The following is a 115,343-nucleotide window of genomic DNA, read 5'->3' as shown; positions in this document are numbered from 1 at the left end:
AAGACAAAACAGTTCCCTTGGCTGTAGAAAAAGCATTACCACAAATTGAAGCTTTGGTTGCTACTATTGTAGAAAAAATGAAAGTTGGAGGTCGGTTATTTTATATTGGTGCTGGTACTTCGGGAAGACTTGGTATTGTTGATGCGTCTGAATGCCCACCTACTTTTGGGGTTCCATTTGATATGGTTATCGGATTAATTGCCGGTGGAGATCAAGCAATCAGAAAAGCTGTTGAATTTGCCGAAGATGATACCACACAAGCCTGGAAAGATTTATCGGATTGGGATATAAAACCTAATGATGTAGTTATAGGAATTGCTGCATCAGGAACAACGCCATATGTAATTGGTGGTTTAGAACGATGCAATGAAAACAATATTACAACGGGATGCATCACTTGCAATGCGGGAAGTCCGTTAGCAGTAACTGCAAAATTTCCAATTGAAGTTGTTGTGGGACCTGAATTTGTAACTGGAAGCTCTCGAATGAAAGCCGGAACGGCACAAAAATTAGTTTTAAACATGATTTCAACTGCAACTATGATTCAGCTTGGCCGTGTGAAAGGCAACAAAATGGTGGATATGCAGTTAAGTAATGTAAAACTTATTGATAGAGGAACCCGTATGATTATGAATGAAATTAATATTCCGTACGATCAAGCCAAAGAACTATTAGAAAAACACGGAAGTGTTCGCAAAGCCATTGAAAACTATACAAACAAACCATAAGCTATTTAACATGAAAAAACTATTTGCTTTACTATCTCTGTTTTTTGTTTTTGTACTATCTGCTCAAGAAATAAAAATGGAAAAAGGAAAATTTTACACCAACGGAGAACAAATTTCATCTCGAGAAACAAAACAATTACTAATGACGAATCCCGAAGCCTTGAAACTATTCAAAGCTGGACAAAACAAGGAATCTATCGGAGGTGCTCTAATTGGTATTGGTTCGGCTTTTATTGTGGGTGATTTAGTTGTTGGTTTGGTATCGGATGTTCGATATCCTTCTCCTATGACTTATATTGGCGCTGCGGCTATCATAACTTCAATTCCAGTTATGTCTGGTAGAACAAAAAAAATTCAAAAAGGAATTAAATTGTACAACAGTGGTTTAAAAAACTCGGTTGGGTATTACGAAAAACCGGCTATCAATATGAATATTATTGCCAATAATTATGGCTATGGACTCCAAATTGTTTTTTAATGGCTACTAACAAACAACTTTTAGTAAAAGGAGTACGCTATTTAGCATTTGCTTTACCGTTGCTATTTATTGGTCCTTCGGTAATTCATAGCTCCTTTAAAAATCAGGGGCATCCTTTTTACATTCCTATTTTAGGACTTGGAATTATTTTTTGTTTAGGTGCTATGTTTTTAATTTTCAAAGGGATTCAAACCATAATGAAAAGTTTATTCGATGGAGACACCAATCAATAATCAATATTTAGAGAGTATTAAAAAGCAGTTTCTGTATTATAAAACCATTGGTGAAAAAGCAATGAACCAACTGGAACCTGAACAGCTTTTTAAAATGGTTAATGAAGACAGTAATTCTATTGCGATTATAGTCAAACATTTATCCGGCAACATGATTTCCCGATGGACCGATTTTCTTACTTCCGATGGCGAAAAGGAATGGCGAAATCGCGACGGAGAATTTGAAAACACCATTCAAACAAAAGAAAAACTATTTGCCGTTTGGGATAAAGGATGGTCTTGTTTTTTCAACACTATTAATGCCTTAAAACCGGAACAACTCACCCAAATTATTTACATCCGAAACGAAGGCCATACCGTTATGGAAGCAATAAACCGACAATTGGCTCACTATCCCTATCATGTAGGTCAAATTGTTTTCTTTGCTAAACTGATGAAACAAACGCCTTGGGAAAGCTTATCCATCCCAAAAAACCAATCGAACCAATACAATTCTGATAAATTTTCTAAAGAAAAAGGGTTGCGCCATTTTACCGATGACGAATTAGACAAGCTGAAATAAAAAATGATACATTTTTAAAATCCATGCTTTACTATTTTTTTGTTAAAAATCGTATATTTATAGACAATCATATTTAAAAATAGAAAAACTTATGAGATTGTCAACATATAAAAAATACATTTTATTAACGATAATTTCCAGTTGCTTCTTTTTGTTGCTATTTCTTGGCTTGTATTTTTACACGATTCAGCAGGAAAAAAATGATTATGACATTACTACTACCAATTTCAAAAAAGAAATTGACGCGCTTTTAGAATCGAGTTGGGCGCCATTCGAAAACCAAATAATCGACATGTCGTTTTGGGATGAATTCGTAACCTACGTTCATACAAAAGATGAAAAATGGTTCGATTTTTATGTAGGAACAGCCATTAATGTCTATGAATTAGATTTGGTATCTGTATATGATTTAAATGAAAACTTAATTCATGCTCGTACACGAGGAAAATACGAACAGGATATAATTCCGAAAGAAGTCTTTCAAGAACTCTACAAAAAAAAGTACATGACTTTTTTTATAAATAAAAACAATGTTTTTTATAAAATACACGCTTCAACCATACATCCATCTAACGACCCTACTAAAACAAAAAGTTCTCCAAAAGGATATTTTTTTATGGGTTTGCGTTTAGATAAAAATTACTTTAATAAAATTCGCAAAATTAGTAGTGCAACAAAATGTTCGATTTCAAATACCGAAATAGCTTCAGATAAAAACACAATCCATTTTTCAAAAAACCTATACGGTTGGAGAGGCAACCTCATTGGTAAATTTCAATTTGAGAAAAACTATACTAAAGATTTCTTTGTCTCTAAAATTGTTCTTGAAATAATTCTCCTATTCGGTTTGTTATATCTAATCGTTAATATCTATTTTTCTAAAAAGTGGATTTTCAAGCCACTGAAAACCATTACAAAAATTTTAGAGTCCAATCATAATTCAAATGAAATAAAGGAACTAAAAAAAGTGCAAGGCGAATTTGGTCATATTGGAGATTTGTTCGAAGAAAACAACAATCAGAAAATAAACCTAATAAATGCTAAACAACAAGCGGAAAAAAGCGACAACTTAAAATCTGTTTTCTTGGCCAATCTTTCCCATGAAATTAGAACTCCGATAAACGCAATTAATGGTTTTTCGGAATTACTATTACATTCGAAAACCAATGCAGAAGAGAAAACAGAGTATTTAAACATCATCAATCAGAGTGGAAAAAACTTAGTCAACATTATTGACGATTTAATTGAGATGTCTAAAATTGATTCCAATTTGGTGCAACCAACTTTTAAAAGTTTCAATTTAGAAAAAGCAATACAAGAGCTTTATGAAAGTGTAAAAATCACTATTCCTAGCAATAAAAAACTAGAATTCCTTTTAATTCCTCCTGCACAATCGTATGAAGAAAATATAATTACAGACGAAACCAAACTAAAACAAATCATTACAAATTTGGTCAATAACGCGGTGAAATTTACCGAAAAAGGGAAAGTTGAACTTAGTTATGCTATCGACCAAGAAAGTAAAAAATTATTATTTACCATTAATGATACTGGAGTTGGAATAACCAATGAAAATTTAGATAAAATATTTGAACGATTTGGGAGGATTGAAAACGATTTATCGATAAAAGTTGGAGGATTAGGTTTGGGATTATCAATAACTAAAGCCTATGTAGAACTTTTAAATGGTACGATTGAAATTTCATCTGAAGTTGGTATCGGAACTTCTTTTAAAATTGAAATACCGTTTAAAACCGAAGAAAATCAGCAAATTCCTCCGCTTGAAATTGCCAAAAAACTAAAAAAGAACAATGCGAATGTTACCATTCTTATAGCTGAAGACGACAACATCAACTTTTTATTATTTCAAAAAATTGTTCAAAATTGTAATTTTAAAATATTAAGAGCTGTAAATGGTGAAGAAGCTATCGAAATATGTTTTTCAAATCCAAATATAAATTTAATTTTGATGGATATTAAAATGCCTATCTGTTCTGGTTATGATGCCATCGCTAAAATTAGACCTGCATTTCCGAATTTAACTATTATCGCACAAACTGCCTATGCCGCAGATGAAGATAAACATAAAATTTTGAATTCAGGTTTTAATGATTACATTGCTAAACCACTCGACAGAACTAAACTTTTAAACCTGATTGCTAAATATTTAAACGAATAATGAAAGTATACCTATTACTCGCCTTTTTTGTACTTACCGCATGTTATAATCAAGAACGCAATTGTACCGATTTTAAAACTGGTAAATTCGAATTCACACAAACTATCGATGGTGTGGAAAAAAAATCGGTTTTTGAACGAACTGCAGAACTTCAAATTGAAACTTTCAATGGCAAAACAGATACGGCATCGATTCGTTGGGTAAACGACTGTGAATTTGTGCTTCAAAAACTTCATCCCAAAAGTATGCAGGAGAAAAAAGCTATCAGCATGAAAATTATAACTACGCATAAAAATGGTTATACTTTTGAATATGCATTTGTTGGTGAAGCAAAAAAACAACGCGGAACTGTAACAAAAATCAATTAATTTACGTTTAACAGCAGAATTATAAAACTAAAATACTAAATGGAACTTTTATTCAACCCAGATGCTTGGATTGCTTTATTAACATTAACCTTTCTTGAAATCATTCTTGGTATAGACAATATTGTTTTTCTATCGATTGTATCTGGAAAACTAGAAGAAAAAGATCAGCCAAAAGCCAGACGAGTTGGTTTATTATTAGCAATGGCTTTCCGAATTGTATTGCTATTTGGAATTACTTGGGTTTTAAGCTTACAAGATGTACTATTTCATATCGATTTAAGTTTCTTTAGTGCTGGAGTTACTGGACAAAGCATTATTATATTTGGAGGAGGATTATTTCTTTTATACAAATCAGTTACCGAAATTCATCACAAATTAGAAGGTGAAGAAGAATCTGAAAAAGGAAAATCAAGCAATACCTTATCTGGTGCTATTATCCAAATTGCGCTACTAAACTTAGTTTTTTCATTCGACAGTATACTAACTGCCGTTGGGTTAATTAGTATGAAAGAACCTTCTCAAGGTGGATTTGGCTACGAAGGCGCTTTAATTATTATGATTCTTTCAATTATCATATCAATTGTCATTATGATGATTTTTGCAGGGCCGGTAAGTAAATTTGTAAACAATCATCCAACCATTCAAATACTTGGTCTTTCGTTCTTGATTTTAATTGGGGTAATGCTTTTAGCAGAAGGTTCGCATTTAGCACACTTTAAATTCTTTGGAGGAACTGAAGTAAACAGTATTCCGAAAGGGTACTTATATTTCTCTATATTCTTCTCTTTATTTGTGGAGTTCCTCAATTTAAAAATGAAGAAAAGTAAAAATCCGGTCAAACTTCACAACAATACCATTGCTGATGAGAAACTGGAAGACACAGATATTACTAATTAAATCTCATAAAAAAAGCTCTCAAAATTTGAGAGCTTTTTATTAAATAATAGATAGTATCATATAGGCACTCATACCTATCATCAATACATCTTCAATAATAGTCACTGTACTCATTGGCAAATTAAACACCGCGCCCAAACAAGCACACTGAATTTTTCTTTTATTTAAAACTGACTGTAAAACTCCAACAACACTCACAGTCATCACAATAAACGTTATTCCATTAATAAGCAATGGTTGAAAATCGGTTAAATAAGCAAGTCCTAAAAACAGTTCCATAAAAGCATAGATATAAGCCCATATTGGAAAGCGTTTTGCAACAACATCATACATAACGTAACTTTCTGAAAACCCTTTTAAATCCAATAGTTTAAAAAAAGAAAAAACTAGAAAGAAACCGGACATAAAATGGCGCATCCATACTTCAAAAACAAACTTTTCACTATTCAATTGAATTAAAACTGTTACCAGAGTAATTAACGCAAAAATCAATATAATAGGCTTATAAGTAACAAATAGTGATTTGGTTTGCTCTATAGTTTCATTATGTTGCATAGCCGAAATGCTATACTTTTTATCTTTTTGAGACAAGGCTTCTTGCAATACATCTAACGGTATATGTTTATCCATAGTAATGGTAGCAGTATTATTCTCTTTTGAAACTATTACATTGCTAACATTATCGACCATCGACAAGGCTTGCTGCACTTTATTTTCGCAGTTGGAACATGTCATTCCTGATATTTTATATTCGTGTGTCATTTGTAAACTATTTATAATTACTAACAACAAAGTTCTAAAGAAAATCAGGAAATAAATTGTAGAATTTTAGATATGATTTGTAACTTTTACAAGTCTTCTATTTGCTTGCGTTTCTTTTCCTTCAATTTTTTATAATAACTAGGTGTAAAACCAGTTATCTTTTTAAACTGATTACTCAAATAAGCAACACTACTGTAATTTAAGGCATCGGCTATTTCAGACAAACTCAATTCGTCATACATTAAAAGCTCTTTAACCTTCTCAATCCGCTGTAAAATATAATATTTTTCGATAGTTATTCCTTCAACTTCAGAAAACAGATTGCTAATAGTATTATAATCGGAAGCAAGTTTTTCGCTTATAAAATCTGAAAGATTAATTTTATCGTTTCCTTTATTATAATGAACAAACTCAATAACAACTGTTTTAACCTGTTCTATTAAACGACTTTTTTTATCATTAATCAATTCAAAACCAAATTGTTTCAGTTTAGTAGCGATTTTTGCTTTTTGTTCATCCGATAATGTTTCTGTTAATGCAACTTCACCTAACTCTATTGCAGCTATATGAAATCCTAATTTTTCCAATTCCGATTGAACCACAAACTTACATCGGCTGCATACCATATTTTTAATGAAAATTTTCATTTCAAAGTATTTAGTGTTAAAACAAAAAAAGTAACGCTAATCGTTACTTTTTTGTTTGTTATATTATTCTAATGTTAGCGTAATCTGTCCGTCATCATCCAGACTAATATTATAATCGGTTAAATCGGTTCCATCGCCATCAGTGGATTGGGTAACTTCCATTTCTTCTGGAACTAATTCTATCGGCTCTTCATACACTAAAGGTTCTAACAAATTCACTTGTTTAAGTTTATCGGCAGTTAATTGATTCCCTAATGCTTTGATTCCTTTCACAGCAATAAACTGTTCCATGTCAATAGTTTGGTTTTCTTTTTGCACTCCTTTTACCTTTGCAAAAATCAGTTCTGCTACTGGACGCCAATCGGTAGAAACAATTTCTAACTGCGACTTTTCGTGTTCCGAAATGAATAGCTCTTCCTTGTTTTCGTTTTCGACTAAGAATCGTTTGATAAAATAACGCTCTTTTTCTCCATCGTAGTAAATTGCTGAAATTGGTTTTTTCGGATGCCATTTCTCAAGAATAATCATATCCTCATCAAAATGGGTAGTAAGTTCTGGAATAATCGTTTTTAATTTACCGGACTGATTGATAATTAACAAACGATCATTGGGTCTAAATTCGCCCAACAATTCCCCTCTTCCATCAACGTTTAAACGCTGAACGGTATCATCGAACCAAATCTTACGCGGACGTAATGTTGAAATACCTTTTTCTTTCAGTTCAATCTTCTTGATTGGATATTTAGAAACTGTATTCCCTTTAGACGCACGACCTTTAATGGCAATATCGGCGAAATCTAAATCCCACTTCAATTTTTTCACACTACCCACTTGGCGCAATAAAACGGTAACTACTTCCGCTTCCCCATTTGGATTATGCGAAAAATATAGTACTTGCGAACCTGCCTTTTCCTGTGTTAAATCGTAAGCTTTATCACGAGTAACACCAGATACATTAAAACGTTTTATGAATGACGACCCCGATTTACCATCGCGATAAATCATGTTGTAAATGGTACGTTTGTCGTTTTTATCAAAAACCGCAATGTGAATGATATCCTTTCCAACAAATTTTTTCTCATCAACTTTGGTTACCATCATGTTTCCATCGCGAAGAAATACAATTACGTCGTCAATATCGGAACAATCGGCCACATATTCATCTTTCTTTAAACCAGTTCCAATGAAACCTTCTTCCCTATTCACATATAGCTTAGTGTTTCGTAATACTACCTTAGTAGCTTCAATGGTATCGAAGTTTCTTATTTCGGTTTGACGTTCACGTCCTTTTCCGTATCTCTCTTTCAAACGGGTGAAATAATCTATCGCAAAATCAATCAAATGATCCAAATGATGTTTTACTTGAGCAATATCGCCTTCTAAAGCTTCAATCTTTTCTTGCGCCTTATCGATATCAAATTTAGAGATACGTTTGATTCGAATTTCTGTTAATCGATTGATGTCTTCAACGGTAACGTCACGCTTTAAGTGTTTGATATGTGGTTTCAACCCTGTATCGATAGCCGAAATAACGCCTTCCCAGGTTTCTTCCTCCTCAATCAAACGGTAAATTCTGTTTTCAATAAAAATACGTTCTAAAGAAGCAAAATGCCATTGTTCTTCTAACTCGTCCAATTGAATTTCCAACTCTCTTTTGAGCAATTGAACCGTTCGGTTCGTTGAAATCTTAAGCATATCAGACACGCCAATAAACAAAGGCTTATGATTTTCAATAACACAACCCAAAGGTGCTATAGACGATTCGCATGCTGTAAAGGCGTACAAAGCATCAATGGTTTTATCTGGCGACACACCTGGCGGCAAATGAATTAAAATTTCAACTTCCGCAGCGGTGTTGTCTTCAATCTTTTTAATCTTGATTTTTCCTTTTTCATTCGCCTTTAAAATACTGTCAATTAATGACGACGTATTGGTAGAAAACGGAATTTGAGTAATTACCAACGTTTGTTTGTCTAACTGCGAAATTTTAGCACGTACGCGTACACGACCACCACGCATCCCATCGTTGTAATTAGACATGTCGGCAATTCCTGCTGTTGGAAAATCTGGAAATATCGTAAACGGTTTTCCTTTTAATATTTTAACTGAAGCATCGATTAACTCGTTAAAATTATGCGGTAATATTTTTGTAGATAAACCAACGGCAATACCTTCTCCTCCTTGTGCTAAAAGCAATGGGAATTTTACCGGTAAATTGATTGGTTCTGCTCGACGTCCATCATAAGAAACGCCCCATTCTGTAATTTTTGGCGAATACAAAACATCGAGAGCGAATTTACTCAAACGCGCTTCTATGTATCGGGAAGCCGCTGCTCCATCACCTGTTAGGATGTTTCCCCAGTTCCCTTGACAATCAATCAGTAAATCTTTCTGACCGATTTGCACCATGGCATCTCCAATACTGGCATCTCCGTGTGGATGATACTGCATGGTGTGCCCTACTACATTCGCAACTTTATTATAACGTCCGTCATCCAACTCTTTCATAGAGTGCATAATACGACGCTGAACAGGTTTAAAACCATCTTCAATAGCAGGTACCGCACGTTCTAAAATTACATACGATGCATAATCCAGAAACCAATCTTTATACATACCTGTTACCTTGGTAATAGTATCTTCCGGATTACTTTCTTCGTTATTATAAAAATGTTCCCCTTCAAAATGACCGTCTTCAGATGTGCTTTCTTCGGACAAATTCTCGTCTTGAGGTGTCAATTCTTCTTCGTTAATATTTTCGTTTTCTTCGCTCATAAATTAGTTAACAATATTCAGTTAACAGTATTCAGTTGATAGTATTCATTTAATAGTACTCTATGGCAGCTAGATCTTGACCTTTTACCTTTCTTAACCCTAAAGTTCTTCCACCTTATCCAATTCCACTTTTAGGTTATTGATGATGAAATCCTGACGGTCTGGCGTATTTTTACCCATGTAGAATTCCAATAACGTTTCTATGGAAGTGGCTTTATCCAACATTACCGGATCTAAACGAATATCCTCGCCAATAAAATGTTTAAACTCGTCTGGAGAAATCTCACCCAATCCTTTAAATCGAGTAATTTCCGGTTTTGGTTTTAATTCTTCAATAGCATCAATACGTTCCTGATCGCTATAACAGTAAATTGTTTTCTTCTTGTTACGCACACGGAACAATGGTGTTTGTAAAATATACAAATGCCCTTCTTTGATAAGTTCAGGGAAAAACTGCAAGAAAAATGTAATTAATAATAAACGAATGTGCATACCATCGACATCGGCATCGGTTGCAATCACGATATTATTATATCGTAAATCTTCCATGCTTTCCTCAATATTCAAAGCCGCTTGAAGTAAATTAAATTCTTCGTTTTCGTACACAATCTTTTTAGTCATTCCATACGAATTCAAAGGCTTACCGCGTAAGCTAAAAACAGCTTGAGTGTTTACATCTCGTGATTTGGTAATTGACCCTGAAGCCGAATCCCCCTCGGTAATAAAAAGAGTACTTTCTAAACTTCGCGGATTTTTAGCATCGGTTAAATGTACACGACAATCTCTTAATTTTTTATTGTGTAAACTGGCTTTCTTAGCTCGATCTTTAGCTAGTTTACGTATTCCAGAAAGTTCTTTACGCTCCCGTTCCGCTTGCAAGATTTTACGAAGCAACGCATCGGCAACTTCTGGATTTTTATGAAGAAAGTTATCGAGATTGGTTTTAATGAAATCGTTGACAAAAGTACGAACAGAAGCTAAGCCTGGTCCCATTTCGGTAGAACCCAATTTGGTTTTGGTTTGCGATTCGAAAACCGGTTCTTCCACTTTTACAGAAATAGCCGAAACAATTGATTTTCGGATATCGGAAGCTTCAAAATTTTTATTGTAAAATTCTTTGATAGTTTTCACTATAGCTTCACGAAAGGCTCCCAAATGTGTCCCTCCTTGTGTAGTGTTTTGTCCGTTTACAAACGAATAATATTCTTCGGAGTATTGTGTTTTACTGTGAGTTAAAGCTACTTCAATATCATCGCCAATCAAATGGATGATAGGATAAACCATATCTTCATCTGAAATAGTCTCTTCCAACAAATCTTTTAAACCATTATCGGAATAAAATTTCTCGCCATTATAAATTATTGTCAATCCGGTATTCAGATAGCAATAATTTTTAAGCATCTTGATGATGTACTCGTTTCGGTATTTATAATGCTTGAAAATTGTTTCGTCGGCAACGAAAGTAACTTTAGTTCCTTTTCGTTTAGTGGTTTCTTGAACCTCTTCCTCTAATGTTAAATTTCCTGCAGAAAATTCGGCTGCTTTTTGCTGGTTATCACGAACCGATTCTACTCTAAAAAAAGTTGACAACGCATTAACCGCCTTGGTACCAACTCCATTTAAACCAACCGATTTTTTAAATGCTTTCGAATCGTACTTACCACCGGTGTTCATTTTGGAAACTACATCAACCACTTTCCCTAACGGAATACCACGTCCATAATCACGAACGGTAACCGTTTTATCTTTTACAGTGACTTCAATGGTTTTGCCGGCACCCATTACAAATTCGTCGATACAGTTATCCAACACCTCTTTCAAAAGGATGTAGATACCGTCATCGGGAGAAGAACCGTCACCCAACTTTCCGATATACATTCCGGGACGCATACGAATATGCTCTTTCCAATCGAGGGAACGTATGTTGTCTTCGGTGTACTGATTTTGCTCTAGCATATAAAATTTTTGGAATTTTTGCTAAAATAAGAGAAATCAGTCGGATTTAAAAGTGGTTTAGCGCAAAGTTATTGACAAAGAAAGGATTAGTTTTCAGTCGCAGTCTCAGCTTTCAGTAAGAGTGACGTTAATAAACTAGGTGAATTGGAGAAGGGAAAAAGTTAAAAGGAAAAAGGGAGAAGGTTGCTGAATATTTTTTACTTTTAACTTAAAACTCATTCATAGTGACAAAATATTCCCTTATCATAAACAGTCCATAAACTCGCTTTCTGGTTAGCGGCTTTCAAGGCACTGTTTGCCCAAGTGTTACAGGTGTAAAACAAACTATAACTTCCGTTTGCCTCATAAAAGGTATCATGAGTCCCATAAACAGCTTCGGTTTCAATCTTTATAAATTTATTCCCTTGCTTTTGAAATGAATGCTGAATAAAATCGATTAAACCTTTGTAGTTTTCTTCCGAAACAACAATTTTACGACAACGTTCATCTTGTTTCATCTTCTTATAAAATGTGCAATGCATTGCTGATGTACTCAAACCAGATGCCGCATTAAATGCCGTTGAAAATTTTAAATCGGCCCATGTAGGTGTATTCAAATAAAAACCTTTATCACCCCAACCAAAAGCCAAATATTTTGCTGTAGTATCTTTTGCTTTTGTATATTGATAAGGCACCTTTTCAGACCAATCTATGAGCTCCGATTTAACCGGAACAACAATATCGGTATGCACACCATTGGATAGTAAATATATTTCAATGCCTTTTTTAGGTTGAGAAATTTCAGCATTTACAGTTATTTTAGACAACCCAAAAACTGCTACAACGTAAAGAAGCAGAAACAATACTATTCCTAATATCGTTTTTAAAAATATTTTAAGAAATTTCATCAAGTGTGTTTTTAAATACAACAGCAATTATTGAGCCAAAAAAAACAAATTATTTAAAAGAATTACACGGTTTAATGAAAGAATAAACTCAGTTATTTTACAATCCAAAGCAAAACATTTTTATTGGATTTTTTCAGCATCGCATCGATAAGTTTCATGCTAGAATTTGAAACCGCAGGACACCCCCAACCTTCTGGTGTTCCGTTTGGATAAACTTCGGAATCGGACACTTCTTCCCAAGAATGAAGAACAATTTGCCGCTGCAAGGCATTACTGTTGGAGGGATCTTGTCCGTAAAGAAGATAATTAACATTTATTCCCCAATTGCTGTATCCGCGTTTTCCAATAATATATTTTCCAACAGAAGAAGCATGCGAGCCATCCACATTACTTATTTCAGGATTTTCTTTTGACCAATCTCTACCCCACGGATTACTGCCACATCCATGACTTACCATAAAAGAATGGTATATTGAATCATTTTTAAAATCCCATACATAAAATCGTTTTAACCCAGAATGTTTTTTCAAATCGATTAAAAAGAAAATATCCGCATTTAATCCTTTTCTAATACAAAATTCCTTAGCCTCTTTAGACTTCTCCTTCAACAAATCACTTTCTGTTTCTTCTTCTAATTTTTCCTGAAATAAAGAGTTCGAATCACTTTTATTTGCCTCTTTTTGAAGAATAGTTTGTGCAAAATTATTTTCTTTTACGTTACAGGAAGTAACAAAAAGCATCACCACAAAACACACTATAATTTCACTTGATTTTCTCATAAAAACGACGCAAAAAAGCATTCTTATTTAACTATCTAACATTTCCGTTTAACGCTTTTTTTACTATTTTATTTCAATTAAAAACTAAGTCCTTTTACAATATCTTTAATTTGATTATCGAAAATTTGATTGGAAATTTCCATTTTTTCCACATCGAAATTATCGTTAAAACTTGGAAGTGAAAACGTTGCAACAATGGTAGCTCCATATCTTGGAAAAGCATTTTTTGCTATCTCTAAAACCGATGCCCCTCCTCTACCGCCGGGTGAAGTTGCCATAAGCAGCATTGCTTTTTGTTGAAAAACATCTTTTTGTTGCCGTGAAGCCCAGTCGAAAATATTTTTAAAAGCCACAGAATAATTCCCATTATTTTCTGCCATAGACACAACAAGAATTTCTGCTTCACCAATTTTATTTAGAAAATCGGTTGCTAGTTGTGGTTTCCCAATTTCTTTTTCCAAATCAACACTAAAAAGCGGTAAAGCATAGTCATTTAAATCTAAAACTTCAATCTCAGCATTTTCAAACAAATGAGACACATAGGTTGCTAATTTTTTATTGATTGAGTTTTTGCTGTTACTACCTCCAAAAGCGATTATTTTCATATTTAAAATCTTTTTTACTTGACTTAAAAGTAATAAAAAAGCGAAACATATTTGTTTCGCTTTTTTATTACTCTATCTATTCTATTATACATTAAAACGGAAATGCATTACATCACCATCTTTCACGATATATTCTTTACCTTCTACTCTTAATTTACCTGCTTCTTTTACTTTAGCTTCCGAACCGAAATTCGAATAATCATCAAAAGCAATTACTTCAGCACGAATGAATCCTTTTTCGAAGTCGGTGTGAATTACACCTGCTGCTTTTGGTGCTGTATCTCCAATATTAATTGTCCAAGCACGTACTTCTTTAATACCAGCAGTAAAATACGTTTGTAATTTCAATAGTTTATACGCTGCACGAATTAACACTGCCGAACCCGGTTCTGTTAACCCTAAATCCTGCAAAAACATTTGACGTTCTTCGTAGCTTTCCAATTCGTTAATATCGGCCTCAGCCCCTACAGAAAGTATAATAACTTCAGCATCTTCATCTTTTACCAATTCACGAACCTGGTCAACATATTTGTTACCATTAACCGCAGCACTTTCATCTACATTACATACATACAAAACCGGTTTAGAAGTAATTAATTGGAAGCTCTCCATTAATTCTTCTTCATCTTGATTTTGCAAGGTAACCGTACGCGCCGATTTAGCATTTAACAACGTTTCTTTAATTCGATTTAAAAGCGCTTGTTCAGCTAAAGCTTCTTTATTTCCAACTTTAGCAGCTTTGTTCGCTTTTTCTAAACGCTTATCAACTGTTTCCAAGTCTTTTAACTGCAATTCAATGTCGATAGTTTCTTTATCACGAATTGGATTCACATTACCATCTACGTGAACAATATTGTCGTTATCAAAACAACGCAACACGTGAATAATAGCATTACATTCTCTAATATTTCCCAAGAATTGATTCCCTAATCCTTCGCCTTTGCTAGCTCCTTTTACCAAACCTGCAATATCCACGATATCTACAGTTGCCGTTTGAACACGCTCTGGTTTTACCAATTCCTCCAAACGTGCAATTCTTGGATCGGGTACGTTTACTACACCAATGTTAGGTTCGATTGTACAAAACGGAAAATTTGCGCTTTGTGCTTTAGCATTGGACAAACAATTAAAAAGTGTTGATTTCCCTACGTTTGGTAATCCTACAATTCCTGCTTTCATATTTTACTATTTACTGCTATTTCTATACAGCAGAGGTTTGAATGTGATTCTAAAAAGTGTGCAAATATACCATTTAAAATGAAAAGAATAAACTCCTTTACAAACACACGACAAAGATTAGCAATAACAATGTTTTATGATTTTTTTAATATTTTACCAAAAATATTCCTATTAACTTTGTTAAATACGAATAATAAAATCAAAATATTATGAAAAAGTTAATTTTAAGTCTTATCGCGATTATTGCATTCAATTACGCACAGTCCCAAAACAAAAACGTACAACAGGAGGTAAAAACTACTGTAACAACCATAAAGGATTCTGATGGTGAACGAAAAATTATCAAAAAAGAAAAAATTAATGAAGTTCAGAATATTGAATTACAAGATGCGGAATCTAAAAAACTCAATAAAGATGTAAAACAAACACCGGTTCAAGTTACCTCAACAACAGAAGTTACCGTTGATGGTGTAACTCGTACTGTAGATGTTGACCGATCGGCTTATTATTTGCTAAATGGACAAAAATATCAGGTAGCTGTAGACAAAAGTGGATACACCATGACTTTACCTGATAGCAAAAAAATGGCTCTTTTACGAAAAACATCCAACAACAATTATTTGTACATCAATAAAAATAAAGTCTCTGTAGGTTATTTTGACAGTGATGGAAATTTAATTTTAGAAACCTACGACGATAAGAACGACAAGATGACTCTTGAAAAATTTGAATTGATAAAAGAATAAATTGACATAAAAAATCCCGGTTAAACCGGGATTTTTTTTTATTCGTTATGCAAAAACGATTGTCTGTTAAGCAACGTATCTTCCGTTTCAACATGATTATCATCTGGCACACAACAATCTACAGGACATACCGCAGCGCATTGAGGCTCTTCATGAAAACCTTTACATTCGGTACATTTCCCAGGAACAATATAATAAATATCATCCGAAATTGGGGTTTGTGCCGCATCGGCATCAACTTCGGTACCATCAGGCAAAACAATTTTACCACTTAATCGCGTACCATCTTTCCAGCGCCAATCATCGGCACCTTCATATATTGCTGTGTTTGGACACTCGGGTTCGCAAGCCCCGCAGTTTATACATTCATCCGTTATTACAATTGCCATATTTTATACTTTATGCCATAAGCTATTGCTATTTGGCCTTAATAATTTGATAAATAAACGAAGCTTAATGCGTAAAGCGTATCGCTTAATACAAAAAGACTTATTTTTGTGCAAAATTACAATGTAAACCATATATAAACAAGCATCCGATGTCACAAAAAGAAATTATTACAGCTTTTATTGAGTTAGGGAAGTTTTTGAATCAATTCTCTGAAAAGGAAAATGTTATAAATTCTGAAGTGAAAAACAACGCCCAATTTTTTGATGATTTTATTGCTTTAATCGAATTATCGCAATCTCACAACGGATGGTTTACACCAGAACAAGTATATTTTTCCATTAATTCTTGGGCTGAAGCTTTAACTGAAGCCAACTTAAATCAATGGCTCGCTAACTATAATTTTAATGTCGTAAAACCCAAAACTGTCGGGTTAATTCTTGCCGGAAACATTCCATTAGTTGGTTTTCATGATTTTTTATCGGTGTTGGTTTCCGGTCACAACGTATTGGTAAAATTATCATCTAACGACCAAAAGCTTTTGCCTTTTTTAGCGAAATACCTAATTAGCATTCAGCCCAATTTAGAAAACAAAATTATTTTCGCCGAAGGAAAACTAGAAAATTTCGATGCCGTTATAGCAACTGGAAGTAATAATACAGCACGTTATTTCGAATATTATTTTAAAGATAAACCTAGCATCATTCGCAAAAACAGAAATTCAGCAGCCATTTTAAACGGAAATGAATCTAAAGAAGATTTAACCAAATTAGGTGAAGATATTTTCCGTTATTTCGGATTAGGTTGTAGAAACGTTTCCAAACTGTTTGTTCCAAAAGGGTATGATTTTAAATTGTTTTTTGAAGCGATATACCCATATGGCGACATCATTCATTATGAAAAATATGCCAGCAATTACGATTATAATAAAGCTGTTTTTCTGATGAGTTTGTTTCCATTACTAGACAACGAATTCTTGACATTGAAAGAAGACAACGGTTATTCCTCACCTATTTCATCTGTTTTTTATGAATATTATACCGATTTAGAATTACTAAAATCGCGTTTAATTGAAGATGAAGATAAAATTCAGTGTTTGGTTTCCAACGGATTAACACATAACAGCATTCCATTCGGACAAACTCAAAAACCAAAACTTTGGGATTATGCCGATAATGTCGACACCCTTGCATTTCTTAACAAAATATAGCCGTTTATACCCAAATTCACATTTATTGTCCCTTTGTTGTTATTTTATTTCTGAAATCGTTTCTTTTTTTGGAAATTTGCTTGCATTAAACACACAACATAATGCAACTAGAACACAAAAACAATGTTAGTCCGATTTTAACTGATGGGACTAAAAATTACCTCATTGACATTGACGGTACAATTACGGAAGATGTTCCAAACGAACAACCCGAAAGAATGGTCACATGCCAGCCATTTCCCGATGCACTCGAAACCGTAAACAAGTGGTATGACGAAGGTCACCAAATTTGCTTTTTCACTTCCAGAACCGAAGAACATCGAGAAGTAACTACACAATGGCTAAACCAACACGGATTTAAATTTCACAGTATTTTATTTGGAAAACCTAGAGGTGGCAACTACCACTGGATTGACAATCACCTGGTAAAAGCTACCCGATATAATGGTAAATTTACCGACTTAGTAGAAAAAGAAGTAGTCATTCAAGTATTTAATGATTAAAGAATGAAAAAACATAATTTTAGTGCCGGACCCTGTATCTTGCCTCAAGAAGTTTTTGAAAAAGCTGCACAAGCTGTTTTAAATTTCAATGATTTAGGTTTATCAATTTTAGAAATTTCACATCGTGATAAATCGTTTGTTGCTGTAATGGAAGAAGCCAGAGCGCTTGCTTTGGAATTATTGGGATTAACCGATAAAGGTTATCAAGCATTATTTTTACAAGGTGGAGCAAGCATGGAGTTTTTACGAATTCCATATAACGTAATGCAAGCTAACGGAAAAGCAGCATACTTAGATACTGGAACTTGGGCTAGCGGTGCTATTAAAGAAGCCAAAGCGTTTGGAGAAACTGTAGTTGTTGCATCTTCAAAAAACGAAAACTACAATCATATCCCTAAAAATTTTGATATCCCGAGTGATGCAAATTACTTTCATTGCACCAGTAACAACACCATCTTCGGAACACAAATGAAAAGTTTTCCTGAAACAAATGTTCCAATGGTGTGTGATATGAGTTCCGATATCTTTTCAAGAACTTTAGACTTTTCAAAATTCGATTTGATTTACGCTGGAGCTCAAAAAAACATGGGCCCAGCTGGTGTAACTCTAATTGTAGTAAAAGAATCTTTTTTAGGAAAAACCGGAAGAACTATTCCGAATATCATGAATTACCAACAGCATATCGAGAAAGAAAGCATGTACAATACTCCGCCCGTTTTTGCAGTATACACGTCGCTTCTTACTATGCAATGGCTAAAAAATCTAGGAGGAATTCAAGCAATTGAAAAGCAAAACGAAGCCAAAGCAAAACTGCTATATGATGAAATCGACAGAAACCCACTTTTTGTCGGAACAACTGTAAAAGAAGACCGTTCCAACATGAATGCAACTTTTTTACTAGCAAACGAAAATCACAAAGAGCTTTTCGATTCGATGTGGAAAGCAGCCGGAATTTCAGGAATAAATGGACATCGCTCTGTAGGTGGTTATCGTGCTTCGATGTATAATGCATTACCTATCGAAAGTGTTCAAGCATTAGTAAATGTAATGAAGGAATTGGAAAATAAATTCTAGTTTTCAGTCGCAGTCACCGTAGTGAATTTAAATTTTAAATCGTTCAATTAATAAAAATAAATGAAAATATTAGCCAATGACGGACTTTCAGATAGCGGAATAAAAGCGCTCGAAAATGCCGGATATGAAGTAATTACAACTAAAGTAGCTCAAGAGCAAGTTGCCAATTACATAAACACTCACAAAATTGACGTTTTATTGGTTCGTAGTGCAACCAAAGTACGCCAAGATATTATAGACAATTGCCCTAGCCTTAAAATTATTGGTCGTGGCGGTGTTGGTATGGACAATATCGATGTTGATTATGCCATTCAAAAAGGAATCCACGTAATAAATACCCCAGCTTCATCTTCCGAATCGGTAGCCGAATTGGTATTTGCGCATTTGTTTACAGGTGTTCGTTTTTTACATGATTCTAATCGAAATATGCCATTAGACGGTGACACCCAGTTTAACGCACTAAAAAAAGCGTACGCTAATGGTATTGAACTTCGCGGAAAAACTATCGGAATTGTTGGTTTTGGACGAATTGGTCGTGAAGTAGCTCGTATTGCTTTAGGACTTGGCATGAAGGTTTTAGCATCCGATAAACATGTGGACGAAGCAACTATTAAGGTGGATTTTTACAACGGGCAATTTATCAATGTAAACATCGAAACAGAACCTATTGAAGACATCTTTAAACATTCTGATTTTATTACTTTACACACTCCTTTTTTAGGGAATCATTTAATTGGAAAAGAAGAATTCGACATGATGAAAACCGGAGTAGGAATTATTAACTGTGCTCGTGGAGGTATCATTAACGAAGTGGCATTATTAGAAGCTTTAGATGAAGGAAAAGTACTTTTTGCCGGTTTAGACGTTTTTGAAGAAGAGCCTACGCCTGCAGTTCAGGTTTTAATGCACCCTAAAGTTTCACTAACACCCCACATTGGCGCTGCAACATTAGAAGCTCAAGATCGTATTGGAACTGAACTTGCTGACCAAATCATTAGTTTATTGAAAAATGACTAATTTTTTTACAGAAATTCACTAAATTTGATACTTAACCTTAAAATTTAAATTCATGTTAGAACAAATATCAGAATTAGTAAAACAATTTGGTGGTGATGCTATTGTCAACAATCAAGCGGTTCCAAACGAGCACAATGATGCTGTAATGAACGAAACAAGTAATTCGATTTTATCCGGATTAAAAAATATGGTTTCTGAAGGAAACGTTGGAGACATTGCAGGTTTACTAAATAATGGTTCTATTGATTCTTCTAACCCTGTAGTTAAACAATTAACCGAACAACTGTCTGGGAATTTAGGACAAAAATACGGTTTAAGTAGTGATGCAGCTTCAGGAGTTGCTGGAAGCATGATACCGAAAGTATTGGGTTCATTAATCAAAAATGCAAAAGACCCTAATCATAAAGGATTTGAAATTTCCGACATCATCAATGCGATTGGAGGAGGAAATTCAGGTGGATTAATGGATGCAGTAACCAAGTACGGAGGTCAATTTGGTTTAGATCAAAACAATGATGGAAAAGTAGACATTAGCGATGCTGCTGCAGCAATGTCTGGAAAAAGCGGTGGCCTTTTTGGCGGCCTTCTAGGTAAGATTTTCGGGAAGTAAATCTCTAAAAAAACATATAAAAAGCCAAACAGTTTTGTTTGGCTTTTTTTGTTAAATCAATAATCCAACTTTAAAAAATTAAGTACCTTTATAAGAAAATAAGCGATGAAAAAAATCATGTTCATATTGACTTTAATGAGCTTAATCGTTTTTTTAAGTTGTAATTCTACTTCAAAACCATTAGCGTCAACAAACAAGGATCTGGCAGTTAACGACACGGTTCGAATTGCCAACGACTCGTTAGAATATGAAGTCTTAATAATAGATGGTGGCTTTAATTCATGGTTGCGCTCTACTGCAAAACCTAGAGGCTTTTATTCTCAAAATTATCTAGAAACACACAACATACCATGCGTAATCGAATGGAATAATCGCGCTCGCTTTCCAAGAACAGATAGAGACCGTGATTTATTTTTAAGTATTATAGATTATCAAAGTGGCACTAATTATGGCTATGAAGTAAATTATTTGCTTTATAACTATTTAGTTTATTTTCAAATGAAAAACAATATTCGCCTAAGCGGTTTCTTACCTCGCCCATAATTTGTATTTTTGACCATATTCTAGTATAAAATGTCAAATTTAAAAGAGCGTTGGGGTATAAAAAGTAATTGGCAAATGGTGATTATCATTACCGTTTTCGCTATTACAGGAACTACTGCTTCCTATCTTTCAAAACCTATACTTTTATGGCTTGGCATTACCCGCGATTCAATTCATCCTGTATTGTATTGGATGCTGTATATTTTAATTATACTTCCGGTATACAAAATTCTTTTAGTACTAATTGGTACTATTTTCGGACAACATACTTTCTTTAAAAATTTTGTTTTTAAAATGCTTCGCGGAATGAAACTAGGATGGATTGCCAATCTGTTTCAAAATAAAAAAGGAGCTTAAACGCTCCTATTTCATTTCAAACCTATATTTAATTATTGCTTTTTTTTATCCAATAAGTATACATCCAAGTTAGAGTAAATGTGGGAATAAAATCGGCACCGGGTAACAATTCTTCAATAAAAACTGTTATTCCTCCTACTGTTCCTACCGTTCCTTTGTACATTCTAGCCAATATAAAACCCGCTATTGGAGCCCAAATCACATCGACCAATTCCCCTAAACCAGGAATCAAATAAGAAGCAAACCCTATCAAATCAAAAACGATACTCAGTATCAATTTCTTTCTTTTTTCTTCTTCAAAAACTTTTACACTTACTTCATCCATGTTTACTATTTTCAGAATATCATGCAAATCCGATGCCAAACAAAAAAACTATTTTATTTCAACTTCGATTTATAATTTTTGCGAAGTTTATCTAACTTAGGGCTAATAACCGCTGAACAATAACCTTGATTTTTATTGCGGTTATAATAATTCTGATGGTAATCTTCGGCAGGATAAAACACGGAAGCCTTAGAAATTTTAGTAACCACTTTTTTTCCAAAAATATTTTGATCATTAAGTAACTTAATAAAATTTTCAGCTGCGTTCTTTTGTGCTTCCGAATGATAGAAAACTTCACTTCTGTATTGCGAACCTACATCAGCTCCTTGTCGGTTGATTGTAGTAGGATCATGGGTTGCGAAAAAAACTTCCAAAATATCTTCATAAGAGATTTCTTTGGGATCAAAAGTAATTTCAATAGCTTCAGCATGACCGGTATAACCCGAACACACTTCTTCGTAAGTAGGATTTTTTGTTTTACCTCCAGTATATCCCGATACTACTTTTTTCACACCCTTCAACTCTAAAAAAAGAGCTTCTGTACACCAAAAGCACCCACCGGCTACAGTAGCTACTTCTAAGCCTTTTTGTTCACTCATACTGTTACTGTTATTTTTATCTACAATCTTGTTTTTATCTTTCGATTGACATGAAATGGTAGACAATACTATTAAAAATACATAAAAGACTCTCATTTTCTTTTCTTTTTATCAAATTTAACCAATTCTAAAACGAAACTTTATTCGTTAACGAAACTTTATAATACTATACGAAACATTGACCGCTTTGGATTTCGTTTTACCAAAATTCTTTGTTTCTTTGTAAAAAGTCCAACAAATGATACAAGTTAAAAACATTCACAAATACTTTGACAAACTTCACGTTCTAAAAGGTGTCAATTTACATATTGAAAAAGGTGAAGTTGTTTCTATTGTTGGGGCTTCGGGTGCTGGAAAAACTACCCTATTACAAATATTAGGAACGCTTGATAAGCCCAGTACAGAAAAAAACATGGAACTTGTTATTAATGGTGTTGATGTTTTAAAAATGAACGACAAAACCTTATCAAAATTCAGAAATCTACAATTGGGTTTTATTTTTCAGTTCCATCAATTACTTCCAGAATTTACAGCTTTGGAAAATGTTTGTATCCCTGCTTTTATTGCTGGTAAAGACAAAAAAGAAACCGAAACAGAAGCCAAACGTCTTTTAGATTATTTAGGCCTTTCGCATCGATACGAGCATAAACCAGGAGAATTGTCTGGAGGAGAACAACAACGTGTAGCTGTTGCAAGAGCCTTAATCAACAAACCTGCAGTAATTTTTGCTGATGAACCTTCTGGAAATTTAGACACCCATTCGGCAGAAAACCTACACCAACTTTTCTTTAAACTTCGTGATGAATTTGGTCAAACATTTGTAATTGTAACACATAATGAAGAATTAGCCGATATGGCAGACCGCAAATTAGTAATGGTTGATGGTGATATTCGAAATGAAGTGATTAAGAAAACAGAAGTGTCTAACATTTAACTTCTCTGCATTTGGATTTTAATGAACTGAAATCATTTCTTGATGAAAAAGTAGATTTATATAATCATCCGAACTTCATTGAGACTGATCCAATACAAATACCACACTCTTTTACTGTAAAAGAAGATATTGAAATTTCAGGCTTTTTGGTAGCAACTATTGCTTGGGGAAACCGAAAAATGATTATCAATAATGCTAAAAAAATGATGGCATTAATGGGTAATGCTCCATACGATTTTGTGATGTCGCACCAAGAAAACGATTTAAAGCATTTAGAACATTTTGTACATCGCACTTTTAACGGACAAGATTTTATTGGTTTTATTAAAAACTTAAAAAACCTATATGTTAATTATGGCGGCTTGGAAACCGTTTTCAGTTCCAACCAAGAAGTAGATTCCATGCAAAAAAGCATATCCGAATTTAAGAAGCTTTTCTTATCTCACAATACATTACCTAGAACTGAAAAACACATCTCCGACCCGATGAAAGGCTCGGCAGCAAAACGTATCAATATGTATTTGCGTTGGATGTGCAGAAACGACAACAAGGGAGTTGATTTCGGGATATGGAATACCATTTCACCTTCAAAATTATCATGTCCGCTAGACGTTCATTCCGGTAATGTAGCTCGAAAACTAGAACTCCTTACCCGAAAACAAAATGATGGAAAAGCACTCTTAGAACTGGATACCAACCTACGCCTTTTAGACAAATCAGACCCTGTGAAATACGACTTTGCCTTATTTGGATTAGGAGTGTTTGAAGGTTTCTAGCAAGAGCTCTAAAATTCGAAATCTTCTACAACCGGTAAAAAAACGTATCTTTGCCCAAAATATCCAGATTATGAGCAGTTTTGAGCAATTTTCACTTCCAAAATCATTACAAAAAGCTATTGATGAACTTGGCCTAACAACACCTACCCCTATTCAGGAAAGGTCGTTTCCGGTAATTATGTCTGGCCGTGATGTTATGGGTATTGCTCAAACAGGAACAGGAAAAACCTATGCGTATTTACTTCCCATATTAAAACAGTGGAAATTTACACCAACACATACGCCAAAAGTGGTAATAATCGTTCCTACTCGTGAGTTGGTTGTTCAAGTTGCCGAAGAAGTAGAAAAACTTACCAAATATATGTCGGTTCGTGTACTTGGGGTTTATGGTGGCGTGAACATCAACACCCAAAAAACCTCTGTTTACCAAGGTGTCGATATTCTAGTTGGTACTCCAGGCCGTATGATGGATTTAGCATTGGATAATGTAGTTCGTTTTGATGAAATGCAAAAATTGGTTATTGATGAATTCGATGAAATCTTGAATTTAGGTTTCCGTTTTCAAATCACATCGATATTATCCATGATGCGACCTAAACGCCAAAATATTCTGTTTTCGGCGACAATGACTGATGAAGTGGATGAACTTTTGGAAGAATTCTTCGATTTTCCAGAAGAAGTATCATTGGCTCCTTCAGGAACACCACTAGAAAAGATAACTCAGTTGGCATATAATGTTCCTAATTTTCTAACAAAAGTAAATCTTCTAAAAAAATTACTTTCAGAAGAAGAAAATATGGAACGCCTTTTGGTTTTTGTGAACAATAAAAAGGTAGCCGATATTTTAATGGATCTTTTAGAAGAAGATTTCCCGGGGCAATTTGGTGTAATTCATTCCAACAAATCGCAAAATTATCGTTTAAACACGATGGAAAGCTTCCAAAATGGAGAAATTAGAGGAATAGTAACTACAGACATCATGGCGCGTGGATTGGATATTTCTGATATTAGTCACGTTATCAACATGCAGTTTCCAGAAGTACCGGAGCAATATATTCACCGAATTGGGCGAACCGGTCGTGCAGATAAAAATGGTATTGCAATTAGTTTCATTGATGCTAAAGAAGAAGAATACCAAGTGGAAGCTGAACTTTTAATGGAAAAAGAGCTTGAAATTCTTGAATTGCCTTCTTCTGTAAAAGTGGAAAAAAAAAGACTTGAATTCGAAAAAGAGAAGAAAAAAATAAAGTTCCTCTTAAAAAAACCAAAGTTAGAAGGTGGAGCTGCTTTTCATGAAAAATCGGATAAGAATAAAAAAGTGAATTTAGGCGGTCCTGGTAAAAGAAATCCAAGGAAAACCAAACCAACCAATCGTGGCGTAGAAAGGACTCGCGCCGCTAAGAGAAAGAAAAAATAGTCATAGTTGACAGTCATAGTTGACAGATACCAAAAACTGAACACTGTAACTACGACTGAAAACTAAAATTAATTATCTTTGAAAAATCTTTACAACTAAATGCAATTCAAACATCCTGAAATTCTGTATTCCCTTTTTCTATTGGTAATACCAATTTTAGTGCATTTATTTCAGTTACGACGTTTTAAAAAAGAATATTTTACCAACGTTAAACTTCTACAAGAACTTTCAATACAAACCCGAAAAAGCGCTACAATTAAAAAATGGTTGTTATTGGCAACACGTTTGTTACTATTAGCCTGTATAATTTTTGCCTTTGCACAGCCTTATTTTAAAGCAAAAGATAGTAAAAGTGCTTCAAATGAAATGGTTATTATTTTGGATAATTCATTTTCCATGCAAGCAAAAGGGAGCAATGGTGAACTTTTAAAAAGAGCCGTTCAGGATTTATTAGAAAACACACCCGAAAATCAACGGTTTTCCTTACTTACTAATACTGATAGTTTTTGGGATACCGATATCAAATCCATTCAAAAGGATTTACAAAATTTAAAATATAGTGCTACGCCTTTTCAACTGGATTTTCTATTAACTAAAATAGAAACTAAAAAAAGAAACACTCCAGTAGATATTGTTGTCATTACCGATGCTATTGCAACAAAACCCGAAGGAATTGAAAAACTAGCCAACTATTCGTCTGTTTATGCTTTAATTCCAAAAGCAGAAAACAAAAGCAATGTTAGTATTGACAATGTTACGATTAATCAACATTTAGACAATTTTTACGAAATTAAGGTTGATATTTCATCCTACGGCGACGTAAATCAAGAAGTTCCAACAGCCGTTTATAATGGTAAAAACTTAATAGCCAAAACCGTTATACTAATGTCGGGAGCAAAAAAATCGGTTACATTCACACTCCCTAAATCCGATTTTCACGGATATGTTTCTATAGAAGATAACAGTTTAGCGTACGACAACAACTATTACTTCAGTATTTCAAAACCAAAAAAAGGAGCTGTAACCATTATTGGAGATAAAACAAAAAGTGACTTTTTAAATCGAATTTACACTTCAGACGAATTTACAACAACCTTTTCCGAGTTAAAAGAATTAAACTACAACACAATTGAAAGTCAAGATGCTGTGGTTTTAAATGAATTAACAGATATTCCTCAAGCCTTAGGTACAACTTTAAAGGATTTTTATGCAAAAGGTGGAAATATCATTCTGATTCCTGCCGCAGATGATTCGGCACAAAACCTGAATAGCTTTCTAAGTAACTTTTCAAATTTAAAGGTAAATGGAAATCAGAGTCAGGAAAAACAAATCACGAAAATTGCATTCAATCACCCATTATATCAAACCGTTTTTGAGAAAAAAACCGATAACTTCCAATATCCTAAAACCAATAATACCTTTACTTTTAGTGGTTCAGTTTCTCCGGTTTTAAGTTATGCCGATCAAAGTTTTTTCCTTGGATCTACAACCAATAAAATTGGTAATTTTTATATTTTCTCGGCTCCAATAAACAAGTCAAATAGCAATTTTCAAAATTCACCATTAATTGTTCCAACGTTTTACAACATGGCACAGAACAACCAAAAAACAGGTATTTCTGCCTATACTATTGGCGAAAATCAAAATGTAATTTTGGATGTTATACTATCGAAAGATGAAGTGGTAACTGTTGCAAATTCCAGTTCCGATTTTATACCAATGCAACAAATTCTAAATAACAAAATTAAATTGTCGTTTGGAGAGTACCCAACTGAAGCCGGAAATTTTTCAGTTTTAAAAAACAAAGAAATTTTAAAAAATATAAGCTTTAACAATCCCCGAACAGAAAGTGATTTAACTAAAGTTAGCGCTAATTTATTTGACAATTTTACCTCGGCGGGATCTGTTTCAACCGTATTTAACGATATTCATTCAACACGAACTGGTAATGAAATATGGAAATATTTTGTTATCGCAACACTACTATTTTTAATACTTGAACTACTAATCCAAAAATTCGTAAAATGAACGTAATTTTTAAAAACGCAACTATAATCGATTCTGAAAGTCCTTTTCACAATCAGAAAAAAGACATAAAAATTGAAAACGGTCTAATAACCGAAATTGGCGAAAACATAACCTCTAATGAAACGTTTTCGGTTATCGAATTAGACAATTTACATGTATCGCAAGGCTGGTTTGACTCTTCAGTTTCATTCGGAGAACCCGGATTTGAAGATAGAGAGACTATTGCAAATGGATTGACAACTGCTGCCAAAAGCGGATTTACCAATGTTGCTTTGCAACCCAATTCGTATCCTGTAATTGATAATCAGTCTCAAATTAGTTTTGTATTAAATAAGGCTGCCGGTTATGCAACTCAGTTACACCCAATTGGAGCTTTTACAAAAAACAGTGACGGAAACGATTTAGCTGAAATGTTCGATATGAAAAATGCCGGAGCTGTAGCTTTTGGAGATTATAACAAAACTATCAACAATGCAAATTTATTAAAGATTGGATTGCAATATGTTCAGGATTTTAATGGTTTGCTCATAGCTTTTTGCCAAGACAAAACCATAAAAGGAAATGGTGTAGTTCATGAAGGATTAACCAGTACACGTATGGGATTAAAAGGAATTCCGGCATTAGCAGAAGAATTAGAAATAGCGCGAAACTTGTTTTTACTAGAATATACTGGAGGAAAACTACATATCCCAACCGTTTCATCGGCAAAATCGGTGGAATTGATTCGAGAAGCAAAAGCAAAAAAACTAAACGTAACTTGTTCGGTTGCTGTTCATAATTTGGTTTTAAATGATGATGTTTTAGAAGGTTTCGATTCTCGATTCAAAGTTGCTCCGCCTATTAGAGATGAAAAACACCGTAAAGCTTTATTAGAAGGCATTCTTGATGGCACTATAGACATGATTACTTCCGATCATAATCCGATTGATATTGAGTTCAAGAAAATGGAATTTGATAACGCAAAAAATGGAACAATAGGACTCGAAAGTGCTTTTGGTTCTTTGCAAAATGTGCTACCTTTGAATACAATTATTGGTTGTTTGACAAATGGAAAAATGGTTTTCGGAATAGAAAAACCTTCAATTAAAGAAGGAAACAAAGCCATATTAAGCCTTTTTAATCCAGATGAAACTTGGACGTTTACTAAATCTGATATACTGTCCAAATCTAAAAATTCAGCTTTTTTAAATCGAAACATGAAAGGAAAAGCATACGGTATATACAACAACAAACAATTAATTTTAAACTAATTAATTATGGAAAATACTACTCTCGATAACGGTAAAACAACTGCTATAATTAGTTACATTACTATTGTAGGAACCATTATCGCTTTGTTTATGAATAACGAGCCTAGAGATCGCTTTGCCGCTTTTCATATCCGACAAGCACTAGGTATCAACTTGATGTTTTGGATATTAGGCTATTTTGTTGGCTATTTTGATAACTGGATGGTTTCTTCAGGTTTTTATGTTTTCGGGTTTGTACTGTGGATTTACGGATTTGTTGGTGCAGTACAAAACGAACAAAAAGTAGTTCCGTTGGTAGGAACTTATTTCCAGGATTGGTTTAAAAATTTATAATACACAATGAGTTTATCATTATATCATCTCGTTAGAGAACCTAAAATAAAACTAGACAAAAACCCATTGTTACTATTACTTCATGGCTATGGTAGCAATGAAGAAGATTTGTTTTCTTTCGCCAGTGAATTACCCGATGAGTATTATGTGATTTCTACACGCGCTCCATATTCGTTACCTCCATATGGCAATGCTTGGTATGCAATCCATTTTGATGCCGATGAAAATAAGTTTTCAGATAACGACCAGGCAAAAGAATCACGTGATTTAATCGCTCAATTTATTGACGAATTAATTCACATCTACCCTATTGATGCTGAAAAAATAACATTAATCGGTTTTAGCCAAGGTGCTATTTTAAGTTACGCCGTTGCTCTATCCTATCCTGAAAAAATACAACAAGTTGTTGCTCTTAGCGGTTATTTAAATTTGGATATTGTAGCGGATGATTTCAAACAAAAAGATCTTTCTCATTTAAGATTTTTTACATCACATGGAACTGTCGATCAAGTGATTCCAGTAGATTGGGCAAGAAAAGCTCCCGAATTTATTAAAGAATTAGGATTAGATATAACGTTTAAAGAATATCCGGTTGGGCATGGTGTTGCTCCCCAAAACTTTTATGATTTCAAAAATTGGTTATAAAAAAAGCTCCTCTCGGAGCTTTTTTTATAATTATTCGGCGGTATCACTACCCACAATTTTTTTCTCTTCAGGAACTGCGGATACATATTGAATTTTATTTTCTTTTTTCAATACATAGCCTTTAGACGATTCCAACATCCAGACTCCATTCACATAAGGTTTTCCCTCAGTCTCTCTCCACAAAATAATAGATTTTGAATTATTGGGAAGGAAAAGTTCTGCTTTGTTTTTGGCTTCATTAAAAATCACATACGCATTTAAAGTAGCTTGTTCTGAATCTTCCTCAGCAACTTCAGAAGATTCTTTATAAGGCGTTAAACGATACCCTTCTTCAAATACTCTAATACAATTTTCACGCAATTCAGACCACATATAACCGGCCGATGTGACACAACCTTTTGCATCACGATCATTACCCAAAACTACAGTTTTAGCTGGAACAGCCTCATTAGGCTCCTTGTCATGCGGCTTCAAAATGAAGTCACACGAAACAAACAGGACTGCAAAAAAAGCGATGTAAATTATCTTTTTCATTGTTGCAAATTACGTAGATTTTAAGAACTGAAAAAGTTAATTTTTATTGTGTTATTTTTTCTTTTGGTAATAAAACACACTGGATGGTTTCAAAATCGGTTGGCTTATTATCGTTAACAAAATATTTAATTAAAATTTCGCCTCGAAGTTGACCTGCATAAAAATCGGCAATTAACCATCTATGATTGATAAACTTAATTTTATTGATGATAAATTTATTTCCATCAATTGGATCATAAGGAATTAATGAATTTCCTTTTTTGTCATCATTAAGCATCAACAAGTCGTTGGTTACTTTTTCCTTCAATTCTGGAATACTGTAGTTTTGAAAATATTCCAAGGCTTCATCATTCATTTCCAATGAAAAATAATTAGCATCAATCATTTGGTTGTACACAATATTGGAAGAATCACGAACCTCTTTTATTTTCTCTTTAGCGTTCTCAATCTCTTTATTTTGAGTTTTAAAGATTTTATTGGAATTCATGTATTGAAAAACATTCAATAACAATGATAAAATAAACAAGTATAAAATAATCTTTTTCATAAGTTACAATGTGATTTCTAAATTATCGTAAGCCAAAAATACATTTTCTGGCAATTTATTTTCAATTTCTTCGTGAAAACCTAATAAATGGCTAATATGGGTAAAGTAGGCTTTTTCAGGTTTAACCTTATTTACAAATTCCAGCGCTTCTCCCAAACTAAAATGTGTGGGATGAGCTTCTTCTCGTAACGCATTGACTACTAAAACTTTTAGACCTTTCAGTTTTTCAATTTCTTGTTCATCTATAGTTTTTACATCGGTTAAATAGGCAAAATCATCAATGCGAAACCCAAAAACATCTAAACTTCCATGCCAAACTTTTATAGGAATCGCCATTTTATTTCCAATAGCAAATGGTTCATTGTTATGAATTGTATGAATTTCTACGGCAGGAGCACCCGGATAACGATTTTCTGTTTCAAAAATATAATCAAAACGTTTCTTAAGGCTTGAAACAACACGTTCTTGTGCAAAAACAGCCATAGCGCCTTGTCTGTAATTAAACGGTCTTATGTCGTCAATTCCAGCGGTGTGATCAGCATGTTCATGAGTAAATAAAATTCCGTCAAGCTTTGTACAGCCGCAATTAAGCATTTGTTGACGAAAATCAGGTCCGCAATCAATCACATAAGAATAATCTTCCCAATGAATCCATGCAGAAACCCTTAAACGCTTGTCTTTTGGGTTGTTGCTTAAACAAACAGGATGATTACTCCCGATAACCGGAATTCCTTGTGATGTGCCTGTTCCTAAAAAATAAATTTTCAAACTAGAATGTTTTTTACAAAAATAGGATTATTTATCTTTTGTGAAAATAGGTAATTTGTTAACTTTGTCGATATTACACAAATTTGAACCTTACTGAAAAGGAAATCATGAAGAACATAGAAGGAGAACTTATTTTAAAAGGTGACAGGGTAATAGAACATGTTCCCGCCGTTGCAGACAAAGCCTTACGAATTAACCTCAACAAAAACATTTACGGAACTTTTGCTGAAATTGGAGCCGGACAGGAAACAGTTAGACATTTTTTCCGTTCTGGAGGATCGTCAGGAACTATTGCAAAAGCAATGTCGGCATATGATAAAGATTTTAGCGACGCTATTTATGGTGTGGAAGATGATGGACGTTATGTAACAGAAAGTCGATTACGTAAAATGTTGGCCCATGAAACCCGTTTAATCGAAGAACGACTAACCCGAAGCAAACATCCGGAAAAATTATTTTTCAGTTATGCCAATACCGTAGCCACCATAGATTTCGCAAAACAGTTTAAAGGTCACGGATGGGTTGGTATTAAGTTTCAAGTAGATCCGGGCGAAGATTACAATGAGATTATTCTTCACATTCGTTTCAAAGAGAACGATTCAAAACTTCAACAAGAAACCCTTGGAATATTAGGCGTTAATTTAATTTATGGTGCTTTTTACAAATACAAAGACCCTAAAAAATTACTTCGTTATTTATACGATCATATTGACAAAGACCAGTTAGAGATAGATACTATCAATTTTTCAGGACCAAGTTTTGAAGACGTAGACAATCGTTTAATGAGTCTTCAATTGGTTAAAAACGGCATGACTGAAGCCGTAATGTTTGGCCCTGATGGTAAAAACGTTTTGCCAGCTGCAATCTTATACAAAAAGAACATTTTAGCGCTTCGAGGTAGTTTTAGACCAGTTACCAAAGTAAACATGGATATGTTTGAAAAATCATTTGAAATGTTTATTCAAGAAAAGAAAGTGGAGCGAGAAAATGCTTTGGTGGTATTTGAAATTACACTTTCAAATCTTAGATCGGAAGGTGAAATTGACGAACGTGACTTTTTAGATCGTGCAGAACTTCTTTGTTCGTTAGGACAAACCGTAATGATATCGAACTTCCAGGAATACTACAAAGTTGTAGAATACTTCTCTGAATATACGAAAGCCCGTATGGGATTAGCTATGGGAGTTAGTAACCTTATTGATATTTTTGATGAGAAATACTACCGTCATTTAAGTGGTGGTATTTTAGAAGCTTTTGGAAAACTATTCTATCGCGACTTAAAAGTATTCTTGTATCCGATGGAAGGCGAAGAAAACGAAATTATCAATTCGCAAAACCTAAAAGTACACCCTCGTATGAAAGAACTTTACAAGTTTTTTGCCTACAATGGAAAAGTAATGGATATCACAGATTTCGATAAAGATCACCTAAAAATATTTTCTCGTGAAGTATTGAAAATGATTAGCAAAGGAAAAAAAGGCTGGGAAGAAATGCTTCCTGGTGGTATTGCCGAGTTAATCAAAAAGAACCACTTGTTTGGCTACGACGAAAGAAAATTATTAGAAGAACAAAATAAATAAAAAAAGGGTTGACTAAGTCAACCCTTTTTTTATCCAAGTATTTGAGCTGAATGCTCTTTGGTTTTCACTTTAGAAATAACCTCTTCAATAATACCTTTTTCATTTATCACAAAAGTAGTTCGATGAATACCGTCAAATTCACGTCCCATAAACTTTTTAGGGCCCCATACTCCAAAAGCCTCAATTACTTTTTTATCTACATCGGCCAACAAAGGAAAAGGTAAATCATATTTTGTTTTAAAATTCAATTGCTTTTTAGCAGTATCGGCACTAACTCCTAACAAAACATAACCTTTATCTATAAAACTACTATAATTATCTCGCAAATTGCAAGCTTCAATAGTACAACTAGGCGTATTTGCAGCCGGATAGAAAAATACCACCAATTTCTTTCCTGCATATTCTTGTAAAGAGTGTTCCTTTCCGTCTTGATCTACTGCAGTAAAATTTGGAGCCTTATCCCCTTTTTGAAGCATCTTCATTATATTTTTATTTAAAAGTTATATAGTTTAAATTTGTTCAAAGTTGCCACATTTTCTAAACATAAAAAAATGACTAAAGAAGAAAAAGTTCAATTTGTAATTGATACTTTAAACCAATTATACCCGGAAATCCCAATTCCGTTAGACCATAAAGATGCTTATACCCTTCTAATAGCGGTTTTGTTATCGGCTCAATGTACCGATGTGCGCGTAAATCAAATTACTCCATTATTGTTTGCAAAAGCAGATAATCCGTATGATATGGTTAAACTTTCTGTAGAAGAAATTAAAGAAATTATAAAACCTTGTGGATTGTCTCCAATGAAATCTAAAGGAATATACGGACTTTCGCAAATCTTAATTGAAAAACACAACGGTGAAGTACCTCAAAGTTTTGAAGCGCTAGAGGCATTGCCCGCAGTAGGTCATAAAACCGCCAGTGTTGTAATGAGTCAAGCTTTTGGTGTGCCAGCTTTTCCGGTTGACACCCATATACATAGACTGATGTACCGATGGAATCTAACTAACGGGAAAAATGTTCAGCAAACCGAGAAAGATGCCAAACGAATTTTTCCAAAAGAACTATGGAACGATCTACATTTACAAATTATATGGTATGGTAGAGAATATTCACCTGCAAGAGGCTGGAATCTGGATAAAGATATAATTACCAAAACTATCGGTCGGAAAAGTGTTCTAGACGAGTATTCTAAAAACAAATAAAAAAATGCCCCGAAATTATCATCTCAGGGCATTTTCCTAATTAGCAATATTCTCGAAAGTTAAGTCACCTGCTTTGGTTATACTCAACGCTTTTGAATAGCTGAGTAAAAAACGAACCGTTTCTTTTTTAGGTGACATTTTCAAAATTGCTTTTTTCTTAGTAGAGTAGAGTTTTGCCATTGCTTAACAATTAAATTATATAGCTATAACGTAACTCTAATTTAAATATTGTTTAATTGGTTAAAATAATTTGATTTTTTTCGATTACTTTGCGCAAGTTCATCAAAGCGTATCGCATACGTCCTAAAGCCGTATTAATACTCACTCCGGTTAAATCGGCAATTTCTTTAAAACTTAAATCATCGTAGATACGCATAACCAAAACCTCACGTTGATCATCTGGTAATTCATTGATAAGTTTTTGCAAATCCATTTCAACCTGATCGGTAATCATTTTACTTTCAATATTCGGAACATTATCCGACATAATTGAAAAAATTGAAAACTCTTCGGTTTCACGATAGTATGGCATCTTTTTCGATTTTCTAAAATAATCTACTACCAAATTATGGGCAATACGCATAACCCAAGGCAAGAACTTACCTTCTTCATTGTAATTTTTGGTTTTAAGCGTTTTTATTACTTTAATGAAGGTATCTTGAAATATATCTTCAGTAACATCTCTGTCATTTACTTTCGAATAAATAAACCCGTAAATTTTAGATTGATGCCTTTCAATTAATGTAGCTAAAGCATTTTCATCTCCACCTACATACTTTTTCACTAGGACTGCGTCCGGAAGTACAACATTAGCCATAATAATACCTTTTAGTTTTTGGTTTGGGAATAAGTTTTACAACTCTAAAAAGTATTTTTATACGATAGGCAAATGTTTAAATTGTGATAATAATTAAATCAAATGTAACGAAAATATTTTTTATCTTACAAATAAAAATCTAAATTTTAACACATTTTACAATAAAATAATCAGAAAACGAAAAATTAACCTATCAAAAAAGCAACTTTTTCGACAATGTATTACATTTATTTCCACAGCAAAAAGATTCATCTCAATTTATTAAAAGCGCTATTTTGCTTATCTTTGCGGTTCATCGACTTTTTCTATGAAAACCGACATCACAACACTAGAACCTAAAAAAAACATAATCATTAAAGGCGCACAGCTACACAATTTAAAAAATGTAGATGTTGCCATACCTAGAAACAAACTTGTAGTAGTTACCGGGCTTTCTGGTTCCGGGAAATCAAGTTTAGCTTTCGATACCTTATACGCAGAAGGTCAGCGCCGCTATGTAGAAAGTTTATCGTCGTATGCCCGACAATTTCTTGGCCGATTAGACAAACCAAAAGTAGAATACATCAAAGGAATTGCCCCTGCTATTGCCATCGAACAAAAGGTAAATACAACAAATGCGCGATCAACAGTTGGAACATCAACTGAAATATACGATTATTTAAAATTGTTGTATGCTCGTATTGGGAAGACTTTTTCTCCTGTTTCGGGTTTAGAAGTTAAAAAACATACCGTTAGCGATGTTATAAATCAAGTTAAGCAGTTAACACCTGATAGCAAATGGTTACTCCTATCGCCTATTCATTTAGAAGATGGCAGAAAACTTGAAGACAAACTTAAGGTGCTTTTGCAACAAGGTTTCTCTAGAATATTGGTTAACAACGAGATGATTCGTTTGGATGAAATCGACCAACATACTTTAGACCATAAAAACGTTCTTCTAATCATTGACCGAATTGTGGTAAAAGATGATGAAGAATTTTTTAACCGATTAGCCGATGCTGTTCAAACAGCTTTTTACGAAGGTAAAGGCGAATGTTATCTTCAGGAACTAAATACAGAAAACAAATTTACATTCAGTTCGAATTTTGAGTTGGACGGAATAACGTTTTTAGAGCCAAATATTCATTTATTCAGTTTCAACAATCCTTTTGGAGCTTGTCCAAAATGTGAAGGCTACGGAAACATCATAGGAATAGACGAAGAATTAGTTGTACCCAACACCGCACTTTCTGTCTATGAAAACGCTATTTATCCATGGCGAGGAGAAAGTATGGGATGGTACCGTGATCAATTGGTAAATAATAGCCATCATTTTGATTTCCCAATTCACAAACCTTATTTCGAATTAATACAAGAACACAAAGATTTAATCTGGAAAGGAAACAAATATTTTGTAGGATTAAATGCTTTCTTTCAGGAATTGGAAGAGAAAAATTATAAAATTCAAAATCGAGTAATGTTATCCCGTTACCGTGGAAAAACAAAATGTAATGTTTGCCGAGGAAAACGTTTGCGTCAAGAGGCCAACTATGTTTTTGTAGGTGGAAAAACCATTTCCGATTTAGTAGACCTACCGATAAAAAATCTGATTGGCTTCTTCAAAGAACTTTCGTTATCGGAATACGATGAAAAAGTTGCTAAACGTCTTTTATTAGAAATCAACAACCGCTTGCGATTTTTAGATGAAGTGGGTTTAAACTATCTTACCTTAAACAGAAATTCAGCAACACTTTCGGGTGGTGAATCGCAACGAATTAACTTAGCAACTTCACTGGGAAGTAGTCTAGTGGGTTCGATGTATATTCTCGATGAACCAAGTATTGGACTACACCCTAAGGACACCGAACGCCTTATTAAAGTTTTAGAAAACCTTCGCAATTTAGGCAATACCGTTATTGTAGTTGAACACGACGAAGACATTATGAAAGCTGCCGATATGATTATAGATATTGGTCCAGAAGCTGGTACATTAGGCGGTGAACTTGTTGCTCAAGGTACTTACGAAGAAATACTAAAAGCCGATACTTTAACTGCTAAATACCTTAATGGTAAAATGGAAATTGAAGTTCCTAAAAACAGAAGGAAATTCAAAAATCATATTGACATTATTGGTGCTCGTGAAAACAACTTAAAAAACATCGATGTCACATTCCCACTAGAATGCTTGACTGTGATTACAGGAGTTTCTGGAAGCGGAAAAAGTACTTTAGTTAAAAAAATATTATTCCCTGCCATACAGAAAAAACTGGAAGGTGTGGGTGAAAAAGCAGGTCAGTTTACAGATTTACGAGGAAATTATTCGCATATCAAACACATTGAATATGTAGATCAAAATCCAATTGGAAGAAGTTCGCGTTCTAATCCGGTTACGTATATTAAAGCGTATGACGATATCCGTGATTTATTTTCGAAACAACAAATTTCGAAAATGCGCGGTTACCAGCCTAAACACTTTTCTTTTAATGTAGATGGTGGCCGATGCGAAACTTGTAAAGGTGATGGTGAAGTTACCATCGAAATGCAATTCATGGCCGATGTACATTTGGAGTGTGAAACGTGCAACGGAAAACGTTTCAAAAAAGAAATTTTAGAAGTTAACTTCGAAGGAAAAAACATTGATGACATTCTCACCATGACAATAGATGAGGCTATCGTGTTTTTCAATACTCACAAACAAACAAAAATTACTCAAAAAATACAGCCTTTGCAGGATGTAGGTTTAGGGTATGTACAACTTGGACAGTCATCGTCTACCCTTTCAGGTGGTGAAGCACAACGCATTAAGCTAGCTTCATTTTTAGTAAAAGGAGCAACGAAAGAAAAAGCATTGTTTGTGTTTGATGAACCTACAACCGGATTGCATTTTCACGATATAAAAAAACTATTAGCTTCGTTTGACGCACTTCTCGATAAAGGACATTCGATTATTGTAATTGAACACAATCTTGATTTAATCAAATGTGCCGATTACATTATTGATATTGGACCGGAAGGCGGTGAAAATGGAGGTACTCTAATGGCTTTTGGAACTCCAGAAGAAATAGCAAAAAACAAAAAATCGGTTACCGGTTCTTATTTAAAAGAAAAACTATAAAACATTTAATTAAGTAAACGCTTTTATCTTGTTTCGACTGATTCAACTGAAAGAAAATATAAAAAAGGTAGCTGATTTTCAACTACCTTTTTTATTTAATTAACTATAATTTTTTTGGTTATATGCTTATCATCCGAATCCAAAACACCTAGATATATTCCAGAATTCAAATGTGAAATATCAATAGTTTCAAGTTGTTTTGCGTTTGATACTTCTTTTGTAAACACAACTTTACCAGTGCTGTCTACAATAGAAAATGTATAATCTGAAACCGATAACGTTCCTAAATCGATATTTAATTTACCTTTAACCGGATTTGGAAAAAAGCTCAATTGAAAATTCGCATTAAAATCCTCATTAGCTAAAGTTGTGCTGGCAATAGCAAAATGCATCGTAGCTCCTGTTGCTGCTTTAGAAACATTAAAAACATAAACTGGATCCATGTTAACCAACAAGTCATTTGATGTATGTGCATAAGGCGTTTGATTCACTTCGTAAAAACCAGTTATAATTTCGTTGTTGTCTTCAAAAGGCATATAATCTGATGCATACGCCACATTTAAAACTGGCGTTAAGGGTGAATACAAACTCACACAATTCATTAATTCTTGTGTTTTAGTCAACGATGCAGCATTGTTTGTACTGGGTGTACTACTATTATCTCTTTCACAATTTATAGAATTGTTTACCATTCCAGATCTTCCCCCAACCTCATCAATATTAAAAACCAAACGGATATCCATTTTAGGAGAAGTACCATTCACTACCGAGGATACAAAATGCTGACTCCCATAAAGGCCATCTTCTTCTCCACTAAAATTGATAAACTTAATGGAATATTCCGTTGGGATATTTTGAAGCAAACGAGCCATTTCTAATAAAATTGCCGTTCCACTTCCGTTGTCGTTAGTTCCTGTACCTACAATAGAATCATAATGACCACAAACAATTACATAAGTATTGGGATACAAAGTTCCTACTTTTGTTAGAACTAAATTTTTACAAGTATAGCCAGAGTATGAATACGAATCCTCCACCATTTGACCAGCACTGTATCCATAACTTAAATATTTTGCTTTCAACCAATCTAATGCATTTTGCAAAGCTGCAGTTCCTTTTCGCTTCACTCCTAATGCTTCAAATTCAGTTAAATTTGTTGTAATATTGGATTGCTGGGTTTGATTTACAACATCGGCGTATGCCTGAATAAATGTTTGCGAATTTATCATCTGAGTACAAAACAGCACAACAGATAACAACCAAAGTTTTTGGGTAGAAAACTTCATTTTTGTTAGCTTTTTAGTTAAGTTAGTTAGTTTGGTACACGAATGTAATATTTTTTAAAACATATCAATACATTTTTGTTTAATTTTTTAAATAATTCCTTATGAATCAAATTTTAGGCTCCGAATTTATATTATATGTAGATGACCAACATAAATCCTCTCGCTTTTACGAAGCATTATTTAGATGCAAACCCTCCCTAGAAGTTCCTGGAATGACCGAATTTCAATTATCCGATACTTTAAAAATAGGATTAATGCCTAACAGCGGAATTGCCAAAATTTTGATGAATAAAACACCCCATCCTGAAAAAGGAAACGGTATTCCAAGATGTGAACTTTATTTTTATGTAAAAGACATCCATTTTGAATTTACAAACGCAATTAAATCCGGAGCCACAGTAATTAGCCCTGTTGAAGATAGAAATTGGGGTGATCGTGTTTGTTATTTAAGTGATTTGGATGGTCATATAATTGCTTTCGCAGAAAAAATACAAATCTGAACATTTTAATTTTCCATCAACTCTTTTATAAATATTTTTTCGTAAATAACATATTAAAAATCAACAAGATACATTCATTGACATTAAATTATAAATGCTGTTTTATTTTTTTGGCACGCAAATTGGATAGTACTAATCAACAAGATAGTATTCAAGTTCGAGTAAGCTGAAAATCGAAAGAGTAAGCAAAAGATTTAAATTAAAATGTCATGAAAAAAATTACACTTGTAGTAGCCAGCATCTTCCTGGCAGGAAGTATGGCTTATGCGTCAGAAAATCCTGTTTTTTCTGACAACAACGGAAGAGGATACCATTACGATATTGATTATCGTAACGCAGAGCCTATCAAATTTATGGAACGAGGAATTGAGTTTTACGTTTTTCCAAATGGAGAATTCGATTTCAACACTAGACCTTCTGGACCCCGCAGAGGTGCTGTAAACGCAACTTACGGAGCCCCTGGAGTATATTCAACATATTACGGACCTTCTAACTATGGTGTTCGTGTAGAGCATGATAATTTCGGACGTGTACGTCGTGTTGGAAATGTATTCATCAACTACGATGGTTTCAACCGAGTTAAACGAGTAGGTTCTGTCTATATGAGCTATAACAGTTTTGCGCTGTCACAAGTTGGAGGACTACGTATTCTATACAACAGAAGAGGTCACATCATAGACATTATTGGTTTTGTAAATGCAGCAAATAATGGGTATACATACATGCCATACACTACAGGATACGGATCTGGTTATGGAAATGGAAACGGATATGGAAACGGATATGGAAATAACAATGGCTATAACGATTACGACTACGGTTACGATAGTGGATCAGGTTACAATGAAGACGATTACTACTATTACAAAGCCGATGGTACAAAGGCAAAAATGAGCAAAGAAGACATTGATGCCATTAAAAAAGACGAGAAATCTGTTGTTGAAAAAAACAAAAGATCATAAGTAAAATTAGGTTGGTTAGTTTGGTTAGAATCCCACGAAGCAGAAATGTTAGTGGGATTTTTTTATTTCATAATTGGTCCTAGTGTAAACACCCAAACTTCTTTTGTTCTATTCCCAAATTGCTTTTGCATTGGATAGAAAAAAACTTGTTGTTGAACATACTTTTTTTGTCCATCAACCAAAACAGAATACCCAAAAATAAAACTGTTTTCTTGTACATTTTTTTTCTCAATTCCTAAAAATTCTATTGTATGTTTCGATGTTTTAAGTTCTTGTAATAATGCATCTAGAGTAATTTTAGAATTGGATTCTGTAACAATATTGTCCATCGCAACAGAAGCTGTTCCAAAAAGGGTTTTAATATTTCCAACAACTTCTGCTTTAAATGCTTCAGATTCATTGCCGGAAAGCAATTGCAAATAAGAGTATAAGTCTTTAATTTTCGTTTCAGCATTGTCTTGATATACGGAAACGGTAGCGCCAGTAAAAGCGTTCTGAATGGTTTGCTTTGCCATTTTTTTATTCACTGCCGTCTCGGTATTCACTTCCTTATTTGAAATATTCTGTCCGAAACTCACCACCGAAACCATTCCTAAAAGTATCGTAAAAACCTGTTTCATTTTATTGCTGAATTAATCGGATTAGTGAAATTTTATTTTCATTGTCTTTTTCCAAAACCACAATTTTAAGATTTTTAATAGATGGTGTTGGCACAATCAATTGTTGGGTAAATTCTTTTTTATCGAAATATTCCACGCCCAAATTATTTTTCAACATCACCATTACTTCAAGGTTATCCGATAAAATCATCTCCAATTGCTTTTTCCGAATCTCCCAGTCTTTAATGTCAGATTGCATGAATGCTTTTAACATCATCCCATAGTCATCGGGTTTCAGCTCAATAATCTGAGCTTCCGAATTGGAACTCATCGTAACTTTTTTACTTTCATAAAAAGGACTTTTCAAAACCACTTTTGCCTTTTTCGGAACTTCTAAAACACCATTATGCATCGGAATTGCTTTTTCAACAGAATCTTCTACTACAAATACTTTTATTTCATCGGTCGCAATTTTCTCTTTGGTAAATGTGTCTTGTAATTCAATTGCTTTCGTATCTGAACCAAAATTTTCAAGCAAGAAAATAGTAACTCCAATACCCAAAAGAAAAATGCCTACTGCATAATACATTTTATACTTGTTAGCCTTTGGCACTACCACCACCGATTTTTCTCCCGGCTTTTGAAGTTCCTGATGCTGAAATTTAAACTCGTCCCAACCTGAAAAACCTGCATATTGGCTTAGAATGTCCAACATGTCTTTTCGGGGTAGCTTTTCATTCTGTTCCGGTTTCAGATGCGTATAAACCCACTTCTCACTTACCGATTGTTTTGTTGACAACTGAATGGCATCTATCAAGTTAAAAATATCCTGAGAACTGAACGTTTTCCAACTTCCGGTAAAATACGGATGCTGTTTTTGGTACGTTTCCAAAACATTTTGTTTCAACTGAAAAAACATGTCCAATTCGGTCATAAATAACTGCTATAAAAGTAGTTGTGTCTTAGATTTTTTTACTGTAAAAGCACTGTAAATGTACTGAAAAAACATTACAGTAAGTTGAAAGCCGTTTTACAGCACGCCAAGCTACCTTCCAAAATACATTTGCCATACAAACCTTTAAAAGAAAATTTTATGAAATCAAAATGGCTAACCTTCGCATGCGTTATTACTTCTTTTTTGACTGTAACAGCACAACATTCTGGGAATGTAAATTCGGAAAATGCAAAAAAAGAAATGGGCAATTACAACTACAACAATCAGTATCAGAATCGGGAAGTAAACAGCATTCAGACCACCTATTCCAACGATTATGAAATGGTGATTAACATTAAAGGCATTTACAACGAAAAAGCAACCGCACAACGAGCCGTTTTCAGCGTGCTGCAAATTGGAAAATCGGCTGAAGAAGTTACTAATCTAATTGATGAGCGCATTGGCAAAGTGATTAAAGATCTACAGGAATTCAACAAAGATATTGAAGTTGTTGCTGACATCATCACCTTTATTCCGACCTACGAATACGAAGTAGAGAAAAAGATTTTCAATCCTAAAACCTACAACGAAAAACCATCCGGCTTTGAACTAAAGAAAAACCTCATCATCAAATATAAAAACACGAACGATTTGAACAAAATCATGAACATTTGCGCTAAACAAGAAATTTACGACATGGCAAAAGTGGATTATGTAACCAACAATTTAGATCAGATTCGAGATCTGCTCCAGGCAAAAGCTTTAGAAGAATACAAACAGATGCTTACCAATTATTCCGCCATTATGAATACCGATTTATTCAAAAAGGAAAAAACACTAACCGAGGGTTACAATACAATTTATCCTATGGAAAGTTACAAATCGTATTCGGCTTACAGTCAGGCTTCCATTAATTTTGATCCAAAAAGTCAAGTAAATCAGGTAAAGAAAAACACCACACAATTCTACGATGCTGCCTTGGCGAAATCACACACTTTTGTAGTGAATCCCGAAATCACCGAACCGACAATTCAGTTGTTTTACGATATGGTGATTAAAATCAAATTGAAAGAAGATCAGTTACCAAAGAATACCATCATCCGAAACAACCGTTACTATATTATTACAGCATCTGGTGATATCAAACCTTTAAACCTTTAATCTAAAAAATCCGCGGAACAATATTGCTCCGCGGATTTTTTTATAAGATTAATCGAACGCCTCCCAATTCGGCAACACGATAACTAAATCGGTCACCAGGCGAACTGATAAACATGAAATTTTTAGGTACATTCCACTCGGCGCTCAACTCTTCTATTAACTCGGGACCGAAAACACCAAGGCGAGTTACATATTCCATATCAATTCGCGGATAGGCACGGTCCAAAACTTTAAAATCTTTTAAGAATTCAACATCGGGTTCTTGTCCTTCCTTCAAGATGGTAACAATCTTAATTTTTTTAGTGATTTCATTTTCCTGAACATAAATCATTACCTTATTCAATGTTGCAATATCATCTCCTTTAGAAAAGAAAACAAATTCCTGCTCGTGAAGCTTGTTCACTTCTACTTGAATACGACGCTGGGTCACAATGGCTAATTTTCTATAACTGCTAGTCATACTTTGTATGGTTTCCATTATAAATTCCATAATATCTTTTCTGCCGAGCATAGCATAAATCAATAACATAGTAGGTGCAAAATACTGAAGGAATGTTACCAAATATTGCGGATTCGATTTTATGTTTCCATACAATGCAATTAAAACCGCAAATAATGCGACAATAACACTAAAATTACTGGCGTATTCCGGTCTGGGAAGCCTGCTTCTTCGTAACTTCAATAACATATTTCCAATTGCAAAAAAGGCCATAACCGTTAAAAACGACAATGTATACACTGCCGCCAATGGCCCAAGTTCTCCATTAGTTACAAACAATACAGACACACACATTAAAAAGAAAAGCGTTAAAATTCGGTAACTACTTCCTCGACTGTTTTCTTTAAGAAAAAACTGTGGCAAAATTCTATCTAGAGTCATACGTTTTATTAAACCGCCAACCCCAACAAAAGAAGTTAATACTGCCCCACTTAACACGGTAACCGCATTAATTGAAATTAACATCGATAACCTGCTTCCGCCTGTTAAAGTACCAATATGACTCAACAATGAATTTTGATGAGCACCAACGTCGCCAATAGGCAAAACACAAATAGCTAAAAATGCAATTAGCGGATTAAGCACAGAAACGGCTATCCACATGTTTCGAAGTGTTTTTGGAAAAACACCATGTTCTTGTTCTTCAACAAAATTGGCAGAACTTTCAAACCCAGAAATTCCAAGCATTGCAGCACTGAATCCCATAAATAAAGCCGTTAGAATTCCACCTCCGGCTACTGGGAGTGTAAAATTATCTTTCAAAACACCAAAACCATGTTCGCAAACAAAATAAATACTAAACCCTATTAAAAGTGTCATCGTAGCTAAATGGAATAAAAAGATAACCAATGCTACTATTGCGCTTTCGGAAATTCCTAAAATGGTTAAACAGAGAAAAAGCAACAACAACAAAAAAGTAGCAATATTTACGCTAAACTCTGGCCAAATATGATGTAAATAATGCATGGCTTCACTCGCAGAAATTACAGCTGTGGCCATATACGACAAAATAGTCAAACAAGCGGCCAATGATGCATTACTCTTACTGGAAGTATTTAAAAGCACATTGTATGCCCCTCCGTTTAAAGGTAATGCCCCTACAACTTCACCATAAATTTTACGAAACAAGTAAAGTACTACAGCAACAAACAATAAAGCAAGCCAAGCGTATTGACCTGCAGCAACAATTGTTAACGCTGAAACATACAAACAAGAAGAAGTGATATCATTACCGCAAATTGCGGTTGCATACCATACGTTTAGTTTTTTTGAAACCGACATAAATGAAATTTAATTATAAAGGAGTATACTTTACAATTTACAAATTTCTTTTAGAATAGCTAGTATTATGTAAGAAGAGTTGCCAAATGCTCCGTGAGCTTCTTTCGGCTATATTGCTGTAATCCAACAGGAAAGACCTTTAGGTTATTTTCTAAATACAAATTAAAATACTGAAGTAGTGTAGCTTTCACTTTATCTTTTTCTTGATAAAGGCAAAAAACACCTGTATTGGTTTGCTGAAGGAGTACTGAAAAATCGGCATCTTTAGGACCAATGGCTAAAATTGGTCTTTCGGAAACCATATATTCAAATAATTTTCCTGGAATAATGCTCTTGGTTTCATCGGAATCAATCTCAATCAAAAGTAAAACCTGTGATTTTCTTTGCTGAATAACCGCTTCTTCATGAGAAACATAACCCAAATTATTTACATAATCGGAAAGCTGAAATTTGGATATGGAATCTAAAATTTCCTGACTCACTGCTCCAAGTAATTTAAGTTCAAAATATTGACGAAATTTTTCATTTTCATCAAGAAGTTCACGAACAGCTTGCCAAAGTATGATTGGGTTTCGTTCCGAAAGAAATGAGCCAATGTGAGCTACCGAAAATTTTTCATCCAAGGTGGGTCGGCCAACATTTTCGACATCATAACCATTGGTAATAACATGAATTGGCTTTGTAGTAATTGCTTCGAATTCTTTTTTAGTTGTTGGACTAGTTACCAAAAGAAAATCGGCAGCATTCATCACTTTGTTTTCCATTTCTTTATGCTTTTTAGCTGAAGAATCAGAAAGTTTTAACGCCTTATGATAGCCAATGGTTGTCCAAGGATCACGAAAATCTGCAATCCATTTAATATTTAGGTTTTCTTTTAGTTGCAAACCGATTAGATGCAAACTATGTGGTGGACCGGTTGTAATTATAGTATCAATTCCGTTTTCTTGAATGTATCTTGAAAGATAGTTTACTGATGGCTTTACCCATAACACACGGGCATCGGGAATGAACAAATTACCGCGAACCCAAAGCATAGCTTTTTGTATAAACGATTGTTTTTTTTGATTCGGAATAATACCGGAACTTATTTTTTTGGTACTTTTTTTAGAAAAAACAGAAGCCCAAGCATAGGGCTCAATAATTTTATTTTTAAGAATCGTTACGTTAGAAGGCACTTCAGCAAGCAACTTTTCGTCTAGTAACGGATATGTAGGGTTTTCGGGAATATAAACAATAGGCTCGATATTAAAATCGGGTAAGTACTTTACGAATTTCAACCAACGTTGTACGCCAGGTCCGCCAGCCGGTGGCCAATAATACGTTATGATGAGTACTTTTTTCATTTATAATTTAGAAATCATTAATCCAGTCCAAGTTGCAGACAATCCTAGAATCACAGACAAACCAATATACAGTAATGCGGTTCCTATTTGGTTGGATTCCAGCAACTGAACATTTTCATTAGAAAACGTAGAAAAGGTTGTAAATCCACCACAAAACCCTGTGATTAAAAAGAATTTAAAATCGGAGTTGGTAATATTATTTCGTTCTAACAACCCAAGAAAAATACCAATCAACAAACAACCTAAAATATTAGCTGTAAAAGTAGCATACGGAAAAAAAAGCTGTGTGTATTTATTAATAAACTGGGCTGTTAGGTACCGAAAAACACTACCTAAGCCTCCGCCCAATGCTATTAACAAAAGTATTCGCATTATGCTTCGTTTTCTTTACGTTTTCTTATTTCCATATAAATCCCGACACCAATAAGTGCTAACATTCCTAAGAAGCTGACTAAGGAAATCATACTTCCGGTTTTTACCACTTGTGGCTCAAATTTGAATTCGATGGTGTGTTTTCCTGCCGGAATATTCAATCCTCTTAATACATAATCAACATTTAAAATGGTTGCTTCTTTACCGTCAATAGTAGCAATCCATCCTTTTGGATAATAGATTTCAGAGAAAACTCCAAAACCAGCATTGGTATTGTTTGATGTATATTTTATATAGTTTGGTTTGTATGAATTTAATTGAATTGTTGCTAGAGAATCTTTTTTGAAGTTAGCAGACATTGACTTTATTGTCATAGCATCGTTTGAAGCAAAACTAATAACAGCTTCTTCTTTAGACTTTAATTTATCCAATGCTTTCATTTCTTCATCAGCAGTGTTCACATCTTTCACTTTTGAAACAAACCAAGCATTACCATTTGCATTCGGATTTATCATAGGAACATCTTGTCCTTGTTGGTCTTTTTGAATAATGTATTTCACATTCAACATATTCAAAGCCTCAATATTATTTTTTGCAATTTGATAATCGAATAGCTGTTGCATTTTTCTAGGCTTTGCCGCATGATATCCTCCTATTGAATTGTGAAAATAAGAAGCTCTTGCACTAGTCATTCCGCCTTCAACTTCAAAAACCCGATAATGTGTGGTGTCTTTTAAAATGTGTTCATCAGCCGGAGTTGCTTCAAAAGGTAAATCTGCTTGGCGAGCTGAAACAAAGCTGTCGTTATTTACATAATTTTTATCAATGAAAAACAAATCACCAACCATTAAAACCCCAACAATAAGTATTGCATTTAATTCTGATACTTTATTTTTAAGGAACAACCATAATGTTCCAGCTGTAAGCAGTATTAAAATTCCTGAACGCATTAAATCGGAAGTATACATTTCCTGACGTTGTAGTTTTAAAGCATCTATAAATGGAGGTCCCATTTCACCATACATTTGCAAGTACATACGGTCGCTACCTCCGGTAAAATTAAACATGCCTTTAAAAACAAACAGTAAAACTATTATACCTAAACTTACTGCAGCCGTTTTCCATAAAGCAGCAAAACGTTCTTTTTCATCCGATTTAAAAAATGACTGTAATCCTAATATTGCCATAACTGGCATACACAATTCTAAAATTACTTGAATAGAAGAAACCGCTCTGAATTTATTGTACATCGGTACGTAATTAATAAAGAAGTCGGTTAATAAAGGGAAATATTTACCCCATGAAAGCAATAATGAAAGAATTGCTCCAGCTAGGAAAGCATATTTTACTTTACGTTTATCAATAAATAAGGATAACACAAACAAAAAGAAAACAATTGCACCAATATATGCAGGTGCGGCTACTATAGGCTGATCTCCCCAATAGGTTGGTACAGCCGAAGAAAAATCTTTTGCTTCAGATGGACTTGCTCCTTGCGACAGAACAAAATCATACATGGGAGAACCTTCTCCAACACTTTCATGATTTGAACCTCCAAACAATCGTGGCGCAATTAAATTTAAACTTTCAGCTATACCATAACTATACTCAGTAATATAGTCGTATGACATCGCATTCGTATTTTCGGCTTTTTTACCATCTGGTGCAAAACTAAGTTCACTATCGCTACGTGTTGAATACTTAGCGTATTCTGAAGTTGTCATTAAATTGGTTGCATTAACACCAACTGCCAAAATTCCAGCTACAAGAAAAACACCTGCGGCTTTCCATAGCCCTTTAAAATCTCTTTCTTTTAAATACTGAATTTTATAATACCCAACAATTGCCAAAAGTAAAAACAACAAATAATATGTCATTTGAAAATGGTTCGCGTTGATTTCGAGAGCTGCAGCCAGCATTGTAACCAAGCCACCAACCAAATATCTTTTTCGCATCACAAGAATTACCCCAGATACTACCATTGGCATATAGGCAATCGCATGGGCTTTTGCATTATGACCAACTCCGAGAATAATAATCATGTACGTAGAAAAACCAAAGGCTAAGGCTCCAAAAAAGGCTTTAAGCGTATCAACCCTTAGTACTCGCAATAAAACGAAAAAGCCAAGGAAATATAAAAATAAATAATCTGCCGGTCTAGGTAAAAACCTAAAAACTGCGTCTATTTTTTTGATGTAATTGTGTGGATAATTAGCCCCTAATTGATAGGTTGGCATCCCTCCAAAAGCACTGTCTGTCCAATACGGTTCTTCCCCGGTTGTTTTTCTAAAATCATTCTGTTCCTTAGCCATACCTGTGTATTGTGCAATATCACTTTGGTATATTTTTTTACCCTGCATTACCGGATAAAAATAAAGTAAGGAGATAACCGTGAAGCCTATAACGACTAATAAATAAGGATAAATCTTGTTCAGGTTTTTCATAAGATAGTGCTGAATTAGCTTAAAAATCAGGCTAAAATAACAATAAAAACCCTTTAAAAAAAGAAAACGAATAACTGGCTTGTTATTCGTTTTTATAATTTTTATTCAATTTCTTCAAAATCAATATACTCTCCTACTTTTTTCTTCTCTTTGGGCATTTCTGTAGTAGTAGATTGTTGGCTATATTGCTGTGATTGTTGCTGTTGATAATGCTGCTGTTGTTGCTTAAAATTTTCTTCAGCTTTTTTTACTACCTGCTGAAAAAGATAAGGAGCTAAAAGTCTCATTAAGAACTTCAGTGCATAATAAATAAAAAATAACCAAAGTAGTGTACGTATTAATCCTGTAAAAGATGCCGTTTCCATATTCAAACAAAAATTTCTCAAATTTAAGCAAAGCTAACTTTAAAAATTGGTTTGAATTCTTAAAATAATAATAAAAATGCTATTTTTGAAAGCATAATAATTCGAAACACATACCATCATGCGAAACATAAAATCAAAAGTACTTGCCTTTTTACTTTTTACATCCACAATCACCTACGCGCAATATACCGAAGAAATCAACACCAACCGTCCAGGAAAATCATTTGGAGCTTACTCAATTGGAAAAACGGTTATTCAGGCAGAATCGGGCTTGTATTTCACCAAAGAAAAACACGATTTATTGGATTATAGTGCTAAAGGATACGGATTAGATTTAGCGTTGCGTTATGGTGCATTTTTAGAACAGTTAGAATTTATTGCCGAAATGCAATACCAAAATTCGAAATACGAAACACCTTATGGTAATGAAACCCGAAGTGGATTTAAACAACTAATCGTAGGTGCCAAATATTTAATTTACGATCCGTGGAAAAATTACAAGGAAAAAGTAAACGTATACAGCTGGAAAGCCAACCACCGTATAAAGTGGCATAACTTCCTACCGGCCGTTGGAGTGTATGCAGGAGCTAATTTCAATCTGGGCGATAATCCGTTCACTTTTCCAACCGATCCAAGTTTTAGTCCGAAAGTAATGGCTATTTTACAAAATCACTTTGGTAATAAAACGGTACTTACCACCAATATTATAGCCGATAAATTTATAACCGATTATCCTTCTTATGGATATATTTTAACGTTAAGTCGTGCTGTTGGAGAACAATGGTCGGTTTATATCGAAAATCAAGGTTATAAAAGCGACTGGTATGCAGACAGTGTTTTACGCGGCGGTGGTGCATTCTTACTTAAGAAAAACATGCAAGTAGACGTATCTGTAAATACAAACTTCAAAAACACGCCTTCAATTATGGGGTTTGCTGCTGGTTTTTCATGGCGATTCGACAAAAATTACAAGCCTATAGAAATCAAAGAAGGAAAAGAAGTTAAAGGCGATTCTAAAGGAAAAGCTATGGAGAAAAAGAAAAAACGTACAGACGAAATTCAATAAAAAAATATGATTACCCTAAAAGAAGTTAGTTCTAAAAAAGAAATGAAAGATTTTGTAATGTTTCCTTTCGAACTATATAAAAACAATACTTACTGGGTTCCTCCAATAATTTCTGAAGAATTATCCAATTTTGATAAAAATACAAATCCGGTTTTTAAACACGCAGATGCGCATTTTTACTTAGCATATAAAAATGACAAAATTGTTGGCCGAATTGTGGCTATTATAAATTGGGAAGAAGTTAAAATACTCAAGAAAAACAAAGTGCGATTTGGGTGGTTTGATGTGATAGACGACATTGAAGTTACTAAAGCATTATTAGAAAAAGTTATCGCGTTTGGAAAAGAAAACAAAATGGACCACATGGAAGGTCCGATAGGTTTTTCAAATTTGGATAAAGTTGGGGTTTTAAGTGAAGGATTTGAAGAAATTGGAACCATGATTTCTTGGTATAGCAACCCTTATTACATTGATCATTTTGAGCAATTAGGCTTAACCGTTGACAAACAATTTATTGAAAGTGTTTTCCCGTTTGACAATGTAAAACCGGAAATGTTTTTGCGCGCTAGTAAAATGATAAAGGAACGTTATAAATTACGTGTAAAAACCTTCCAAAAATCTAGCGAAATAATGCCTTATGTAGATGAAATGTTTGATTTATTCAACACTACATACGCAAAACTACAATCGTTTGTGCCAGTTCCTCCTGAACAAATAGAATACATTAAAAAGAAAAATATTGGTTTTATAAATCCCGAATACATTAAATTTATTTTGGATGAAAACAATAAAATGATTGCGTTTTCTATTGTAATGCCCGATTTTGCAGAGGCACTTCAAAAAACAAAAGGAAAATTATTCCCATTTGGATTTTGGCATTTGTTAAACGCAAAAAATAATTCGAAGAATGTTGTATTCTATTTAATTGGAATCTTACCCGAATACCAAAGCAGGGGTTTAACTGCTTTAATATTTGAAGAATACTACCGCGTTTTTAAAGATAAGGGAATTAAAAACTGTATTAGAACTGCCGAATTAGAAGAAAATCATGCCATTCATAATTTGTGGAAAAACTTTAACCCAACCATTCACAAAAAAAGAAGAACATACCGAATGGATTTATAATATATTCTGAAAATAAAAAAGGCAGCTTAATAAGCTGCCTTTTTTATTTTATAATTCAAAAACTATTCTGCAGAAACATCTACTGTAGTTTTTTCAGCAATTGCTTTGTAGGTTCCGTTAACTAATTTCTCACGAATAGCCTCAAAAGCAGCTAACGTTTCGTCGATATCTTTTTGAGTATGAGAAGCTGTAGGAATCATACGCAATAAAATAATTCCTTTAGGAATAACTGGATACACTACTATAGACAAGAAGATTCCGTAGTTTTCACGCAAATCATTTACCATTACCATAGCTTCAGGAATAGATCCTTCAAGGTATACTGGAGTAATACAAGTATTGGTATCGCCAATATTAAATCCTCTAGCTTTTAATCCGCTTTGTAATGCATTTACATTAACCCATAATTTATCTTTAATTTCAGATGAATTACGCAACAATTCCAAACGTTTCAGTGAACCAATTGTTTGAATCATTGGCAATGCTTTAGCAAACATTTGTGAACGCAAATTGTATTTTAAATAATCAATTATATCTTTATCGGCAGCAACAAAAGCTCCAATATTTGCCATCGATTTAGCAAACGTAGAGAAATACACATCAATTCCGTCTTGACAACCTTGCTCTTCACCAGCACCAGCACCTGTTTTACCAAGTGTACCGAAACCATGTGCATCGTCAACCAATAAACGGAAATTGTATTTTTCTTTCATGGCAACAATCTCTTTTAATTTTCCTTGTTGACCACGCATTCCGAAAACACCTTCTGTAATGAATAAAATTCCACCACCTGTTTCCGTTGCCATTTTTGTAGCACGTTGCAGGTTTTTCTCCATACTTTCAAGGTCGTTGTGCTTGTAGGTAAAACGTTTTCCCATATGCAAACGAACCCCATCAATAATACAAGCATGAGAATCTACATCGTATACAATAATATCGTTTTTAGTAACCAATGCATCAATAATAGACACCATGCCTTGGTATCCAAAATTTAGCAAATAAGCTGATTCTTTCATTACAAAAGCAGCCAATTCTCTTTCTAATTGCTCATGATAATTGGTATGTCCAGACATCATACGTGCTCCCATTGGATAAGCTGCTCCGTATTTTTGTGCTGCTTCAACATCTGCTTTACGAACTTCAGGATGATTTGCCAATCCTAAATAGTCATTAATCGACCAGTTTAAAATCTCTTTACCATGAAATTGCATTCTTGGTCCCAACTCACCTTCCAACTTAGGAAACACATAATATCCTTCTGCTTGAGAAGCCCATTTTCCTAACGGACCTTTATTGTTTTGTATTCTTTCAAATAAATCTTTAACCATAATTCAAAAGTGTATATTTCTGATTTTTAATCGCTCCAAAAGTAATTATTTCTGTTTTGCTATCATAAATTTTTTAGATAGATTTTCTTTTATTTTTAAATTATTGTATTTATTAAGAAATACTTTATTTAAAAAACAGATTTCACGACTTTAAAACATCATAATTCTATTCAGAAACATACTAAAACAATACCAAACAACTTATGTGATGTTGCTATTTAAACCGTTGGGAGTTTCTCCATTTACTTTAAATTGAATGGAATACAAATCGGTACGTTTGTCCAATAAATTTTTAACACTTCCGTGAAAATGAAGATTTTCCAGCAAACCTAAATCAATATCCGAAATAAGAACCATCTCGGTATTAGCTGTGGCTTCACTTTTTATTCCGTTGAACGGAAAAGCAAAATCACAAGGTGTAAAAACTACAGCTTGCGAATAATGTAAATCCATAGCTTCAACTTGCGGCAGGTTTCCAACACTTCCTGTGATGGCAACAAAACATTCATTTTCAATGGCTCGTGCTGCAGCGCAATGACGAACTCTCATATACGCATTGTGCGTATCTGTTAAAAAAGGCACAAACAAAATTTGAATTCTATCTTCTGAAAGCAATCGGGCTAATTCCGGAAATTCCACATCATAACAAATTAATATACCTATTTTACCCGCGTCTGTATCGTATGCTTTTATCGTGTCTCCTCCTTTTAATCCCCAATATTTTTCTTCATCGGGAGTAATATGAATTTTTTCATATATATCGATCTTACCATTTCGATGACACAAAAAACCAACATTTTTAAGTCGGTTTCCTTCCATAAAAGGCATACTCCCTGTAATGATATTAACATTATATTTAATTGCCCATTCGCTAAATTGATCCCGAATTTGTTCGGTGTATTCCGATAATTGACGCATGGCATCGGCTTCATCTTTACTTTCTAGCAACGCCATCATAGGCGCATTAAAAAACTCAGGAAAAACAGCAAAATCCGACTTATACGACGATACTGAGTCAATAAAATACTCCGCCTGTGTAAACATTTGCTCCAACGAATTGTAATACCTCATCCCCCATTGTATCATCCCCAAACGAACGTTACGCGTAATTCGTTTAAGTTCGATTTCAACATCATCAAAATACACATTATCCCATTGTAGCAGGGTTGCATATTCGCGACTTTGAGCATCATCAGGCATATAATTGGTAAGCACTTTTTTCACATGAAAATCGTTACTTAATTGAAAACTCAAAACCGGATCATATATTTCTTTTCGTTTAACTTTTATAATATAATCTTTGGGACTCATTTCTTGAGCATGATGATGGTAATTCGGGATTCTTCCTCCAAAAACAACGGCTTTTAAGTTTAATTTTTCACATAACTCTTTACGAACATCATAAAGTCTTCTTCCTAATCGTTTTCCTCTGTAATCCGGATGAATAAAAACTTCTATGCCATAGAGCACATCCCCTTTTTCATCATGAGTAGAAAAAGTAAAATTTCCAGTAATATCTTTATAGGTGTGATTATCGCCAAATTTTTCGTAATTCACAATGATAGACAACGCACAACCAACAATTTGATCGTTAAAACAAACTACAAATTGCCCTTCTGGAAATTTTTTTATAAGTGTGTCTATCGAATTGAAAGACCAAATATTCCCGCGCCAATTTTTATAGGCGGCTTCCATGGTTTCAATAAGTTGTTTGTAATCGTCTAGTTGTAATTCTCTAATTTCAACAATATCGTTCATAAGTATGCTTTTTGGGATTCATAAATACTACGCAAATAACTATCGTGATGAACACAACATCATTGTAAAACATAAAAGGAGGAATAACAAATTTAAGAAATACCTGCCTCTTTACGAAGTAATTGGTGACTTTTTAGAGAAAAACCATTTTCATAAAAAACTATCAACCAATTGCTTACTCAAACCTGTATACTCACAAAAATCGTCAACACTAACTAGATTGAATTTTGATTTATTTTGCTCTTGCTTGATTTTTTGTAATAAACGTGCACTTTGTCTGTAACTCTTTCCTGTTATGCTTTGTACGTCTTTGGGATAAATGCATAATCTTTTTGGTGCTTTTTTCATACACTATCTACGGCTTATCTGTAAACTATCCTTTCTTAAACTATTTTACTTAATCTAAAATTGCTGCTAAAATATCTAAAATAGTCATCGGTTTTAGGTGATGCTTTGGAAATTGAGTTGACATTTATACTCACTTTGTCTTTATGTGCCATTTGTGTACAACTAGTACCGTTATGCTCTACATCACATGAAACTAAGCGGGATAATTTGAATTTTTGCCCTGGAATGAAATTAAAACCGTTGCAACAACTTTGATTTCAAAGCAAAATGAAGTTTCACTTAAAAATTAAAAATTATGGCCAGACAGAAAGGCATATTTAAAATTAAAGGTACCATAGGAGATGTTACTTTTTACAAATCCGGAGATGGTTATTTAGTACGTGAAAAAGGTGGTATTGATGCTAATCGAATTGCTAGCGATCCAGCTTTTCAAAGAACTCGTGAAAACGGTTCAGAATTTGGAAGAGCCGGAAAAGCCGGAAAGATTTTACGAACCGCTTTACGCCCTCTTCTACTTAACTCTGCAGATCACAGAATGGTAAGTCGATTAACACAAAGCATGATGAAGGTAATTCAAGCGGATGCCACCAGCCCGAGAGGACTTCGCAATGTAATTGATGGAGAAGCTGAATTACTTTTAGGATTTGAATTCAATATTCGCGGAAAATTAGGCACTACCCTATTTGCTCCTTTTGTACCAAATATTGACCGAGCAACCGGGGAACTTAAAATTGATATCCCTTCGTTTATTCCTACTAACATGGTCGTTGCCCCTAGTGGAACAACTCATTACAAAATTTTATCCGGAGGCGCGGAAATTGATTTTGAGAATGAAACCTATGTAATGAATCTCTCGGAAACTGCCATCTTACCTTGGAATGCTACAGCCACAGCGGCTATCAGTCAAACCAATATGGTTACTACAAACTCGACAAAACCTTTATTTTTAACATTAGGTATTGAATTTTATCAAGAGGTAAACGGACAGATGTATTCTTTAAAAAATGGTGCATTTAACCCGTTATCAATTGTAAAAGTAGACAGTGGTGTTTAATTTAAAATCTTGACATTTATGAATGTAATTGAAAGAGCAAAAGCTCCAACTCCAAAGTTTTTTAAACTGCTACGTAATGTAGGACTAGTATTATTGGCTGTAAGCGGTGCCATTGTTACTGCACCAGTTGCTTTACCTTTGACTATAGTAACTGCTGCTGGCTATGCTGCAGTTGCTGGTAGTGTATTATCTGCTGTAAGTCAGATTACAGTTGATGATGTAAAATTAAAAAATAATACTTCACAAAATAATGCCAATATATATGGAGACACCTAATACACACTATCCATGTACGATTGGAGGAACTTTGCTTTGCATTGCATCTACTATATCCTCTTCCGATATTCTAAAAACAATTGTTTTAGCAATCTTAGGAGCCATAATTAGTTTTGTTGTTTCCTTAGTAATGGAACTAATTATAGGTAAAAGAAAGAAATAACATTTTTAAAGTAAAGCCCAAACTATTCAAGTTTGGGCTTATTTTAATAATCAATATAAAGAGTCAAACAATTAAGTTTTATCTCTTTTATCCTTTGAATGGCAATCAAAACCTACAACATTAAACATTTCTCTCATACGAGAACGAACATTAGTCCCATAATTTTTTTCAATTTCAGATGCTGATAAATTTGTAGTTATATGTGTTATAATTTTATATTCATTAAATTTTTCATAACGGCATAAAAGTATTTCAGCCATTACATTACAATTGTTACCAAAATACTTTATTTGAGACTCTGCCCCTAAATCATCAAAACAATAACCTGATATACGATTACTACTTGTTGTATTTTGAATATAAGGCAGCAAAGAATCGAAACCATTTTTAGAAAATTCAAATGCTATTTCACGAGTCGTTTTAATTTTATAATCATATTTTGCTGTAAAAAAGGGTTTCATCAAGTGCATAATTGAAGTTTTCCCACAACCCATTGGACCTGATAATAAAATTCCTTTATTTAAATCGAGACCCAATTTTTCGGCATTTCTTTCATCTTTTATAGCATAAATAAGAAGCTTTAGAATTGTTACTTTGTCTTCTTCATAAATTTTAAAAGCCTGACCATAGGTTTGTTTACCCTGTTTTTCCAAATATTTAAAACAACGCTGTAAACTATATTCCCTAAAATTGTTTTCTACTTTATATGTATTACTGATATCAAAGTGGCTCTTCATAGTTTTTATGTGTTAGTTTATGCAAGTGATTAGATTGATTTTTAACATTTGATTTTATATTATTTGACAAGTTTGTTATGTTTCTATTGTTTATAGAAGGTACCATTACTTGTCCTACAGTTGTATCTCTATGTGACTCCAAGCTGTTCGGAAGATGGCCTATAGCTTGTCCTATTTTTGGACTAGTACTACTCTTGTATGCTTGCTTGTTAGGCTGTTCAAAATCGAGCATATGTACACTACTTCCTTTTAATGGATTATTAGAAGGATAGTAAATCAAGTATTTCTTGTCATGTAGCTCCTGCATGCATTTGTGATACGTTGACTTTGAGCCAATTTTACTAATTTGCATGACTTCATTTCGTGCAATACTTATTGGATTATGAAACCTATTGAGATTCCAAAACTGAAAAAGTGCCATGTAAAGACTTACGTGTGTTGCGTTAAGTGAATGGTCTTCTGATATCCTATAATAATAGGCTGTCATATGTTTTATGTAATTCATAATTATAAACTTTAAACTTATCTTGTTCGAACAGAGCAAAAATGTGAAGTAAATTTTTCATTTGTTCGTAGTGAAAAACGTAGTTACGAGAAAGTTTAACAGTTTATTTGCTTAATGCTTTGCTATTTAGTGTAGATATAAGATGCAAATAATTAGATTGTCTTTTCTTTTACCTTAGAAAGAAAAAGAAAAACCACATAAGAAAATAAGCCAAACCCTAATTTCCTGAACTTAACTATAATAAAACAGTTGTATATTCAAAAAGGATTTAGCTTATTATTTAAATCAAAAGACCTTCGTTTAATTTTGTAGATAGGATTAAAAAACCTAAAGTTAAATCCCTTCTTCTTTATGGATTTTTTTATGGAGATTAAGCATTAATTCTTCAAGAAATTTTGTTTTACTGCTCTTTCTTTCTTTTATTTCGTTGTATGTTTTATAAACATTATCGAGTTTGATGTTGAAAAAATCCTCGAATGAAGATGTTATTCGATTGATATCTGCAGCACCGTGATTTAGTGCTCCATTAGAGTAAAGCGCGTAAATCAATTCAATTAAAGCGGTTTTAGAAGCTGTCCAAACTAAAACCTTATGTGTTTTTTCTTCAAAAATTTCAGCATTGTTAACCTTTAGATTCTTTAATGCCTCCCTTATGTAATGCATAAAACGATACATAGCTTTCACTTTTGCCCAAAGCATATCCTGAGCTGTGGAAAACTCGGGAAACTGATAATAGTCTGTCATAGGTGTAAATGGAAAATTATCTCTTTGATTGCGCGTAAAAAACTGATGATCGAGATAACTGTAACCCTGTTCCATATAGTGTACAAAATCTGCATTTTTATAAAAGAACTTATTTACTTTTTTCAACTCTTTTTGAAGGTACTCAATTTTGTATGAAGTACCTGCCTTGGGCATTCTTAACTCGCACGAACGGACTTCGGTAAAATAAATGAGGTAACTCATTGGGACAGGCTTGTAATTTTTAAAAAAATCAATTTCATCTGGTACATTTTCAAAATCATGCTGTTCTACTTTATCTTTTAGCACCGAAAGTGTTCTGTTACATAACTGAATACCTTCGTTTGCTTTTTTTAAATGATTATCGTTTGTCTCTAAAATGGCATTGCATTTTTGATTGAAATCGTCAATGTGTGCTGTAATCGTTTTCATTTGTTGTGTTTGGCTAATAGTAAGCATTGTTGGTCTATTACTTTATTTCGTTTTGTATACTGTTTAATGCTTCGAATGCATAATTATCTTTGGCTTGTATGTAGGCTATTTTTGGCGTTATTTTCGCTCCGAGTTTTCGTTTTTCGAAGGTGGCCGAAAATCCAAAATCAATTTTTGAATACCCTAAAGAATTGGCTCTTTTAATAATCTGAAACAATAACTGACGGTATAAATTCAATTCCTGAACATAACTGTAATTCATACCTATTAATGTTGGAACATAAGTCCTATTTAAATTTTTGTATCCAAATACGACACCAACCATTTCAGGTTTTACGGATTCATTCTCTTTTAAGTACAGTACAATAAACTCCCATGAACTATAATTGTTCATTTTTTTGAAAACGCTCAATGGATTAGTGAAAGTGTTGATTGCAAAATTGTTCTCTTTTACATTAATGTATAACTTATAGGCTTTTTCTAACTCCAAATCTGATAAACTACTTTTGACCTGAATATCAAAGCAAGATTCAAAAGGAAAGATTTCTTTATTAAAGTGTTTTCTGGAACGGGGTGACAGTTTCTTAGTAAAATCTTCAATTGTTGACCAAGTATTATCTGTTACTGTGCAAGTTTCCGGCATATCTACTTTTATAAAGCCTTGATTGTGCAGCAAATCATTCCAACTATTATTTGATTCAAAATCTCTCAATACCAGCATATCTGCATTTATATCATGGTACACCTCCTCTACTTTTGAAAGCAACAATTTGATTGCTTCGTTATATAAAGGATGGTTGTTATTGCAATAATAATGTTGCCCTTCTGTAAAAAGCGAGCCCATACTCACTACTTTTGAGGTGTGGTATAATTGATTTGATTTCCGTTTTTCTTCTAATTGCTTTGAAACGGATTCCGGTAACAACATATCGTCTTTCCATAACGCACAAGTGAAGAAAGTGACTAAGACCGGAGTGTTCTTTTTATCTCTTACAATCAAATAGTAAAAATCCCAATTGTCTTGTGGAATAGGATTATTCTTGAAAGCATCTTCTAAATAGCACATTCCTTCCCAATCAAATACACTTTGACCTCCCAATACAATATTCCAAAACTCTTTATCTATGTTGTGAATTGATGTTTCAAACTGGAATTGCAACAACCCGGAATCAGCGGTTTCCTTTTTGATTTTATAACATGATTTTTCGAGTCGAAAACTTCTTTGAATTTTATCAAAACTGTTATCTGTTTCTTCCAAAGCTTTTGGCAAGTGAAATTGTAACGCATCTACTAAAGCTTTAATATCTTCTTTCTGATTGTGTCGTGATATCGTTATGCGAATACCTGTATTCTTAACCGGAACGGCAGGATATAAACCCGGATTCACAAAAAAACCTTCTTTGAAAAGCTTTTGAGTAAGATTGTAAGCAGTTACAGGCATACCCGTCCCAATGAAGAAAACCGGTGAATCATTCTTAACAATTAGCGGCACATTTGAATCTTCTAATAATGAATTGAAATAGATTATTCTTTCTGTTAATTCATTTTGCATTACTGTGATTTCAGGTGATAAATGAATATCAGCTGAACGAGATGCAGCTGCGAGTGAAGCCGGTTCCAGTTGTGCGGAAAATGTTAGCGGTCCACCAAAGTTTTTGATTTTCTCTCTTAGCTTCTCGTCTGAACAAATAAGCGTTGCTCCACTTGCTCCAAAAGTTTTGCTTAAAGTGGTGACGATTAAAACATTGTTTGGTAATTGATTAAATGAGTCGGATACATATCCTGTACCATTTTTACCTTTCCAACTCATGCCGTGAACATCATCAAAATACAAATGCAACTGAGGGTATTTCTGGGTTAGTTTTATCAATTCCGAGATTGGTGCGAAATCACCAAACATTGAATAAACACCATCAGCCATGTACCATATTTTTCCGCTTCTGTTGGTTAGTTCTTTTATTATGTCTTCTAACATATTGAGGTTATTATGGCGAACCATTTCTACAGGAATCCCTCTTAGTTTTAGCTGGTGACATGCATTTTGCACGCTCCAGTGTACTTGATGATCTAAGATAACCGCATCTTCATCGCGAACCACTGTTGGAATAACTGCCAAATGCCCTAGTGTACTGTTTTTTGTAATCACAGGTGTTATACCATACATCTTTTCAATTTTGGCTTCTAATTCGGCATACAATGGATTTGATATATACGTTTTGGAAAGCGGAAACTGTGTCCCGAATTTTTGAATTGCATTGATTGCAGCTTGCTTAATTCTTTCATCCTGCTCTAAACCGAGATACCCGGTTGTTCCGAAATGATACATTTGCTTTCCATGTATTTGCAATGTTCTGCCATTTAAGAAGGAATCTTCAGCATACAAATGAAGTACACCTTCATTTTTAGCACCCGAGATGACACCATTTACGGTGTCGATAAAGTTGTTGTGTTTAATTTTAGCCATTTTTGTTTTGATTAGTAGCGTGTTACGTTTGGGTTATTAAGGCGCCAAAATTGTAGATAAATTTTGACGTCTTTTATAGTAATTTGCGCTTACTCCTATTTTGACAACTCAAATTCCCGAATTGACAAACACTAATTGATTTTAGGGACAATTAGGTTGTTTTGTAAGTTTTTTAATCCATTATTATTTTTAATTTTGCAGTATTGTACCATTTTATCTGATACATCATGAATGCAGCTCATGATTGTTATGAAAATATGCATGCTCGATTTTGGATTTCGCATGGCATTCTCTATTTTGAATATAAGCCGGATACCGTTATTACTTTAACTGTAGCCCGTAAAGTCGTGTCTGACCGTATTCGATTTCAAAACGAAATGATTTATCCTGTTCTTTGTGATATTAGAGGTATAAAAGATTCAGACAAAGCCGGCAGGGATTATCTTGCCCAATTTGGTTCAGTACTCACCAAAGCGGTTGCTATTCTTGGCAATCCGCAAGTTTCTGAAACCATGAGTGATTTTTATCTGAAAGTGAATAAACCTACTATCCCCACTTCTTTTTTCACTAATGAAGAGATGGCATTGGCATTCTTGAAAACTTATTTATAATTAAATATCAGTGTTTTATGAATAGGGAAATCAACCAGAAACGGATTCACAGCATCCGGCAGATGTTGCTTGAAATGGCCAGTGGCAATTTTAGTCTGCGAATAGCACGAACCGATGAAGATGATGAATTGGAGTCTTTAACGGTGCTTATCAATATGGTGGCTGAGGAAATGCAGGAAACATTGTTTCCTAAAGGCTATATCAATACGCATCATTTACAGCAAAACCTGACTAGCGTGAGTTTTATTGTTGATGAGGAGTTTATTATTTTCAACAGTACACACGAAGCATACACTCTTCTAAAATACGATACAGTTTCTTTTGATGGATTGAAATTCACAAGGCTATTAACGGACACTTCAGCCCAAAACTTTGGTAGATTATTACCCACTATATTAGCCAATGCAAAGGTTTCTACTCTTTCATTAAGCTATCTTACTTCTGATCAAAAAGAAGTTGTATCACTATTTAGCAGTATATCGAGAATCTCAAATGATAACCGATTTATTATCCATTCTATTTTTATTGATTCAACGGAAAATGAAAACACTCAAGAGGATTTCAATTCTGCCTTACGATTACCCAAAACGAGACGTGACGATGCTAAACTAATGCAACAGCTTTATGATTATATTTTATCGAATTTAGAAAACCCACTCCCCTCACTAAAAGAGCTTTCCAAAATTTTTGGAACCAATGAACACAAACTAAAAGAAGCTTTTAAATACTTCTTTAATACAAGTATCTACCAATTCTATAATGATGAACGGCTGAAAAGAGTTCATTTACTTATTGAGAAAACTAATATGCCTTTGAAGAGCATTGCCTATATGAATGGTTTTAATACGTATCCTAATTTTTCAAAGGCTTTTAAGAAGAAGTATGGGTACCCGCCTACTGATTTGAAAAGGGATTTCAGTAAATGATTTTGATTTACTAATTACTTGATGTATCAGTATTCTAAATATAAATTTTCTTTTGTCTTGACACAAAAGAAACAAAAAGTCAAGACTTGAACGCTCCACCTAAAAAATAAAACCGACTCCTAAATTATCCGAACTCGCTAACGCTCAAACAGCGGATAATTCTTAACGGAATCGGCTTTATTTTTCTTAACGGCTGCGCGTTCTAAGGTCTGGTTTTACCAAAGACGTTTAATGTTATTCGTATTTCATAATTTTCTATCTTGATTCAATTTCTCCTTTTTGGACAAATCATTGTCCCGAATTGAAAAGCCTTTATTAATTGTATTTCAGAATTTTACATCATTAAATCAAATGAATTAATGTTATGAAACTGAATGCAACTTTTAGAACCATATTGCTTGAAAGTATTTGTTTACTGTATGTTATTTTGTTTGTTTACGCGGCTTTAAGTAAACTACTTGAATTTGACAACTTTCAGGCGCAGCTTGGACAATCCCCTCTTTTAAGTGCTTTTACGGGGTTTGTGTCTTACAGCGTACTTGGGACTGAGCTTATCATTGCACTACTACTTTGTTTTCCTAAAACCCGGTACCTTGGTTTGCTATCTGCTTTAGGGCTGATGGTTCTTTTTACTGCTTATATCGTAATCATTTTGAATTACTCCTATTTTGTACCGTGTTCCTGTGGTGGTATTTTGGAATCGCTTGGATGGAAGGAACATCTTGCTTTTAATATCGGTTTTGTGGTTTTGGCATTGATTGGTTTGTTTCTTGTTACAACTAATGCACGCAAAACAATCCTTCAGCTCTCTATTATTTTTCCCTCTTGTATTGCAATTATGGTTGGGCTTTATATGGCTTCGGAGCGGACCATGCATCAGGAAAATCCCTTTATCCGTAGGTTTATCCAAGGTTCGGCATTTAAGACTGATGAAGCAAAGTTGATTAATAACTCGCAATACTTTGCCGGTTCTGATAATGAAACTGTTTACTTAGCCGATCATTTAGCTCCTTTGCACATTACCGCTTATGACACCACGTTAAAAACCAAGAAACGATTTAAAATTGAGCTGGAACGTGAAGATTTTCCTTTTCACACTGTTCAAGTGAAAGTATTCCCTCCTTATTTTTATTTGATGGATGGTACCGTTCCGATTATCTATCGCGGTTTGCTATTGGATTGGAAAGGAAAAATCCTGATGAAGCCGAATGGATATTATTTCTCGAAAGCGGAAGTTACTACACCGACAACTGTCGTATTCCGAGCTCAAAATATAAATAACGGGAACAATGTATTAGGAACATTTCAATTTGATGATTCTTTGAAAGTTACTTATGCTCCTAAACTTTTAGAAAAACAAGTTGACGGTTTTTTTGATACTGACGGGACTATGACATTTGACAACTTAACCAAAAAATTTATATACACTTACTATTACCGAAATCAGTTTATTGTATCTGACCCGAGTTTAAAACTTGATTATCGTGGTAAGACCATTGATACTATTAGTCATGTAAACTTTAAAACTGCCTACATAAAGGAAACCAAACAACGAAAAATGGCTTCACCTCCTCTTACAGTAAATCAATTGACTGCTTTTTCAAACGGTTTGTTGTTTGTAAATTCTAAAATTATTGGTCGCTATGAAGCTAAAGAAATGTGGCAGCAAGCTTCTATCGTGGATATTTATAACACACAGAACAATTCTTATTTATCAAGCATTTACATCTATCATGTGGGAAAAGCAAGGCTACAATCGATGTATGTTATAGGGGATAACCTATATGCCATTATTGGCTCCAACTTGCACCGATACCATCTGAATACAAATCTTATTCGTAAAAAGACTTAAAAGTATACCGGCCGGTACCAGGACTGAGATCGAAAACCTGTAGAAAAGAGTAGATCAAAAAACCATATCTAAATTTTATTATTATGAAAACAATTGCAAAAGTGATTTTGCCAGTTTTGGCATTCACCATGGCCAGCGCAGGTGCTATCAGTACTAATGACGCAAAAGTTAAGAAAGCTAAAAAACCTGTTTTAATTACGGGATTCATTCAAAATCCTTCCCCATCAAATTGTTTGGAAGTTGCTATTGATTGTACTCCCGTAAACACCGGACAGTTTTGTATGTCGAGCGAGGCAACTCCTAGACGTGTTTGGTTAAAAAACGCAGCTAATCAATGTAGTTTGAACCTGTATAAAGTGATTCACTAATACAGAAAAAACAAAGTGCCTCCACAAAACAAGGGAGGCACTTTACATTTATTTTATTCCATTCTGAATCCAATTTGCTGCCGGTTCTTTCTTGAGAAAATGGTCGAACCATTCTTGGATGCGGTTGGATAAATCTATTTGATTATTAGTATTAACAAAGATGTGACCATCATTGGGATACCTGAGCATAATGTGCTTTTTGTTTAATCTTCGCAAGGCAATGTATAAAGTTAAGGCTTGTTCCGGTAGTACGTTTTCGTCCTCTAAACCAGCCCAAGTTAATAAAGGGGTATTTATCCCAGCTGCCTGCATTAAGGGTGAATTATTGAGATAACCTTGCGGATCATCAAAAAATGATTTTCCCATACGGTATTGCTGGCTTTCATAACGCCAAGCGTCTATTTTATTGTCTTCTTTATTAAGTGTGAAATAATGTCTTGCAACATCGGAAACTCCAGCACCGCTAACAGCGGCGGAAAACAAATTGGTTTGGGATATAATGTAGTTGGTTTCGTAAGCCCCGAAGGATTGCCCCTTTAATCCTATTTTCCCCTGTTCTGTAAACCCCATTTCTATTACTTTATTAACCGCCGTAGTTACACAATCTAAAGCTGATTTTCCCGGACTTCCTTTTTGAAATTCAATATCCGGCAACAATACAAAATATCCTTTTGAAGTAAAGTTGGTAATGTTTAAACCAATGGGGTTGCTGAGTGTTGGGTTTACATATTGGTTTAGTTCCCGTGATACCGTATCGTAAATCCAGACTATCATGGGATATTTTTGACCCAGCTTGTAATTTGCCGGATAAAACAATGCTCCGTTTAGTTGATTTCCTGAGGGCGCTTTGAAGTGTATCATTTCTGACTTACCCCACTGGTAACGAAAATGTTGTGGATTACTTATAAACAGTTCTTTATCTTTATCTTTCGCATTTTTTCTGAATATGATTGTTGGTGGATTATCAAACTTTTGTTTTTCGTATACAAACGCTTCACTTCTTTTGGATTCAATAATACGACTGGACAATGATTCGTCTATAACCAATTCAGAAAGTCTTTTATCAGGGCTTAGTCTATAGTATCCCGAATTGCCATTATGATGATTAAATGCTGTGAGGATAATACTTTTTGTACTATCTATGTTATTATCTACCAAACCTGAATAATTTCCCTGTCCTACAACCTGCTTTTTTTGGAACCTGAAGCGGGTATTATTTTCCTTACCTTGGGTAAGTCTTTCTCTTTTTTTACCATCTGCTGCAATACACCAAATATCATAATAGTCGTAAAGTAAAACTGCTTGATTATCCTGTGTCCATCCTGCCAAACCCCAAACATTTAATTGTGCTCCCGGATCTGTTTTACTGTTGTCCCAATCTGCATTCAATCCCTTTGTTAGATTAGTGTGGGTTCTTTTTAGAATATCATAACACCACCAATTTCCTTGTTTGAAATAAATGATATATTTACCATCAGGTGAAACTCTAATCATTTCCTCTTGACCTGATTGTTTTTCCAAGAGCTTTATTTTATTTCCGGTTGCCAGTTCCGTGAGGTAAAAGTCTCTGTCTGCAAAAAGTTTGTATTCGGGTTCGTACTGCATTGGATTGGCAGTTATGACGTATCGTTGATTTCCGGTTAACATTACCCATGATTCTTTCTCTGAAGTAATTGTCCTTACTATTCCAGATTTTGGCCACCATACTGCCAATAATTGCGGATTGCCTACTGACGCTCTTAATTTTCTTTCAGGGTATATCATCTTGTCGTTCGCATTCCATATTTCAACATCCTCGAAGTTTTCTTTATCAGGTTTTTCGAGTGTGCTTTGTATTCCGAAAAACACTTTGCTCCCATCGGTTGAAAGTTTTAATACAATGTTAGAATTGGTATCTATTCTAAAGTCTTTTGGAAAACCTGAACTTGTTTCATTTAAGCTGTAGCACTTATTTTCTTTACTATTGAAATACACTACTTCGGATTGTTTATCGCCTTTAGTACTTGTTTGATACAGCACTACATCTTCCCCATTTTCCTGCCAAGTTAAAGCGCTGTAAACTGTATTTGCATTTTTATAAACCAATTTAGTTTGTGGCTTTGCAACAAGACTGATTATAGTAACCGAAGGTATACTATCTGTTGTTGTGTACAAGATTTTTGTCTTGGCCTCATTCCAAACATAAAGACTAATTTCATCGATGGCTTGCAATAGTTTCCCCTGAATATTTCTAATGCCAAGCGTTTTACTTCCAGTTGGTGTTGGTTCTTCAGTAATGATATAATTCCCATTAGAGGTTATCTCGTAATTGGAAACATTTGTTATGCCGGTTTCTGTTCCTTTTGAAAGGTTAAGCAGTATCAGGTTGTTGTTTTTGCGGTATGCAAAAATGTTATCCTGTATGAACCTGCCGTCAAAGGATTTGGCCAGTATATATTTTTTTTCGATTTGGGTGTTTGAGACAAAAAGGGTATCAGCGCCTGATGGGTAGGACATAGTATAACTTACCCATTGGCCGTTATCTGAAATAGCATGGGTTTGTAACGTGCCCCATAAGTGATAGTCTTTTTCGGTAAGCGGGATTTTGGTTGCTACCTGCCCCATTACAGGGCAGGGCACCAACCCAAATATGAATACAGCTACTATACTGCAAACAACTTGTAAATATGTTTTTTTCATTAGTATCCCGGGTTTTGTGTCATGTTCGGGTTTGCCAGTAATTCGGTTTCGGGAATTGGCCAATGAGCATCTGTAGTATTCCAACCGGGTTTGTTTGGACTTAGTTCTGTGTTTAAACGTCCTGTTCGTTTGAGGTCGAAAAAACGGTGACCATATTCGGTAAAAAATTCTAAACGGCGTTGTGCCATGATTTCATCGAATAACGATGCTTCGGTGGTTGCTGGCGTATCTGGTAAGCCTGCAGTATTTCGAATTAGGTTTACATCTGATTTTGCCCCAATCTCGTTTCCTTGTTTTAACCTTGCTTCTGCCCTAATTAAATACTGTTCTGCCAGACGGAAGATTACCGAATATTCTAAAGACGTTCCGGTATTAGTGTTTTGCTTGTACTTGTAGGCGTGATACCAAGTATTTGTTCCGTCTGTTATTGTGTTTATCCAGTGGGACTTTCGAAGGTCTGTTGGTTCAAAAACTGTAACTAAGTTTGGATTTAACCCGACAAATGGCGGTGGACCGCTTGTGAAAATAAAAACCGAGGCTTCGTCTGTATTGTTACCAGCCAGTTTTGGAGCGAACTGCCAAATGGTTGCTGTGCTTTCTTTGAGGAAGATTCTATCTAAATCAGGTTCCCAAATGTAATCGGGATTATCGATAACTTCTGTTGCCATGGTTTCGGCAAGCAACCAATTTTCCTGATACAAAAATACTCTTGCCAGTAATGCTTTGGCGGTGGCTTTATTCGGGCGGACGCGCTCCGAGGTTAGATAACTCTGCGGTAAGAGTTCCGCAGCCTGAAGTAAATCTGAAACTACCTGTTCATATACCTGTGCTTTTGAAATACGCGTCGCTAAACTATTTTGCTGATAATCTGTAGTGGTAATATAAGGCACATCGTTAAAGAGATTAACCAAATAAAAATGTACCAGTGCTCTTATAAAAAGTGCTTCGCCAATAAACAGATTTTTATCTGATTGCGAAAGTTTAACCGATTGCTGGCAACCTTCTATAACCGCATTGGCACAATAAATTTGATGGTAGCCATCATTCCAGAATTGTCTTGCGGTTGGATTGGACGCCATTAGGCTGTTGTTGAAAATATGGGATACATTCTCGTCGGCGGTGCCATAGTACAATAACTCGTCTGTGTACAAACCAAGGTTTACAGAAGTACCGAGTGATGAACCCGTAATTAATCCGTTATCACGGAGTTTGGCGAAGATATCCGATACGGCGGCGTTGGCTGTATTTCGGTCTTCGAAAACCACTACGCCGGTAAGTTGGTTTTTTGGTGTGTCGACTTCGACAAAATTCTCGCAAGCCGTTGTTACTATTAACACCATCAATAAACAGTAAATTATAATTGATTTTTGCATGATGATTCGATTTTGTTATAAGGTTACTTTTACTCCGGTAGTGAAAACTCTTAGCGGAGGCAGATAGCCTGAGAATTTGAACTCGGGATCTCCGCTGTTGTAGGATGTGAATGTTAGCAGGTTTTGCCCCTGGAAATACAACTGGCATTTTAAGTTCTTTGCCTTTAAAGGAATATCATACATTAGAGACACGTTTTTAAGCCTTACAAATGAAGCATCCTGTAGCGCAGCATCGCTTAGGCCGTAACGGTAATAGGCTGAAATAACAGCTCCGTTTGCTCCCGATGTGAACGGTAATTGCTGGTTACTTACTTCTGAAAGCTGGTTTACCGCAGTACCGGTAACGCCCGGCATGTAGCCAAAGCTTTGCTGCTTAACAAAATGAAACAAGAAATCCAGTTGCAGGTTTTTGTAACGGAAATTGTTTTGTACCCCTCCAAAATATTTAGGACTTAGATTGGCGGTTGTTTGCCTGTCTGCCAATGAAGTAATCTGACCGTCGTTATTTACATCTTCAAACTCGTATAGGTTTGTTACTGGATTAAAACCTGTGTAATGGTACAATTTTACAATGTTGACCGACTGCCCTACTACATACGTATTTGCATAAGACGACGTTTCCAAGCCCGGATATGACAGTAACTTGTTTCTGTTGAATGAAATATTGAAATTGGTTGTCCAAGAAAAATTATTCCCTGTAACGTTTTTGGTAGCGAGTGTGAACTCTACACCAGTGTTCTGTACCGTAGCATCGAGATTACCCTGTAAAGTTTGAAAACCTGTAGTCCCCGGAAGCGGGATGCCTACCAATTGGTTAGTGGAGCGGTTATTATAATAGGCTGAGGTTAGTAAAATACGATCCTGAAAAAATCCCGTCTCTAATGCTGCTTCAAACTTTTTATTGGTTTCCCAACCGAACTCAGGATTGAATAATCGTACAGGTTGTAAACCGATTGTACCATTGTAGGTATTGCCGGAAGACACATACGTATCTAAAAACTGGTAATCGCCGATTTGGTCGTTACCTGTAGTACCGTAACTGGTGCGAAGTTTTCCGAAACTTAGGATATTGTTGCCTTGTAAAAACTTTTCTTCGGAGAAAACCCAAGCGGCACCAACTGCCCCAAAGTTAGCGAACTGTTTGCCGGGACCGAAACGGCTTGAACCATCGCGTCTGCCTGTAACGTTTATGATGTAACGTCCATCATAATTATAGTTGATACGTGCAAAAACTGCCTGATATTTATAAACCGTTTCGTCGCTTAGGTCGATGGTTTTTAGGTTTGCTGAAGCTAAGTCGTGAATTAGGCTGTTGCTGGAAAAACCAAAACCGGATTGAAACAAACGATTGGTGGTTTGGCTTTGAAAAGTAGTACCCAGCAATGTTTCCATTTTAGATTTACCAAGATTCCAGTTCCAATTGATTTGTGGTTCGGCTATCCACGATGTTCTGGATGTGATGTTATTGCTGATTCCTGAAATTTCACTGCCCAAACCATACGCAGGATTGTACATGGTTGAGGGTTGGGTGTTACTTTCGTTACTGCGCAAATCGGTATACCCTAAACTGGTTTTGAGTTGTAGGTTGGGTAACACGTTATAAGACAAAACCGTATTCGCGTTGAAATCTTTAATCTTAGAAAGAAACTCAGATTCCAGTAATGCCAAAGGATTGTCCCAAGTGCTGTTTTCCCAATTTAGGTTTCCGTAGGCATCATATAAAGCCGGTGCGTTTGGTGCCAATGTTCTGGAAACAGCCGTTAAATCTGTAGCGGGTTGGTTGTTGTTCTGAGCCGTGTAATTGGCTGAAAAGTTTAGTTTGAAGCGGTTATCATCTGCCGCGTGATTCATACTGAAATGTGCTGCGCTTTTCTTGTATTTGAAAGCTTTTGGATATACCGTAGTTTCCAAGCGGGTATTACCGCTTAGCAAGTATTGTGTGTTTTTTGAACCACCGGAAACGGAAGCTTGCAGGTTGTTGATTTCGGCAGTTCCTCCTATTAATTCCTCCTGCCAATCAGTATATCGGTTTTTATCCCAGGTGCCGTTGATATCGTAAGCATAATCAGGATACGTTGTGATGCCGTCGTTTGCGAAAGCTTGGGCTCGCATTGTTAGATACTGCTGTGTATTCATTAGGTCTAATTTTTTTGTGACAGAAGCTACACCAGTAGTCGCATTAACACTAAAAACCGTTTTACCCGACTTCCCTTTTTTGGTAGTAATAAGCACTACCCCATTTGCTCCTCGTGAACCGTAAATAGCAGTGGCATCTGCATCTTTGAGGATTTCAATGCTTTCGATATCGGAAGGGTTTATGCTGTTTAGTGGGCTTGTCATGGTGGGCATCATCCCTGAGGTATTGATAGAACCAATGGTTTCGGAAGAATAAGGCACACCATCTATAATATACAACGGTTGATTACCGTCTGCCCGAAGGCTGTTTTGCCCACGGATTTTGATTTGGAAAGCACCTCCGGGAGCGCCGCTGTCCTGTGTTACCTCTACCCCAGCCATGCGGCCTTGCATGACTGCCAGTACATTTGTGACTGGTTGCTTTTCGATGTCTTTTGCAGCGATTTTGGCAATACTGCCCGTGCGTTCTTTTTCCTTAACGGAATAGTAGCCGGCATTTACCCTTACTTCCTGCAATTGGGTAGCATCTTCCTTAAGGATTACGTTAATTTTTGTTTGATTGTTTACGGCAATAAACTGGGTTTTGTACCCGATGAAAGAAAACACCAAAGTATCTGTAGGTTGAGCCTCGATACTGTATGCACCGTTACCGTTTGAAATGGTTGCTGTCTGGCTGTTTTTAATAGTGATACTTACCCCAGGCAGAACACCACTATTGTCTGACACGGTGCCAGTTATTTTATGTGGTTGGGATTGCGCCTGAATGGCGAGTGGCAAGGCAGAAAAAATAAGGCAAAATATTTCCAGCCTATACCTACTGAATGAAAAATTTTTCATAGTATTGGATTGGTTAATGAAACGTTAGTTTTGTTTACTTGGGCCTTCTGTACTTATGCGCCAACACGAGGCAGAAGGCTCTTTTTATTTAAAAATTATTTCATCATAGGCATTACTGTTATGGTTTGACATTGTTTAAAACAATGCCACTACACGCTTAATGCAGCTAAGCCATAGTGGCATATAACGGCAAGGTAAACCCAGCCGGTTTTATTATGATTTTGCGAGCCTGTTAAAGAGAAGTTTTGCTTTGAAAAAGGAAAGTTTAGCGCATAAAAAAGCGTGGAACTCAACTTAAATGCCTTAGAGGTACTGGTATACCCGCACACAGATAAGAGAGCCCACGCCATGGTCGTGAGCTTCATGCTTATCCTCTCGTGTGCCAAAAAATTACCAGTTTTCTAAGACGAGATTCAAAGCGAGAGCTTCAAATGTTTTATTTAAAGAATCGCAAAAATATGTATTTCAAAGCAAATGTAAGAAATATTTTTAATTGTAGGCTTTTAAGCCCACAATATTTTTTAAAAATGTATTGAAATTGCCACTAGATACTAGAAAGTTAAATTTTGACAAAAGACGATTTTAAAATACTATTTGGTAAAAAGTTAGAGTTTCTTAGGACTCAACAAGATCTGTCTTATCGTTCAATGGCAGAAAGATGTGATGTAGATTATAGTGATATAAGTAAAATCGAAAAAGGAAAAGTAGATATACAATTAAAAACAATTTTTGAATTAGCTAAGGGGTTGAATAAGCATCCAAAAGAATTATTTGATTTTGAAATCGATTTTGATGAAAACTAAAAGATGCTTAAAAGCATCTTTTTTTATTTACGGGAAACCGTAATGGCAGATTTAAGATTATTCTTATTTTTGATAGAAACTTCATGTATTTAGAAGTTACAATAAGTCTCAAAAAATAAAGAAATCAAAATGAGTGAAATAAATTCCCACATACTTAATATTGATAAAGCTATTTGTAAAAATATTGAGAAATTTGACATTGAGGAAAGAGGGCTATTGTCACAAAACATTTTATCTCAACTTAGAAATTTTGTTGAGCATATTTCTTTAAAAGTTCTGGAAGAATCACAAAACACAGAATTAAGTAACGATTATGAAAAAATCACAGAAGCTATTGAGTACATAAAAGCTAGAGGAGACTTAAAATTTCTATCAAGATTTCATAAACTTTTACAAATAACTGCTTCTCATTATACTTTAAACGAAGAAGGTTCAGAAAGATTAATACTGAAATACTATGAGTTCCTTATAAGAATAAAATCTTTTCTAAAAAACACATATAATTTAGAAGTTCTGTATAACCTTGAAGATTTTCCTATTAAAACAGATTCAAATCTAAAAGAATATTATGAGACAATTTCTGCCATAATTGAACAACCTAGAGAAAATCGAACAAAAAGCAATTACAAAGACAGATATTATATTCAAAAAATAAAACCATTTTTTGTAAAGAATAAAATATATTATGAAATAACCTTTAGAAGAGCAAACGATTATACCAGTAAGTTTGATAGAATTATTGCATTTACAAAACATGAAATCCTTGGTAATTATGCTGTTAATCTAAATATAAGTATTGATTACATAGAAATTTTAGATAAAAAAATGCCAATCCAAATCATTGATGGTTGGGATGTTTCAATACGACCTTGTGAGATTAATAATTTTGCAAAAATATTTGGAATAAAATCAAATATTACTAGTGGTCAGGAGTTTTACGAGATAATGAAATACTTAACAAGTTCTGGAATAAATTTAATCGAAATAATTGACTTAAATGACTGGTATTACGACTATGTAAAAAGGACGATAACAGAAAAAGCGAGAGCTTCTCATATATTTAATTTGTTAAACAAATGTAGAGAGATGAGTAAATCAAAGAGCAATGGTCATAACGTTCTTAGGTATTTGCTTCTAAGACTTAATAATAAAATAATCAAAAAACAATATAACAATTCTGCATGTGAAAAATTATCAAATCTAAATTTAGAATATGGTTGTGTCCCATTTGACCAAATGCCTTTTAATTCTTCTTTAATTAATCACAATCCTAAACTTAATGACCTATTCTCGTCTATCACCACTGAAGATAGACAACATGAAATATTAGCAAGACATATCAAAAATAATACTGAACAAAAAGGTCAATTATATACTCCTATCAAAGAAATTGAAAACTTTGAAAATGTTGAAAATCTCATTGAACAATGGAATGGAAATCTATATTGGAAACATCAAAATCGAAGACTAGAAGTTTATAAAAACCATGTTTACATAAAAAGCTATGAATCCGAGACATTTAGTATTATTGAAAAGCTAAAGAACATAGCCTCAGATGGAATCAAAAATTATAAAAACTCTATAAACTCATGGCTTGAATCATCTGCTTATAGTATTGACTGTGAAGAAAAAAAATCAGCTTTAAAAAATTTGTTTGAGCGTTCAAAAGTAGCTCTTATTTATGGAGCTGCAGGTACAGGAAAATCAACTATGATTAATCATATTTCAAACTTTTTTGATAAAGAAAGTAAACTATACTTAGCAAACACAAATCCAGCTGTCGACAATTTAAAACGTAACATCAAAGTTGCGAACAGTACATTTAAAACTATCACAAAATTTTCTTGGAGCCACGAAACCGAATATGATATATTAATTATTGATGAGTGTAGTACAGTAAGTAATTCAGATATGCTTAAAATACTTAATAAAACTAAATTCAGATTGCTAATACTTGTAGGTGACATTTTTCAGATTGAATCAATATTATTTGGTAATTGGTTCAGTCTAATAAAATATTTTATTCCTGAATCTTCTGTATTTGAATTAGAAAAACCTTATAGAAGTAATAATGAAAAGTTACTGAGACTTTGGGAAAGAGTAAGAAACATTGACGATAATATCTTAGAAACTCTAACCAAAAATCAATACTCTACAACCCTTGACAATACAATTTTTGAAAATACAGAGGAAGATGAAATCATACTTTGTTTGAATTATGACGGGCTTTACGGTATTAATAATATAAATACATTTTTACAAAGTAGTAATAACAATAAAGCATTCATTTGGGGTACTCATACTTATAAAGTTAATGACCCAATTATTTTTAATGAATCTGGAAGATTTTCACCTTTAATTTACAACAATCTTAAAGGTAGAATTACTCAAATACAGTTACTTGAAAGTAAAATACAATTTGACATTGAAATTAATCTTGTACTTAATGAATTCGAAACTGAATCGTACGATTTCGAACTATTAGATAATTCGGCAAATGGTAACTCAATAATTCGTTTTACAGTTGACAAATATAAAAGTACTGATGAAGACGATGATGATTCAAGCAATGTAATACCTTTCCAAGTTGCATATGCCGTTTCAATTCACAAAGCTCAAGGATTAGAGTATAATTCTGTAAAAATTGTTCTTACAGATGAAGTAGAAGAAATGATTTCACATAATATATTTTACACAGCAATCACAAGAACAAAGGAAAAATTAAAAATTTACTGGACACCAGAATCAGAAAATAAAATTCTTGGAAGTTTTGAAACTAAATTTAATAAAAAAGATTATTCATTGCTTAAATCGAAATATGATTTATAACAGATGTAAAAGGCCAGTTGCTTCTTAAATCGTTACCAAAAACCTTTTACCAAAAATAATATATAAGGCATCTTTTGTTTTTTGGCAATATGATGTAGATATCAATTCAGGATAAACTGTTATCCAAAACGGAGTATTTAACTTTACCATAAACACTACTAACCTACTTATTGTATTTTTGAGTTATGGAATGGTATGAAATTATAGGATTAGTTGTATTTGTGCTTGCCGGGGTTTGGTTGCGGGGGAAGGTTTATGATGGTAGGAAGTATCGTGGGTATAATGGTAGTTGGAGGAATAGGAAATAAAAAGTACTTGCAAATATTTTGTAAGAATATATTTCTTATTTTAGCACCTTAATTTATAAGCCAACTTATCATGAAATTCTTAAAAGCCTATTGGATGCTTATTTTAGCTGCTATAATTTTAATTGCTATGATTTACTATTGTTATGATTATGCACAAAAAGCCGCAGTATTAGAAGCCCGAATGAATGAGTTAAATGCCATGGGGTAATGAAATTGGAGACGCTTTGGGGCGTCTTTTTTGTTTACGGGAAACCGTAAGAACACATTTAGGATTATTTGTTACTTTGATTAAAGTAGCACACTTATAAGAATTGTGTACCTATATAAAAGCAATAATAATTAAAAAAAAAAGAAAATATGGCTTGGAATTATCGTCGTAGAATTAAAGTAATCCCAGGAGTTTACATGAATTTAAGTAAAAGTGGCGTAAGTACATCAATCGGAGTTCGTGGAGCCAGTTTAACCTTTGGAAAGTCAGGTACGTATGCTAACACATCTATTCCAGGAATTGGTCTTTATAACAGACAAAAAATATCTAATAATCTAAACTCGAATAACTATAACCCACAAAATATTGAAACTAACATTTTGGAGGACAATATTTTTAGCGCAGATGTTCAAGAGATTACAAGTCAAAACATGCAAGGTGTTAAGGAAGCAATAATTACTGCTCACGAACAAAGAAGAGATTTAAAAAATGACTTACTAAAAGTAAAAGCAACACTTGGAAGTTCAAAATTAAAGTTAACAGCAAGTTATGTATTACTATACGGCTTAATAAAAAAAGAAATATCTAATAATATTAAAACTGACATTGCCTCTAAAAAAGAGGCAATTAAACAAATTGAAGAACAAATTGATAATTGCTATGTTGGGTTAGAAATCGAATTTGACAATGAAATTAAAGTTCAATATGACAAAATTGTTGCTACTTTTAGAAATCTTATAACTTCACACAAGATATGGGATGTTACAAGTGCTCATGCTCATGACAGAAAAACAACTCGTTCAGCTGCTTCGACTGTTGTAAATAAACGAGATGTGAAATTTGGAATGAAATCAATTCCGGATATTAGAAGTCGCTTTGAAGCGTTATATTTCAACAATGCTAATGGAGCTGATTTGTATATATATCCAAATTTTATTGTAATGTATTCATCAAGATCTAAATTTGCGGTGATTGGGTTTGACGAGATTGATTTTAGTCAAAGTTATTGTAGATTTATTGAAAGTGGACCCATCCCAAGAGATACCAAAGTAATAGACAAAACTTGGTTCAAGGTTAATAAGAATGGTTCGCCAGATAAGAGATTTAAAGGCAATTATCAAATTCCCGTTGTAAAGTATGGTGTAATAACTTTAAGAACCAAAACTGGACTTAATGAAGAATACCAATTCAGTAATTATGAATTTACGGAAGAGTTTGGAAGAGCTTTTAATGAATATCAAGAGACAATTAAAGGACTATCTTCATTGAACTAATAAATTACTAACATCATTAGCTATAAGTAAATTTTGCTTTAGTTAAGACATCAAACATATTTTCTATTGATACAAAAGATGCTTTTAAGCATCTTTTTTGTTTACGGGAAACCGTAATGACGCATCTAAGATTATTCTTATTTTTGACAGAACTTCATCTATTAGAAATTAACGAACATTTTTAGAGAAGACATCATTAAAAAACAACAGTTATGTCAGATAAAATTCAAAGCAACTTTTACCTTTTGAAAGACACCATAAAAGTTTTAAGAAAATCAAAAGTATTAGTCGAAACAATTGACTTTAAATTTCTTCATACTCATCTAAAAAAACATGATTTCAAAGAACAAAAAGTTATTCCAAACCTAAGTTCAACTTACGAAATCAAAGTCTATTTCAAAAAGACTATCAATCCAATAAAGTGGAAAGGTTTTATGAATACAATTGTTCAGAAAGATGAGGAAATTTTAAAAAACAACAAATCAATTTCCGAAAGCTATGTTATACTTTTTCATAACACAAAATCTAAAAAATATTTTGCTTCAACTGGAGGCTTTGCCCATGTTGCAATTCAAGATGTTGCAACAAACGATTTTGGACTTGAAATTCTATCTCGAGTTTTAAAGGCTGAAGACAAAAATCTTCGATCCAGTAAAGAAAGGAACTTAACTGGCGGCATACAAGGTGCTATAAAGTTTTTTAGAAACGATTACAACCTTTATGAAAATGAATCTTTTGGGAATATTTATAATGAACTTAATGCTTCAATAAATAAAGACCAATTGAACAAAATATTTGGCTTTTCGAAAGCAGATCTTAAATCTGACAGTCTTTGTATTGCTAAAAATTCATTTTCAATTAAAAAATCGATTTCTTTCATTGAACTTTTAAATTTGATTGAAAAATGTGAAAAATTAATAAACCTTCCACCTGTCGTCGAAATTAATAGTGTTGAAAAAGTTAACAAGTCAAACTCAATATTAATAAATGACTTATGGGAAGAACTACTAAAAAAAACATACTCTAATTATCAAGACCCTACCAACTTCTTTAGCGTAGAAATAGCACATAAAGATTTTGAAAAATATTATTATGCTAATTCAGCTTCACTAACATTTAGTATAAAGCAAAAAAAGAGAATATCTCCTTTTGAAGAAGCTATTAAACAAATTCAAACTATTCTTGATGAAATCAGAAACATAGATTCCTCATTACCATATGATAAATTTAAAACGGTTTTAACAAACGGTTTAATTGAAACATTTGATGCTAACGGAGATACATTAACACGTGACACATTGACAAACCATTTTTGCACCGAAATTACATACGACGGTAAAAGCTACTTTTTAATTGAACGCGATTGGTACGTAATAGGTAAAACATTTATTGATAATATTAATGAACAGTCAGAACATTTTATTACTATTAACAAATATACTGGGCCTACAATGAATAAATGGACTTCTGGCAGTGAGAATGATTATAATAAATCTTATTTCACTAAGCCTGAATCACTTGTATTTGACAAATTCACCCCATTAAACATTGAAGCATGTGATATTTTTAGATGGGACCAAACAAATGCATATTTTTTTCATGTAAAAAAAGGTTTTGACAATTCAATGAGGGATTTGTGTAGTCAAGTTTTAATTGCTGCTAGAAAAGTAAAAGAAGATTCTAAAAATAATTTTATTTATCTAGAAAATTTATATGATACCGTTATTAACAATAATGGAACATCAGCTTATTCAATAGATGCAAAAAAACACTTAAAAAAGATTTCTAAAAAAGATTTTATAAATATTGTAAGAAATAGAAATATCGTTTTTGTGTTGGCTGTACTAGATACAGCTTCAAATGCTAGAAAACTAGAAACTGACATCGTAAATTTTGATTCTAATATTGCTAAATTTTCATTAAATGAGCTCTCTAAAAACTTGAGAAATTTAGAAGTAGATTTTAAAATACTACAATTAGAAAAATAAAAACTATCAAAATCAATTTTGAGCAAGTAGATTTATTTGTTAAAAAAAACTTTTTTTTAATAATTTACAAAAAAATGAAAGAAATTGATGAAAATTTATTCGTTGGTAATTTGACTGATTATGAAAATAATCAATTTAATAATGATTATTATTTCGTACAAGCCTGTAAAGAACCTTGCCATAGAAAAGCACTTGGATATACAGGAAGAACAGCAGATATAAATCACCCTGAATATTTAATTGCATATAGAGAAAGAAGAATTATCCTAAATATGATTGATCCTCCAACAGGAAAATATTTTGAAAATATAATGTTTGAGAGTTCATTAGCTTTTATAAACGAAAACTTAGAAAAGGGAAATAAAGTTTTAATTCATTGCAATCAAGGAATTTCACGTTCCCCGAGTATTGGGTTATTATATCTCGCTACTAAAGGAAAAATCAGAAATGAAAATTTTATTGTTGCAGAAGAAGATTTCAAAAAAATATACCCAAATTATGCTCCTAGTGGGATTAAGGAGTTTTTATCTTTAAACTGGCATAATTATTTTAAATAAAAAATTATGCCATTACAATAAATGTGGTTATCTCAACTCCATTTCCATTAATTCCTTAATACTTTTTGCACTTGAAAAATTGGGATTTTTCATGATTTCTCTATCCAAATCTTTAATTAATTCAGTAAAAATGTATTTAGGGTTTTGTTGCTTTTTTATCAAAGTTATTGCAGTAACATAGGTTTCCATGGCTTCATCTTCATTATTAAGCATAAGTTGTGCTAGCCCCTTGTTTGCATATACCCAGCCCAATTCATAATAGCTATTTGCCTTATCTGAATACTCTACACATTTTTGATAATTACCATTTTCGAATTGTTTCCAACCTAAGTTCGCATACAATTCTGCTTTTTTTATTTTCTCAGAATTATCAACTATTTCTTCTTTCTTTACCAATGCTACAACTTCAATAGTAATATTAATACCATCAATACCACTTGGGTTTCTTAAACCTAAAAAAACTGTACCTTTAGTTACATCATTAATCTGAACTACAGCTTGCTTAGTATTTTGAACGGTTCCTTCCATTGAATATCTAAAAGATCCCCCTAAAAGACTTTGATCTTCTTTGGCTAAAAATTTATCAATATTCGTTCTATCACATAAAAAAATATCTGCTGAATTTGACCCTTGAGGAATTTCAACTGTCTTCAAAACCTCTTTTGTTAAACCTGACGCCATCAAAGAAGCTCCAGTCGGATTCGCGTTTAGTGCCAAAGCAGCAGAAATTTGAGTTATTAAATTGAGATTTTTTGTACCACTTTGTCCAGGAGTTGTCGTAAAACTGTAATACCATTCCACTGTATTAGGAGGCAAATCAACTTTAATATACTCTCTAGACTTGCCGCCAAAAGCAGCTCTCGTTCCTCCATTTAAATAAATTTGCCTTTCCTTGATTATTTGAACGGCCTCTATTTTATTAATAACCTCTTGAGACATGGCAATAGCAGAAATCACTAAAGCAATAAATAAAAGTAATTGTTTCTTCATTGTTAAAATTTTGAATTATTTAAACCTTTAAAATATTAATGAAAGATGAAAATTTTTTATTCCTTTAACAATCACCATTTCTAATGATTTTTCTCTAACTATATTTAGTGAATAAGTCTTCATTTATTGACAAATTAAATTGAATGTATTTAAATTTCATTATGGAAAACCATAACTCAAAATTTATTACATAAAAAAGATGAGCCTCAGCTCATCTTCCACAATTAATCTTATATTCTCCCTACTCCGCTTCCAACTCATATTCATTCCCATCTTCATCCGTAGCCTTAAGCTTTCCGTAATCTATCCATTCGGCATCAACTTCAACCTCATCACCATCTGGTGTAGTAATAGTTCCGGTACCGTATTTCCCATTCATTGAGACATTTCCTGAAACGTCATCGCCATTACTATCATAGCCGACTACATCGTAATTATATTCGTAATCTCCTGATGTACCTGTACGGTATTCGTATTTATGTTCTTCGTCTACATGATACGTTGGGTCGTCCTGTGGTTCTTCGTATTCTATTTGCTTAGTTGATACAAAACCTTGAGCTTGGGAATCACCATTATCTTTATAATTTGCTTTGTTTTCTCTACAACTTAATAAGTTGATAAAAACAAATAAGTATACTAAAAAAGTAGTTTTGTTCATAAGCTATTTTATTTCTATTGTTACGAAAACTGGTGTGTGATCTGAAATTTCTCTTGCTTCCTTTATACTTTCGAAGTCTTTATAAAAGTGAATAACTCCTGAATATATTACTTCAACTTTTGAAGTATCTAAAAAGATATTATCGTATTCTGAAGCTAAACAATCTGAACCATTACATTGTTTTTTTAATGAAGTTTTCTGATTCTGTAATACTGGTTTATATCCCATGCTTTTTAATGGTCCAAAAACTGAATGCGATTGAGGGCAATTGAAATCGCCCAAAAAAATAATATTGAGTTCTTTATATTGATTCGGTAGAAACTTAAAATACTTAATTTCAGTTTCCGGCTGCAGCTTTTTGGTAATTGCGTGAAAATTGGAAAGAGTGAAGTTCTTGCCTTTATACTGGAAAGTACAATAGTAAGGTTCCCGGTCTATTTCAAGTTGATATTTTTCTTCAAGCCAGGCCTCTCCTATTTTTTTGAGGTGTGCTTTTTTCCATAGATAAGCATATCGCTCGGTTTTGTATTTACTACCTGTAGTAGGATTACTAACTACATAATCCCACTTAACCCCTTTTCTATTTAAAATATCTGCAAGTTTGGCTATTGTTTGAGCACCACCATTATTAGGAACGACTTCCTGAATTGCAACAATGTCAAATTTTTTTATTGTGTTAGCAATATACTCTAAATTTTCATTAGACTTTGAGAAGCCTATATTTTCAATGTTCCAAGTACATACCTTAATTTGTGCTTGAAAAAAACTTGAAAAAAAAATAAAAAGTATTACTAAGCTCTTTTTCAAATTATTCTTATTATTAATTAATCTTCCCACCCACAAAGCGTTAAGCCATAACCCTCTGCTTCTTTAAGAGTTACCTTTTTAACTCCATGTTTGCAAGAATTTAACCCTCGACAAGTTTCTTTGTAATGATATTTTTTTGCTCCTGTTGTACCACATATATAAACATCTGAACCTGTAGTATATGATGTCGTAGAAACAAAAATTAATGCTAAAGCTAATAGTTTCATAGTTCTGTTTTTCTTTTTTAAAGATAGTTTTTTTCTTAAAATTATGAGCCTGAAAATTTTTCTTTAAAATTAGGCTATAATCCTCTTACCTTTTTAATTCCTCTATTTTCATCTTAGCGGCATCAAATGATGCTTCTATAGTTTCTAAATCATTAACAAACATAGTATTGTCTGAACCATACTTTTCAAGTTTTAAATACCAAACAGCTTTACCTTTACTGATATAATATCCTACTTGAAAACCATCTACTGTTGTGAACTTATTTTCTAAATAATCAGGACCTGATTGAATGTCTTTTTCTAGATCGACCTTCAAACTCTTCAATGCTTTAATTACTTCTAATAAGTCTACATATTCTATAGAAGCTGTTGAATTACCATATTTTCCTTCTTTAACTATTTGGAAAAAATAAAGAGACGTTGTTCCACTTACTATTTTACGAACTCTTGTTTCTGAAAGCGTACTATATGGGCCTCTTATTTGCTGCAGATTATAATCAATAAATTTTGTTATTACACCTGTTTTAGATGCAAAAACATCCATTTTTGTTTTTGTGGTCTCTAACTCCTTTTTAGACTCCTGCGAAAATATTATAGAGTTAAAAAGAAGCATTGTTACTATTATATATTTTTTCATTGCATTAAATTGTTTTTAATATAATTACTATCACTCCTGACAATACAAAAAACAGTAAACATCCACCATTTTTTGCTTTACTAAAGTTCTTTTTGTAGGTTACACCCGTAATTCCTGTTTTTACAGAATATCCCCTTTTACTAACAGTTCCTGCTTTCGTACGTAAACTGGGAGAAACTCCAGACTTACTAATATTTAAGCCCAGACCTCCTCCAAGTTTTACCCTTTTTTGAAATCGTAATCCCATTACAATTAATTAACTGGTATGACAACTGTTTGAACAGGTTTTACAACCATTTGACTTCGAATAGGTTTTCTTCGCTTCTGCAACTGCCTCTTTGCAATTTGAAAAATCTCCTAGGTATTTCCTATTGGCACTACTAGGCAGGTAATTACAATTCTCTGTGTGCACCTCATGATCTCCATTAGACTGTGCATTTGTGTTTACATAATACTTCATAATTTATAGTTTAATTATTAATCTTTCAGCAATATCATTACTATCAACAACATTATTAGAAGGCAACAACATCTGAATTTCATTGTTTATTGGATTTCGAAATATTTCAAAGTCTCCTCTACAATTTTTGAATCTAAATATAAGTGCCTTAATTCCTTCTATCAAGCCTTTTTCTTTAGTTTCTTCATAAACAAATTGAGAACATGACCTTCTAAAAATACACTTTTTCCTTTTGCTTTTTGGGATTAAAACCCAATAGAATCTTATTATAGACAAGAGAATTATTTTCATTTCTATTTTTCAAAAACTACCATTTGTCTCGTTGTTGTATATCCGGGTTTAGCTCCTATCCCAAAACATCCCGTTTCGGGCTGAACAAATGTTGAAACACCTTCCAACCTCACATATTTCCAACCTTGATTAGAAAAATTCTTGATCAAACTTTCTAATTGTTCAGCTACATGATTAGATGTTCCTTTATTTGCATCAATAGATGCAACGAATGGTACTACTTTGTATTCCATATTTATTAAAGATTATTAATAGTTATTTCATTTAAATCTAACTGAATTGCGTAGTATATTTTAGCAACTTTACTCTTTTCTTTAGCTTTCAGCAAATGACCTTCAAGAATATTTATCACACCCTGTCTAATGCCTCCATCTGAGAAAGATATTCTCCAAGCTGTATCCAAATTACTGATTTTCAACCAATGTTCATCTTTTAAAACTTGATAAAAAATTTCTCGTTGATCAGTTGTCGCGCTTGGCAAGTCCAATGTGACTAAAGCTTTGTATCCCATCTTTTGATTCATTTTAAATTAATAATCAAACTTAATTCTTATTAAATCCAAACCCTTACGGGAAACCGTAAACTGTAAAACATTTTAATATGCACAAAAAAACACCTTAAGTAAGGTGTTTTTATAATATGATATTTTTAAGTTTTAAACGATTCCTAAGTCTTTAGCTATGGAAACCAGATGAACCGTATTATTTGCTTTAAAATAGTCTTTTAATTTAGCAATTCTTTTCTCGACAGTGCTTTTACTGTTTGGAGTTATGCCTGCTTCTTTTAATGTTGTTTCCATATTTTCCTGAGGAATCCCTATAGAAAGATAGTGTAGCACTTTAACATCGAAATCGTCTATCTCATTGACTGTTTTACTATTAAGAATGTGACTTAAGTCTGAAGAAATAAAACACTTATCTTTTAAAACTATATCAATTGCAACTTTAAGCTCCTCAACACTACGCCTTCCTTTAAGCACAAACCCGTCCACTTTATATTTGTCGAACAAGTTTTTGACACGAAAGGCTTTATCTTCGATAGAAAAGGCGATTGTTTTAATGTTTGCATCAACACTTTTAACAGCCTCAACTAGTTCTTCACCAGAATTCAACTTTGCCGTTTTAAAATCTGCCTTAAAGGATAAATCTGTAATCAATAATTCATAAGGTTGTTTATCCTGAATTGCTTTTCTTATTTTCAAGAAAGCATCATCACAATATTTAGCATAGTCTATTTCCGGAATATTCAGTTCGTTTAAAACCTGAACTACAGCAATATCATTTAAATCTACATCGTCTACAATAAGAACTTTTTTAAACATAAATTACTTATTTAGGAATTGAAAAATTTAATCGAAAACCTTTTTCGGTATCTGTTTCAAAAGTAAGCGTTCCGTTTAAAGAAAAAATACGGTTTTCCGCATTCTTAAGGCCATTCTTTAATTTCAATTCATCAGACATGCCAATACCATTATCTGAATAGTTTATTTGAATGGCTTTACCAACATCTGCAAATCCTACCACAACAAAACTAGCCTGACTGTGCTTTTTCATATTCACCATTAACTCTTGCAATACCCTATAAACAGCAACTTTACACTCGGGTTGTATTCTATCCCAATTAATATCGTGATTGTCTTTTATAATTACTTTTACACCATCGCTTGCATAATCTGAAATCATTTGCTTCAAATTACCTTCATATTGACTGTTCGTATCTATCTCGGAAATTTCCCTTGAAATATCTCTTGCCTTTTTATAAATCTTATCTAAATTATTCAAAAGATTTTCATTCTTTTCCTGATTGCTAATATCCTGTATTTGAAGATATGAAATGGTCTGAAAAACATCATTAGCTAATTCATCATGGAGTTGTTTAGAAATTCTTGTTTCGGTATCATAAATTGCTTTCTCCTTTTCTTTTCGATTTTTCATTTTCAGAAATCGCACAACCAAAATAATCACAATGGTCAATACACTGACTCCAATTATAAGCAAAAGCCTTTGTGTTTTTGTTCTTTCCAGCTTTAATAAGTTATCCGATCTTTCTAATTTTAGCCGCTGATTTTCTTCTTTCTCCTTTTGTGAATCGTACTTTATTTTAGCAAATTGATTTTTGGCATTGTTTCTAACCTTTTTTATACTGTCATTTAAAAACAAGTACTTACTTGTGTATAAATTTTTACCTATTCCAACATTGTTTGCCATTAAAAAGGATAATGCTTCCAGTCTTTCATCTATACTTTTATATTTTGTAGCATTTTGATATGCTCTAAGAGCATATTCGTTTGATTTTTGAAGATTTCGATTTTGATAAAATTCTGCCAGATGCAATAAACTTTCAATTGCGTCATAATTTAAACTAGACCTGTTCCTAATTTTCAACCCTTCGTTCAAAAAAGTTAACGCTTTATTATTTTGATTTACTTTAAAATAAGCATAGCCTAAATTATCAATCACTCTTGCTTTTTTTGCATAAAGCGTTGTGTCTTCCAAAATTTTTGATTTAAAAATTGATTCTAAAATTGCAACTGCTTTTGAAGGATTATTATTTTCAACGCAAATCACAGCCATATTGTTAAGAGGAGATACTTTTTCTATATCATTCCTAGCAAATTTTAATGTAGAGGAATAATTTTTAAAGGCATCTTCATAATTTTTTTTCTCCTTTTCAATAACTCCTAATAAATTATATGCCGCAGCTTTATATAATGGATTTTCATACTTTAACAACTCTGTTATTGTTTCCTCACTTCCGGTATAATCCCCATTAATTTGCTGGATATAGGCAATTTTATTTAAACAATAGGGTGTATAAACACTATCATGTTCTGATTCAAAAATTTTTTTCGATTGATGATAATAGATATAAGCACTATCTACTTTATCCCTTTTAAGTAACTCATCCCCTTTTTCAAGCAAAGAATAAGAATAAAGACTATTCTTCTTCGATGGTAATTTATTTTCTGACTCATTTTTACATGATGAAAGAATTAAAAGAAGTATTCCTAAAATTAAAAACGGGGAAGGTAGCATAAAAGTTACTTTCCCCGAAATTAGTAATAATTAATAAACTAAAAAGTTTTTTTTATGGTTTTGGCGGCGGCGGCGGCGGTACAACAATTGGATCATCCCCTGGTCCTGGATCACCAACCAGATTTGTTATAAGCGTATCACTAACTGTAATAGAATCTCCATCTTTTGCATATACTGCGTTCACATCATTTGCAAAACCAATTTGTCTTTTTGAGGTGTTCATTATTTCTCCATCATCTGATGTACAAGAAATCACTGCTCCTCCCATTGCTGCAAAAGCAGCTAATAAAAATATTCTTTTCATTTTGAATAAATTTTAGATTGGACATAGGCATTACTGTTCAGAACTTTTCTGAATTTCGTTTTTACTGTAATACCAATTATTTATGGGAAGTGTAGTGCGCCTGAATCGTAAAGAAAGATTATACTTCCCTGATAATTATCCGATACGATTTGGCAACACTATTTAGAACTAGTTTTGTACATTTGTTCTTATCGCGAAATAGAACCGGAACTAATTCTGAAGCAAAGTAATAGTGTTTATACAACAGTATTTATACGGAATTCCTGAGCTTCCTGAGTTTCCGGTCAATTCCTAGGAATTCCCAAGAATTCCTGAAAAATCTGATTTGGTTATGATGAAAAATACTTTGGAAGATTATAAAAAAGCAATACGTGATAAATATGCAACAGCTAAATCAGGAGTACATTCTGATTCACTATTAAATCCTTCGAGAGCTAAACTCAGAAATCTTTGTTTTGAACTCTTTAAAGAGAACCCTAATATTGATGATTTAAAAGTTTTTCAATCGTTTTTCAAATTTGAGTTTAGTTTAGATTGTACTAAAAAACTAAAGGAAGAAACTGACAGATTTAGACCAATAGAAACATTTCTTAAAGGTGAAACTGAACCTGCAGATTTTGAAACTGTAAATTTGGCCGCAATACTTGTAGATTTTCAACCGAGACCTTTTATAAAATTTTCAAAAAGTAAGTTTCAACAAGTTGAGACTATTACCAACGAAGATGTTATTATAGTTCCTGTAAAGGATGATATTAACAACCATGAGATTAGCTTAAAATCATCTGAAAACTTGAACAATAATGTCCAACAAAAAAAGACTGTAAATAAGAAGAAAATATTTTTTTTATCGGTAATCTTATTATTAGGAATGGGATTTTCCATTAAGCAATTCTTTTTTAAACAAGAACGCTGTATGGAATGGCAAAAAGATCATTATGAAATTGTAGATTGCTCTTCCGAAACAGTTGGAGTTGTAAGGGTTTCGTTTGATGCTTCTCAAATTGACTTGAGAAGGATTTACCCTTGTGATACCACTACCTTTTTTAAAGAAGGAAAGGCGGTTTTATGGTATTGCAAATCTGGTGATGAAATTGAATTATACAACAAACCCGGATTTGATCCTATTTATGAAAAACCTTTAAAGGCAATTACACCATATATGGTAAAAGCACACTTTAATCACTTAAATAGAACAGATGATTAGTCCTTGTAATTTAATATATTTCCTGCTTATACAAAAGCATAATTTACGCACTTAAATATTTAAAAAAGAAACAATTAAATAATCGCATTATTTTAAAAGAAAATAATATATATTTGATTTAAATTGAAATTTATTTCGGATTGAAAATATAAAACCAGTAAGGCTATTATTAATTAATTTTTTATATCATGAAATTTCTAAAAATTATATTACCCGTTGTTTTTATTTTATCCTCTTGTAGCAGAGATTCTAATGATACAGTACAGAGTACACGCTTAGAGTTAACTATTTATGATGAAAATAGTGTAGTAGTACCTAATGCTGAGGTTAAACTTTACGGTACTGAAGTTGATTTTTTTAATGATACTAATATTCTACAAACTGCAACAACTGATAGTAACGGAAAGGTTCTGTTTGATAATTTACAAGCAATAACTTATTACTGGGTTATTGATGCGAGTTGCAACGTAAATCATGATATTCATAATACAACAAGCCCTATAAGCCTTAGTACTTTAAATGCTTTTTCAATACATTTAACAGATAGTAGCTTCGGAAGTATAGCTTTGTGGGACGGCAACCCTACTGTTGATTTTAATGTAACTTACACTGGTCCTATTAGTGGCTCATTCACAACCAATGGTACTAATTGCACTCTATTAAATGAAATACCAGTAGGTGTTTACTCTTTTCAATCTTATCCAATTGGAGATCCTAGCTCATCTCTTTCTTATGAAACAACAGTAACTTGTGGTGTCTCAAACGACATATTAATAAATTAAAATAAAATCCTAACAGTACTTGACAAGCTCAATGTCTGTTAGGATTTTATATTTTAGTATATAGGTAATTGTTATTAATTAACTCTATCTTGCTTTGCAGCTCAAAATCAAGAGACTTTGTGTATTCTCATTATGCATGGTGATACATATAAACAACCTTGCAGTTATTTTTAATGATTATAAAATCATAATAAGCACCATAAGCAGATTTTTTTAGAGTAACCTTTGCCAGCCAGACTTCTTTTGTTTTATCTTCAAAAATCTCAAATTTGAGATCATCGAGTTTAAGTATTTTTAATATCACCAAATTAGGTGATGTATTCATAATTTATCTATGTAAAAAAAAGACCAATCAAAAGATTAGTCTTTTTTTTTACTTTCCTAATTTTAAAATATCAACATATAATTTTTGAAAGTAATTATAATAGATAAAATATTGAATCCTTATTATTGTTTTACAAAAAATATATCAGTTGAAAAATAACACAACCTGAAGTATTGTTAATATTACAATTAATACAGTTGTTATTTCAATCCAGTTTATTTTTAAAAACTTAATAAAATTGGTATTAAAAAAATTATTCATTTTATATAGAATTATTAATCAAGAGTTAAATATACCAACTCTTTTTAAATTATTATTTATCATTTTTTTTTTTATAGAATGAAATTATTAAAAATAGTTTTAATGAATTTACTTTTCAACAATTATAAAATCTGACCTTCTGTTTACAAAATGCTCCTCCTCAGTACATTTTACGCCATTGCTGCATTTATTTTTCAATCGGGTTTCCCCAAATCCTACCGCGCTTTCTATTCTGTCTGGAGAAATTCCTTTGGAAAGAATATACGTTTGTGTAGATTTCGCCCTATTATCTGATAGTTTTAAGTTGTACAAATCTTTTCCTCTAGAATCTGTATGCGACTCGATTCGGATTTTAACTTTCGGAAAATTCTGCAACACATACACAACTTTATCTAATTCTGTTGCTGCTTGTGGCGTTATGTCCCATTTGTCGTAATTGAAAAATATCGGATTGATATCAATTTTCTCGTTTCCGTTGTCTTTTACCACAAAATCCTCTAGGTTACTCAACTCAAAATCCATTTTATGCACATCGCCATCCTTGTCTAAAGTAATCAACTCCTTCTCCTGTGTGCTGTAATTTGGTTTTGAAGCATTTATTTTAAAAGTATGGTTACATGGCAACTGAAACTCAAAGGTTCCATCTGCTTTTGTTGGAATTTCATTTTTAAGATCGCCAAACGCATCAAATATTTTAATCGTAGCACCTGGTAATCCCAACTTTTCTTTAGAACTGAATACTTTTCCTTGTACGATTTGATAGCATTCTGGCTTTTTCTTAATGAAATGGTAAATATCATCATCCCCTTTTCCGGCATCGCGGTTTGATGAAATGTATCCGAATTTCAATTCTTTATCAATAATGAACGCGAAATCGTCTTTATTACTGTTTGCTGGCTCACCTAAATTCTTCGGCTCAGAAAAACTCTTTCCATCGTACTTGCTTTCCATGATGTCCAATCCGCCAAACCCATAATGTCCGTCTGAAGAAAAATACAAGACTCCCTCACTGTAAAAGGGAAACATTTCTCTTCCGATAGTATTGATTTTTGGTCCTAAATTAATAGGTGAGTTAATCTTCCCATCTGAAAAAACCTCAGCCATGTAAATATCAGTTTCACCATAACCTCCTGGCATATCAGACACAAAAAACAGCCATTTCCCATCAGGACTCAAATTAGGATGTCCAACACTGTAATCCAAACTGTTAAAAAACATTTTTTCCGTTTTCACTACTTTATCTCCTTCTAACCAAGCTTTAATAATCTGAAAATTATTCGTTCCGCGTTTACCATTTTTTAAACGATTGCCTTTCATGGTATTCGTAGTGTAATAAAAGGTTTTTAAATCGGGAGAAAACGTAATGGTTGCATCATGGTATTCTGAATTGATTTCTTTCAGGAAAAGCTGTTCGTTCATAAGGGCTCCATCCGACACATTACGATCGGCAACATACATGCTTAAAAAAGGTTGTTGATTCCAGGAATAAATTTTCACATCGCTTTCCGCACCTTTCTTACTCGAAGAAAAAACCAATTGATTGCCATAAAATGTGGCGCCAAAATCAGAATTAGGACTATTGTTCTCTAAATTTCTCAAATTGTACAAAGGGGTTCTCTTGGAAAGACTATCCAAATATTTTTGGTTGTTGGCAAAATGCTTAATCTGCTCGCTATCGCCTTTTCCTCTCAAATATTCTTTGGTTACCATATTGGCTTTATCATAATCTCTTACACTACGTAAAGCTTGCGTATAACGCAGAATGTATTTATCCGACAAACTCAATCCCTGCATGTCATAGAGCTTTTGATACCAGATAAGTGCTTTTCTCATATCGTTTAAATGATAATACGTATCTGCCACATTAGTAACTGTTTTCAATGATGGTGTAACCGATGGATTATTCTCTAAATATTCTTCATATAATTTAGCTGCATCAACATAAGCCATGTCATCAAAAAACTTGTCGGCAGTTTTCAATTTCGATTGTGAAAAAAGGATATTTGTACAAAACAGTAATCCCAGTATATAGATATTTCTCATATGGATTAGTATTAAAAGAAACGTGGTGATTTAATGGTCGATGATTTTTGAGGTAACTGATAGCGCAGGATAACTTCATGCGTTCCGTCGTTGTATTTGTTCAAATCGGTTACAGTATAATCGAAGGAATATCCTAAGAAGAAATCCTTTAAAAATTGTACCCCTACCAAAGCACTAACCGAATCGTCCCAACGATATGAGGCTCCTAATGTCACTTTTTCCTGAAGTAAAAAATTAGCAGACAAATCTGTTGACAATGGCGCTCCTCCAACAGCTTTGACAAGTACTGACGGTTTGAATTTTACCGATTCCGACAAATCAAACACATAACCTCCAATAAAGTAATAATGAAGCTTATCTGACACAACAGACTCCTGAATATCATTATAATAGTCATATCGCAGAAAATTAGGAACTGACACTCCTGCATACCATTTATTGGAATACAAATAAATTCCTGAACCCATAAGTCCCATCATACGATTGTTGATATTTGAATTTAGAAGCACATCATTACTGTCATAAAATCGTCCTTTAGACCAATCTATATTCATGACTCTAATTCCTGTTTTAACTCCGAAAGCAAGTTTTGTTTGATAATTAAGATCTATTGTGTAAGATACGTTTCCTGCAAAAGTATTTTCAGTGGAAGGTCCTAACTTATCACTGATAAAATTAAGTCCTAAACCTATTTTTTTATTCCCTATAGGAGCATGCAAACCTAAAGTACCTGTCTGAGGGGCGCCATCTATGCCAACCCATTGTTTTCGCAACAAAAGATTGGCTTCGAAAGCTCCTGTAGAACCTGTATAGCCAGAATTTACCATCATTGTATTATACATATACTGTGTATACTCAGGATTTTGCTGGGAGTGAATTATTTGCGGAAGGGAAACCAAAGCCAATACAAGGATCGACTTTGATAATGTGGTATTTATCTTTGTTCTCATAAAAATAGTGTTTTAAGTGGATAATAATGCTTTCTTTCTGCCTAACGCATTATATAAACCCATCCTGATTTGGTTGTGTTATTTGTTTCTCCTGTTTCGAACGTATAATAATAAGTTCCAGTTGCTAGTACATTACCATCGAATGTATTACTCACATTGGAAATCCCTTTCCAGTCATTTTGATACCCTCTGGTTTCGAAAACCAAATTTCCATAACGGTTATAAATTGCAAGTTTGTTGTTAGGATATAACTCTGCACACTTAATTGTAAAAGTATCATTAGAGCCATCTTCGTTAGGTGTAAATTCATTGTAAACTGTTAAACAAGGATCACTTGAGATACCTCCAACACAGATTTCAACAACCAAATTCAAAGTTTCAGAACTTGCCAAGTTACAAACCATAGTATTTTCATAAGTTACTCCTACCGAATTCGCTCCAGGCTGTTGCCATGTTATAGTTACATAATTATCGGTAGTTCCACCGCCGGCAGCAATCAAACCATCATCGCTTACTGTCCAAACATAGTTACTCATTCCTAACTCAGTAGTATAAGTAATTGATGATAAGACACAAGTTGTACTCTCGCCACCTATTATAGTTGCTGGAGAAGCTGTGTTAAAATGGACCATTACACCAAGTAATGAAGTGCTGAAACATCCCGTTACGCTATCAACCATTCCGGCATAATATGTTTCTCCATCTTCCAAAACAGTTGATGAAGCCAAAACATTCCCTCCAACTGGAGCATCGTACCAAATTACACCACTTTCGTTTACTTGAAGGGATGCTATTGTTGGACTATTTGCTTCACAAAAATTCTGAACTGAATTAATTGTTGTAGGTGTTGGTCCACTATTAAGATTAGCTGTAATGGCAAGAAGTGTTGTACTTGAACAACCGGTTACACTATCTGTCATTCCGGCGTAGTAGATTCCACCATTTACCAATGGAGTCGTTGAAGCTAAAATATTACCTCCTGTTGGAGCATCATACCAAATCACACCGCTTTCATTTACTTGTATCGATGCAATTGTTGGATTATCCGAAGTACAGAAATTTTGAATAGCATCGCTTGTTGTTGGCGTTGGTGTACTATTAAGATTAGCTGTAACGGCAAGAAGTGTTGTACTTGAACAACCGTTTACACTATCTGTCATTCCGGCGTAGTAGATTCCACCGTTTACCAATGGAGTCGTTGAAGCTAAAATATTACCTCCTGTTGGAGCATCATACCAAATCACACCGCTTTCATTTACTTGTATCGATGCAATTGTTGGATTATCCGAAGTACAGAAATTTTGAATAGCATCGCTTGTTGTTGGCGTTGGTGTACTATTAAGATTAGCTGTAACGGCAAGAAGTGTTGTACTTGAACAACCGGTTACACTATCTGTCATTCCGGCGTAGTAGATTCCACCGTTTACCAATGGAGTCGTTGAAGCTAAAATATTACCTCCTGTTGGAGCATCATACCAAATCACACCGCTTTCATTTACTTGTATCGATGCAATTGTTGGATTATCCGAAGTACAGAAATTTTGAATAGTATCGCTTGTTGTTGGCGTTGATGTACTATTAAGATTAGCTGTAACGGCAAGAAGTGTTGTACTTGAACAACCGGTTACACTATCTGTCATTCCGGCGTAGTAGATTCCACCGTTTACCAATGGAGTCGTTGAAGCTAAGATATTACCTCCTGTTGGAGCATCATACCAAATTACACCGCTTTCATTTACTTGCAACGATGCAATTGTTGGATTATCCGAAGTACAGAAATTTTGAATAGCATCGCTTGTTGTTGGCGTTGGTGTACTATTAAGATTAGCTGTAACGGCAAGAAGTGTTGTACTTGAACAACCGGTTACACTATCTGTCATTCCGGCGTAGTAGATTCCACCGTTTACCAATGGAGTCGTTGAAGCTAAAATATTACCTCCTGTTGGAGCATCATACCAAATCACACCGCTTTCATTTACTTGTATCGATGCAATTGTTGGATTATCCGAAGTACAGAAATTTTGAATAGCATCGCTTGTTGTTGGCGTTGGTGTACTATTAAGATTAGCTGTAACGGCAAGAAGTGTTGTACTTGAACAACCGGTTACACTATCTGTCATTCCGGCGTAGTAGATTCCACCGTTTACCAATGGAGTCGTTGAAGCTAAGATATTACCTCCTGTTGGAGCATCATACCAAATCACACCGCTTTCATTTACTTGTAAAGAAGCCACTGTTGGATAATTTGATGCACAGAAATCTTGGGTAGCAACTACAGTAGTTGGTGTTGCCGTTTCATTTACCTGAACAGTAACAGCTTTTAATGTACCGGAAAGATTAGCACAAGTTGTATCACTACTCATAGAAACATAGTACGTATAAGGGCTGTTTATTGTTGTAAGTCCCGAAACTGTTAAAGTTCCATTGGCTGCAATTGCATAAGTAATGCCGGCAACTGTTCCATTAATTATTGGCTGAGAAATATCATTTGCAAAGTACCACTCGAATTGTGGATTTAACAACGCACTGCTTGGCTGTAAAACAACCGAATCACCTAAACAAACATTCTGATTGTTTGCCTGAATATCTGAAACCGTAGAAAAAGGTAATATGGTAAATGTTATTGATTCTCTGTCTGGTTGTAATGTTTCACAATACTCATCCGAACTAACTCCAACATAGTATGTATAAGTTCCAGGTGTTAACCCCGTCAATTGTAAAACATTCGCATTTTGTCCAGGAATTAGAACTTGATTGGTTCCGTCAAAACTATACCAATAATAAACTACATTGGTAATCCCCGAAGCTACTAATGCTAATTGAGTCGTTAAAGTAACATCTCCGGTTTCACTACAAAACGTAGTATCTGTTGCAGCGTTTACCAATATATCCGTAAGGAACGGTTGTGGAGTTGAAGGTAAAATCGTTACCGTTATTTTAGTTCTAGAAAGCGCATCACATCCCCCACGAACCGGTTGAATATAGAAGTTATACGTTCCGGGTGTCATTATTGATGGTAGTGTATACGAAACTCCATCTGCCAAGACACTGCCTCCAGCTTCGGCATCATACCATCTGTAAGTGGTACACAGATCAGGAGTAATGGAAATCGTTCCGCCCTGACAAAGCGTTAAAGTCAAATCCGGACTATCAACCAAATCAATTAACGCTTCTCTTTTTATATAGTAAATTTCTAAAAAATCTAGTACGTTTGCTACCCCGCCTAATCTGATTCTTACTCTGTCGTAAGTCGGCAATTGTGTATTGCAAACAATTATTGCTTCACTACCGCCATTAAGCAATTCAAGGTTAGCCGTTACACCGTCAACAACTATTGGGTTTCCAACTGGTACATCTCCCATATATGCTTGCACTGTAAAACCTGCTAATGCACCTATCGACAAAACTGAACCAGATTTCGCAAGTTTAATTTTAAGGATATCCGTTGGTCTTGAAGGTGTTTTAAATTTTACTGTCAAATCAGATGCTGATAAAACTCCTACTCCATTGTACATAGTCGCAAAAGTCGTTTCACTAGCATCAACCGCATTCCAAGGATTCTGGACACTTGTTGTACTTGTTAAAGCTCCAACTCCTAAATCGTACACACCGTAAAAAACGTCTTCCACATCGCCAGATGTACAGGTAGCTGGATTTTCTTCCTCGTAATAATAAGCTTCATAAACTCTAGCATTTTGCGCAATGCTTAAAACCGATCCCACAATAACTCGAACACCATCGTATTGCCTTGGTCCTGTTATATCTGCAGGTACAAAAGTGTATTCAAAGCAATTTTCGCCTGGAAGCAAATCTACCAAACTTCCTGAAAGCGGTTGAATAGTACCAATATCTTCAGGAATTCCCAATCCGTTTCTTTTAGTTCCGATTACTGAGATTGCTCCAACAAGTGCTAAACCACTGTATTCTGAACCTAATTTTACAGTTAATGGTGTTCCTGCATGAACAGTTGTATTCCATTGTAAAGTTTGCCAAGTCGTTCCCACACCTAAAACTCCCAAACCAGTTATAATGGTTGAGTAAGTTTGTGGATTGTCATCAATAGCCTGATCCCCGTTAGCAACTCCTCCCGTGATTACTGAACCCACTGATTGTGTATTAGCATAAACTCTTTTTGAAAAACTATTACAGTTTAAAGCATCATTTACTACAACCGTAACCATTGCAGAAATACTACATAATGTATTATTTGCAACAACGACATAAGTATAGGTTCCTGATCTTGTAAACGGTCCAACAATATTGGATGCCATCTGATTTCCAGAAGCATCATAGCAGGCAACTGGAGAATTCGATGTATAAGCCAATGTTACACTGTTTCCGACTGTAACACTATACGAAGCGGGATTTACAATCAATTGCGGTAAAGGATTTACTGTTACTGCTACCGGTTGAAAAGCCGAAGCACATGCATTAACAGCATTCGTAGCTTGAACATAATAGGTTCCGCTGGTTTGTATTGACTGAGCAGCAGCTACAGATATTAAATTCATCGCTGAATCAAAGAAAGTATAAGTTGTAGACCCAGAAGTATCAGGACCAACAATGGCATCGGCCAAATTAACAGTCCCACAACCAGTTAGAAAAGCATCTACTGAAAGCTCTGTTTGAGTTGGAAAGATAACCTCTATAGGCAACAAAGTATTTGCTGCATTTTCACACAAACCATTTATTTCGGCAGCAATGTAATAAGTCATTGGACTATTTGTAGCATTCAAACCAGAAATGGTTAAAGTTCCTGCGGCAGCATCCTTGACATATGTTAATCCTGGATGCCCTGAAAAACCTGTTATTATTTCTTGAGTTTTTAACTGATCTGTATAATAATTGAATTCTGAATTTGAAATAGCTGCTGAAGGAATTAACACCGCTACTCCCGAGCAATTAGCGGTAACTGGACTGCTAATTGTAATATCCGAAGCTATCGGCATAGTTATCACTGTTACAACAACTGGAGTTCGGGTCGAAAGTTGTGTACACCCTGTTTGTCTCGCTGCTACATAATAAGTCGTTGTAGCAGTCAAAACTGGCGTATTATACCCTGCGTTAAATGCTGTAACCGCTAAAGGTATAGTATTAGTTAATGAATCATACCAAACCAAATCATTGCTGCTGTCAGTAGTTCCAAATAATGTAGTTGACTGTCCTGCACAAATTGTAACATTCTGAGAAGCTATAGCGATTCCTGGAGCTGCCGGCGATTTGTAAATATCATAAAACTTAACACCTTTAGTTAAATTCAATTGCACGGATGACGATAAGGTAAGTTTAACTCTATCAAAAGGCTGACCGGGAGAAATTGGGATTGTAGCCTTTTGTCCCGCACTTAGAAGTCCTAACAAATCTAAGTCTAGAACACTTCCTACATTCAATGTGTAAACTACATTAGTTCCGTTTAAAGCTTCGATTTTAAAACCATCAGATAAGCCAAGTGATAAGATTGAGGGATTATCCACCTGAACTGTGACATGAACCTGATCTGTTGGATTCGACAATGCATCAAAATAAGCCGTTTGACTCATGGTTCCTGCAACTGATAAAACCCCTAAACTAATTTGAGAATAACTATTTACATCAGTATCAATAGCGTTTTGAGGATTTGTAACTCCTGCTGCTCCTAGACCTAACAAATCTAAAGTCCCACCTGTACCGTCATAAGAAGTTGCAAAGGCAGAAGAACAAGCATTGGCTCCCGTGGTATAATAAGCATGATAAACCTTCATACTGTTTGATGTTCCCAACAAAACAGAAGCTGTATTATCTGTAATCTCAATGCGGTTATATGCTGCATTTGGTGTTATGGCGAAATAGAAGTTCCCATTAACATCCATAATTAATTTCCCTGCTTCAGTTGAAAAATTATTCTGACTGGAATAGGTTACTAAAGTTGTCGTATTGTTCTTAGCTGAAACTGTGAAATAATGATTTCCAAGGACTACTGTTCCCAGCGCATCAGCTAATCCACTACCTAAATTACCGCCCAAAAGTGCATTTAAAACATCTTGGTCAAAATCCATCCTTACGAATGTAGTTTTACCAGCCGGTACTATGGTAGGAAATTCGAGTTCTACTTTTCCGCTGTAGTTACCAATTCCTATTGCAATTCCACCATAGGAATTTAAGGATGCAAAAGAATTGTTGTTAACTGTGGCATTTGACGGATTAGTTGCATGATCTGAAGATACCAGCGCACTGGCATTAACATAGCTGACCTGTCCTAACATATCGGCATGAAAAACAAATAAAAATACCGATAGACAGTAAAAATGGATAATATTATCCTGAAGGGTAAACTTCCAGTTCATAAGCGATAATTTTAAGGGTTAATTTATTTTTGTTTAAACGAGATTAAAATCCCATTTCAATAGAAACCACTTTTAAAATAATCCAACTCCCCTTCATAAATCTGACTAAACAAGACTATTTACAATCGTATTCATATGGTAAAAAACCAATTTTTCAAATACAAATTCTAAACCTAAACACTAAAGTTTTAAATCTATAATGTTCCTTAAAAATATTTTTCAATACATGGATAACAAACAATAGCTATATACTTCATAAGCAATAAAAATCGCAAAACATGATTTTTACACTTAGCTAACAATGTCTATTCTAAAACCAACTATTGTTACATTTATAATGTTTTTCTTGTTAATTAATTTTTTTATAAAAAAATTCTTCTAAAAATCATGAAAAAATAACATTTTTTTATAAAAACTTTTATCAAATAATATTTTTTTTAATAGATTGCTTTTAACAAAAACCATAATATTATTTATTTCGTATATAAAATTAAACTCTGCATTTAGATATGAAAATTTACAAATATCACTCAATTTGCGATTTTGATTATTAATGCATAGTAAAAAAGAAAATTATTCTTACAACAATATAAAAGTATATTATTAATTGAGAATATGCAAGAAAAAAAATCGCATTTTGCGGAAAATACGATAAACGTGTTAAAAAAATCGTTGAAAGTTAAAACTGATCTCGAATTAGCAAAAATTTTGAATATTAAACCTAATACTATTTCGAGTTGGAGAAAGAGAAATTCATTAGATTATGAAAAAATAATTCAAAAATCTCTTGAGTTAGGAATCGATTTAAACATTTTGTTTAGCAACACACAGGATAACATTATAGTTAGTCCAGAAATTCCAATAATTTCAACTGATTTAATTTATCAATACACTTGTGGTCAATTAAATTCATTATCTGAACTTCCCACAATTAAATTGCCTTATCCATATAATAAAGGCAATATATTATTTCAAATTGAAAATAAAAAAATAAAAAAAATAAGCTCAACAAATTCATTTGCAATTTGTAGAAGAATAGAGCTACCTGAAACCAACAACGATGACTATTATATTATTATTAGTAGAAAAGTTGGGTTTTTCATAGCATCAATACATTTTACTTCAGGCACCTATAATGTTAAAATCATTCAAGATGATAAATCCGCATTCACCAAATCCGCATCAATTTCAATTGAAGATTTAGATGAAATATGGAAAATAAAAGGAACTTTAAATTTATTATAAGTATTAATATATAATATTTATTGAATATTATATTCACATCCTAGACTTGTTAGCTCCTGCTATACAGGTATCAATTTTATTTCCAATTAAAAAGCGAGAATCTTTTTTATTTTGATTCTCGCTCTGTAAGCTTAATTGCTGCTTTGTCATAATTTAAAACTACTTGTTTTATCTGACTAACAGCTTCTTCAGTAAGTTCACCTTTTGCTCCTTCGGCCAACCAACGCGCGGATGAAATTAAAGTTGCTAATTCGTAACTACTGAGTGTAATATTAAAAACCAGATTATTTTTTTTCTCAATGTGCATGCTGTGACATGTTTTCTTTTACATAATTACCTATTTGTTTTAATTCGCGGGCAAACTCATCATAGTCAGTTTGCATGCCATTTAAATAGGCACTCCAACCAAGCGACATTTTCGCATAATGTGCCGCTTCTTGGATTTCTGCATCTGTTGCTCCAAAAAGTTTTGCAGTTTCTGTGTGGAACAAAGTACAATATCTACACTTAGTTTCTGAATGTAACGCAATACCCATTAATTCTTTGTATTTATTAGGTATAAGAGTTTCTCCCAATTGGAGATTTTTAAACAATTCCCACTCAAAATCTAAGTATTCCTCTGGAATATCCTTCATGAACCCGGGTACAATACCCAAATGTTCAATTATCTCGGCTTCCACTTCATTACGTCTTCTTGCTATTGCCATTTTTTTTTATTTTAAAGTTATTTAGCAATCTGGCTCTATTAACAATTACGCTACAAAGTTACGAAAAACAAAGAATTTTATTCATAATTAATTGACAACCAGATTAATAGCATATATAATTGATTTATCGTACAAATTAAAACACACTTACACAAGCATTAATTACAATGTAATTATAAAAATCAAAATAAAGATTTCACCAAAAAACAATCCGAAATAAAAAAGATTGTTATACATTTGCACCCGAACGCACAGCAATGTGGTTACACGTTCATCATGAAAGTCGGGGGCTCCACCTCGGCTTTTGTATTTTTATGACGTTGCTACTCGACCGAATTTCAGCTAAAACTTTGTAACTTTGGCTATCAAAATTCAGAAACACTACACTATGCAACTCGTTTTCGCCTCGAACAATAAAAATAAAATCAAAGAAATTCAACAACTGGTTCCTTCCGAAATTGAAATTCTAAGTTTAGAAGATATTGGATGTGATGTTGACATTCCAGAAACCGCAAATACAATTGAAGGTAATGCCATTTTAAAAGCAAATTATATCACTGAAAAATACGGCTATAATTGCTTTGCAGACGATAGCGGATTGGAAATTGAAGTTTTAAACGGAGAACCTGGTGTATTCTCAGCTCGATATGCCGGACCTCAGCGAAACGATAATGACAATATGGATAAAGTTTTGAGTAACCTTCAAAATGAAGCGAATCGAAAAGCAAATTTCAAAACAGTTATTGCTTTAAACCTTGATAGCGAACAACATTTATTCACAGGAATTATAAACGGAAGTATTATCAGCGAAAAAAAAGGCACTAACGGATTTGGGTATGACCCAATTTTTGTGGCCGATGGTTACAACATGACGTTTGCCGAACTAACCATTGAAGAAAAATCAGCCATAAGTCATCGCGGAAAAGCGGTGAAACAATTGGTGGATTTTCTTAAAAAATAATCATTTTTATCAGCTAAAAAAGATTAATTCTACAAAATTTACACCCTCACAATTACAATCCCGAGCTTTAAATTGGCTAATTTATTGATTTTCAAATACTAATAAAAAGCCAAATAAAGTTTTTTCATTAGTTTATCTCATTAATTCGCTGTACTTTTGCACCCAATTTAAAAATACATAATGAATAAATTTGAACAATTAGGATTGAATGAATCGCTACTGCTGGCGGTTAAAGATCTAGGATTTGAGAATCCGTCAGAAGTACAGGAAAAAGCGATTCCAATACTATTGGAGCAAAACACAGACATTGTTGCATTGGCACAAACTGGAACAGGTAAAACAGCCGCTTTCGGCTTTCCGTTAATCCAGAAAATCGACGCTGATGACAAAAGCACTCAAGGCTTAATTTTATCGCCAACACGTGAACTTTGTTTACAAATCACTAACGAGATTAAACAATATTCAAAATACATTAAAGGCTTACACACTGTAGCGGTATATGGTGGAGCAAGCATTACCGAGCAGGCGCGTGAAGTAAAAAGAGGTGCACAAATTATTGTGGCTACTCCGGGTAGAATGCAAGACATGATTAATCGTGGACTTGTAAACATTAAAAACATTAACTTTTGTGTGCTTGATGAAGCAGACGAAATGTTAAACATGGGATTCTATGATGATATCTGCTCGATATTATCTGACACTCCAGATGAAAAAAACACATGGTTATTTTCGGCTACTATGCCACAGGAAGTTGCTCGAATTGCAAAACAATTCATGCACAATCCTCAAGAAATTACTGTTGGACACAAAAATTCAGGTTCAGCAACTGTTTCGCATGAATTTTACATGGTAAATGCTCGTGACCGTTACGAAGCATTAAAACGTTTAGCGGATGCTAACCCAGATATTTTCTCTGTAGTTTTTTGCCGTACGAAACGCGATACACAATCGGTTGCCGAAAAGTTAATTGAAGATGGATACAATGCTGCGGCTTTACATGGTGATTTATCGCAAGCACAACGTGATGGGGTAATGAAAGCATTCCGTGGTCGTCAAATTCAAATGCTTGTTGCTACAGACGTTGCAGCTCGTGGAATTGATGTAGACAACGTAACACACGTAGTTAACTACCAATTACCTGATGAAATCGAAACGTACAACCACCGTTCTGGACGTACAGGTCGTGCTGGAAAATTAGGGACATCGATAGTAATTGTAACTAAGAGTGAAATCCGTAAGATTCACGCGATTGAAAAAATCATCAAACAAAAGTTTGAAGAAAAAACTATTCCTAGCGGAATCGAAATCTGTGAAATACAGCTATTACACTTAGCCAATAAAATTCACGATACCGAAGTTGATCATGAAATTGACAACTATTTACCGGCTATCTATGAAGTTTTCCAAGATTTATCGAAAGAAGAACTAATCAAGCGAATGGTTTCGGTAGAATTCAACCGTTTCTTATCGTACTACAAATCGAAACGTGACTTATCAAGTCAAGGTAGCGAAAGAGGAGAAAGAAGTTCTGAACCAAGAGAAATTAGAGCTGGAGACCCGGTTCGTTATTTCATCAACATTGGCGCTAGAGACGATTTCGACTGGATGCAGCTAAAAGATTTCTTGAAAGAAACATTAGACTTAGGCCGTGACGATGTTTTCAAAGTAGATGTGAAAGAAGGTTTCTCTTTCTTTAACACCGACGGAGAACACACTGCTAAGGTTATGGACATCTTAAATGGTTATGACCTTAACGGAAGAAGAATTAATGTTGAAATCTCTAAAAATGATGGGGGAGGAAACTCTTCACGTCGTGACCATAACGGAAGAAATTCTGGAGGTCGCCGAGATGGAGGTTTTAGAGGAGACAGAGGTTCTTCCCGTAGAGAAGGTGGCTTTGGCGGCAGAAGCAGTGAAAGAGCTCCTAGAGGAGAAAGACGTGACGGAGGTGGAAGAAGCGAAAGTCGTTCAAGCGATAGAGCTCCTAAAAACGAAAGACGTTCAAGCTCATCGGCTCCAAGACGTTCGGATTCGAGCGCTCCAAGAGAAAGAAGACCTAGAAGAAGCTAACACTTTTTGTTAATTTTCTTCTAATAACTATAGAAACTACAAAATATCTAGTACATTTAGACTTTCTAAAACCAAGTATGAAATATTTTGTAGTTTTTTTATTGACTTTACTTTCGGCAACAGCTATTGCACAAGAAGATACCTATACTAAAATATCTGGAGTAGTTGTAAACGAATCCAATTTATTACCCAAAAAAGATGTAAACGTAATCAACCTTAGTACCGTAAAAGGAACTACCACTGATGGTATGGGTGAATTTGAGATTGAAGCTAAAGTAAACGACACACTACATTTTTCATACATCGGATTTCAATCGATTAAAATTCGTGTTTCGGCAGACTGGATTAAAAACAAAAAAGGATTTAAAGTAAAACTGACCGAAAAAGCCTTTGCTCTTGAAGAAGTTTTTATTCCGCGCTATTTACTAACTGGCTATATTGAAGTAGATACCAAGTTAATTGCACTAAACGACGCACACCGTTACAGCATTTCTGGATTACCTTACGGATACGAATCGGGTGGAAACTCTCAAGTAGGTAAAGTTTTAGGCGCTTTATCTAACCCGGCTGATGCACTTTATAATTTATTCGGAAAAAAACCGAAAGAAATGAAAAAGCTTCGCGAATTTAAAAAAGACGAAACAGTTAGAAATGTTTTAGCTTCAAAATACGATCGTGAAACGGTATGTTCCATTTTAGGTATCGATCAGAAAGAAATGAAAGATATTTTAAAAGGCTGTAATTATTCTGATGCTTTTATCGAAACCGCAAATGATCTTCAGATTATGGATGCCATAAAAGGTTGCTACGAAGATTACAAGTTATTAAAGAAAAGTAAATAGGTTACAGTAAAAAAACTAAACCTTTTCCAGATACTTCTTCGTTATAAAGTCGATATCCTTAATCGATTTACGAGTCCAATCAATTCGTTTTTCTAAAAGTTCTGCTTCGGTTAATTTCCAATCAATATCCGAATGACGTAAACGATTGGTTATATTCTGAATAATGATTGCCGCAGAAACCGAAATATTTAAACTCTCGGTAAACCCAACCATCGGAATTTTCAAAAAACCGTCGGCTTGTTGCATAACTTCTTCGGACAGTCCTAATTTTTCAGTTCCAAAAAATATTGCTGAGGGTTTCGTAATATCAAAATCTTCCAGCATACAGTCGTTTTCGTGTGGCGTTGTGGCTATAATTTGATACCCTCTTTCTTTTAAATTATCAATACAATCCTGATTTGACGAAAATCGTTTGATATCAACCCATTTTTCGGCACCCATAGCGATTTCTTTATCGATGCGTTTTCCAAAACGTTGCTCAACAACATTCAATTCCTGAATTCCAAACACCTCGCAACTACGCATTACAGCACTGGTATTGTGCAACTGATACACATCTTCCATGGCGATTGTAAAATGTTTCGTTCTGGTTTGAAGTACTTTCAGAAATCCTTCTCTACGGTTTTCCGTTATAAATTCTTCCAAATAATTAAGATAATCGTGATCCGAAAAAAGGTTTTCCATTAAAACTATAGCTTTTTAAATATTGTTTCTTAACTTGGGGAAGTTAATTCCTACTTATGACTCAAGAAGAATTATTGGAGCAAATTTATAAAAAAGACGACAAAGCCTTTACTCTTTTATACGATATGTACGCTAAAAGCCTTTTTGGTGTGATTTTTAATTTGATAAAAGACAAAGAAGAAGCAGAAGACGTATTACAGGAAACCTTTGTGAAAATTTGGAAAAACTTAGATTCGTACAACGAAACCAAAGGTCGGTTTTTTACATGGATTCTAAATATAGCGCGCAATTCGGCTATAGACAAACTTCGCTCAAAAGGATATAACAACAATCAAAAAAACTTATCAACCGATAATTTCGTACATATACTTGACGACAATTCCAAACTCAACAACAAAATTGATATTATTGGGATTCAGGAGTTTGTTCAAAAATTAAAACCCAAATGTATTCAGTTAATTGATTTGTTGTTTTTTAAAGGCTATACACAACAGGAAGCTTCAGATGAACTTGAAATTCCGCTTGGAACCGTAAAAACACAAAACAGAAACTGCATAAACGAATTAAGAAACCTATTGAAAGTGTAATGAATAGCAAAGAGTACATAGAGAGTGGTATTTTAGAGCTTTATGTTTTCGGTAAACTTTCCGAAGCAGAAATGCTCGAAGTACAACAAATGGCAGCAGATAGTCCCGCAATCCGTTCCGAAATTGCAGCAATAGAAAAAGCTGTAATTAATTTGTCGTATAGTGTTTCTCCAAATATTTCATCGGAAACCTACATTAAAATTCGTCAAGAATTATTAGGTAACGAGAGTAAAACCATTAGTCTGAAATCCAGAACAAATTGGATTCAATATACCGGTTGGGCAGCCTCAGTACTTGTAGTTTTAGGTGCCGGATTGATGTATTTTCAAATGAATAACACCATGGACGAAAAAATCAACTTTGAAATAAACAAAAACAAAGCTGATTACGAAAACATGAAACAAACAGTAACCACTCTTGAAGATAAAAATAAGGTTTCTGAAACCATGCTCGACATTTTAAGAGACAAAAACAATACAATTGTAAACTTAGGAGGTCAAGCTGCGATGCCAACCGCAAGTGCCAAAATATACTGGAATAATCAATCTAAAACCGTGTATGTAGATGCGAAAAACCTACCCGATCCTCCAAAAGGAATGGTGTATCAGGTTTGGGCTTTAAAAATGAATCCGCTCACACCAACAAGCATTGGATTATTAGAACGAGCAACTGCCGAATCATCCCGAATGTACAAAGTTGACAACACTACAGATGCAGAAGCTTTTGGTATTACTTTAGAACCCGATGGTGGTAGCCCATCACCAACAATGGAAAAATTATACACCCTAGGCAAAGTATAACTTACTTCACTCAAAAAACAAACCTCAACTGCACATCACCTTTGAGGTTTTTAAGTATTATAACACGATGAAAAAGAAAATTGTAGTATTAACCGGTGCTGGTATAAGTGCCGAGAGTGGTATCAAAACTTTTCGTGATGCAGATGGACTTTGGGAAGGACATGATATCATGGAAGTAGCTTCTCCTATTGGTTGGGCAAAAAACCCTGAGCTTGTATTGAATTTTTACAACAAACGCAGAGCTCAATTATTAGAAGTACATCCCAACCAAGGCCATTTACTTGTTGCCGAGCTAGAAAAGCATCATACCGTTTTTGTAATTACACAAAATGTTGACGATTTACACGAACGAGCAGGCAGTACAAATGTGCTACACCTACATGGTGAACTTTTTAAAGTGCGTAGTACTAAACTTCACAATCACATATTGAATTGGAAAAAAGATTTGGTTTTAGGCGATTTGGACTTTCAAGGTAATCAGCTTCGTCCGCATATTGTTTGGTTTGGAGAAGAAGTTCCTGCCATAGAACAAGCCATTCCTATTGTTGAAGATGCCGATATATTACTTGTTATTGGTACATCACTTCAAGTTTATCCTGCTGCAAGTTTGATTAACTATGTAAACAATCAAATTCCAATTTATTATATCGACCCAAAACCTGCAACAATATACAATATTCCTAATCCTGTAACCATTATACCAAAAAATGCCAGCGAAGGAATGGAGCAAATTATGAGTTATAAATTATAAGTTAATAAAATGCAATAGACAACTGGAATACTTGTTATACAGAAAACTATAAACTGCAACTGAAAGCTCAAACGTGGTAAAAAAAATAAAACTTATAATTCATAACTCACAACTTATAACTATTTTTGCATCTTCAAAAACAACACAACAAACATGCAATTAACTGAATTAAATGCTATTTCGCCAATTGATGGTCGTTATAGAAATAAAACCGTTTCCTTATCCCAATTTTTTTCTGAAGAAGCTTTAATTCGCTACCGTGTTTTGGTAGAAGTAGAATATTTTATCGCGTTATGCGAATTACCATTACCACAATTAGCAGGTGTAGACAAATCTGTTTATCCAGAATTACGTAAGATTTACGAAAACTTCTCAACAGAAGATGCGCTATGGATAAAAGAAACTGAAAAAACTACCAATCACGATGTTAAAGCAGTTGAGTATTTCATAAAAGCTGCATTTGACAACTTGGGTTTACAGCCTTATAAAGAGTTTATTCACTTCGGATTAACTTCTCAAGATATTAACAATACTGCTATTCCCCTTTCAACAAAAAAGGCTTTCGAAAAAGTTTATATGCCTGGTTTAATAAGTGTTGTTGCAAAGCTAAAAGAACTTAGTATTGAATGGGCAGATGTTCCTATGTTGGCTCGTACGCACGGTCAACCAGCATCCCCTACTCGACTTGGAAAAGAGATTCAGGTATTTGTTGAGCGTTTAGAAGAACAAATGCGATTACTTTTCAACGTTCCTTTTGCTGCGAAGTTTGGTGGTGCAACAGGAAATTACAATGCGCATGTAGTTGCTTACCCAAATATTAATTGGAGAGAATTTGGTAATGAATTTGTTGAAGATATTCTAGGATTACATCATTCATTCCCAACTACACAAATAGAACATTACGATCATTTTGCTGCTTTTTTTGACGCTTTAAAACGCATCAATACCATTTTAATTGATTTGGACCGCGATATATGGACATATGTTTCGATGGATTATTTCAAACAAAAAATCAAAGCTGGTGAAATTGGTTCATCGGCTATGCCTCATAAAGTAAATCCGATTGACTTTGAAAACTCAGAAGGAAATTTAGGAATTGCCAATGCCATTTTCGAACATTTGTCGGCAAAACTGCCTATATCGCGATTGCAACGTGATTTAACAGACAGTACCGTTTTAAGAAATATTGGTGTGCCAATGGGACACACTTTAATCGCTTTTGAAGCTACCTTAAAAGGATTAAACAAATTACTTTTAAACGAAGACAAATTTGCAGAAGATTTGGAAAAAAACTGGGCCGTAGTAGCTGAAGCAATTCAAACGATTTTACGCCGAGAAGGCTATCCAAATCCGTATGAAGCTTTAAAAGACTTGACGAGAACCAATACTGTAATTAACAAAACCTCAATTCATTCGTTTATAGAAACCTTAAATGTTTCGGATACTATCAAAAATGAATTGAAACAAATTACACCTAGTAATTACTTAGGAATTTAATTCAATACGCTTTCAATCCTTGATAATACCAGCTTTTTTTAGTATTTTTCGCTAAGAATTGCCAACTATGTTATTAACGGTTTCAACTTCAGCAGCGACAACACATCTACAACCCTTAATCAGTGATTTAGGATTGATCCTAATGACGGCTGGAATTGCTGTAGTTATTTTCCGCAAATTAAAACAACCCTTAGTTTTAGGTTATCTGATTGCCGGTTTTTTAGCTGGAAATAATTTTGATTTTTTTCCGACGGTAAAAGACACGCATAGTGTTGAAGTTTGGGCACAAATAGGTGTTATTTTCCTTCTTTTCAGTTTAGGATTAGAGTTCAGTTTTAAAAAGCTGGTTAAAGTAGGTAGTACCGCTTCAATTACCGCAATAACCCAAATTGTTGTTATGGTAATTCTAGGATTTGCTGTAGGTCATTTTATGGGCTGGAAGCGCTTAGATTGTGTTTTTCTTGGTGTAATGCTATCTATTTCCTCTACCACAATTATCTTAAAAACATTTGATGAATTAGGCGTAAAAGCACAAAAATTTGCTGGAAACGTAATTGGCACATTAATCGTACAAGACATTTTAGCCATCTTAATGATGGTTTTACTCTCAACCTTGGCGGTAAGTCGTCAATTTTCAGGAATGGAACTTTTCTATTCTATTTTAAAGCTATTATTCTTTCTTACCATCTGGTTTATTGGTGGCATCTTTTTCATTCCGAGTTTGCTGAAAAAAGCCAAACATTTATTAACCGATGAGATGCTTTTAATTATTTCATTAGCCTTATGTTTGGTCATGGTCATTTTGGCGTCTCAAGTTGGCTTTTCCCCTGCACTTGGAGCTTTTATTATGGGTTCTATTATTGCTGAAACCACACAAGCCGAACATATTGAGCATTTGGTAAAACCAGTAAAAGACCTGTTTGGTGCCGTTTTTTTTGTATCGGTAGGCATGTTAATCGATCCTAAAACATTAATTTTATACGCGATTCCTGTTGCGATTCTAACTTTAATAACACTATTCGGTCAGTCGATAAGTTCTACCATTGGCTCATTAGTTTCAGGGCAACCTTTAAAACAATCGGTTCAAACCGGAATGAGTTTATCACAAATTGGCGAATTCTCGTTTATTATTGCAACTATGGGCATGGCCTTGCATGTAACAAGCGATTTTCTTTACCCTACCATTGTTGCCGTTTCAGCCATCACTACATTTACCACTCCATACATGGTAAAACTAAGTTCGCCTGTAGCTATTTATCTCGAAAAAAAACTTCCTAAAAAATGGATTCATAGTATAGAACAGTATAGTGCAAATACCGAAGCTATTAAAACCGTAAGTGCTTGGCAAGGCTTCATTAAAATCTATCTTTTTCAAATACTAATTCACTCCATAATCATTGTTGCTATTGTTTTATTATCGACCGAATTTATACTGCCTCTTGTAAAAGATTCGAAATTTGGTCATGCGCTCGCAGCTTTGGTAACATTGATTTTATTGTCGCCATTTTTATGGGCATTATCACTTCGCAAAATAGCCACAAATGAAGTAGATGAACTCTTTGAAAACCGAAAATACAGAGGCCCTATTGTTGTTCTTTTCTTTTTAAGAATGGCGTTAGGCTTATTTTTCATAGGTTTTATTTTAAACAATTTCTTCTCGCCAGGAACAGCTTTCATCGCTTTAATTGTTGCATTAGTTGCATATATCCTTTTCCCAAAGCAACTTCACAGACGCTATCAGCGCATTGAAAAACATTTCATGACTAATTTAAATGAACGAGAAATTAGCAAAGAACAACGAACGCGAAGGGACTTAACCCCATGGGATGGACACATGGCTACATTTGATATTGTAAGAGAATCCAATTTAGCAGGAAAAACATTAGAAGAAATTCGGGTTAGAGAAAAAATGGGAATTAACGTCGCTTTTATTAAACGAGGCGACATCATGATTAATGTTCCTAGCCGAAATGAACGATTATTTCCTGGTGATGAAATTTGTGTAATTGGAAGTGATACGCAAGTAAAAAAGTTTAAAAAATTCTTGGATCAGAATGAAATTGAACCTCCGGAAAATTTAGAAGAATCCGATATTGTATTACAACATTTAGAACTCAAAAATGAAGCATTTATTGGAAAAAGTATCCGTGAATCGCAAATACGTGAAAAAACAAATGGTTTGGTGGTAGGCATAGAGCGTGAAGGCCGACGTATGCTAAATCCGGATTCTCATTTGATATTGGAAGCTGGTGATATTCTATGGGTTGTAGGAGACCGAAAATTACTTTCGAGTTTAAGAAAAACATAAAAGGGAATACAAAAATGTATTCCCTTTGTTATAATTTAAAAGTACTAATTATCTAGAATAATTTGGAGCCTCTTTAGTAATCGTTACATTATGAGGATGACTTTCACCAATTCCGCTAGTAGTAATTCTAACAAAACGTCCATTGGTTTGTAGTGTTTCGATATCTTTTGCACCACAATATCCCATTCCGGCACGTAATCCTCCAATAAATTGAAGCATACTCTCATTCAATTCGCCTTTATATGGAACACGTCCTACAATACCTTCCGGCACTAATTTTTTAACATCATCTTCAACATCTTGAAAATAACGATCTTTTGAGCCTTCTTTCATAGCCTCAACAGAACCCATTCCGCGATACGATTTGAATTTTCTTCCTTCGAAAATAATCGTTTCGCCTGGCGATTCTTTTGTCCCAGCCAATAACGACCCTAACATTACACAATCTGCTCCTGCGGCAATTGCTTTTGGAATATCTCCTGTATAACGAATACCACCATCTGCAATTACAGGAACACCTGTACCGCGTAAAGCAGCAGCAACCTCTAACACGGCTGAAAACTGAGGGAATCCTACACCCGCTACAACACGAGTAGTACAAATAGAACCGGGTCCTATTCCAACTTTTACAGCATCAGCACCATTTTCAGCTAAATAAATTGCAGCTTCCGGAGTGGCAATATTTCCAACAACTACGTCTAATTCTGGAAATTTTGCTTTAACATCTTTCAATACAGAAACCACACCTTTGGTATGTCCGTGCGCCGTATCAATAATAACAGCATCTACACCAGCTGCAACAAGAGCAGAAGCTCTTTCAACAGCATCGGCAGTTACTCCCAAAGCAGCAGCAACACGCAAACGACCAAATTTATCTTTATTTGCATTAGGCTTTTGCGTAAGTTTTGTAATATCTCTGAAGGTAATTAATCCTATAAGTTTATTGTTAGCATTAACAACTGGCAACTTTTCAATTTTATTGCCTTGAAGAATTTCTTCGGCTTGAACCAAGGTAGTTCCTTCTGGAGCAGTAACTAAATTATCTGAAGTCATTACTTCGGTAATCGCTCTGGTATTGTTTTTCTCGAAACGCAAATCACGATTGGTTACAATTCCTTTTAGGATCATGTTTTCATCAACAACAGGAATTCCACCAATACTAAACTCACGCATTACTTGTTTAGCATCACCAACATTTGCAGTTAAAGGCAAAGTAACCGGATCAATAATCATACCGCTTTCCGCACGTTTCACTTTACGCACTTCGGCAGCTTGTTGCTCGATAGTCATATTTTTATGCAACACACCTATTCCACCTTCTTGAGCCATTGCTATAGCCATAGCGCTTTCGGTAACGGTATCCATTGCGGCAGATACAATTGGTGCGTTTAAGGTAATATTTTTAGAAAATTTTGTTTTGATACTTACTTCGCGTGGAAGTACTTCGGAATAATTGGGAACTAAGAGTACATCGTCGTAAGTTAAACCTTCACCGACAATTTTAGCTGTGTGTGCTTTCATGTTGCAATTTGTAGTTAAATTGCATGCAAATATAGTGGTTTTATTTTGAGTATCAAAGTCTCAAAAACACAAAGACATGTTAATTAATGATAGACCGTAAAGATTTTAAGCGCTTCATTATAAGAACTTTCAAAACTCATTGCGCTTAAATTAGTATCGGCTTTTTGAGCAGTAAAATAGGAAAGCATTTTTTCGGTTGGCATATTCCCTGTTAAATCGTCTTTAGCCATAGGACAACCACCAAAACCTTGAATAGCACCATCAAATCGTCTACAACCTGCTTTATATGCAGCATCAACTTTTTCAAACCATTTATCAGGTGTGGTATGCAAGTGAGCTCCAAATTCTACATTTGGATATTTCGGAATCAAGTTTGAGAATAGATATTCTATTACTTCTGGAGTAGAACTTCCAATAGTATCGGATAAGGAAAGTATTTTCACTCCCATTTTAGCAAGCTTTTCTGTCCATTCTCCAACTATTTCAACATTCCATGGATCACCATAGGGATTTCCGAAGCCCATTGAAATATAGGTCACTACTTCTTTCTTGCTTTTATCGGCTATGTCTAAAATTTCTTGTAGCGTTACTAAAGACTCCGCAATGGTTTTATGTGTATTTCGCATCTGGAAATTTTCAGAAATCGAAAAAGGAAAACCTAAATATTGAATTTCGGGATGAACGGATGCGTTTTCAGCACCTTGTGTATTAGCGATAATAGCCAACAATTTACTTTGTGTAGTAGACAAATCCAACTTTGCCAACACCTCTGCAGTGTCTTGCATCTGCGGAATAGCTTTTGGTGATACAAAACTTCCAAAGTCAATTGTATCAAATCCAACACGCAATAACGATTGTATGTACTGAACCTTTTTATCCGTAGGAATAAAGTCCTTAATACCTTGCATTGCGTCACGAGGACATTCGATAATTTTAACTTTTTCGGTTATCATACTTTTCAAAAGTAAAACTATTTATGCTTTTTCTAAAATCTTTTTATTAATTGCTTTAACCAAAGCCGGTCCTTCATAAATAAAACCTGTATACAATTGAACCAAACTTGCCCCAGCATTTAATTTTTCAATGGCATCATCTGCGGTATGAATTCCACCAACACCAATGATTGGAAAAGCTTTATTACTCTTTTCGGAAAGAAATCGAATTACTTCCGTAGCTCTTTTAGTAAGTGGTTTACCTGATAGCCCACCCGCTTCAATTTTATTTACCGATTTCAAACCTTCACGAGA

General features: G+C 34.0%; 111 protein-coding genes (2 of these 111 only partly in view). 54 read left to right on the top strand and 57 right to left on the bottom strand.

Features of this window, described 5'->3' with window-relative positions; genetic code table 11:
- The 7 genes from murQ to ACZ1JT_RS10160 all read left to right on the top strand — a co-directional run.
- Positions 1-728 carry the 3' portion of an N-acetylmuramic acid 6-phosphate etherase gene (gene murQ / locus ACZ1JT_RS10190; RefSeq protein ID WP_465093716.1) on the top strand. The gene continues 91 nt to the left of window position 1, outside the view, so only the last 728 of its 819 coding nucleotides appear in the window; its start codon lies beyond the left edge, outside the window; the stop codon is at positions 726-728.
- Between the two features lie 10 nt (positions 729-738).
- Positions 739-1,206 carry a hypothetical protein gene (locus tag ACZ1JT_RS10185; RefSeq protein WP_465093715.1) on the top strand — a complete coding sequence of 156 codons (468 nt, stop codon included), beginning with the start codon at positions 739-741 and terminating at the stop codon, positions 1,204-1,206.
- Positions 1,206-1,439, top strand: a complete 234-nt coding sequence (locus tag ACZ1JT_RS10180; RefSeq protein ID WP_465093714.1) for a DUF6095 family protein — start codon at positions 1,206-1,208, stop codon at positions 1,437-1,439. The genes ACZ1JT_RS10185 and ACZ1JT_RS10180 overlap by 1 nt, the downstream gene beginning before the upstream one ends.
- Complete coding sequence (locus ACZ1JT_RS10175; RefSeq protein WP_465093713.1) at positions 1,420-2,001, top strand: DUF1572 family protein; 582 nt, start codon at positions 1,420-1,422, stop codon at positions 1,999-2,001. Before ACZ1JT_RS10180 ends, ACZ1JT_RS10175 begins: the two co-directional genes overlap by 20 nt.
- 91 nt (positions 2,002-2,092) lie before the next feature.
- Complete coding sequence (locus ACZ1JT_RS10170; RefSeq protein ID WP_465093712.1) at positions 2,093-4,180, top strand: hybrid sensor histidine kinase/response regulator; 2,088 nt, start codon at positions 2,093-2,095, stop codon at positions 4,178-4,180.
- Positions 4,180-4,548, top strand: coding sequence for a DNA topoisomerase IV (locus ACZ1JT_RS10165; RefSeq protein WP_465093711.1), 369 nt, complete (start codon positions 4,180-4,182; stop codon positions 4,546-4,548). Before ACZ1JT_RS10170 ends, ACZ1JT_RS10165 begins: the two co-directional genes overlap by 1 nt.
- A gap of 39 nt (positions 4,549-4,587) precedes the next feature.
- Positions 4,588-5,445, top strand: a complete 858-nt coding sequence (locus tag ACZ1JT_RS10160) for a TerC family protein (RefSeq protein WP_465093710.1) — start codon at positions 4,588-4,590, stop codon at positions 5,443-5,445.
- 39 nt (positions 5,446-5,484) lie between these two features.
- On the opposite strand, the gene ACZ1JT_RS10155 is transcribed toward ACZ1JT_RS10160, so the two are convergent.
- From ACZ1JT_RS10155 to ychF, 8 genes are all read right to left on the bottom strand, one after another.
- Positions 5,485-6,207, bottom strand: coding sequence for a heavy-metal-associated domain-containing protein (locus ACZ1JT_RS10155; RefSeq protein ID WP_465093709.1), 723 nt, complete (start codon positions 6,205-6,207; stop codon positions 5,485-5,487).
- A gap of 86 nt (positions 6,208-6,293) precedes the next feature.
- Positions 6,294-6,854 carry a helix-turn-helix domain-containing protein gene (locus ACZ1JT_RS10150; RefSeq protein ID WP_465093708.1) on the bottom strand — a complete coding sequence of 187 codons (561 nt, stop codon included), beginning with the start codon at positions 6,852-6,854 and terminating at the stop codon, positions 6,294-6,296.
- A 63-nt stretch (positions 6,855-6,917) separates the two neighbouring features.
- Complete coding sequence (locus tag ACZ1JT_RS10145; protein ID WP_465093707.1) at positions 6,918-9,629, bottom strand: DNA gyrase/topoisomerase IV subunit A; 2,712 nt, start codon at positions 9,627-9,629, stop codon at positions 6,918-6,920.
- 99 nt (positions 9,630-9,728) lie between these two features.
- A complete protein-coding gene (locus ACZ1JT_RS10140; RefSeq protein WP_465093706.1) occupies positions 9,729-11,585 on the bottom strand; it encodes a DNA topoisomerase IV subunit B in 1,857 nt (618 codons plus the stop codon).
- Positions 11,586-11,800: 215 nt separating this feature from the next.
- The gene (locus ACZ1JT_RS10135; RefSeq protein WP_465093705.1) at positions 11,801-12,472 is read right to left on the bottom strand and encodes a TIGR02117 family protein; all 672 of its coding nucleotides are present in this window, start codon (positions 12,470-12,472) and stop codon (positions 11,801-11,803) included.
- Positions 12,473-12,564: 92 nt separating this feature from the next.
- Positions 12,565-13,251 carry a murein L,D-transpeptidase catalytic domain-containing protein gene (locus ACZ1JT_RS10130; RefSeq protein WP_465093704.1) on the bottom strand — a complete coding sequence of 229 codons (687 nt, stop codon included), beginning with the start codon at positions 13,249-13,251 and terminating at the stop codon, positions 12,565-12,567.
- A 77-nt stretch (positions 13,252-13,328) separates the two neighbouring features.
- A complete protein-coding gene (locus tag ACZ1JT_RS10125) occupies positions 13,329-13,856 on the bottom strand; it encodes an NADPH-dependent FMN reductase (protein ID WP_465093703.1) in 528 nt (175 codons plus the stop codon).
- Positions 13,857-13,940: 84 nt separating this feature from the next.
- Positions 13,941-15,035, bottom strand: coding sequence for a redox-regulated ATPase YchF (gene ychF, locus ACZ1JT_RS10120; protein WP_465093702.1), 1,095 nt, complete (start codon positions 15,033-15,035; stop codon positions 13,941-13,943).
- Positions 15,036-15,244: 209 nt separating this feature from the next.
- Here ychF and ACZ1JT_RS10115 point away from each other — a divergent pair, with 209 nt between their 5' ends.
- Positions 15,245-15,781 (top strand): hypothetical protein, encoded by a 537-nt coding sequence (locus ACZ1JT_RS10115; RefSeq protein WP_465093701.1) that lies wholly within the window; start codon positions 15,245-15,247, stop codon positions 15,779-15,781.
- A 38-nt stretch (positions 15,782-15,819) separates the two neighbouring features.
- Here ACZ1JT_RS10115 and ACZ1JT_RS10110 read toward each other — a convergent pair whose 3' ends face one another.
- Positions 15,820-16,170, bottom strand: a complete 351-nt coding sequence (locus ACZ1JT_RS10110) for a 4Fe-4S dicluster domain-containing protein (protein ID WP_465093700.1) — start codon at positions 16,168-16,170, stop codon at positions 15,820-15,822.
- A 149-nt stretch (positions 16,171-16,319) separates the two neighbouring features.
- Here ACZ1JT_RS10110 and ACZ1JT_RS10105 point away from each other — a divergent pair, with 149 nt between their 5' ends.
- From ACZ1JT_RS10105 to ACZ1JT_RS10075, 7 genes are all read left to right on the top strand, one after another.
- Entirely contained in the window at positions 16,320-17,378 is a 1,059-nt protein-coding gene (locus ACZ1JT_RS10105) for an acyl-CoA reductase (protein ID WP_465093699.1), read from the top strand.
- Positions 17,379-17,479: 101 nt separating this feature from the next.
- Complete coding sequence (locus ACZ1JT_RS10100) at positions 17,480-17,881, top strand: LNS2 domain-containing protein (RefSeq protein ID WP_465093698.1); 402 nt, start codon at positions 17,480-17,482, stop codon at positions 17,879-17,881.
- A gap of 3 nt (positions 17,882-17,884) precedes the next feature.
- On the top strand, positions 17,885-18,955 hold the full coding sequence (gene serC, locus ACZ1JT_RS10095; protein WP_465093697.1) for a 3-phosphoserine/phosphohydroxythreonine transaminase: 1,071 nt from the start codon (positions 17,885-17,887) through the stop codon (positions 18,953-18,955).
- Positions 18,956-19,015: 60 nt separating this feature from the next.
- A complete protein-coding gene (locus ACZ1JT_RS10090) occupies positions 19,016-19,972 on the top strand; it encodes a D-2-hydroxyacid dehydrogenase (RefSeq protein WP_465093696.1) in 957 nt (318 codons plus the stop codon).
- 52 nt (positions 19,973-20,024) lie between these two features.
- On the top strand, positions 20,025-20,582 hold the full coding sequence (locus tag ACZ1JT_RS10085; protein WP_465093695.1) for a hypothetical protein: 558 nt from the start codon (positions 20,025-20,027) through the stop codon (positions 20,580-20,582).
- A 105-nt stretch (positions 20,583-20,687) separates the two neighbouring features.
- Positions 20,688-21,125, top strand: a complete 438-nt coding sequence (locus tag ACZ1JT_RS10080) for a DUF6146 family protein (protein WP_465093694.1) — start codon at positions 20,688-20,690, stop codon at positions 21,123-21,125.
- 30 nt (positions 21,126-21,155) lie between these two features.
- Complete coding sequence (locus ACZ1JT_RS10075; protein ID WP_465093693.1) at positions 21,156-21,482, top strand: DUF6787 family protein; 327 nt, start codon at positions 21,156-21,158, stop codon at positions 21,480-21,482.
- 28 nt (positions 21,483-21,510) lie between these two features.
- Here the strand turns inward: ACZ1JT_RS10075 and ACZ1JT_RS10070 are convergent, their stop codons facing one another.
- Both ACZ1JT_RS10070 and msrA read right to left on the bottom strand, forming a co-directional pair.
- Positions 21,511-21,807 carry a hypothetical protein gene (locus ACZ1JT_RS10070; protein ID WP_465093692.1) on the bottom strand — a complete coding sequence of 99 codons (297 nt, stop codon included), beginning with the start codon at positions 21,805-21,807 and terminating at the stop codon, positions 21,511-21,513.
- A 53-nt stretch (positions 21,808-21,860) separates the two neighbouring features.
- Positions 21,861-22,406, bottom strand: coding sequence for a peptide-methionine (S)-S-oxide reductase MsrA (gene msrA, locus ACZ1JT_RS10065; RefSeq protein WP_465095290.1), 546 nt, complete (start codon positions 22,404-22,406; stop codon positions 21,861-21,863).
- A gap of 238 nt (positions 22,407-22,644) precedes the next feature.
- Between msrA and ACZ1JT_RS10060 the strand changes: the two genes are divergently transcribed.
- From ACZ1JT_RS10060 to ACZ1JT_RS10030, 7 genes are all read left to right on the top strand, one after another.
- The gene (locus ACZ1JT_RS10060; protein WP_465093691.1) at positions 22,645-23,340 is read left to right on the top strand and encodes an ABC transporter ATP-binding protein; all 696 of its coding nucleotides are present in this window, start codon (positions 22,645-22,647) and stop codon (positions 23,338-23,340) included.
- Between the two features lie 11 nt (positions 23,341-23,351).
- Complete coding sequence (locus ACZ1JT_RS10055; RefSeq protein WP_465093690.1) at positions 23,352-24,116, top strand: TIGR02757 family protein; 765 nt, start codon at positions 23,352-23,354, stop codon at positions 24,114-24,116.
- Positions 24,117-24,186: 70 nt separating this feature from the next.
- Complete coding sequence (locus ACZ1JT_RS10050; protein WP_465093689.1) at positions 24,187-25,533, top strand: DEAD/DEAH box helicase; 1,347 nt, start codon at positions 24,187-24,189, stop codon at positions 25,531-25,533.
- Positions 25,534-25,632: 99 nt separating this feature from the next.
- Positions 25,633-27,561, top strand: coding sequence for a BatA domain-containing protein (locus ACZ1JT_RS10045; RefSeq protein ID WP_465093688.1), 1,929 nt, complete (start codon positions 25,633-25,635; stop codon positions 27,559-27,561).
- On the top strand, positions 27,558-28,811 hold the full coding sequence (locus tag ACZ1JT_RS10040) for a dihydroorotase (RefSeq protein WP_465093687.1): 1,254 nt from the start codon (positions 27,558-27,560) through the stop codon (positions 28,809-28,811). Before ACZ1JT_RS10045 ends, ACZ1JT_RS10040 begins: the two co-directional genes overlap by 4 nt.
- A 6-nt stretch (positions 28,812-28,817) precedes the next feature.
- Entirely contained in the window at positions 28,818-29,144 is a 327-nt protein-coding gene (locus tag ACZ1JT_RS10035; protein WP_465093686.1) for a DUF4870 domain-containing protein, read from the top strand.
- Positions 29,145-29,150: 6 nt separating this feature from the next.
- Positions 29,151-29,789: an alpha/beta hydrolase gene (locus ACZ1JT_RS10030; RefSeq protein WP_465093685.1), complete on the top strand. Its 639-nt coding sequence runs from the start codon at positions 29,151-29,153 to the stop codon at positions 29,787-29,789.
- Positions 29,790-29,819: 30 nt separating this feature from the next.
- On the opposite strand, the gene ACZ1JT_RS10025 is transcribed toward ACZ1JT_RS10030, so the two are convergent.
- The 3 genes from ACZ1JT_RS10025 to ACZ1JT_RS10015 are packed head-to-tail and all read right to left on the bottom strand — an operon-like array spanning position 29,820 to position 31,638.
- Complete coding sequence (locus tag ACZ1JT_RS10025) at positions 29,820-30,323, bottom strand: hypothetical protein (protein WP_465093684.1); 504 nt, start codon at positions 30,321-30,323, stop codon at positions 29,820-29,822.
- Between the two features lie 43 nt (positions 30,324-30,366).
- Positions 30,367-30,870, bottom strand: a complete 504-nt coding sequence (locus ACZ1JT_RS10020; protein WP_465093683.1) for a hydrolase — start codon at positions 30,868-30,870, stop codon at positions 30,367-30,369.
- 3 nt (positions 30,871-30,873) lie between these two features.
- Entirely contained in the window at positions 30,874-31,638 is a 765-nt protein-coding gene (locus ACZ1JT_RS10015; protein ID WP_465093682.1) for an MBL fold metallo-hydrolase, read from the bottom strand.
- A 107-nt stretch (positions 31,639-31,745) separates the two neighbouring features.
- On the opposite strand from ACZ1JT_RS10015, the gene ACZ1JT_RS10010 reads away from it, so the two are divergent.
- The gene (locus ACZ1JT_RS10010) at positions 31,746-33,218 is read left to right on the top strand and encodes a TonB-dependent receptor (RefSeq protein WP_465093681.1); all 1,473 of its coding nucleotides are present in this window, start codon (positions 31,746-31,748) and stop codon (positions 33,216-33,218) included.
- A gap of 29 nt (positions 33,219-33,247) precedes the next feature.
- Here ACZ1JT_RS10010 and bcp read toward each other — a convergent pair whose 3' ends face one another.
- Positions 33,248-33,700: a thioredoxin-dependent thiol peroxidase gene (gene bcp / locus ACZ1JT_RS10005; RefSeq protein WP_465093680.1), complete on the bottom strand. Its 453-nt coding sequence runs from the start codon at positions 33,698-33,700 to the stop codon at positions 33,248-33,250.
- Between the two features lie 69 nt (positions 33,701-33,769).
- Between bcp and ACZ1JT_RS10000 the strand changes: the two genes are divergently transcribed.
- Positions 33,770-34,423, top strand: coding sequence for an endonuclease III domain-containing protein (locus ACZ1JT_RS10000; RefSeq protein ID WP_465093679.1), 654 nt, complete (start codon positions 33,770-33,772; stop codon positions 34,421-34,423).
- A 36-nt stretch (positions 34,424-34,459) separates the two neighbouring features.
- Here ACZ1JT_RS10000 and ACZ1JT_RS09995 read toward each other — a convergent pair whose 3' ends face one another.
- Both ACZ1JT_RS09995 and ACZ1JT_RS09990 read right to left on the bottom strand, forming a co-directional pair.
- Complete coding sequence (locus tag ACZ1JT_RS09995) at positions 34,460-34,603, bottom strand: hypothetical protein (protein ID WP_465093678.1); 144 nt, start codon at positions 34,601-34,603, stop codon at positions 34,460-34,462.
- A 52-nt stretch (positions 34,604-34,655) separates the two neighbouring features.
- The gene (locus ACZ1JT_RS09990) at positions 34,656-35,240 is read right to left on the bottom strand and encodes an RNA polymerase sigma factor (protein ID WP_465093677.1); all 585 of its coding nucleotides are present in this window, start codon (positions 35,238-35,240) and stop codon (positions 34,656-34,658) included.
- A gap of 307 nt (positions 35,241-35,547) precedes the next feature.
- On the opposite strand from ACZ1JT_RS09990, the gene uvrA reads away from it, so the two are divergent.
- Positions 35,548-38,334 carry an excinuclease ABC subunit UvrA gene (uvrA, locus tag ACZ1JT_RS09985; protein WP_465093676.1) on the top strand — a complete coding sequence of 929 codons (2,787 nt, stop codon included), beginning with the start codon at positions 35,548-35,550 and terminating at the stop codon, positions 38,332-38,334.
- Positions 38,335-38,429: 95 nt separating this feature from the next.
- Here the strand turns inward: uvrA and ACZ1JT_RS09980 are convergent, their stop codons facing one another.
- Entirely contained in the window at positions 38,430-39,620 is a 1,191-nt protein-coding gene (locus ACZ1JT_RS09980; protein ID WP_465093675.1) for a M28 family peptidase, read from the bottom strand.
- Between the two features lie 101 nt (positions 39,621-39,721).
- On the opposite strand from ACZ1JT_RS09980, the gene ACZ1JT_RS09975 reads away from it, so the two are divergent.
- Together ACZ1JT_RS09975 and ACZ1JT_RS09970 are read left to right on the top strand one after the other, a co-directional pair.
- Positions 39,722-40,120, top strand: coding sequence for a VOC family protein (locus ACZ1JT_RS09975; protein ID WP_465093674.1), 399 nt, complete (start codon positions 39,722-39,724; stop codon positions 40,118-40,120).
- Positions 40,121-40,329: 209 nt separating this feature from the next.
- The gene (locus ACZ1JT_RS09970) at positions 40,330-41,082 is read left to right on the top strand and encodes a hypothetical protein (protein ID WP_465093673.1); all 753 of its coding nucleotides are present in this window, start codon (positions 40,330-40,332) and stop codon (positions 41,080-41,082) included.
- Between the two features lie 62 nt (positions 41,083-41,144).
- Here ACZ1JT_RS09970 and ACZ1JT_RS09965 read toward each other — a convergent pair whose 3' ends face one another.
- Positions 41,145-41,702, bottom strand: coding sequence for a hypothetical protein (locus ACZ1JT_RS09965; RefSeq protein ID WP_465093672.1), 558 nt, complete (start codon positions 41,700-41,702; stop codon positions 41,145-41,147).
- A gap of 1 nt (position 41,703) precedes the next feature.
- Positions 41,704-42,615, bottom strand: a complete 912-nt coding sequence (locus ACZ1JT_RS09960) for a hypothetical protein (protein WP_465093671.1) — start codon at positions 42,613-42,615, stop codon at positions 41,704-41,706.
- Positions 42,616-42,774: 159 nt separating this feature from the next.
- Here ACZ1JT_RS09960 and ACZ1JT_RS09955 point away from each other — a divergent pair, with 159 nt between their 5' ends.
- Positions 42,775-43,776: an SIMPL domain-containing protein gene (locus tag ACZ1JT_RS09955; RefSeq protein ID WP_465093670.1), complete on the top strand. Its 1,002-nt coding sequence runs from the start codon at positions 42,775-42,777 to the stop codon at positions 43,774-43,776.
- A 40-nt stretch (positions 43,777-43,816) separates the two neighbouring features.
- On the opposite strand, the gene ACZ1JT_RS09950 is transcribed toward ACZ1JT_RS09955, so the two are convergent.
- The 5 genes from ACZ1JT_RS09950 to ACZ1JT_RS09930 all read right to left on the bottom strand — a co-directional run bounded on the left by ACZ1JT_RS09950 (position 43,817) and on the right by ACZ1JT_RS09930 (position 50,080).
- Entirely contained in the window at positions 43,817-45,556 is a 1,740-nt protein-coding gene (locus ACZ1JT_RS09950; protein ID WP_465093669.1) for an APC family permease, read from the bottom strand.
- Between the two features lie 65 nt (positions 45,557-45,621).
- On the bottom strand, positions 45,622-46,899 hold the full coding sequence (locus ACZ1JT_RS09945; RefSeq protein ID WP_465093668.1) for a glycosyltransferase family 4 protein: 1,278 nt from the start codon (positions 46,897-46,899) through the stop codon (positions 45,622-45,624).
- Positions 46,900-47,271 (bottom strand): fluoride efflux transporter CrcB, encoded by a 372-nt coding sequence (gene crcB, locus ACZ1JT_RS09940; RefSeq protein WP_465093667.1) that lies wholly within the window; start codon positions 47,269-47,271, stop codon positions 46,900-46,902. It lies immediately after the preceding gene.
- Positions 47,271-49,715 carry a YfhO family protein gene (locus tag ACZ1JT_RS09935; RefSeq protein ID WP_465093666.1) on the bottom strand — a complete coding sequence of 815 codons (2,445 nt, stop codon included), beginning with the start codon at positions 49,713-49,715 and terminating at the stop codon, positions 47,271-47,273. The genes crcB and ACZ1JT_RS09935 overlap by 1 nt, the downstream gene beginning before the upstream one ends.
- 101 nt (positions 49,716-49,816) lie before the next feature.
- A complete protein-coding gene (locus ACZ1JT_RS09930) occupies positions 49,817-50,080 on the bottom strand; it encodes a hypothetical protein (RefSeq protein WP_465093665.1) in 264 nt (87 codons plus the stop codon).
- Positions 50,081-50,198: 118 nt separating this feature from the next.
- Here ACZ1JT_RS09930 and ACZ1JT_RS09925 point away from each other — a divergent pair, with 118 nt between their 5' ends.
- Both ACZ1JT_RS09925 and ACZ1JT_RS09920 read left to right on the top strand, forming a co-directional pair.
- Positions 50,199-51,146, top strand: a complete 948-nt coding sequence (locus ACZ1JT_RS09925) for a transporter (protein WP_465093664.1) — start codon at positions 50,199-50,201, stop codon at positions 51,144-51,146.
- Between the two features lie 6 nt (positions 51,147-51,152).
- Complete coding sequence (locus tag ACZ1JT_RS09920; RefSeq protein WP_465093663.1) at positions 51,153-52,271, top strand: GTP cyclohydrolase; 1,119 nt, start codon at positions 51,153-51,155, stop codon at positions 52,269-52,271.
- Between the two features lie 62 nt (positions 52,272-52,333).
- On the opposite strand, the gene ACZ1JT_RS09915 is transcribed toward ACZ1JT_RS09920, so the two are convergent.
- The 3 genes from ACZ1JT_RS09915 to ACZ1JT_RS09905 all read right to left on the bottom strand — a co-directional run bounded on the left by ACZ1JT_RS09915 (position 52,334) and on the right by ACZ1JT_RS09905 (position 55,705).
- Positions 52,334-53,599 (bottom strand): aminotransferase class I/II-fold pyridoxal phosphate-dependent enzyme, encoded by a 1,266-nt coding sequence (locus tag ACZ1JT_RS09915; RefSeq protein ID WP_465093662.1) that lies wholly within the window; start codon positions 53,597-53,599, stop codon positions 52,334-52,336.
- 201 nt (positions 53,600-53,800) lie between these two features.
- The gene (locus ACZ1JT_RS09910; RefSeq protein WP_465093661.1) at positions 53,801-55,357 is read right to left on the bottom strand and encodes a GNAT family N-acetyltransferase; all 1,557 of its coding nucleotides are present in this window, start codon (positions 55,355-55,357) and stop codon (positions 53,801-53,803) included.
- 150 nt (positions 55,358-55,507) lie between these two features.
- Complete coding sequence (locus ACZ1JT_RS09905; protein ID WP_465093660.1) at positions 55,508-55,705, bottom strand: hypothetical protein; 198 nt, start codon at positions 55,703-55,705, stop codon at positions 55,508-55,510.
- 295 nt (positions 55,706-56,000) lie between these two features.
- On the opposite strand from ACZ1JT_RS09905, the gene ACZ1JT_RS09900 reads away from it, so the two are divergent.
- From ACZ1JT_RS09900 to ACZ1JT_RS09890, 3 genes are read left to right on the top strand one after another with little or no spacing between them, the layout of a single operon-like run.
- Positions 56,001-56,759, top strand: coding sequence for a hypothetical protein (locus tag ACZ1JT_RS09900; RefSeq protein ID WP_465093659.1), 759 nt, complete (start codon positions 56,001-56,003; stop codon positions 56,757-56,759).
- 18 nt (positions 56,760-56,777) lie between these two features.
- Positions 56,778-57,035, top strand: a complete 258-nt coding sequence (locus tag ACZ1JT_RS09895) for a hypothetical protein (protein WP_465095289.1) — start codon at positions 56,778-56,780, stop codon at positions 57,033-57,035.
- On the top strand, positions 57,022-57,198 hold the full coding sequence (locus ACZ1JT_RS09890) for a hypothetical protein (RefSeq protein WP_465093658.1): 177 nt from the start codon (positions 57,022-57,024) through the stop codon (positions 57,196-57,198). Before ACZ1JT_RS09895 ends, ACZ1JT_RS09890 begins: the two co-directional genes overlap by 14 nt.
- 71 nt (positions 57,199-57,269) lie before the next feature.
- Here ACZ1JT_RS09890 and ACZ1JT_RS09885 read toward each other — a convergent pair whose 3' ends face one another.
- From ACZ1JT_RS09885 to ACZ1JT_RS09875, 3 genes are all read right to left on the bottom strand, one after another.
- Positions 57,270-57,935 (bottom strand): ATPase, encoded by a 666-nt coding sequence (locus ACZ1JT_RS09885; RefSeq protein ID WP_465093657.1) that lies wholly within the window; start codon positions 57,933-57,935, stop codon positions 57,270-57,272.
- A gap of 838 nt (positions 57,936-58,773) precedes the next feature.
- Complete coding sequence (locus tag ACZ1JT_RS09880; RefSeq protein WP_465093656.1) at positions 58,774-59,613, bottom strand: RteC domain-containing protein; 840 nt, start codon at positions 59,611-59,613, stop codon at positions 58,774-58,776.
- 37 nt (positions 59,614-59,650) lie between these two features.
- On the bottom strand, positions 59,651-62,077 hold the full coding sequence (locus tag ACZ1JT_RS09875) for an aminotransferase class I/II-fold pyridoxal phosphate-dependent enzyme (RefSeq protein ID WP_465093655.1): 2,427 nt from the start codon (positions 62,075-62,077) through the stop codon (positions 59,651-59,653).
- A 227-nt stretch (positions 62,078-62,304) separates the two neighbouring features.
- Between ACZ1JT_RS09875 and ACZ1JT_RS09870 the strand changes: the two genes are divergently transcribed.
- The 4 genes from ACZ1JT_RS09870 (at position 62,305) to ACZ1JT_RS09855 (ending at position 65,834) form a co-directional block, all read left to right on the top strand.
- Positions 62,305-62,688 carry a DUF7793 family protein gene (locus tag ACZ1JT_RS09870; protein WP_465093654.1) on the top strand — a complete coding sequence of 128 codons (384 nt, stop codon included), beginning with the start codon at positions 62,305-62,307 and terminating at the stop codon, positions 62,686-62,688.
- A gap of 17 nt (positions 62,689-62,705) precedes the next feature.
- Entirely contained in the window at positions 62,706-63,614 is a 909-nt protein-coding gene (locus ACZ1JT_RS09865) for a helix-turn-helix domain-containing protein (protein ID WP_465093653.1), read from the top strand.
- A gap of 364 nt (positions 63,615-63,978) precedes the next feature.
- Positions 63,979-65,466, top strand: a complete 1,488-nt coding sequence (locus tag ACZ1JT_RS09860; RefSeq protein WP_465093652.1) for a DoxX family protein — start codon at positions 63,979-63,981, stop codon at positions 65,464-65,466.
- Between the two features lie 83 nt (positions 65,467-65,549).
- Positions 65,550-65,834, top strand: a complete 285-nt coding sequence (locus tag ACZ1JT_RS09855) for a DUF6520 family protein (RefSeq protein WP_465093651.1) — start codon at positions 65,550-65,552, stop codon at positions 65,832-65,834.
- Positions 65,835-65,882: 48 nt separating this feature from the next.
- Here ACZ1JT_RS09855 and ACZ1JT_RS09850 read toward each other — a convergent pair whose 3' ends face one another.
- The 3 genes from ACZ1JT_RS09850 to ACZ1JT_RS09840 are packed head-to-tail and all read right to left on the bottom strand — an operon-like array spanning position 65,883 to position 72,859.
- On the bottom strand, positions 65,883-68,513 hold the full coding sequence (locus ACZ1JT_RS09850) for a S9 family peptidase (protein ID WP_465093650.1): 2,631 nt from the start codon (positions 68,511-68,513) through the stop codon (positions 65,883-65,885).
- Positions 68,513-69,886: a RagB/SusD family nutrient uptake outer membrane protein gene (locus tag ACZ1JT_RS09845; protein WP_465093649.1), complete on the bottom strand. Its 1,374-nt coding sequence runs from the start codon at positions 69,884-69,886 to the stop codon at positions 68,513-68,515. The genes ACZ1JT_RS09850 and ACZ1JT_RS09845 overlap by 1 nt, the downstream gene beginning before the upstream one ends.
- Positions 69,887-69,901: 15 nt before the next feature.
- The gene (locus tag ACZ1JT_RS09840) at positions 69,902-72,859 is read right to left on the bottom strand and encodes a SusC/RagA family TonB-linked outer membrane protein (protein WP_465093648.1); all 2,958 of its coding nucleotides are present in this window, start codon (positions 72,857-72,859) and stop codon (positions 69,902-69,904) included.
- A gap of 566 nt (positions 72,860-73,425) precedes the next feature.
- Between ACZ1JT_RS09840 and ACZ1JT_RS09835 the strand changes: the two genes are divergently transcribed.
- The 6 genes from ACZ1JT_RS09835 (at position 73,426) to ACZ1JT_RS09810 (ending at position 80,826) form a co-directional block, all read left to right on the top strand.
- Complete coding sequence (locus ACZ1JT_RS09835) at positions 73,426-73,662, top strand: helix-turn-helix domain-containing protein (RefSeq protein ID WP_465093647.1); 237 nt, start codon at positions 73,426-73,428, stop codon at positions 73,660-73,662.
- A 129-nt stretch (positions 73,663-73,791) separates the two neighbouring features.
- Positions 73,792-76,491, top strand: coding sequence for an ATP-dependent DNA helicase (locus ACZ1JT_RS09830; protein ID WP_465093646.1), 2,700 nt, complete (start codon positions 73,792-73,794; stop codon positions 76,489-76,491).
- Between the two features lie 378 nt (positions 76,492-76,869).
- Positions 76,870-77,007 (top strand): hypothetical protein, encoded by a 138-nt coding sequence (locus ACZ1JT_RS09825; RefSeq protein WP_465093645.1) that lies wholly within the window; start codon positions 76,870-76,872, stop codon positions 77,005-77,007.
- Positions 77,008-77,156: 149 nt separating this feature from the next.
- Positions 77,157-78,281, top strand: coding sequence for a DUF4236 domain-containing protein (locus tag ACZ1JT_RS09820; protein WP_442787886.1), 1,125 nt, complete (start codon positions 77,157-77,159; stop codon positions 78,279-78,281).
- A 212-nt stretch (positions 78,282-78,493) separates the two neighbouring features.
- On the top strand, positions 78,494-80,269 hold the full coding sequence (locus tag ACZ1JT_RS09815; protein WP_465093644.1) for a DUF6119 family protein: 1,776 nt from the start codon (positions 78,494-78,496) through the stop codon (positions 80,267-80,269).
- Positions 80,270-80,343: 74 nt separating this feature from the next.
- Positions 80,344-80,826, top strand: coding sequence for a dual specificity protein phosphatase family protein (locus ACZ1JT_RS09810; RefSeq protein ID WP_465093643.1), 483 nt, complete (start codon positions 80,344-80,346; stop codon positions 80,824-80,826).
- A 27-nt stretch (positions 80,827-80,853) separates the two neighbouring features.
- Here the strand turns inward: ACZ1JT_RS09810 and ACZ1JT_RS09805 are convergent, their stop codons facing one another.
- From ACZ1JT_RS09805 to ACZ1JT_RS09745, 13 genes are all read right to left on the bottom strand, one after another.
- Complete coding sequence (locus ACZ1JT_RS09805; RefSeq protein WP_465093642.1) at positions 80,854-81,816, bottom strand: hypothetical protein; 963 nt, start codon at positions 81,814-81,816, stop codon at positions 80,854-80,856.
- 241 nt (positions 81,817-82,057) lie between these two features.
- Positions 82,058-82,474: a hypothetical protein gene (locus tag ACZ1JT_RS09800; RefSeq protein ID WP_465093641.1), complete on the bottom strand. Its 417-nt coding sequence runs from the start codon at positions 82,472-82,474 to the stop codon at positions 82,058-82,060.
- Between the two features lie 3 nt (positions 82,475-82,477).
- Positions 82,478-83,281 (bottom strand): endonuclease/exonuclease/phosphatase family protein, encoded by an 804-nt coding sequence (locus ACZ1JT_RS09795; RefSeq protein WP_465095288.1) that lies wholly within the window; start codon positions 83,279-83,281, stop codon positions 82,478-82,480.
- 17 nt (positions 83,282-83,298) lie between these two features.
- The gene (locus ACZ1JT_RS09790; protein ID WP_465093640.1) at positions 83,299-83,508 is read right to left on the bottom strand and encodes a hypothetical protein; all 210 of its coding nucleotides are present in this window, start codon (positions 83,506-83,508) and stop codon (positions 83,299-83,301) included.
- 85 nt (positions 83,509-83,593) lie between these two features.
- Positions 83,594-84,145, bottom strand: coding sequence for a hypothetical protein (locus ACZ1JT_RS09785; RefSeq protein WP_465093639.1), 552 nt, complete (start codon positions 84,143-84,145; stop codon positions 83,594-83,596).
- A gap of 4 nt (positions 84,146-84,149) precedes the next feature.
- Positions 84,150-84,392, bottom strand: coding sequence for a DUF4236 domain-containing protein (locus ACZ1JT_RS09780; protein WP_465093638.1), 243 nt, complete (start codon positions 84,390-84,392; stop codon positions 84,150-84,152).
- Between the two features lie 9 nt (positions 84,393-84,401).
- Positions 84,402-84,605: a hypothetical protein gene (locus ACZ1JT_RS09775; protein ID WP_465093637.1), complete on the bottom strand. Its 204-nt coding sequence runs from the start codon at positions 84,603-84,605 to the stop codon at positions 84,402-84,404.
- 3 nt (positions 84,606-84,608) lie between these two features.
- Complete coding sequence (yidD, locus tag ACZ1JT_RS09770) at positions 84,609-84,896, bottom strand: membrane protein insertion efficiency factor YidD (RefSeq protein ID WP_465093636.1); 288 nt, start codon at positions 84,894-84,896, stop codon at positions 84,609-84,611.
- A 2-nt stretch (positions 84,897-84,898) separates the two neighbouring features.
- Positions 84,899-85,129 (bottom strand): hypothetical protein, encoded by a 231-nt coding sequence (locus ACZ1JT_RS09765; protein ID WP_465093635.1) that lies wholly within the window; start codon positions 85,127-85,129, stop codon positions 84,899-84,901.
- Positions 85,130-85,134: 5 nt separating this feature from the next.
- The gene (locus tag ACZ1JT_RS09760; protein ID WP_465093634.1) at positions 85,135-85,407 is read right to left on the bottom strand and encodes a hypothetical protein; all 273 of its coding nucleotides are present in this window, start codon (positions 85,405-85,407) and stop codon (positions 85,135-85,137) included.
- 144 nt (positions 85,408-85,551) lie between these two features.
- On the bottom strand, positions 85,552-86,217 hold the full coding sequence (locus ACZ1JT_RS09755; RefSeq protein WP_465093633.1) for a response regulator: 666 nt from the start codon (positions 86,215-86,217) through the stop codon (positions 85,552-85,554).
- 7 nt (positions 86,218-86,224) lie between these two features.
- Positions 86,225-87,931 carry a tetratricopeptide repeat-containing sensor histidine kinase gene (locus tag ACZ1JT_RS09750; RefSeq protein WP_465093632.1) on the bottom strand — a complete coding sequence of 569 codons (1,707 nt, stop codon included), beginning with the start codon at positions 87,929-87,931 and terminating at the stop codon, positions 86,225-86,227.
- 52 nt (positions 87,932-87,983) lie between these two features.
- Complete coding sequence (locus tag ACZ1JT_RS09745) at positions 87,984-88,235, bottom strand: hypothetical protein (protein WP_465093631.1); 252 nt, start codon at positions 88,233-88,235, stop codon at positions 87,984-87,986.
- A gap of 331 nt (positions 88,236-88,566) precedes the next feature.
- Here ACZ1JT_RS09745 and ACZ1JT_RS09740 point away from each other — a divergent pair, with 331 nt between their 5' ends.
- Together ACZ1JT_RS09740 and ACZ1JT_RS09735 are read left to right on the top strand one after the other, a co-directional pair.
- A complete protein-coding gene (locus ACZ1JT_RS09740; protein WP_465093630.1) occupies positions 88,567-89,439 on the top strand; it encodes a hypothetical protein in 873 nt (290 codons plus the stop codon).
- A 188-nt stretch (positions 89,440-89,627) separates the two neighbouring features.
- On the top strand, positions 89,628-90,221 hold the full coding sequence (locus tag ACZ1JT_RS09735) for a prealbumin-like fold domain-containing protein (RefSeq protein ID WP_465093629.1): 594 nt from the start codon (positions 89,628-89,630) through the stop codon (positions 90,219-90,221).
- Positions 90,222-90,351: 130 nt separating this feature from the next.
- Here the strand turns inward: ACZ1JT_RS09735 and ACZ1JT_RS09730 are convergent, their stop codons facing one another.
- From ACZ1JT_RS09730 to ACZ1JT_RS09715, 4 genes are all read right to left on the bottom strand, one after another.
- Positions 90,352-90,546 carry a hypothetical protein gene (locus tag ACZ1JT_RS09730; RefSeq protein ID WP_465093628.1) on the bottom strand — a complete coding sequence of 65 codons (195 nt, stop codon included), beginning with the start codon at positions 90,544-90,546 and terminating at the stop codon, positions 90,352-90,354.
- Positions 90,547-90,915: 369 nt separating this feature from the next.
- Positions 90,916-92,850 carry an OmpA family protein gene (locus ACZ1JT_RS09725; protein ID WP_465093627.1) on the bottom strand — a complete coding sequence of 645 codons (1,935 nt, stop codon included), beginning with the start codon at positions 92,848-92,850 and terminating at the stop codon, positions 90,916-90,918.
- Positions 92,851-92,861: 11 nt separating this feature from the next.
- Entirely contained in the window at positions 92,862-93,800 is a 939-nt protein-coding gene (locus ACZ1JT_RS09720; protein WP_465093626.1) for a PorP/SprF family type IX secretion system membrane protein, read from the bottom strand.
- Between the two features lie 41 nt (positions 93,801-93,841).
- Positions 93,842-100,123: an Ig-like domain-containing protein gene (locus ACZ1JT_RS09715; protein ID WP_465093625.1), complete on the bottom strand. Its 6,282-nt coding sequence runs from the start codon at positions 100,121-100,123 to the stop codon at positions 93,842-93,844.
- 615 nt (positions 100,124-100,738) lie between these two features.
- Between ACZ1JT_RS09715 and ACZ1JT_RS09710 the strand changes: the two genes are divergently transcribed.
- Positions 100,739-101,368: a helix-turn-helix domain-containing protein gene (locus ACZ1JT_RS09710; protein WP_465093624.1), complete on the top strand. Its 630-nt coding sequence runs from the start codon at positions 100,739-100,741 to the stop codon at positions 101,366-101,368.
- Positions 101,369-101,474: 106 nt separating this feature from the next.
- Here ACZ1JT_RS09710 and ACZ1JT_RS09705 read toward each other — a convergent pair whose 3' ends face one another.
- Both ACZ1JT_RS09705 and ACZ1JT_RS09700 read right to left on the bottom strand, forming a co-directional pair.
- Positions 101,475-101,675 carry a hypothetical protein gene (locus ACZ1JT_RS09705; protein ID WP_465093623.1) on the bottom strand — a complete coding sequence of 67 codons (201 nt, stop codon included), beginning with the start codon at positions 101,673-101,675 and terminating at the stop codon, positions 101,475-101,477.
- Complete coding sequence (locus ACZ1JT_RS09700) at positions 101,665-102,075, bottom strand: carboxymuconolactone decarboxylase family protein (RefSeq protein WP_465093622.1); 411 nt, start codon at positions 102,073-102,075, stop codon at positions 101,665-101,667. The genes ACZ1JT_RS09705 and ACZ1JT_RS09700 overlap by 11 nt, the downstream gene beginning before the upstream one ends.
- 388 nt (positions 102,076-102,463) lie before the next feature.
- On the opposite strand from ACZ1JT_RS09700, the gene ACZ1JT_RS09695 reads away from it, so the two are divergent.
- The 3 genes from ACZ1JT_RS09695 (at position 102,464) to ACZ1JT_RS09685 (ending at position 105,948) form a co-directional block, all read left to right on the top strand.
- Positions 102,464-103,036, top strand: a complete 573-nt coding sequence (locus ACZ1JT_RS09695) for a non-canonical purine NTP diphosphatase (protein WP_465093621.1) — start codon at positions 102,464-102,466, stop codon at positions 103,034-103,036.
- 180 nt (positions 103,037-103,216) lie between these two features.
- A complete protein-coding gene (locus tag ACZ1JT_RS09690) occupies positions 103,217-105,106 on the top strand; it encodes a DEAD/DEAH box helicase (protein WP_465093620.1) in 1,890 nt (629 codons plus the stop codon).
- A 77-nt stretch (positions 105,107-105,183) separates the two neighbouring features.
- Positions 105,184-105,948, top strand: coding sequence for a carboxypeptidase-like regulatory domain-containing protein (locus tag ACZ1JT_RS09685; protein WP_465093619.1), 765 nt, complete (start codon positions 105,184-105,186; stop codon positions 105,946-105,948).
- A gap of 15 nt (positions 105,949-105,963) precedes the next feature.
- Here the strand turns inward: ACZ1JT_RS09685 and ACZ1JT_RS09680 are convergent, their stop codons facing one another.
- The gene (locus ACZ1JT_RS09680; protein WP_465093618.1) at positions 105,964-106,632 is read right to left on the bottom strand and encodes a TrmH family RNA methyltransferase; all 669 of its coding nucleotides are present in this window, start codon (positions 106,630-106,632) and stop codon (positions 105,964-105,966) included.
- A gap of 56 nt (positions 106,633-106,688) precedes the next feature.
- On the opposite strand from ACZ1JT_RS09680, the gene ACZ1JT_RS09675 reads away from it, so the two are divergent.
- From ACZ1JT_RS09675 to ACZ1JT_RS09655, 5 genes are all read left to right on the top strand, one after another.
- Entirely contained in the window at positions 106,689-107,219 is a 531-nt protein-coding gene (locus ACZ1JT_RS09675) for an RNA polymerase sigma factor (RefSeq protein ID WP_465093617.1), read from the top strand.
- The gene (locus tag ACZ1JT_RS09670) at positions 107,219-108,019 is read left to right on the top strand and encodes an anti-sigma factor (RefSeq protein ID WP_465093616.1); all 801 of its coding nucleotides are present in this window, start codon (positions 107,219-107,221) and stop codon (positions 108,017-108,019) included. Before ACZ1JT_RS09675 ends, ACZ1JT_RS09670 begins: the two co-directional genes overlap by 1 nt.
- Before the next feature lie 67 nt (positions 108,020-108,086).
- Positions 108,087-108,770 (top strand): SIR2 family NAD-dependent protein deacylase, encoded by a 684-nt coding sequence (locus ACZ1JT_RS09665; RefSeq protein ID WP_465093615.1) that lies wholly within the window; start codon positions 108,087-108,089, stop codon positions 108,768-108,770.
- Between the two features lie 153 nt (positions 108,771-108,923).
- Positions 108,924-110,267, top strand: a complete 1,344-nt coding sequence (gene purB, locus ACZ1JT_RS09660; protein WP_465093614.1) for an adenylosuccinate lyase — start codon at positions 108,924-108,926, stop codon at positions 110,265-110,267.
- Between the two features lie 67 nt (positions 110,268-110,334).
- Complete coding sequence (locus ACZ1JT_RS09655) at positions 110,335-112,575, top strand: cation:proton antiporter (RefSeq protein WP_465093613.1); 2,241 nt, start codon at positions 110,335-110,337, stop codon at positions 112,573-112,575.
- 48 nt (positions 112,576-112,623) lie between these two features.
- Here ACZ1JT_RS09655 and guaB read toward each other — a convergent pair whose 3' ends face one another.
- From guaB to ACZ1JT_RS09640, 3 genes are all read right to left on the bottom strand, one after another.
- Positions 112,624-114,096 carry an IMP dehydrogenase gene (guaB, locus tag ACZ1JT_RS09650; protein WP_465093612.1) on the bottom strand — a complete coding sequence of 491 codons (1,473 nt, stop codon included), beginning with the start codon at positions 114,094-114,096 and terminating at the stop codon, positions 112,624-112,626.
- A gap of 83 nt (positions 114,097-114,179) precedes the next feature.
- Complete coding sequence (locus ACZ1JT_RS09645; RefSeq protein WP_465093611.1) at positions 114,180-115,049, bottom strand: hydroxymethylglutaryl-CoA lyase; 870 nt, start codon at positions 115,047-115,049, stop codon at positions 114,180-114,182.
- Positions 115,050-115,070: 21 nt separating this feature from the next.
- On the bottom strand, positions 115,071-115,343 hold the 3' end of the coding sequence (locus ACZ1JT_RS09640) for a quinone-dependent dihydroorotate dehydrogenase (RefSeq protein WP_465093610.1). It continues 747 nt past the right edge of the window; 273 of the gene's 1,020 nt are visible here — the last part of the coding sequence; the start codon falls outside the window, past its right edge; the stop codon is at positions 115,071-115,073.

The sequence above is a fragment of the Flavobacterium sp. IC2-16 genome, assembly GCF_055521455.1.
This window is presented reverse-complemented; position numbering and strand designations above follow the sequence as displayed.

Coding starts and splice junctions, on each gene's coding strand:
- ACZ1JT_RS10125 (WP_465093703.1), bottom strand. CDS start 13,856: ATGAAAATAATCGCTTTTGGAGGTAGTAACAGCAAAAACTCAATCAAT.
- ACZ1JT_RS09685 (WP_465093619.1), top strand. CDS start 105,184: ATGAAATATTTTGTAGTTTTTTTATTGACTTTACTTTCGGCAACAGCT.
- ACZ1JT_RS10080 (WP_465093694.1), top strand. CDS start 20,688: ATGAAAAAAATCATGTTCATATTGACTTTAATGAGCTTAATCGTTTTT.
- purB (WP_465093614.1), top strand. CDS start 108,924: ATGCAATTAACTGAATTAAATGCTATTTCGCCAATTGATGGTCGTTAT.
- ACZ1JT_RS09850 (WP_465093650.1), bottom strand. CDS start 68,513: ATGAAAAAAACATATTTACAAGTTGTTTGCAGTATAGTAGCTGTATTC.
- ACZ1JT_RS09880 (WP_465093656.1), bottom strand. CDS start 59,613: ATGAAAACGATTACAGCACACATTGACGATTTCAATCAAAAATGCAAT.
- ACZ1JT_RS10155 (WP_465093709.1), bottom strand. CDS start 6,207: ATGACACACGAATATAAAATATCAGGAATGACATGTTCCAACTGCGAA.
- ACZ1JT_RS10130 (WP_465093704.1), bottom strand. CDS start 13,251: ATGAGAAAATCAAGTGAAATTATAGTGTGTTTTGTGGTGATGCTTTTT.
- ACZ1JT_RS10035 (WP_465093686.1), top strand. CDS start 28,818: ATGGAAAATACTACTCTCGATAACGGTAAAACAACTGCTATAATTAGT.
- ACZ1JT_RS09730 (WP_465093628.1), bottom strand. CDS start 90,546: ATGAATACATCACCTAATTTGGTGATATTAAAAATACTTAAACTCGAT.
- ACZ1JT_RS09890 (WP_465093658.1), top strand. CDS start 57,022: ATGGAGACACCTAATACACACTATCCATGTACGATTGGAGGAACTTTG.
- bcp (WP_465093680.1), bottom strand. CDS start 33,700: ATGAAGATGCTTCAAAAAGGGGATAAGGCTCCAAATTTTACTGCAGTA.
- uvrA (WP_465093676.1), top strand. CDS start 35,548: ATGAAAACCGACATCACAACACTAGAACCTAAAAAAAACATAATCATT.
- ACZ1JT_RS09915 (WP_465093662.1), bottom strand. CDS start 53,599: ATGGTTAAAGATTTATTTGAAAGAATACAAAACAATAAAGGTCCGTTA.
- ACZ1JT_RS09960 (WP_465093671.1), bottom strand. CDS start 42,615: ATGACCGAATTGGACATGTTTTTTCAGTTGAAACAAAATGTTTTGGAA.
- ACZ1JT_RS10020 (WP_465093683.1), bottom strand. CDS start 30,870: ATGAAAAAGATTATTTTATACTTGTTTATTTTATCATTGTTATTGAAT.
- ACZ1JT_RS09875 (WP_465093655.1), bottom strand. CDS start 62,077: ATGGCTAAAATTAAACACAACAACTTTATCGACACCGTAAATGGTGTC.
- ACZ1JT_RS09675 (WP_465093617.1), top strand. CDS start 106,689: ATGACTCAAGAAGAATTATTGGAGCAAATTTATAAAAAAGACGACAAA.
- ACZ1JT_RS09790 (WP_465093640.1), bottom strand. CDS start 83,508: ATGAAACTATTAGCTTTAGCATTAATTTTTGTTTCTACGACATCATAT.
- ACZ1JT_RS10050 (WP_465093689.1), top strand. CDS start 24,187: ATGAGCAGTTTTGAGCAATTTTCACTTCCAAAATCATTACAAAAAGCT.
- ACZ1JT_RS09870 (WP_465093654.1), top strand. CDS start 62,305: ATGAATGCAGCTCATGATTGTTATGAAAATATGCATGCTCGATTTTGG.
- crcB (WP_465093667.1), bottom strand. CDS start 47,271: ATGCGAATACTTTTGTTAATAGCATTGGGCGGAGGCTTAGGTAGTGTT.
- ychF (WP_465093702.1), bottom strand. CDS start 15,035: ATGAAAGCAGGAATTGTAGGATTACCAAACGTAGGGAAATCAACACTT.
- ACZ1JT_RS09945 (WP_465093668.1), bottom strand. CDS start 46,899: ATGAAAAAAGTACTCATCATAACGTATTATTGGCCACCGGCTGGCGGA.
- ACZ1JT_RS10170 (WP_465093712.1), top strand. CDS start 2,093: ATGAGATTGTCAACATATAAAAAATACATTTTATTAACGATAATTTCC.
- ACZ1JT_RS09970 (WP_465093673.1), top strand. CDS start 40,330: ATGAAAAAAATTACACTTGTAGTAGCCAGCATCTTCCTGGCAGGAAGT.
- ACZ1JT_RS09775 (WP_465093637.1), bottom strand. CDS start 84,605: ATGAAGTATTATGTAAACACAAATGCACAGTCTAATGGAGATCATGAG.
- ACZ1JT_RS10165 (WP_465093711.1), top strand. CDS start 4,180: ATGAAAGTATACCTATTACTCGCCTTTTTTGTACTTACCGCATGTTAT.
- ACZ1JT_RS09950 (WP_465093669.1), bottom strand. CDS start 45,556: ATGTCGGTTTCAAAAAAACTAAACGTATGGTATGCAACCGCAATTTGC.
- ACZ1JT_RS10010 (WP_465093681.1), top strand. CDS start 31,746: ATGAAGAACATAGAAGGAGAACTTATTTTAAAAGGTGACAGGGTAATA.
- ACZ1JT_RS10070 (WP_465093692.1), bottom strand. CDS start 21,807: ATGGATGAAGTAAGTGTAAAAGTTTTTGAAGAAGAAAAAAGAAAGAAA.
- ACZ1JT_RS10040 (WP_465093687.1), top strand. CDS start 27,558: ATGAACGTAATTTTTAAAAACGCAACTATAATCGATTCTGAAAGTCCT.
- ACZ1JT_RS09805 (WP_465093642.1), bottom strand. CDS start 81,816: ATGAAGAAACAATTACTTTTATTTATTGCTTTAGTGATTTCTGCTATT.
- ACZ1JT_RS09845 (WP_465093649.1), bottom strand. CDS start 69,886: ATGCAAAAATCAATTATAATTTACTGTTTATTGATGGTGTTAATAGTA.
- serC (WP_465093697.1), top strand. CDS start 17,885: ATGAAAAAACATAATTTTAGTGCCGGACCCTGTATCTTGCCTCAAGAA.
- ACZ1JT_RS10135 (WP_465093705.1), bottom strand. CDS start 12,472: ATGAAATTTCTTAAAATATTTTTAAAAACGATATTAGGAATAGTATTG.
- ACZ1JT_RS10115 (WP_465093701.1), top strand. CDS start 15,245: ATGAAAAAGTTAATTTTAAGTCTTATCGCGATTATTGCATTCAATTAC.
- ACZ1JT_RS09810 (WP_465093643.1), top strand. CDS start 80,344: ATGAAAGAAATTGATGAAAATTTATTCGTTGGTAATTTGACTGATTAT.
- ACZ1JT_RS09760 (WP_465093634.1), bottom strand. CDS start 85,407: ATGGGATACAAAGCTTTAGTCACATTGGACTTGCCAAGCGCGACAACT.
- guaB (WP_465093612.1), bottom strand. CDS start 114,096: ATGAAAGCACACACAGCTAAAATTGTCGGTGAAGGTTTAACTTACGAC.
- ACZ1JT_RS09785 (WP_465093639.1), bottom strand. CDS start 84,145: ATGAAAAAATATATAATAGTAACAATGCTTCTTTTTAACTCTATAATA.
- ACZ1JT_RS09920 (WP_465093663.1), top strand. CDS start 51,153: ATGATTACCCTAAAAGAAGTTAGTTCTAAAAAAGAAATGAAAGATTTT.
- ACZ1JT_RS10140 (WP_465093706.1), bottom strand. CDS start 11,585: ATGCTAGAGCAAAATCAGTACACCGAAGACAACATACGTTCCCTCGAT.
- ACZ1JT_RS09740 (WP_465093630.1), top strand. CDS start 88,567: ATGATGAAAAATACTTTGGAAGATTATAAAAAAGCAATACGTGATAAA.
- ACZ1JT_RS09765 (WP_465093635.1), bottom strand. CDS start 85,129: ATGGAATACAAAGTAGTACCATTCGTTGCATCTATTGATGCAAATAAA.
- ACZ1JT_RS09820 (WP_442787886.1), top strand. CDS start 77,157: ATGGCTTGGAATTATCGTCGTAGAATTAAAGTAATCCCAGGAGTTTAC.
- ACZ1JT_RS10180 (WP_465093714.1), top strand. CDS start 1,206: ATGGCTACTAACAAACAACTTTTAGTAAAAGGAGTACGCTATTTAGCA.
- ACZ1JT_RS09830 (WP_465093646.1), top strand. CDS start 73,792: ATGAGTGAAATAAATTCCCACATACTTAATATTGATAAAGCTATTTGT.
- ACZ1JT_RS09725 (WP_465093627.1), bottom strand. CDS start 92,850: ATGAGAAATATCTATATACTGGGATTACTGTTTTGTACAAATATCCTT.
- ACZ1JT_RS09925 (WP_465093664.1), top strand. CDS start 50,199: ATGCGAAACATAAAATCAAAAGTACTTGCCTTTTTACTTTTTACATCC.
- ACZ1JT_RS09780 (WP_465093638.1), bottom strand. CDS start 84,392: ATGGGATTACGATTTCAAAAAAGGGTAAAACTTGGAGGAGGTCTGGGC.
- ACZ1JT_RS10105 (WP_465093699.1), top strand. CDS start 16,320: ATGTCACAAAAAGAAATTATTACAGCTTTTATTGAGTTAGGGAAGTTT.
- ACZ1JT_RS09695 (WP_465093621.1), top strand. CDS start 102,464: ATGCAACTCGTTTTCGCCTCGAACAATAAAAATAAAATCAAAGAAATT.
- ACZ1JT_RS09900 (WP_465093659.1), top strand. CDS start 56,001: ATGGCCAGACAGAAAGGCATATTTAAAATTAAAGGTACCATAGGAGAT.
- ACZ1JT_RS09910 (WP_465093661.1), bottom strand. CDS start 55,357: ATGAACGATATTGTTGAAATTAGAGAATTACAACTAGACGATTACAAA.
- ACZ1JT_RS10090 (WP_465093696.1), top strand. CDS start 19,016: ATGAAAATATTAGCCAATGACGGACTTTCAGATAGCGGAATAAAAGCG.
- ACZ1JT_RS09825 (WP_465093645.1), top strand. CDS start 76,870: ATGAAATTCTTAAAAGCCTATTGGATGCTTATTTTAGCTGCTATAATT.
- ACZ1JT_RS09705 (WP_465093623.1), bottom strand. CDS start 101,675: ATGCACATTGAGAAAAAAAATAATCTGGTTTTTAATATTACACTCAGT.
- ACZ1JT_RS09865 (WP_465093653.1), top strand. CDS start 62,706: ATGAATAGGGAAATCAACCAGAAACGGATTCACAGCATCCGGCAGATG.
- ACZ1JT_RS10045 (WP_465093688.1), top strand. CDS start 25,633: ATGCAATTCAAACATCCTGAAATTCTGTATTCCCTTTTTCTATTGGTA.
- ACZ1JT_RS09715 (WP_465093625.1), bottom strand. CDS start 100,123: ATGAACTGGAAGTTTACCCTTCAGGATAATATTATCCATTTTTACTGT.
- ACZ1JT_RS10030 (WP_465093685.1), top strand. CDS start 29,151: ATGAGTTTATCATTATATCATCTCGTTAGAGAACCTAAAATAAAACTA.
- ACZ1JT_RS09930 (WP_465093665.1), bottom strand. CDS start 50,080: ATGGAAACGGCATCTTTTACAGGATTAATACGTACACTACTTTGGTTA.
- ACZ1JT_RS09885 (WP_465093657.1), bottom strand. CDS start 57,935: ATGAAGAGCCACTTTGATATCAGTAATACATATAAAGTAGAAAACAAT.
- ACZ1JT_RS10150 (WP_465093708.1), bottom strand. CDS start 6,854: ATGAAAATTTTCATTAAAAATATGGTATGCAGCCGATGTAAGTTTGTG.
- ACZ1JT_RS10060 (WP_465093691.1), top strand. CDS start 22,645: ATGATACAAGTTAAAAACATTCACAAATACTTTGACAAACTTCACGTT.
- ACZ1JT_RS09745 (WP_465093631.1), bottom strand. CDS start 88,235: ATGAAAAGAATATTTTTATTAGCTGCTTTTGCAGCAATGGGAGGAGCA.
- ACZ1JT_RS09655 (WP_465093613.1), top strand. CDS start 110,335: ATGTTATTAACGGTTTCAACTTCAGCAGCGACAACACATCTACAACCC.
- ACZ1JT_RS09815 (WP_465093644.1), top strand. CDS start 78,494: ATGTCAGATAAAATTCAAAGCAACTTTTACCTTTTGAAAGACACCATA.
- ACZ1JT_RS09975 (WP_465093674.1), top strand. CDS start 39,722: ATGAATCAAATTTTAGGCTCCGAATTTATATTATATGTAGATGACCAA.
- ACZ1JT_RS09645 (WP_465093611.1), bottom strand. CDS start 115,049: ATGATAACCGAAAAAGTTAAAATTATCGAATGTCCTCGTGACGCAATG.
- ACZ1JT_RS09905 (WP_465093660.1), bottom strand. CDS start 55,705: ATGAAAAAAGCACCAAAAAGATTATGCATTTATCCCAAAGACGTACAA.
- ACZ1JT_RS09710 (WP_465093624.1), top strand. CDS start 100,739: ATGCAAGAAAAAAAATCGCATTTTGCGGAAAATACGATAAACGTGTTA.
- ACZ1JT_RS10085 (WP_465093695.1), top strand. CDS start 20,025: ATGTTAGAACAAATATCAGAATTAGTAAAACAATTTGGTGGTGATGCT.
- ACZ1JT_RS09855 (WP_465093651.1), top strand. CDS start 65,550: ATGAAAACAATTGCAAAAGTGATTTTGCCAGTTTTGGCATTCACCATG.
- ACZ1JT_RS10145 (WP_465093707.1), bottom strand. CDS start 9,629: ATGAGCGAAGAAAACGAAAATATTAACGAAGAAGAATTGACACCTCAA.
- ACZ1JT_RS09965 (WP_465093672.1), bottom strand. CDS start 41,702: ATGAAACAGGTTTTTACGATACTTTTAGGAATGGTTTCGGTGGTGAGT.
- ACZ1JT_RS09720 (WP_465093626.1), bottom strand. CDS start 93,800: ATGAGAACAAAGATAAATACCACATTATCAAAGTCGATCCTTGTATTG.
- ACZ1JT_RS09690 (WP_465093620.1), top strand. CDS start 103,217: ATGAATAAATTTGAACAATTAGGATTGAATGAATCGCTACTGCTGGCG.
- ACZ1JT_RS09895 (WP_465095289.1), top strand. CDS start 56,778: ATGAATGTAATTGAAAGAGCAAAAGCTCCAACTCCAAAGTTTTTTAAA.
- ACZ1JT_RS10160 (WP_465093710.1), top strand. CDS start 4,588: ATGGAACTTTTATTCAACCCAGATGCTTGGATTGCTTTATTAACATTA.
- ACZ1JT_RS10075 (WP_465093693.1), top strand. CDS start 21,156: ATGTCAAATTTAAAAGAGCGTTGGGGTATAAAAAGTAATTGGCAAATG.
- yidD (WP_465093636.1), bottom strand. CDS start 84,896: ATGAAAATAATTCTCTTGTCTATAATAAGATTCTATTGGGTTTTAATC.
- ACZ1JT_RS09990 (WP_465093677.1), bottom strand. CDS start 35,240: ATGGCTAATGTTGTACTTCCGGACGCAGTCCTAGTGAAAAAGTATGTA.
- ACZ1JT_RS09860 (WP_465093652.1), top strand. CDS start 63,979: ATGAAACTGAATGCAACTTTTAGAACCATATTGCTTGAAAGTATTTGT.
- ACZ1JT_RS10185 (WP_465093715.1), top strand. CDS start 739: ATGAAAAAACTATTTGCTTTACTATCTCTGTTTTTTGTTTTTGTACTA.
- ACZ1JT_RS09680 (WP_465093618.1), bottom strand. CDS start 106,632: ATGGAAAACCTTTTTTCGGATCACGATTATCTTAATTATTTGGAAGAA.
- ACZ1JT_RS09935 (WP_465093666.1), bottom strand. CDS start 49,715: ATGAAAAACCTGAACAAGATTTATCCTTATTTATTAGTCGTTATAGGC.
- msrA (WP_465095290.1), bottom strand. CDS start 22,406: ATGAGTGAACAAAAAGGCTTAGAAGTAGCTACTGTAGCCGGTGGGTGC.
- ACZ1JT_RS09980 (WP_465093675.1), bottom strand. CDS start 39,620: ATGAAGTTTTCTACCCAAAAACTTTGGTTGTTATCTGTTGTGCTGTTT.
- ACZ1JT_RS09750 (WP_465093632.1), bottom strand. CDS start 87,931: ATGCTACCTTCCCCGTTTTTAATTTTAGGAATACTTCTTTTAATTCTT.
- ACZ1JT_RS09670 (WP_465093616.1), top strand. CDS start 107,219: ATGAATAGCAAAGAGTACATAGAGAGTGGTATTTTAGAGCTTTATGTT.
- ACZ1JT_RS10025 (WP_465093684.1), bottom strand. CDS start 30,323: ATGAAAAAGATAATTTACATCGCTTTTTTTGCAGTCCTGTTTGTTTCG.
- ACZ1JT_RS09995 (WP_465093678.1), bottom strand. CDS start 34,603: ATGGCAAAACTCTACTCTACTAAGAAAAAAGCAATTTTGAAAATGTCA.
- ACZ1JT_RS10000 (WP_465093679.1), top strand. CDS start 33,770: ATGACTAAAGAAGAAAAAGTTCAATTTGTAATTGATACTTTAAACCAA.
- ACZ1JT_RS09755 (WP_465093633.1), bottom strand. CDS start 86,217: ATGTTTAAAAAAGTTCTTATTGTAGACGATGTAGATTTAAATGATATT.
- ACZ1JT_RS10175 (WP_465093713.1), top strand. CDS start 1,420: ATGGAGACACCAATCAATAATCAATATTTAGAGAGTATTAAAAAGCAG.
- ACZ1JT_RS09800 (WP_465093641.1), bottom strand. CDS start 82,474: ATGAACAAAACTACTTTTTTAGTATACTTATTTGTTTTTATCAACTTA.
- ACZ1JT_RS09840 (WP_465093648.1), bottom strand. CDS start 72,859: ATGAAAAATTTTTCATTCAGTAGGTATAGGCTGGAAATATTTTGCCTT.
- ACZ1JT_RS10100 (WP_465093698.1), top strand. CDS start 17,480: ATGCAACTAGAACACAAAAACAATGTTAGTCCGATTTTAACTGATGGG.
- ACZ1JT_RS09665 (WP_465093615.1), top strand. CDS start 108,087: ATGAAAAAGAAAATTGTAGTATTAACCGGTGCTGGTATAAGTGCCGAG.
- ACZ1JT_RS09735 (WP_465093629.1), top strand. CDS start 89,628: ATGAAATTTCTAAAAATTATATTACCCGTTGTTTTTATTTTATCCTCT.
- ACZ1JT_RS10110 (WP_465093700.1), bottom strand. CDS start 16,170: ATGGCAATTGTAATAACGGATGAATGTATAAACTGCGGGGCTTGCGAA.
- ACZ1JT_RS09700 (WP_465093622.1), bottom strand. CDS start 102,075: ATGGCAATAGCAAGAAGACGTAATGAAGTGGAAGCCGAGATAATTGAA.
- ACZ1JT_RS09955 (WP_465093670.1), top strand. CDS start 42,775: ATGAAATCAAAATGGCTAACCTTCGCATGCGTTATTACTTCTTTTTTG.